The 87,448-nt window shown below is 71.1% G+C and carries 83 protein-coding genes, 1 tRNA gene and 1 pseudogene; 37 read left to right on the forward strand and 48 right to left on the reverse strand.

Annotation, left to right across the window (positions count from 1 at the left end):
* From ACFV9T_RS29095 to ACFV9T_RS29105, 3 genes are all read right to left on the reverse strand, one after another.
* Nucleotides 1-728: ABC transporter ATP-binding protein (locus tag ACFV9T_RS29095; RefSeq protein WP_385445398.1), on the reverse strand; the 728-nt coding region annotated here is incomplete at its 3' end.
* 48 nt (nucleotides 729-776) lie between these two features.
* Nucleotides 777-1,229 (reverse strand): hypothetical protein, encoded by a 453-nt coding sequence (locus ACFV9T_RS29100; protein WP_385445399.1) that lies wholly within the window; start codon nucleotides 1,227-1,229, stop codon nucleotides 777-779.
* A gap of 207 nt (nucleotides 1,230-1,436) precedes the next feature.
* Nucleotides 1,437-1,859, reverse strand: a complete 423-nt coding sequence (locus tag ACFV9T_RS29105; protein WP_385445400.1) for a MarR family winged helix-turn-helix transcriptional regulator — start codon at nucleotides 1,857-1,859, stop codon at nucleotides 1,437-1,439.
* A 91-nt stretch (nucleotides 1,860-1,950) separates the two neighbouring features.
* Here ACFV9T_RS29105 and ACFV9T_RS29110 point away from each other — a divergent pair, with 91 nt between their 5' ends.
* The gene (locus ACFV9T_RS29110) at nucleotides 1,951-2,970 is read left to right on the forward strand and encodes an NADP-dependent oxidoreductase (RefSeq protein ID WP_385445401.1); all 1,020 of its coding nucleotides are present in this window, start codon (nucleotides 1,951-1,953) and stop codon (nucleotides 2,968-2,970) included.
* A gap of 52 nt (nucleotides 2,971-3,022) precedes the next feature.
* Here the strand turns inward: ACFV9T_RS29110 and ACFV9T_RS29115 are convergent, their stop codons facing one another.
* Nucleotides 3,023-4,423 (reverse strand): glycoside hydrolase, encoded by a 1,401-nt coding sequence (locus tag ACFV9T_RS29115; protein WP_385445402.1) that lies wholly within the window; start codon nucleotides 4,421-4,423, stop codon nucleotides 3,023-3,025.
* Nucleotides 4,424-4,551: 128 nt separating this feature from the next.
* Between ACFV9T_RS29115 and ACFV9T_RS29120 the strand changes: the two genes are divergently transcribed.
* From ACFV9T_RS29120 to ACFV9T_RS29130, 3 genes are all read left to right on the forward strand, one after another.
* Nucleotides 4,552-5,523: an arabinan endo-1,5-alpha-L-arabinosidase gene (locus ACFV9T_RS29120; RefSeq protein WP_385445403.1), complete on the forward strand. Its 972-nt coding sequence runs from the start codon at nucleotides 4,552-4,554 to the stop codon at nucleotides 5,521-5,523.
* Nucleotides 5,524-5,857: 334 nt separating this feature from the next.
* Nucleotides 5,858-7,366: an alpha-N-arabinofuranosidase gene (locus ACFV9T_RS29125; protein ID WP_385445404.1), complete on the forward strand. Its 1,509-nt coding sequence runs from the start codon at nucleotides 5,858-5,860 to the stop codon at nucleotides 7,364-7,366.
* A 68-nt stretch (nucleotides 7,367-7,434) separates the two neighbouring features.
* Entirely contained in the window at nucleotides 7,435-9,525 is a 2,091-nt protein-coding gene (locus ACFV9T_RS29130; protein WP_385445405.1) for an FUSC family protein, read from the forward strand.
* A 65-nt stretch (nucleotides 9,526-9,590) separates the two neighbouring features.
* Here the strand turns inward: ACFV9T_RS29130 and ACFV9T_RS29135 are convergent, their stop codons facing one another.
* Nucleotides 9,591-10,364 (reverse strand): intradiol ring-cleavage dioxygenase, encoded by a 774-nt coding sequence (locus ACFV9T_RS29135; protein ID WP_385445406.1) that lies wholly within the window; start codon nucleotides 10,362-10,364, stop codon nucleotides 9,591-9,593.
* A gap of 218 nt (nucleotides 10,365-10,582) precedes the next feature.
* Nucleotides 10,583-11,795, reverse strand: a pseudogene (locus tag ACFV9T_RS29140) (RNA-guided endonuclease InsQ/TnpB family protein); the annotation flags it as partial.
* A 290-nt stretch (nucleotides 11,796-12,085) separates the two neighbouring features.
* On the opposite strand from ACFV9T_RS29140, the gene ACFV9T_RS29145 reads away from it, so the two are divergent.
* The 4 genes from ACFV9T_RS29145 (at nucleotide 12,086) to ACFV9T_RS29160 (ending at nucleotide 15,687) form a co-directional block, all read left to right on the forward strand.
* Nucleotides 12,086-13,042, forward strand: coding sequence for a polysaccharide lyase family 1 protein (locus ACFV9T_RS29145; protein ID WP_385445472.1), 957 nt, complete (start codon nucleotides 12,086-12,088; stop codon nucleotides 13,040-13,042).
* Between the two features lie 66 nt (nucleotides 13,043-13,108).
* Nucleotides 13,109-14,428, forward strand: a complete 1,320-nt coding sequence (locus ACFV9T_RS29150) for a jacalin-like lectin (protein ID WP_385445473.1) — start codon at nucleotides 13,109-13,111, stop codon at nucleotides 14,426-14,428.
* Between the two features lie 18 nt (nucleotides 14,429-14,446).
* Complete coding sequence (locus ACFV9T_RS29155) at nucleotides 14,447-15,223, forward strand: EI24 domain-containing protein (protein WP_385445407.1); 777 nt, start codon at nucleotides 14,447-14,449, stop codon at nucleotides 15,221-15,223.
* Nucleotides 15,220-15,687, forward strand: coding sequence for an NUDIX hydrolase (locus ACFV9T_RS29160; protein WP_385445408.1), 468 nt, complete (start codon nucleotides 15,220-15,222; stop codon nucleotides 15,685-15,687). Before ACFV9T_RS29155 ends, ACFV9T_RS29160 begins: the two co-directional genes overlap by 4 nt.
* 13 nt (nucleotides 15,688-15,700) lie before the next feature.
* Here the strand turns inward: ACFV9T_RS29160 and ACFV9T_RS29165 are convergent, their stop codons facing one another.
* From ACFV9T_RS29165 to ACFV9T_RS29205, 9 genes are all read right to left on the reverse strand, one after another.
* On the reverse strand, nucleotides 15,701-17,155 hold the full coding sequence (locus tag ACFV9T_RS29165) for an FG-GAP-like repeat-containing protein (protein ID WP_385445409.1): 1,455 nt from the start codon (nucleotides 17,153-17,155) through the stop codon (nucleotides 15,701-15,703).
* A gap of 98 nt (nucleotides 17,156-17,253) precedes the next feature.
* Nucleotides 17,254-18,504 (reverse strand): pyroglutamyl peptidase, encoded by a 1,251-nt coding sequence (locus ACFV9T_RS29170; protein ID WP_385445410.1) that lies wholly within the window; start codon nucleotides 18,502-18,504, stop codon nucleotides 17,254-17,256.
* 88 nt (nucleotides 18,505-18,592) lie between these two features.
* Nucleotides 18,593-19,783, reverse strand: a complete 1,191-nt coding sequence (locus ACFV9T_RS29175) for an aldose epimerase family protein (RefSeq protein ID WP_385445411.1) — start codon at nucleotides 19,781-19,783, stop codon at nucleotides 18,593-18,595.
* Between the two features lie 30 nt (nucleotides 19,784-19,813).
* Nucleotides 19,814-21,043: a multiple monosaccharide ABC transporter permease gene (gene mmsB, locus ACFV9T_RS29180; protein WP_385445412.1), complete on the reverse strand. Its 1,230-nt coding sequence runs from the start codon at nucleotides 21,041-21,043 to the stop codon at nucleotides 19,814-19,816.
* The gene (gene mmsA, locus ACFV9T_RS29185) at nucleotides 21,040-22,602 is read right to left on the reverse strand and encodes a multiple monosaccharide ABC transporter ATP-binding protein (RefSeq protein ID WP_385445413.1); all 1,563 of its coding nucleotides are present in this window, start codon (nucleotides 22,600-22,602) and stop codon (nucleotides 21,040-21,042) included. The genes mmsB and mmsA overlap by 4 nt, the downstream gene beginning before the upstream one ends.
* Nucleotides 22,603-22,616: 14 nt before the next feature.
* On the reverse strand, nucleotides 22,617-23,726 hold the full coding sequence (gene chvE, locus ACFV9T_RS29190; protein ID WP_385445414.1) for a multiple monosaccharide ABC transporter substrate-binding protein: 1,110 nt from the start codon (nucleotides 23,724-23,726) through the stop codon (nucleotides 22,617-22,619).
* A 32-nt stretch (nucleotides 23,727-23,758) separates the two neighbouring features.
* Nucleotides 23,759-24,775 carry a hypothetical protein gene (locus tag ACFV9T_RS29195; protein WP_385445415.1) on the reverse strand — a complete coding sequence of 339 codons (1,017 nt, stop codon included), beginning with the start codon at nucleotides 24,773-24,775 and terminating at the stop codon, nucleotides 23,759-23,761.
* 94 nt (nucleotides 24,776-24,869) lie between these two features.
* Nucleotides 24,870-25,886 carry a zinc-binding dehydrogenase gene (locus ACFV9T_RS29200; RefSeq protein ID WP_385445474.1) on the reverse strand — a complete coding sequence of 339 codons (1,017 nt, stop codon included), beginning with the start codon at nucleotides 25,884-25,886 and terminating at the stop codon, nucleotides 24,870-24,872.
* 14 nt (nucleotides 25,887-25,900) lie between these two features.
* Nucleotides 25,901-27,064, reverse strand: a complete 1,164-nt coding sequence (locus tag ACFV9T_RS29205; RefSeq protein ID WP_385445416.1) for a mandelate racemase/muconate lactonizing enzyme family protein — start codon at nucleotides 27,062-27,064, stop codon at nucleotides 25,901-25,903.
* Between the two features lie 233 nt (nucleotides 27,065-27,297).
* On the opposite strand from ACFV9T_RS29205, the gene ACFV9T_RS29210 reads away from it, so the two are divergent.
* From ACFV9T_RS29210 to ACFV9T_RS29235, 6 genes are all read left to right on the forward strand, one after another.
* Nucleotides 27,298-27,618, forward strand: coding sequence for a hypothetical protein (locus tag ACFV9T_RS29210; protein ID WP_385445417.1), 321 nt, complete (start codon nucleotides 27,298-27,300; stop codon nucleotides 27,616-27,618).
* A gap of 42 nt (nucleotides 27,619-27,660) precedes the next feature.
* Nucleotides 27,661-28,035, forward strand: a complete 375-nt coding sequence (locus tag ACFV9T_RS29215; RefSeq protein WP_385445418.1) for a hypothetical protein — start codon at nucleotides 27,661-27,663, stop codon at nucleotides 28,033-28,035.
* Complete coding sequence (locus tag ACFV9T_RS29220) at nucleotides 28,036-28,752, forward strand: DUF5819 family protein (RefSeq protein WP_385445419.1); 717 nt, start codon at nucleotides 28,036-28,038, stop codon at nucleotides 28,750-28,752.
* Nucleotide 28,753: 1 nt separating this feature from the next.
* A complete protein-coding gene (locus ACFV9T_RS29225; protein WP_385445420.1) occupies nucleotides 28,754-29,944 on the forward strand; it encodes an HTTM domain-containing protein in 1,191 nt (396 codons plus the stop codon).
* Between the two features lie 116 nt (nucleotides 29,945-30,060).
* On the forward strand, nucleotides 30,061-30,597 hold the full coding sequence (locus ACFV9T_RS29230; protein WP_385445421.1) for a DUF6299 family protein: 537 nt from the start codon (nucleotides 30,061-30,063) through the stop codon (nucleotides 30,595-30,597).
* Between the two features lie 99 nt (nucleotides 30,598-30,696).
* A complete protein-coding gene (locus ACFV9T_RS29235) occupies nucleotides 30,697-33,447 on the forward strand; it encodes an ABC transporter substrate-binding protein (protein WP_385445422.1) in 2,751 nt (916 codons plus the stop codon).
* A gap of 4 nt (nucleotides 33,448-33,451) precedes the next feature.
* Here ACFV9T_RS29235 and ACFV9T_RS29240 read toward each other — a convergent pair whose 3' ends face one another.
* A complete protein-coding gene (locus tag ACFV9T_RS29240; protein WP_385445423.1) occupies nucleotides 33,452-34,075 on the reverse strand; it encodes a TetR/AcrR family transcriptional regulator in 624 nt (207 codons plus the stop codon).
* Between the two features lie 100 nt (nucleotides 34,076-34,175).
* Between ACFV9T_RS29240 and ACFV9T_RS29245 the strand changes: the two genes are divergently transcribed.
* Nucleotides 34,176-36,716 carry a glycoside hydrolase family 3 protein gene (locus ACFV9T_RS29245; protein WP_385445424.1) on the forward strand — a complete coding sequence of 847 codons (2,541 nt, stop codon included), beginning with the start codon at nucleotides 34,176-34,178 and terminating at the stop codon, nucleotides 36,714-36,716.
* 6 nt (nucleotides 36,717-36,722) lie between these two features.
* Here the strand turns inward: ACFV9T_RS29245 and ACFV9T_RS29250 are convergent, their stop codons facing one another.
* Entirely contained in the window at nucleotides 36,723-37,613 is an 891-nt protein-coding gene (locus ACFV9T_RS29250) for an SGNH/GDSL hydrolase family protein (protein ID WP_385445425.1), read from the reverse strand.
* Between the two features lie 326 nt (nucleotides 37,614-37,939).
* Between ACFV9T_RS29250 and ACFV9T_RS29255 the strand changes: the two genes are divergently transcribed.
* Complete coding sequence (locus tag ACFV9T_RS29255) at nucleotides 37,940-38,434, forward strand: DUF3145 domain-containing protein (protein ID WP_385445426.1); 495 nt, start codon at nucleotides 37,940-37,942, stop codon at nucleotides 38,432-38,434.
* Between the two features lie 49 nt (nucleotides 38,435-38,483).
* A complete protein-coding gene (locus tag ACFV9T_RS29260) occupies nucleotides 38,484-39,389 on the forward strand; it encodes an NAD(P)-dependent oxidoreductase (RefSeq protein WP_385445427.1) in 906 nt (301 codons plus the stop codon).
* A 70-nt stretch (nucleotides 39,390-39,459) separates the two neighbouring features.
* Here ACFV9T_RS29260 and fabF read toward each other — a convergent pair whose 3' ends face one another.
* The 5 genes from fabF to ACFV9T_RS29285 form a co-directional block, all read right to left on the reverse strand.
* On the reverse strand, nucleotides 39,460-40,725 hold the full coding sequence (fabF, locus tag ACFV9T_RS29265) for a beta-ketoacyl-ACP synthase II (protein WP_385445428.1): 1,266 nt from the start codon (nucleotides 40,723-40,725) through the stop codon (nucleotides 39,460-39,462).
* 70 nt (nucleotides 40,726-40,795) lie between these two features.
* On the reverse strand, nucleotides 40,796-41,044 hold the full coding sequence (locus tag ACFV9T_RS29270) for an acyl carrier protein (protein WP_009718247.1): 249 nt from the start codon (nucleotides 41,042-41,044) through the stop codon (nucleotides 40,796-40,798).
* 82 nt (nucleotides 41,045-41,126) lie between these two features.
* Nucleotides 41,127-42,137, reverse strand: coding sequence for a ketoacyl-ACP synthase III (locus ACFV9T_RS29275; protein WP_385445429.1), 1,011 nt, complete (start codon nucleotides 42,135-42,137; stop codon nucleotides 41,127-41,129).
* A 21-nt stretch (nucleotides 42,138-42,158) separates the two neighbouring features.
* A complete protein-coding gene (locus ACFV9T_RS29280) occupies nucleotides 42,159-43,115 on the reverse strand; it encodes an ACP S-malonyltransferase (protein ID WP_385445475.1) in 957 nt (318 codons plus the stop codon).
* Nucleotides 43,116-43,204: 89 nt separating this feature from the next.
* Nucleotides 43,205-44,389, reverse strand: coding sequence for a PucR family transcriptional regulator (locus ACFV9T_RS29285; RefSeq protein ID WP_385445430.1), 1,185 nt, complete (start codon nucleotides 44,387-44,389; stop codon nucleotides 43,205-43,207).
* 122 nt (nucleotides 44,390-44,511) lie between these two features.
* Between ACFV9T_RS29285 and ACFV9T_RS29290 the strand changes: the two genes are divergently transcribed.
* Entirely contained in the window at nucleotides 44,512-45,177 is a 666-nt protein-coding gene (locus ACFV9T_RS29290) for a pirin family protein (RefSeq protein WP_385445476.1), read from the forward strand.
* Nucleotides 45,178-45,200: 23 nt separating this feature from the next.
* Here the strand turns inward: ACFV9T_RS29290 and ACFV9T_RS29295 are convergent, their stop codons facing one another.
* From ACFV9T_RS29295 to ACFV9T_RS29310, 4 genes are read right to left on the reverse strand one after another with little or no spacing between them, the layout of a single operon-like run.
* Complete coding sequence (locus ACFV9T_RS29295) at nucleotides 45,201-45,965, reverse strand: SDR family oxidoreductase (protein ID WP_385445477.1); 765 nt, start codon at nucleotides 45,963-45,965, stop codon at nucleotides 45,201-45,203.
* Between the two features lie 5 nt (nucleotides 45,966-45,970).
* Complete coding sequence (locus ACFV9T_RS29300; protein ID WP_385445431.1) at nucleotides 45,971-46,993, reverse strand: zinc-binding dehydrogenase; 1,023 nt, start codon at nucleotides 46,991-46,993, stop codon at nucleotides 45,971-45,973.
* A 59-nt stretch (nucleotides 46,994-47,052) separates the two neighbouring features.
* Nucleotides 47,053-48,357, reverse strand: coding sequence for an L-fuconate dehydratase (locus ACFV9T_RS29305; protein WP_385445432.1), 1,305 nt, complete (start codon nucleotides 48,355-48,357; stop codon nucleotides 47,053-47,055).
* Between the two features lie 32 nt (nucleotides 48,358-48,389).
* Nucleotides 48,390-49,721 (reverse strand): MFS transporter, encoded by a 1,332-nt coding sequence (locus ACFV9T_RS29310; RefSeq protein ID WP_385445433.1) that lies wholly within the window; start codon nucleotides 49,719-49,721, stop codon nucleotides 48,390-48,392.
* A 191-nt stretch (nucleotides 49,722-49,912) separates the two neighbouring features.
* Here ACFV9T_RS29310 and ACFV9T_RS29315 point away from each other — a divergent pair, with 191 nt between their 5' ends.
* Entirely contained in the window at nucleotides 49,913-50,662 is a 750-nt protein-coding gene (locus ACFV9T_RS29315; RefSeq protein WP_385445434.1) for a GntR family transcriptional regulator, read from the forward strand.
* A gap of 40 nt (nucleotides 50,663-50,702) precedes the next feature.
* Here the strand turns inward: ACFV9T_RS29315 and ACFV9T_RS29320 are convergent, their stop codons facing one another.
* A complete protein-coding gene (locus ACFV9T_RS29320; RefSeq protein ID WP_385445435.1) occupies nucleotides 50,703-51,512 on the reverse strand; it encodes a serine hydrolase domain-containing protein in 810 nt (269 codons plus the stop codon).
* Nucleotides 51,513-51,638: 126 nt separating this feature from the next.
* Here ACFV9T_RS29320 and ACFV9T_RS29325 point away from each other — a divergent pair, with 126 nt between their 5' ends.
* Complete coding sequence (locus ACFV9T_RS29325) at nucleotides 51,639-52,142, forward strand: MerR family transcriptional regulator (RefSeq protein WP_385445436.1); 504 nt, start codon at nucleotides 51,639-51,641, stop codon at nucleotides 52,140-52,142.
* Between the two features lie 48 nt (nucleotides 52,143-52,190).
* Here the strand turns inward: ACFV9T_RS29325 and ACFV9T_RS29330 are convergent, their stop codons facing one another.
* Both ACFV9T_RS29330 and ACFV9T_RS29335 read right to left on the reverse strand, forming a co-directional pair.
* Nucleotides 52,191-53,381: an alpha/beta hydrolase gene (locus tag ACFV9T_RS29330; RefSeq protein WP_385445437.1), complete on the reverse strand. Its 1,191-nt coding sequence runs from the start codon at nucleotides 53,379-53,381 to the stop codon at nucleotides 52,191-52,193.
* Nucleotides 53,382-53,508: 127 nt separating this feature from the next.
* Entirely contained in the window at nucleotides 53,509-53,679 is a 171-nt protein-coding gene (locus ACFV9T_RS29335; protein ID WP_385445438.1) for a hypothetical protein, read from the reverse strand.
* A gap of 109 nt (nucleotides 53,680-53,788) precedes the next feature.
* Here ACFV9T_RS29335 and ACFV9T_RS29340 point away from each other — a divergent pair, with 109 nt between their 5' ends.
* Nucleotides 53,789-54,475, forward strand: coding sequence for a C39 family peptidase (locus tag ACFV9T_RS29340; RefSeq protein WP_385445439.1), 687 nt, complete (start codon nucleotides 53,789-53,791; stop codon nucleotides 54,473-54,475).
* On the opposite strand, the gene ACFV9T_RS29345 is transcribed toward ACFV9T_RS29340, so the two are convergent.
* The 5 genes from ACFV9T_RS29345 to ACFV9T_RS29365 all read right to left on the reverse strand — a co-directional run bounded on the left by ACFV9T_RS29345 (nucleotide 54,439) and on the right by ACFV9T_RS29365 (nucleotide 59,741).
* Nucleotides 54,439-55,119: a response regulator gene (locus tag ACFV9T_RS29345; protein WP_385445440.1), complete on the reverse strand. Its 681-nt coding sequence runs from the start codon at nucleotides 55,117-55,119 to the stop codon at nucleotides 54,439-54,441. The two genes, ACFV9T_RS29340 and ACFV9T_RS29345, sit on opposite strands and share 37 nt — an antisense overlap.
* Nucleotides 55,116-56,474, reverse strand: coding sequence for a sensor histidine kinase (locus ACFV9T_RS29350; protein WP_385445441.1), 1,359 nt, complete (start codon nucleotides 56,472-56,474; stop codon nucleotides 55,116-55,118). Before ACFV9T_RS29350 ends, ACFV9T_RS29345 begins: the two co-directional genes overlap by 4 nt.
* Nucleotides 56,475-56,580: 106 nt before the next feature.
* On the reverse strand, nucleotides 56,581-57,654 hold the full coding sequence (locus ACFV9T_RS29355; RefSeq protein WP_385445442.1) for a DUF4429 domain-containing protein: 1,074 nt from the start codon (nucleotides 57,652-57,654) through the stop codon (nucleotides 56,581-56,583).
* Between the two features lie 97 nt (nucleotides 57,655-57,751).
* The gene (locus ACFV9T_RS29360; protein WP_385445443.1) at nucleotides 57,752-58,957 is read right to left on the reverse strand and encodes an alpha/beta hydrolase; all 1,206 of its coding nucleotides are present in this window, start codon (nucleotides 58,955-58,957) and stop codon (nucleotides 57,752-57,754) included.
* A gap of 124 nt (nucleotides 58,958-59,081) precedes the next feature.
* Nucleotides 59,082-59,741: a TetR family transcriptional regulator gene (locus ACFV9T_RS29365; protein ID WP_385445444.1), complete on the reverse strand. Its 660-nt coding sequence runs from the start codon at nucleotides 59,739-59,741 to the stop codon at nucleotides 59,082-59,084.
* Between the two features lie 117 nt (nucleotides 59,742-59,858).
* Here ACFV9T_RS29365 and ACFV9T_RS29370 point away from each other — a divergent pair, with 117 nt between their 5' ends.
* Complete coding sequence (locus ACFV9T_RS29370) at nucleotides 59,859-61,460, forward strand: MFS transporter (protein ID WP_385445445.1); 1,602 nt, start codon at nucleotides 59,859-59,861, stop codon at nucleotides 61,458-61,460.
* Nucleotides 61,461-61,586: 126 nt separating this feature from the next.
* The gene (locus ACFV9T_RS29375) at nucleotides 61,587-61,964 is read left to right on the forward strand and encodes a peptidase inhibitor family I36 protein (RefSeq protein ID WP_385445446.1); all 378 of its coding nucleotides are present in this window, start codon (nucleotides 61,587-61,589) and stop codon (nucleotides 61,962-61,964) included.
* 797 nt (nucleotides 61,965-62,761) lie between these two features.
* Here ACFV9T_RS29375 and aceE read toward each other — a convergent pair.
* Complete coding sequence (aceE, locus tag ACFV9T_RS29380) at nucleotides 62,762-65,491, reverse strand: pyruvate dehydrogenase (acetyl-transferring), homodimeric type (RefSeq protein ID WP_385445447.1); 2,730 nt, start codon at nucleotides 65,489-65,491, stop codon at nucleotides 62,762-62,764.
* A 493-nt stretch (nucleotides 65,492-65,984) separates the two neighbouring features.
* On the opposite strand from aceE, the gene ACFV9T_RS29385 reads away from it, so the two are divergent.
* The 6 genes from ACFV9T_RS29385 to ACFV9T_RS29410 all read left to right on the forward strand — a co-directional run bounded on the left by ACFV9T_RS29385 (nucleotide 65,985) and on the right by ACFV9T_RS29410 (nucleotide 70,504).
* Complete coding sequence (locus ACFV9T_RS29385; RefSeq protein WP_014060347.1) at nucleotides 65,985-66,425, forward strand: DUF3052 domain-containing protein; 441 nt, start codon at nucleotides 65,985-65,987, stop codon at nucleotides 66,423-66,425.
* 109 nt (nucleotides 66,426-66,534) lie between these two features.
* Nucleotides 66,535-66,993, forward strand: coding sequence for a peroxiredoxin (locus ACFV9T_RS29390; RefSeq protein WP_385445448.1), 459 nt, complete (start codon nucleotides 66,535-66,537; stop codon nucleotides 66,991-66,993).
* A gap of 102 nt (nucleotides 66,994-67,095) precedes the next feature.
* Entirely contained in the window at nucleotides 67,096-67,671 is a 576-nt protein-coding gene (locus tag ACFV9T_RS29395) for a TerD family protein (RefSeq protein WP_385445449.1), read from the forward strand.
* A 168-nt stretch (nucleotides 67,672-67,839) separates the two neighbouring features.
* Nucleotides 67,840-68,415, forward strand: a complete 576-nt coding sequence (locus tag ACFV9T_RS29400; RefSeq protein WP_385445450.1) for a TerD family protein — start codon at nucleotides 67,840-67,842, stop codon at nucleotides 68,413-68,415.
* A 51-nt stretch (nucleotides 68,416-68,466) separates the two neighbouring features.
* Complete coding sequence (locus ACFV9T_RS29405; RefSeq protein ID WP_385445451.1) at nucleotides 68,467-69,639, forward strand: DUF475 domain-containing protein; 1,173 nt, start codon at nucleotides 68,467-68,469, stop codon at nucleotides 69,637-69,639.
* 136 nt (nucleotides 69,640-69,775) lie between these two features.
* Nucleotides 69,776-70,504 carry a Tellurium resistance gene (locus ACFV9T_RS29410; protein WP_385445452.1) on the forward strand — a complete coding sequence of 243 codons (729 nt, stop codon included), beginning with the start codon at nucleotides 69,776-69,778 and terminating at the stop codon, nucleotides 70,502-70,504.
* A 10-nt stretch (nucleotides 70,505-70,514) separates the two neighbouring features.
* Here the strand turns inward: ACFV9T_RS29410 and ACFV9T_RS29415 are convergent, their stop codons facing one another.
* Entirely contained in the window at nucleotides 70,515-71,576 is a 1,062-nt protein-coding gene (locus ACFV9T_RS29415) for a TerD family protein (RefSeq protein ID WP_385445453.1), read from the reverse strand.
* A gap of 223 nt (nucleotides 71,577-71,799) precedes the next feature.
* Here ACFV9T_RS29415 and ACFV9T_RS29420 point away from each other — a divergent pair, with 223 nt between their 5' ends.
* From ACFV9T_RS29420 to ACFV9T_RS29435, 4 genes are all read left to right on the forward strand, one after another.
* Nucleotides 71,800-72,987 carry an HpcH/HpaI aldolase/citrate lyase family protein gene (locus ACFV9T_RS29420; RefSeq protein ID WP_385445454.1) on the forward strand — a complete coding sequence of 396 codons (1,188 nt, stop codon included), beginning with the start codon at nucleotides 71,800-71,802 and terminating at the stop codon, nucleotides 72,985-72,987.
* Nucleotides 72,984-75,941 (forward strand): phosphoribosyltransferase domain-containing protein, encoded by a 2,958-nt coding sequence (locus ACFV9T_RS29425; protein ID WP_385445455.1) that lies wholly within the window; start codon nucleotides 72,984-72,986, stop codon nucleotides 75,939-75,941. Before ACFV9T_RS29420 ends, ACFV9T_RS29425 begins: the two co-directional genes overlap by 4 nt.
* Nucleotides 75,942-75,975: 34 nt before the next feature.
* Nucleotides 75,976-76,836 carry an HAD family hydrolase gene (locus tag ACFV9T_RS29430; RefSeq protein WP_385445456.1) on the forward strand — a complete coding sequence of 287 codons (861 nt, stop codon included), beginning with the start codon at nucleotides 75,976-75,978 and terminating at the stop codon, nucleotides 76,834-76,836.
* Nucleotides 76,837-77,006: 170 nt separating this feature from the next.
* Nucleotides 77,007-77,621 (forward strand): O-methyltransferase, encoded by a 615-nt coding sequence (locus ACFV9T_RS29435; protein WP_385445478.1) that lies wholly within the window; start codon nucleotides 77,007-77,009, stop codon nucleotides 77,619-77,621.
* On the opposite strand, the gene ACFV9T_RS29440 is transcribed toward ACFV9T_RS29435, so the two are convergent.
* The 3 genes from ACFV9T_RS29440 to ACFV9T_RS29450 form a co-directional block, all read right to left on the reverse strand.
* On the reverse strand, nucleotides 77,596-78,381 hold the full coding sequence (locus tag ACFV9T_RS29440; protein ID WP_385445457.1) for a DUF4383 domain-containing protein: 786 nt from the start codon (nucleotides 78,379-78,381) through the stop codon (nucleotides 77,596-77,598). The genes ACFV9T_RS29435 and ACFV9T_RS29440 overlap by 26 nt on opposite strands.
* An 86-nt stretch (nucleotides 78,382-78,467) precedes the next feature.
* A complete protein-coding gene (locus ACFV9T_RS29445) occupies nucleotides 78,468-78,689 on the reverse strand; it encodes a zinc ribbon domain-containing protein (protein ID WP_385445458.1) in 222 nt (73 codons plus the stop codon).
* A 237-nt stretch (nucleotides 78,690-78,926) separates the two neighbouring features.
* Complete coding sequence (locus tag ACFV9T_RS29450; RefSeq protein WP_385445459.1) at nucleotides 78,927-80,183, reverse strand: hypothetical protein; 1,257 nt, start codon at nucleotides 80,181-80,183, stop codon at nucleotides 78,927-78,929.
* Between the two features lie 155 nt (nucleotides 80,184-80,338).
* On the opposite strand from ACFV9T_RS29450, the gene ACFV9T_RS29455 reads away from it, so the two are divergent.
* Nucleotides 80,339-80,410: transfer RNA gene (locus ACFV9T_RS29455), tRNA-Val, on the forward strand.
* 180 nt (nucleotides 80,411-80,590) lie between these two features.
* On the opposite strand, the gene ACFV9T_RS29460 is transcribed toward ACFV9T_RS29455, so the two are convergent.
* From ACFV9T_RS29460 to ACFV9T_RS29480, 5 genes are read right to left on the reverse strand one after another with little or no spacing between them, the layout of a single operon-like run.
* Entirely contained in the window at nucleotides 80,591-80,749 is a 159-nt protein-coding gene (locus ACFV9T_RS29460; RefSeq protein WP_385445460.1) for a hypothetical protein, read from the reverse strand.
* A complete protein-coding gene (locus ACFV9T_RS29465; RefSeq protein WP_385445461.1) occupies nucleotides 80,746-80,916 on the reverse strand; it encodes a hypothetical protein in 171 nt (56 codons plus the stop codon). Before ACFV9T_RS29465 ends, ACFV9T_RS29460 begins: the two co-directional genes overlap by 4 nt.
* Nucleotides 80,917-80,945: 29 nt before the next feature.
* Entirely contained in the window at nucleotides 80,946-81,131 is a 186-nt protein-coding gene (locus tag ACFV9T_RS29470) for a hypothetical protein (RefSeq protein WP_385445462.1), read from the reverse strand.
* On the reverse strand, nucleotides 81,128-81,328 hold the full coding sequence (locus tag ACFV9T_RS29475) for a hypothetical protein (RefSeq protein ID WP_385445463.1): 201 nt from the start codon (nucleotides 81,326-81,328) through the stop codon (nucleotides 81,128-81,130). Before ACFV9T_RS29475 ends, ACFV9T_RS29470 begins: the two co-directional genes overlap by 4 nt.
* Nucleotides 81,325-81,747 carry a hypothetical protein gene (locus ACFV9T_RS29480; RefSeq protein ID WP_385445464.1) on the reverse strand — a complete coding sequence of 141 codons (423 nt, stop codon included), beginning with the start codon at nucleotides 81,745-81,747 and terminating at the stop codon, nucleotides 81,325-81,327. The genes ACFV9T_RS29475 and ACFV9T_RS29480 overlap by 4 nt, the downstream gene beginning before the upstream one ends.
* Before the next feature lie 180 nt (nucleotides 81,748-81,927).
* On the opposite strand from ACFV9T_RS29480, the gene ACFV9T_RS29485 reads away from it, so the two are divergent.
* Both ACFV9T_RS29485 and ACFV9T_RS29490 read left to right on the forward strand, forming a co-directional pair.
* Nucleotides 81,928-83,154, forward strand: coding sequence for a helix-turn-helix domain-containing protein (locus ACFV9T_RS29485; RefSeq protein WP_385445465.1), 1,227 nt, complete (start codon nucleotides 81,928-81,930; stop codon nucleotides 83,152-83,154).
* Nucleotides 83,155-83,191: 37 nt separating this feature from the next.
* Nucleotides 83,192-83,914: a RibD family protein gene (locus ACFV9T_RS29490; protein WP_385445466.1), complete on the forward strand. Its 723-nt coding sequence runs from the start codon at nucleotides 83,192-83,194 to the stop codon at nucleotides 83,912-83,914.
* 66 nt (nucleotides 83,915-83,980) lie between these two features.
* On the opposite strand, the gene ACFV9T_RS29495 is transcribed toward ACFV9T_RS29490, so the two are convergent.
* The 4 genes from ACFV9T_RS29495 to ACFV9T_RS29510 are packed head-to-tail and all read right to left on the reverse strand — an operon-like array spanning nucleotide 83,981 to nucleotide 86,724.
* On the reverse strand, nucleotides 83,981-85,018 hold the full coding sequence (locus ACFV9T_RS29495) for a sporulation-delaying protein SdpB family protein (protein WP_385445467.1): 1,038 nt from the start codon (nucleotides 85,016-85,018) through the stop codon (nucleotides 83,981-83,983).
* Nucleotides 84,961-85,593, reverse strand: coding sequence for an SdpA family antimicrobial peptide system protein (locus ACFV9T_RS29500; RefSeq protein WP_385445468.1), 633 nt, complete (start codon nucleotides 85,591-85,593; stop codon nucleotides 84,961-84,963). The genes ACFV9T_RS29495 and ACFV9T_RS29500 overlap by 58 nt, the downstream gene beginning before the upstream one ends.
* The gene (locus tag ACFV9T_RS29505; protein ID WP_385445469.1) at nucleotides 85,590-86,285 is read right to left on the reverse strand and encodes a hypothetical protein; all 696 of its coding nucleotides are present in this window, start codon (nucleotides 86,283-86,285) and stop codon (nucleotides 85,590-85,592) included. Before ACFV9T_RS29505 ends, ACFV9T_RS29500 begins: the two co-directional genes overlap by 4 nt.
* A 25-nt stretch (nucleotides 86,286-86,310) precedes the next feature.
* Complete coding sequence (locus ACFV9T_RS29510; RefSeq protein ID WP_385445470.1) at nucleotides 86,311-86,724, reverse strand: SdpI family protein; 414 nt, start codon at nucleotides 86,722-86,724, stop codon at nucleotides 86,311-86,313.
* Nucleotides 86,725-87,072: 348 nt separating this feature from the next.
* On the opposite strand from ACFV9T_RS29510, the gene ACFV9T_RS29515 reads away from it, so the two are divergent.
* A complete protein-coding gene (locus ACFV9T_RS29515) occupies nucleotides 87,073-87,438 on the forward strand; it encodes an MmcQ/YjbR family DNA-binding protein (protein WP_385445471.1) in 366 nt (121 codons plus the stop codon).
* Nucleotides 87,439-87,448 lie beyond the last annotated feature (10 nt).

Raw genomic sequence — 87,448 nt, forward strand, 5'->3', positions numbered from 1 at the left:
GGGTCGGTGAAGCGGAGGCGGATGTGTCCGCCGGGGATGAGCCGCTTCAGTTCCTCGGCGGTGCCGTGGGCGGCGATCTTGCCGTTGTTGAGTACGGCGATGCGGTCGGCGAGTTGGTCGGCTTCTTCGAGGTATTGGGTGGTGAGGAAGACGGTGACGCCGCCGGTGACGAGTTCGCGGATGATCTGCCACATGTTGTGGCGGGAGCGGGGGTCGAGGCCGGTGGTGGGTTCGTCGAGGAAGATGATGCGTGGGTTGCCGACCAGGGTCATGGCGATGTCGAGGCGGCGTTTCATGCCGCCGGAGTAGGTGGCGGCGGGCTTGGATCCGGCCTCGACCAGGACGAAGCGTTCGAGGAGTTCGGCGGTGACCCGGCGTCCCTCGCGCTTGGAGAGGTGGTGGAGGTCGGCCATGAGGAGCATGTTCTCCTCGCCGGTGATCAGGCCGTCGACGGCGGAGAACTGTCCGGTGACGCCGATGGCTGCGCGGACCGCCTGCGGGTTCCTGGCCAGGTCGTGGCCGCCGACGCGCAGGTCTCCGGCGTCGGCGGTGACGAGGGTGGAGAGGATCTTGACGGCGGTGGTCTTGCCCGCGCCGTTCGGGCCGAGCAGGGAGAAGATCGTTCCCTCGGGGACGGCCAGGTCGATGCCGTCGAGGACCTTCTTCTCGCCGTAGGACTTGCGCAGCCCCCTGGCCGCGATGGCGAGGGCGTTCGATGTCGTCGTCATGCCGCACAGCTTGCGGCGAGGCGGGTTCAACGCGGTTTCAGCCCGCTTTCAACCCCCTGAAACCCACCCCGCCGCCCTGGCGCCGCGACGGGCCTCCGGGGGCGCAGCCCCCGGCCCGGGCCGGAGCCCTGGCGGGGCTTGGGGCGCGGAGCCTCCGGGGCGCACGATGCCCGGGGCGAGGCCGGGGCGGGTGGTGCCGGTCAGCCGGGGGTCGGTGCCGCACGCCCCACTGGCGCCGCCCCGTTTGTACGCCTCGCGCACGGCGGCCAGCGCGGCGGGCCGGGCCGGGGCGTTGAGCCGCCGCCGTGGGCCCGGGGCGGGGCCCTGATGGGGGCCGGAGCTTGCTCCGGTGCGCGTATAGGCGCTGCGGGGCGGAGCCCCCGGATGCGCGATGTCCGGGGCGGGGCCGGAGCCCGAGGCGCCGATGTGGGTGAGGCTGGTCAGCCAGGGGGTGGTGCTGAACGACCCGCTGGTGCCGTCCCGTTCGTACGCCTCGCGCACGGCGGGCCGGGCCAGGGCGTTGAGCCGCCGCCGTGGGTCCGGGGCGGGGCCCCGGTAGGGGCGGGGGCCTCCGCCGCGTGGCGGGGCCGGGGGCGGAGCGACCGGAACGGGGTCCGGGGCGGAGCCCTGGCGGGGGGCCGGGGGCTTGCCCCGGCGCGTGGCGGAGCCGCATATCGGTACTGCGGGAAGGGGCGGGGTGGGGAAGGGCTACACGCCCAGCATCCGTTGCAGCAGGTCCCGCAGCACCGTCCGTTCGTCCGCCGACAGCCCCGCCAGCGGCTCGCGGGCGAAGTCCAGGGAGCCGCGCAGGCGCGCGGCGGTCTCGCGGCCCGTCTCGGTCGCGGCGGCGAGCTTCACGCGGCGGTCGGCGGGGTCGAGGCGGCGCTCGGCGAGGCCACGGGACTCCAGCCGGTCCACGATCCCCGTGACGTTCGACGGCTCGCACTTGAGCTGCTGCGCTATCCGCCGCATCGGCGTCGGCCCCCGGGAGAGCAGGCCCAGGACACGGGCCTGGGCGCCGGTCAGGGCGTGCTTGGCGGCGGCTTCCTCGTACTCCTCGTGATAACGGGCCACGATGGTGCCGATCAGCTCGACGACCTCGAGGGTCAGCGGGTCGATGGTGGACGTCATGCCCATCAGGTTACCCGTTTACTTGACAACATGAAATATCGAGGCACATGATTGTTTCAGGTAGTGAAGTAATTAAGAGGAGGCACCCCCCATGTCGGCGATCCCCGCCACCGGCCGTGAATGGCACCTCGTCGCCCGCCCCCAGGGCTGGCCGAAGCCGGAGGACTTCGCGCTGCGCGAGGTCCCGGTGGCCGAGCCGGGTCCGGGCCAGGTGCTCGTCCGCAACCTGTACATGTCGGTGGACCCGTACATGCGCGGGCGGATGAACGACGTGAAGTCGTACGTGCCGCCGTTCCAGCTGGACCAGCCGATGGAGGGCGGCGCGGTCGGCACGGTGATCGCCTCGAACGCGGAGGGTGTCGCGGTCGGCGACCACGTCCTGCACTTCGCGGGCTGGCGCGAGTACGCCGTGGTGGACGGCAAGCGCGCGGTGAAGGTGGACCCGGAGATCGCCCCGCTCACCGCGTACCTCGGGGTGCTCGGGATGACGGGCCTCACCGCCTACTCGGGGCTGCTGGAGGTCGCGTCGTTCAAGGAGGGCGACGCGGTGTTCGTGTCCGGCGCGGCGGGCGCGGTCGGCAGTGAGGTCGGCCAGATCGCCAAGCTCAAGGGCGCCTCGCGGGTCATCGGCAGCGCGGGCTCGGACGAGAAGGTGCGGCTGCTGATCGAGGAGTACGGCTTCGACGCGGCGTTCAACTACAAGAACGGCCCGGTCGCCGAGCAGCTGAAGGAGGCCGCCCCCGACGGCATCGACGTCTACTTCGACAACGTCGGCGGCGACCACCTTGAGGCCGCCCTCAGCAGCCTCAAGGTGCACGGCCGCGTCACCATCTGCGGCATGATCGCGCAGTACAACACCACCGAGCCGCCCGCCGCCCCGCGCAACCTCGCGCTCATCATCGGCAAGCGGCTGCGCGTGCAGGGCATGCTGGTCAACGACCACAACCACCTCCAGACGCAGTTCTTCGAGGAGGTCGGCGCCTGGGTGCGGGACGGCAAGCTGCGGTACCGCGAGACCATCGTCAAGGGCGTGGAGAACGGGACGGACGCGTTCCTCGGCATGCTCCGTGGCGAGAACATCGGCAAGATGATCGTCGCCTTCGAGGACTGACACAGCTGAGACGGTGCCCCGGCCGACGCGCGACGCGGCCGGGGCGCCGCCCTTAGGGCAGGACCACCGTCGTCAGCGCGCGCGGCGGAAGCTTCACATCCACCGCACCACCCCGCACCACCGCCCGGCCGACCCGGCTCAGCGAGTGGGTCTCGTCGGTCCGGTACACGTCGCCGACACCACGGCCGCCGCTCACCGCGAAGTCCGTACGGACCGCCTCCCGGCCCGTGTTGAGGATCTCCAGCACCCGCCCCCCGTCTCGGTTCCGGAAGGCCGTCACCTTCACGCCGTCCGCCGAGGCCGCCCCGGCCGACGCCGCGACCCGTACCGCCCCCGGCCGTACGAAGCGGCTGTACGCGGCGAGCGCCCACAGCCGCTTCGAGACGTGGTAGTCCGCGCCGTCGAGCTGGATCAGGCCCCGCGTCGCCCCGATCGAGGCGCCGAACCAGTACACGTACGCGCTCGCCCCCGCGTCCGCGAGCGTCGTGTGGATCGCCTCGGCGACGGCCAGGCCGTCATAGCCGCTGCCGTCGTCCCACGCCTCGTTCCACGTCGTGCCGTTGGGGCTCCACTCGGACATCCAGGTGCGCCGGGCCGTCGGCAGCGGCTGGTCCGAGGGCGTGACGTACGGATGGCCGGTGTGCGTGCGCACGTGGCGCGCCGCCTCCGGGTCCGCCTCGATCGCCGCGCTGTACTCGGCCTGCTGCTTCCATCCGGCCGCGTCGCAGCACACCAGGTCGATCCCGGCGCGCCGGACCGCCGGGCCGACCGCCTTCACGGTCTCGGCCGCCTCCTTGGGCGTGAACTGCATGGAGGCGTACGAGGTGGCGAGATCCGGCTCGTTGGTGAAGCCGAGGTCGGTGATCCGGATGCCCTCCTGGCGGTAGAACTTCGCGTACTGCACGAGGTAGTTCGCGTAGGCGCGCCGCCATTCCGGCTTGAGGGTGCCGCCGTTGGCATCCGTCCCGTTGGTCTTCATGTAGCCGGGCGCGCTCCAGGCGTCGGCATAGAAGCGCTGCACGCCGTACCGTTTCGCCTCCTTGGCCAGCCACACCTGGCCGCCGTCCTCGCCGTCCCACTCGTAGCGCGGCGGAGCGTCCGGGCCGCCCGGGTCGGTGGGCTGGATGGACTTCATGTGGTCGTAGACCTCGTCCGACGACGAGCCGATGCCGAGCCGCAGGATGCTGAGCCCGGCGCCGGTGCGCCGGTTCAGCAGCAGATCCAGGACCTCCCGCTGGTGCTCGGGGGTGAGGCCGCGCGCGCCGCGCATCAGATCGGCGCGCTGGAATGCCTCCGAGAAGCCGAAGCCATCGATCGGCTGGAGAGGTCTTCCGAAATCCGCGCCGGGGGTGGAAGGTTGCTCAGCGGCGGAGGCGGCGGCGGACGGCATGGCCAGAGGGATCAGGGCGGCGGCGAGTGCGCCGACGAGAGCGGTACGGACCGTCTTGATCACGAAAACTTCCCTTCCCAGGCTCCGAAAACTTCCGGAACGTTTCCGTAACGTCGGCCGCACGCTAGAGGCGGCCCCCAACCCGGTCAAGAGACAGCGCACACCTCCACCTTCGAGAGGAGAACCGCCGGATGAGAACCCGTCACGGCACCAGATGGCTCGCCCTGCCCGCCGCGCTCCTGCTCGCGTTACTCCCGACCAGCGCCTCCGCCTACCCCAACCCGGGCCGGGTGACGGGCGACATCACCGTCCACGACCCGACGATGCTCCGCGCCACTGACGGCACGTATCTGCTCTACTCCACCCACGGCGGTCTGGAGACCCGCACCTCCACCGACCGGATCGCCTTCAGCCGCTCCGGGAACGCCTTCAACTCCCCGCCGTCCTGGTGGAAGACGTACTCCTCGGGCAACGACCCCTGGGCTCCGGACATCTCGTACCACGGTGGCAAGTACCTGATGTACTACGCCGTCTCGTCCTTCGGCTCCAGCAACTCCGCCATCGGCTTCGCCACCTCACCGAGCGGCAAGGCGGGCACCTGGACCGACTACGGCATCGTCCACTCCACCACCGGCAGCAGCAACTACAACGCCATCGACCCGAACCTCTTCGTCGACGGCGACGGGAAGTGGTGGCTGTCCTTCGGCTCGTGGTGGTCGGGGCTGAAGATGATCCGGCTCGACCCCGCCACCGGCAAGCAGTACGCGGGCGACAGGACCGTCTACGGCATCGCCTCCCGGCCCACCGGCACCAAGGCGGTCGAGGGGCCGTCCGTCGTCAAGCGCAACGGCTACTACTACCTGTTCGCGTCGTACGACACGTGCTGCGCGGGCACCAGCTCCACGTACAAGATCAAGGTCGGCCGCGCCACCCAGCCCACCGGGCCGTACTACGACAAGAACGGCGTCAGCATGATGAACAACGGCGGCTCACCGGTCCTGGAGTCCCACGGCCGCTACATCGGCCCCGGCGGCCAGTCGATCATGAGCGACACCGATGGTGACCTGCTCGTCTACCACTACTACGACGGCCAGGCGAGCGGCACCGCCAAGCTCGGCGTCAACCTGCTGAGCTGGAGCGGCGGCTGGCCGACCGCGTACTGAGGCGCGGCACGGGAGGCTTTCCCCACCCCGCCCCTTCCCGAACCCGGGGGGCACCCCCGGGCCCCCGTTTCCGGGCTGCGCCCCAGGCGGTCGAACGGCCGGGCGGGTCCGCGTGGCGGCAGGCACCGCATGGCGATGGGGCGCCCCGGTTCCGGGGCGTGCGCCTGCCGCCGCGTTGCGGTGCACCCGGCCTGCCGGCGCGGGGTGGGTGCCACCGTGGGTGTATGTGGCCCGGGGCGGAGCCGTTGACGCGCGCGCGGCCAGCTCTTACCGTCACGTTCGGATATGCGACCCCTATCCGGCATATCGAACGGAACAGCAGAGAGGCGCCGCCATGCCGTCGACCGCCCCCGCCCGGTTCACCCTCGACCCCGCCTTCGCCATCGGCGATGTCGACCCCCGTCTCTTCGGCTCGTTCGTCGAACACCTCGGCCGCTGCGTCTACACCGGCATCTACGAGCCCGGCCACCCGGCCGCCGACGAGGCCGGGCTGCGTACCGACGTCCTCGCCCTCATCCGTGAACTCGGGGTCACCGCGCTCCGCTACCCCGGCGGCAACTTCGTCTCCGGCTACAAGTGGGAGGACGGCACAGGGCCCGCCGAGGAGCGCCCCCGCCGCCTCGACCTCGCCTGGCGCTCGACCGAGACCAACCGCTTCGGGCTCTCCGAGTACATCGACTTCGTCCGCAAGGTCGGCGGCGAGCCCATGATGGCGCTCAACCTCGGCACGCGCGGTGTCGCCGAGGCCCTTGAGCTGCAGGAATACGCCAACCACCGGTCCGGCACCACGCTGTCCGACCGGCGCATCGGCCACGGCGACAAGGATCCGTACGCGATCCGGCTGTGGTGTCTGGGCAACGAGATGGACGGCCCCTGGCAGACCGGCCACAAGACCGCGGAGGAGTACGGACGGCTGGCCGCCGAGACCGCCCGTGCGATGCGCCAGATCGACCCGGACGTCGAACTCGTCGCGTGCGGCAGCTCCAACCAGGGCATGGCGACCTTCGCCGCCTGGGAGGCCACCGTCCTCCAGCACTCCTACGAACTGGTCGACTACATCTCCCTGCACGCCTACTACGAGGAGCGCGGCGGCGACCGCGACTCCTTCCTCGCCTCCGCCGTCGACATGGAGTCCTTCATCGAGAACGTGGTCGCCACCTGCGACCACGTGGGCGCCCGGCTCAAGTCGAAGAAGAAGATCAACCTCTCCTTCGACGAGTGGAACGTCTGGTACCAGGACCGCTTCCACGCCGCCGAGCCGCCCAACTGGGACGAGGCGCCACGGCTGCTGGAGGACAACTACTCCGTCACCGACGCCGTCGTCTTCGGCTCGCTGCTCATCGCGCTGCTGCGGCACGCCGACCGGGTGACGGTCGCCTGCCTCGCCCAGCTCGTCAATGTCATCGCCCCGATCATGACCGAACCGGGCGGCCCGGCCTGGCGCCAGACCACCTTCTTCCCCTTCGCCCAGGCCTCGGCGTACGGGCGCGGCCGGGTGCTCCAGGTCGCCGTCGACAGCCCCGCGCACGAGACGGCGAAGTACGGCGAGGTGCCGCTGCTGCACGCCACGGCCGTACGGAACGAGGAGACCGGCGCGGTCACCGTCTTCGCCGTCAACCGCGACCAGCACCGGCCGCTGCCGCTGGAGGTGGCGCTGCACGGTCTCGCGCTCGGTCGGGTCGTCGAGCACAGCGTCCTCGCCGACGCCGACCCGGAGGCCCGTAACACCCTCACCGACCCCGAGCGCGTCGCCCCGCATGCGGGCGAGGGCACGGTGCTGGCGGACGGTGTGCTGAGCGCCACGCTGGAGCCGATGTCGTGGAACGTGATCCGGTTGGGGTGAGCGGCGGGTTATTTGTATAGTGCACCTATATGGGTACGGTGCGCGAGATACAGGGATGGACGTCAGCGATGGGCCGCAGCTTCCGGGCGGCCCTCACCATGGAACGCGTTCTCTCTGAGCCCGGCGCGATCGTGCGGGCGGTCCTGGCGGTCGTCGCCGCGGCGGTGATCGGCGGGCTGACCGGCGATCCGCTGGCCTGGGTCATGCTGTCGGTGGGCGCCTTCATCTGCGGCATCGGCACCCTGCTGGCGCCGGTCCGGCACCGGGCGGTGAACGCGTTCTGGATGGGCGCGGGCTTCACGCTCGCCGCCCTCGCCGGTGTCTGGCTGCACCAGGCGGGCTGGTGGTTCCTGATCGCCCTCGCGGTGCTCGCGTATCTGGCCGGTCTGTGGCGGGCGCTGGGCGTGGCGCCCGGCATCCGCGCCTGCCTCGTCGTCATCGGCTGCATGATCACCGCCGATCTCGCCGCCACGGTGGAGGCGGGGCTGGTGATGGTGCGCTGGATGGCCGCGGGCGCGGCCCTCACCTTCGCCGCCCAGCTGCTGCCCCCGTACGGGCGGCGCCACCCCGCGCAGCGCAAGGCGCTGGCCACGCTCTACGGCTCGCTCGCGGCGCACGCGCGCGGCGAGTCGGCCGGTGGCTACCCCGCCCCGGCGCCGTTCACCGCCGCCCGCCGGGCCCTGGACCTGCTGCCGCGCTTCGCCCGCCCCGGCGCGGCGCCGCTGTACGGCCTGTTCGTCGAGGCCGAACGCATCCGGCGCGCCCTGCTGCTCGCGCCCGACACCCCGAAGGTGCCCCGCGAGGAGATCGCCGCAGCGCTCGACTCCGTGGCCCGCACCCTGCGCACCTCCCACCGGGACTCCCTCGCGCCGCACGCCGTACGGACCCTGGAGGCCTGGCACGGCGCGATGGCCGAGGAGCTGCTGCCGTCACTGAACGAGGCCGGGCGACTCGTCGCCCTGTGGGCCGACCGAGGGCACCCCGAAGGCCCGCACCCCGAAGGCCCGCACCCCGTGCTGGACCTGTTCCCCGCCGAGCACCCCACCCGGGCCGGGCTCCGGCGGTTGTGGGGTGCGGCGCGGCCCGGTGATCCGCTGTTCGCGCACGCCCTCCGCGTCGCCATCGGGACCACGGCGGGTGAGGCGGCGGGGCGCGCCCTCGGCGATTTCTGGGGCCACGGCCTGCCCGGACACGGCTTCTGGGCGGCGCTCACCACCATGCTGGTGCTGTTCCCCGACTACGGGCACACCTTCGCGCGCGGCTGGGCCCGCCCCATCGGCTCGATCCTCGGCGGCCTCGCCGCCTGGGCCGTCCTGCTGCCCGCCTGGTGGACGCCGGACCGGCTGGTCGTCGCCGCGGTAGTGCTCGCCGCGTGCGTCTTCCTCACTCTGCGCGTCGGCCAGTTGGCGCTGAACTTCTTCATCACCGCCTGGCTCGTCGTCCTCATCACCCGCCTGGGCAAGGCCTCCGACCTCATCGCCTGGGGCCGTCCGGCCGACACCCTCCTCGGTGCCCTGATCGGGCTCCTGGTCTTCACCGTCCTGCCCACGTACCACCACGACCGGCTGTCCGCCCTGGTCGCCGCGTGGGCGGACACCCAGCGGCGACTGCTGAACGCCCTGGTCGGCGGGCTGACAGAGCCCGGGGTGGTACGGCACGAGGAAATCGACGCCCTGCGCTCCCGCAGCCGTCACACCCGGGAGCGCCTGGCGGCCGCGGTCGCCGCCGTCCGTCACGAACCGCACGGCCACCGCGCCCGCTGGAGCGCCGCCGAGATCGAGTCCATTCAGCGCTCGATCGCGGACCTCAACCGGTGCGCCTCGCAGCTCTACGCCGCGCAGCCGCGCCGTACGGCCGACGCCGTACCGGAGGCCGCCGAGATCGCCGCCCTCTTCGACGACCAGCTGACGGCCCTCGCCGACGCCCTCGACCGAGGCGCCCCGATCCCGGCCGCCACCCTGCGGGCGTCCTTCGACGATTCGGCCCGGCGCGGTGGCCTCACCGACCTCGCCGACCACCGCTCCCCGGACGGCATCGCCCACGCCCGGGCCCGCGCACTGACCCTCTGTCTGCGCACGGCCCTGGCCGTCGACACCTTCACCACCGGGCTGTCGTCCTCCCCGGCCGCCGAGCGCTCGTCGTACGCCATGGCCCGCTAGCGGACGGAACGCGGCGGCGGAGCCGTCACGACCCGCGCGCGTGACGACTCCGCCGCCCCGCGCGGTCAGGCGTCCGCGTCGATGCCCAGGGTGAGGGTGCCGCGATATCCGGCCGAGGGGGTGCTGCCCAGCGCCGTCACGGCCATCAGCCCGGCGGCGGTGCCGCCGTTGCCGTAGATGCCGTCGGAGGACAGCGGGGTGCGGGGGACGGTGTTGGTCGAGTACGGGGCGAGCCTGGCGACCGCCTGGGTGATCGTCTCGCTGAAGAAGAGCTGACCGGTGTGGATCTCGTTGCCACCCGTGAACGAGCCGTCGGCGGTGAGCGTGACGCCCGTGTGCACCTTGATGTGGATGTGGATGCAGCGGCCGCGGTACCAGCCGGGGTAGATGCCCTTGATCTTCGCCACGCCGTCGGTGCCGGTGAGCACGCCGCCGCGCAGGAACTTCCCGTTGTCCGGCTCGTCGTGGCCGTTGTTGCCGACGAAGCCGGAGTACTCGCCGAGCGCGTCGCAGTACCAGATCTCCACGAGCGTCTTGTTGAGCGGTGCGCAGGTGTCCTTGTCGACGACAGGCAGGACCAGCTCCAGGGGTACGCCCTGCTTGTCCTCGCTGACGTCGGCCCGGACGAGGGCGTGGTCGAGGTAGTACGGGCCCTCGGTCAGCTGCTTGGTGAGCGTGCAGATCGCGTTCGCGGCCGGGGCCATGTCGGTGGCTCCGGTGGCGGATGCCTCCGGGCGCGTGGCGGCGGCACCGGCACCGATTCCGATGGCCGCGGCGGCAGCGCTTCCGGCGATGAGTACTCTGCGGCGCCCGAGAGGGGCGGGGGAGGTGTCTGTCATGAGCATGGAAGATATGGAGGGTTTCTATGGGACGCCTGTCAGTTCGGCAAAGTCGTCGCGCGTCAACTCTTCTTATCGCCAACTCCCTTATGGGTCAGCGGTGTTGACTCTTGAACAAGCGCTTACTAGCGTGCTTGGGCGGGGGTCCCCGCCCCGACCGAGAGGGCTCTTCTTGACTCCTCCCCCTCGTAAACGAGGGGGATTCCTAGCTCACGTCGCCTGGCCCCCGGCGGGGGCGCGGGTCTTACACGATCAGCACTAGCCGGGTACGAGACCAGCCCGGACCAGCATCACACGGGCTGAGTTCTTGTCTCTCGGAGAGACGGCTCCGCACGCAGTGCAGGCATACGTTCGTTCGGAAAGAGGCAGTGCGTGCTTGGCTCTCACTCCGCACTGTGCACAGTCCATAGTGGTGTGCGCGGGATGGACCAGATGCACAGCGCGGCCGTGCTTGCGGCCCATCTCGATCAAGGCCCGCTTGGTCGCGCCGATCGCGGCGTCTGCGGCTTTGCGGGCCATGGTCGTCTTGGCGAGGAACTTCGGGCGGAAGTCCTCCACCGCGATGGCGTCATGGTCGCGGACCACGGACTTGGCCCACTTGCGGCCGGTGTCCTGCCGCTGGTTCGCGATCTTCTTGTGCAGCTTCGCGGCCTGCCGCTTCGCCTCGCGGTAGCCGCCCGAGGCGGCCTGCCCCTTCTTCGGCTTCCTGCGGGCCATCATCCGCTGGTACTTGGCCAGCCGCTGAGCTGCGGCCTTCCCGTGCTGCGGGTGGGGAAGGTCGTGGACGTCGGATGTCGTGGTCGCAGTCTCCCTGACGCCCCAGTCGACGCCGATCACATGCCCGGTGGCAGGAAGCCGGTCGGTCACCGTGCCCACGACGAACGACGCCCACCAGCGCCCCACCGCATCGCGGTACACGCGTACCGACGAGGGAGGCTCGGGCAGCTCCCGAGACCACACTGGCCGCACAACGATTCCGGCCGCCAAGTGCAGACGACCGTCCTTAAGCCGGAAACCGCGCTTGGTGTACTCAAGAGTGGGAAGCGCCTCGCGCTTCTTCTTGTACTTCGGCATCCCGGCACGCTGCCGCATCGGCAACCTGGCCTTAATGTCCTTGAACGCCTTGGCACGGGACCTGCCGAAGTCGCGTATCAACTGCTGCTGAGGAACACAGGCGCCCTCCCGCAGCCACGGCGTCCGGGCGCGGGCCTGCGTCAGCATCGCCGCGAGCTGCACCGGCCCGCACGTCGTCTTCTCCCCGGTCGCCCGGTTGCGCTGGTGGACAGCCTTGGACTTGGCAACGCACTCATTCCAGACCCAGCGGCACCGGTCCCACTCGGCTTCGAGCGACCGCCGCGCCGTGGACGACAGGCGCAGACGGTAGGTGTACCGGGCATGGCCGGACGCCTCCGTGGTCGCTTCTGTCGTCATGTATCCGAACCTACCTGGGAGGACTGACAATTGAGTCCCACGACACCTTGCGGTGTCCCTCACCAGCGGTTTTGGTGTACGCCGACCCGCCTGGCAGGCGAACCGGCTTTCTCTGCCCCGCTCATGCGAGAGCTTCGTTTCCTCCCCCACCCAAAGGTGGGGGTATCCACGAAGGAGACCTGATGAACTCCGCAGGTGACCACTTCGCGACGGACACCGCCACCACCGGCGCCACCACCACCACCGCCACCGGCCACAGCAGGCGCAGGCTGACGGCCATCGCCGCGGGCGTGGCCGCCACTCTCGCGCTCGGGGGGCTGTCCGCGGTATCGGCGCAGGACGCGGACGCCGCCACGCCCTCCGCGCGCGAAGCCGCCGCCGAGACCACCCCCATCGGCTTCGGCGCGGCCACCACCGGCGGCGGCAACGCCACCGCCACCACCGTCACCACCCTGGCCGCCTTCAAGGCCGCCGTCGCCGGGGACGGCGCCAAGGTGGTCAAGGTGTCCGGTCTGCTCTCCCTCACCGGCCAGGTGGACATCGGCTCCAACACCACCGTGCTGGGCGTCGGTTCGGGCTCCGGATTCACCGGCGGGGGCCTGCGGCTGAAGGAGGCGACGAACGTCATCATCCGCAACCTCGCCATCAGCAAGCCGAGGAAGCCGTCCGACGGGGTGACGGTCCAGGAGTCCACCAGGGTGTGGATCGACCACAACACGTTCTCGGCCGACCGGGACCACGACAAGGACTATTACGACGGCCTGCTGGACATCAACCACGGCTCCGACGACATCACCGTGTCCTGGAACAAGTTCGCCGACCACTTCAAGGGCAGTCTGGTCGGGCACAGCGACAACAACGCCGCCGAGGACACCGGGCACCTCAAGGTGACGTACCACCACAACTGGTTCAGCAACGTCTACTCCCGCATCCCCAGCCTCCGCTTCGGCACCGGCCACTTCTACGACAACTACGTCCAGGGCGCGGACACCGCCGCCCACTCCCGCATGGGCGCGCAGCTGCTGGTGGAGAACAACGTGTTCCGCGACACCAAGATCGCCGTGACCACCAGCCGCAGCAGCGACGTGGACGGCTACGCGGTGCTGCGCGGAAACGACTTGGGCGGCGCGGCCACGGAGATCTCCCGGACCGGCACCTTCACCAAGCCGCCGTACGCGTACACGGCGGAGCCCGCGTCGTCGGTGGTCGCCTCGGTGACCGCGCAGGCGGGCACCGGCAAGCTCTGACGTTCGTAACTCCTTGATTCGTCACTCCCCGAGAGGACCCCCTTCGTGAGATTCATCGGACGCCGCATGGCCATCACGGCCGCGGCGGCCCTCGCCACCACCGCAGGCCTGCTCACCGCCACCCCCGCCACGGCGGACACCAAGGCCGCACCCGCCACCTCCGGCTCGTTCAACGTCCTCACCTACAACGTGGCCGGGCTCCCCGAGGGGCTGTCCTCCGGCCACCCCGAGAAGAACACCCCGCTGATCTCGCCCCGCCTCGGCGCCTACGACATCGTCAACGTCCAGGAGGACTTCAACTACCACGCCGCGCTCTACGCCGGTGACGACCACCCGTACCGCACCCCCACCAGCGGTGGCGCGGCCTTCGGCGACGGCCTCAACACCCTCTCCGACCTGCCGTACGACGACTTCGAGCGGGTCAAGTGGAGCAAGTGCAACGGCACCGACTGCCTCACCCCCAAGGGCTTCACGCTCGCCCGGGTGCGGCTCGCCGAGGGCGCGTACGTGGACCTCTACAACGTGCACACCAACGCGGGCACGACCGACGCCGACCTCGCCGCCCGCCGCGCCAACATCACCCAGCTCTCCGACTTCATCGCCGCCAACTCGGCCGGAAACGCGGTGCTCGTCATGGGCGACACCAACACCCGCTACACCCGCGCCGCCGACAACATCCGCGACCTCGCCACCCGCAACGGCCTCACCGACGCCTGGGTGAACCTCGTCCGTGGCGGCTCCGCCCCGCCCGCCGGGTCCGACGCGCTCGTGTGCGACCCCGAGAACGTCACCAACACCTGCGAGGTCGTCGACAAGGTCCTCTACCGCTCCGGCCCGCTCCTCTCCCTCACCGCCACCCGCTACAACAACGAGGACACCGACTTCCTCGACGCCGAGGGCAAGCCGCTGTCCGACCACTACCCGCACACCGTGGACTTCTCCTGGAAGGCGGCCGACGGGCTCCGCGCCGGGGACCAGTTCGGCGGACCGCACGGCACCGCCTTCAACGACGCCGACGACCTGCCTGCCACCCCCGCGCCCCGCACCCTCACCCTGCGCGGCGGCTCCCGCCTCGACGGGGTGTCCCTGACCCTCGGCGGCGGCACCACCCTCACCCACGGCGGCAGCGGCGGCACCCCGGCCACCCTCACCCTCGGCCCCGCCGAACACCTCACCTCCGTCACCCTCACCCGAGGCAAGAAGGACAACCGCACCCGCCTCTTCTCGGCGGCCTTCACCACCGACACCGGCCGCACCGTAAAGGCCGGAACACCCACCTCCGACACCGCCACCTACACCGCCCCCGCCGGGTGGCAGATCGTCGGCTTCACCGGCCGCGCCGGTGACGAGATCGACAAGCTGGGCGTCATCTACGCGCCGCGCTAGCCAAGTAGGCTTCCGCCCATGCGTGATCTTGGAGTGGGCATCGGCTATCTGGTGAAGGGCCAACGCTGGGTGGCCCAGCACGGGAGGTGGTGGGGGATCGGGATGATCCCGGCCCTCATCACCCTCGTCGGCTACGCGGCGGCGCTCGTCGTGCTCTTCTTCTGGACCGACGACGTCATCTCCTGGGCGACCCCCTTCGCCGACGACTGGGCCTCCCCGTGGCTCGCCGCCTTCCGCGGCGCCCTCTCCCTCCTCTTCGCCGCCGCCTGCCTCTTTCTCGCGGTGATCACGTTCACCGCGGTCACGCTCCTGGTCGGCCAGCCCTTCTACGAATCCCTCTCCGAGGCGGTCGACCGCTCCGAGGGCGGCGCCGTCCCCGAATCCGGCCTGTCCACCTGGCAGGAGGTGTGGATCGGCATCCGCGAGGCCATCGTCCTGCTCATCCGCGTCACCCTGTGGAGCGTGCTCTTCTTCGCCCTCGGCTTCATCCCGGTCGTCGGCCAGACCGTGATCCCGGCCCTCGCCCTCTGCGTGACCGGCTTCTTCCTCGCCGAGGAACTGACCTCGGTCGCCCTCCTGCGCCGCGGCGTCCTCCTCAGCGAACGCCGCCGCCTGCTGCGCGGCCGTCGCCTCCTCACCGTGGGCTTCGGCCTCCCCCTGGCCCTGCTCTTCCTGCTCCCCCTGGTAGCGGTCTTCCTCATGCCGGGCGCGGTAGCGGGCGCGACCCTCCTCGTCCGAGACCTGACAGGCGAAGCCACCACCCCCACCCAGGGCGACACCGCCGCCACCACATGACGGACCGCCCCGCCCGCGACGCCTCCGTAGTGGTGGCCCGCGACCCGAACGGACACGTGGCCCTGCTGAGCGCCCACTTCCCCCGCCACGGCGGGGAGTACCTGTTCCTGCCGGGCGGGCGGCGCGAGCCGGGGGAGACGGCGGAGGAGTGTGCGCGGCGGGAGTTGCGGGAGGAGGCGGGGGTCGTCGCCGAGGCGTGGCGGGCGCTGGGGTCGTACGCCATCACCCTCGGCTCGACCGCCCGCGTGCACCTCTACGAGGCGCGGCACCTCACCTGCGGCCCGCAGGAACTGAGCCCCACCGAACAGGACTTCACGCTGTCCTGGTGGCCGATGGCCGACGCCATCGACGCGGCCACGCAGGGCCGCTTCCTCCTGCCCGCCGGACCCCTGGCCCTGCTGCTTGCCGACAGGGCAGATCCCCACGGCGGCGGCCCGGCCCGGTCGGGCCGGGCCGCCGTCTGACGGAGATGTCGTGCTACTTCGTCGCCGGGCCGGACAGTTCCGTGCCGAAGGCGGCATCGGCCGCCGGGGCGCCGAGGTCGGCCGGGCCGATGAGGGCGGAGCCCTCGGCGGTGAGTCCGTCGGTACCCGCGTACAGGAGGGCCGTCGCGCCCGCGCCGTCGGTGCGGTTGGGGACGCCGATGGCCAGGTCGGGCTTGCCGTCACCGTTGTAGTCGGCCGGTGAGACGGCGTCGCCGAACTTGTCGTTGCCCGTCATCTCGCCGGGGACGCCCTCGGTGTCGAGGGAGAAGGTCTGCGCACCCGCGTCGGTCAGCCAGTCCTTGGTCCCCTTGAGGACGGTGATGGCGCCGGCGTCGTTGTAGCCGCCGGGGGCCTCGGCGGAGGTGTCGCCGACCACGAGGTCGTCGTGGCCGTCGCCGTTGATGTCGGCGAGCCGGGAGGCGGAGCCGTTCTGCGGCTTGCCCTTCCAGATCACCGGGTTGGCGGTGTCGAGCCCCGCGGCGGTGCCCGGGAACGTGCGCAGGCGCGCGTCGTCCGGACCGTCCTCGAAGCCGGTGTCCGTGACGACGTCGTCCTTGCCGTCGCCGTTGATGTCACCCACCACGGCCTGGTACGAGGCGAACGGCAGCGCGACGTCCTCGCCCAGCGGGGTGCTCTTCAGACCGCCGGACGAGCCGGGCAGCACGCCGAGCGTGCCCTCGTCGGCGGGGTCGTCCTGGTAGGCGACGGTCACCAGGTCGGCGAAGCCGTCCCCGTTGATGTCGCCGGAGGACAGGTGCTCGATGCCCGCTCCGCCGCCGGGCGGGGTGACGGCGGTCATCGTCGGGGCCGCCGTCTCGCGCAGGTTCGCCGCGCCGCCCACGAGCTGGACCTTGGTGCCGTCGGAGATGGCGATGTCGTCGCGGCCGTCGTGGTTGTAGTCGCCCACGGCCATCGTGTCGCCGAACATCGCGTAGGCGGTGGCCTTGGGGGCGTGGAAGGCGATGGCGTCGCCGGAGAGGCCGCCCTTGGCGCCGAAGACGACCGTGACGGAACCGGCCCGCTTGGCGGTGCCGATGGCCTCGCTGTTCGCGGCGACGATCAGGTCGGTGTAGCCGTCCCCGTCCACATCGCCGCGCACGACGGCCGAGCCGAAGTGGTCCCCGGCCTCGGGGGTGCCGGGAACGCCCGGGCTCGCCTGCGACAGCGTGCTGTGCCGTCCGGCGTCGACGCCGGACTGGGCGCCGTAGGTCACGCCCACGTAGCCCGCCTTGGACTTCCCGGAGACGGTCCCGTCGGGCGCGCCCACCCCGAGGTCGGCGTAGCCGTCGTGGTCGATGTCGCCCGGTGTGGTCTTGCCCGCCGCGGCAGGCTGGTTCCGGTCGGTCCCGTCGCCGTCCGATACGACGGCATGGGCCCCGGCGGCCACGGCGGCGGTCATGGCGGCGCCGACCGCTACACCCACCACACCTCTGGTCCTATTGCGCATAAAACCTCCATTGGGTACCGCGTCGTTCACCCTGCGGGGAGGTAGAGGGGTCGGAAAGCGGAACGGTTGCAGAACCCACGGAAAACCTGGGGGGTTCATCAGTCATTGGCGCCTCCCGTCGTGGCCGCCACCGTGAGCACCGCGCGGACCTGCGCGGTGATGGCCCGGCGGTCGCGTACGAAGTCGGGGTCGGTGATCTGGCCCGTCGCCGGGTCGGTGTTTCCGGGGCCGAACTGGAGGACCGGGGTGTGGAGATGGCCGCCCGGGACCTTCAGACCGACGGCGTCGCGCAGCAGGGTGGCGCGGTAGGCGATCTCGTTGGAGAGGTAGTCGCCGCCACCGCCCGCGCGGGCCGTGGAGCCGGGCGTCGGACCGCCCGGGCGGACCACCGGGGCCGTGGCGCCCGCCGGGATCTCGGTGACGGTGGTGTTGTCGTACACGGGCACGGGCCCGGTGTCCGCCGCGACGATCGCGGCGTACGGGAGGGTGGTCGTCGTCCACTGCGGCTGTGGGGTGCCGGGCGGGAGGGGGACGGTCTCGGTGCGGGAGACGTTGGCGTTGTCGGGGTAGCCCCCGCGCCACGCGCCATTGGTGCGCTCGACGTCGAAGCGTCCCACCCGGCCCTGGCTCACGGTCATGAAGGCGTCGACCCGGCGCGGGCCGGGGCGGAACACCGGCAGCAGGGTCCGTTCGACCGTGCCGTCCGCGAAGTCCGCCCAGCGGACGGGGAAGACGGCGGTCTCGACGCGCGCCGGGCCCTCGGGCGTACGCAGCGTCACCCCGTCCAGCGCGAGCGCCGCCGCGCCGGACGGGTTGGAACGTCGTACGTCGGCGTCCAGCTGGAACGGGTCGAAGCCGGTGACCACGACGCGCTTGATGTGCTTGCCGGGCGGGAGGTCGAGGGAGTTCTCGCCACGGGAGCCGCGTTCCAAAGCGTTCAGCAGCTTGGCGCGGTGGGCTTCGCGCAGGGGGAAACGCGGCTGCCACTCGCCGAGCGCGCGCGTCATCCCCAGCCGCGCCCAGTACAGCGGCCGGTCGTCGTCCCGGCTGAGGTCACCGCCCGCCGGGCCCCGGCCCTGCGCACGGGCCACCGCCCGGTCCCACAGCCGCCCGCCGTCCCGCCGTACGACGCGCTCGGCGTCGGCCACGGACCGTACGCGCGCCAGATCCCGTGCGAAGCCCGGCGCCACGCCGTCGAAGCCGCTGCGCCGCAGGATCTCCTGGGGAGCGGCCTTGTCGAGCCGCTGCTCCTCCACGGTCACCGTGCGTTCCTGGGCGGCGGCCGCCGGGGTGGTGAGGGTGGCCAAGGGGAGGGCGGCGAGGGCGAGGAGCGTGCGGAGCGGTCTCATACGGGTTCCTCTCGGGAGGGGCGGGAAACGACGAACCTCCCGCCCGCGCGAACGCGGAGCGGGAGGGAGGGAAGCGGAGCGCAGGGGCTCAGCGGGTCGAGAAGGAGTGCACCGTCGTGGAGCGGTAGGTGGCGCCGGGGCGGAGCACCGTGGAGGGGAAGGCGGGCTGGTTGGGGGAGTCCGGGAAGTGCTGGGTCTCCAGGCAGAAGCCGTCGCCCTGGCGGTAGACCTGGCCGGATGTACCGGCGAAGGTGCCGGTCAGGAAGTTGCCGCTGTAGAGCTGGACACCCGGCTCGGTCGTGGCGATCTTCATCACCCGGCCCGACTCCGGCTCGGTCACCGTCACGATGTGCTCGGGACGGCGGGTGAGCCCCTTGTCGAGCGCGAAGTTGTGGTCGAGGCCCTGGCCGTAGAGCACCTGCTGATGCGCGTCCCGGATGTCCCGGCCGATCTCCTTGGCGCGGCGGAAGTCGAACGGGGTCCCGGCGACCTTGGCCAGTTCGCCGGTCGGGATGAGGGTCTTGTCGACCGGGGTGTAGCGGGAGGCCGCGATCTGGAGGCGGTGGTCGTAGATGGACCCCGAGCCCTCCCCGGCCAGGTTGTAGTAGGTGTGGTTGGTGAGGTTGACGACGGTGGCCTTGTCGGTGGTGGCCTCGTAGTCGATGCGGAAGTCGCCCGCCGGGGTCAGGGTGTAGTCGACGCGCACGGTGAGCTGGCCCGGGTAGCCCATCTCGCCGTCGGGGCTGACCCGGCGCAGGGTGAGGCCGACGTCGGCGCCCTTGCGGAACGGCTCGACGGACCAGACGCGCTTGTCGAAGCCCTTGTCACCGCCGTGGAGGCTGTTGGGGCCGTCGTTGACGGGCAGCTGGTACGCCTTCCCGTCGAGGGAGAACGCACCGCGGGCGATGCGGTTGCCGTAGCGGCCGATGAGGGCGCCGAAGTACGGGCTGCTGGCCACGTACGCGTCCAGGTCGGTGAAGCCGAGCGAGACGTTGGCCCGGCGGCCGTGCCGGTCGGGGATCTCCAGGGACTGGACGACACCGCCGTACGACAGCACGGAGAGCCGGGTGCGGCCGTTCTCGATGGTCCAGCGGTCGACCTTCGTGCCGTCGGCCAGCGTGCCGAAGTGTTCCTTCACCGCGCGTTCCCTTCCGGATGTGCCGGATGCGCCACCGGGGCTCGCGTACGCGGGGCCCGCGGCCGCCACTCCGGCGGCGGCCGCCGCGGCCGTGATCACCGTGCGTCTGCTCGTGCTGCTCGTGCTCTTTTGGTGCGTCATGTGCGGCTCCACAAAAGGTAGTTGGAAGGACTACGAACCGACCCGGCGCTTGTTCCACACGTCGAAGCCGACCGCCGCCAGCAGCACCAGTCCCTTGATCACCTGCTGGTAGTCGGTGCCGATGCCCACCAGCGACATGCCGTTGTTGAGCACACCGAGCACCAGACCGCCGATGATGGCGCCCAGCACCGTACCGACACCGCCACTGGCGGACGCGCCGCCGATGAACGCCGCGGCGATGGCCTCCAGTTCGAAGTTGAGGCCCGCGCTGGGGGTGGCGGAGCCGAGCCGGGCGGCGAAGACCATTCCGGCGAGCGCGGACAGCAGGCCCATGTTGACGAAGACCAGGAAGGTGACGCGCTTGTCCCGGACACCCGAGAGCTTGGCCGCGGGCTGGTTGCCGCCGAGCGCGTACACATGGCGCCCGATGACGGTGTTGCGCATCACGAAGCTGAAGATCACGAAGAGCACGGCCAGGATCAGCAGTCCGTACGGCGCGCCGTGCCAGCTGGAGAGCGTCATGGTGAACGCCATCACGGCGGCCACGATCGCCGCGCACTTGGTGAAGAACAGCCCGAGCGGGACCACCTCCAGCTCGTACGCCGCCCGCTGCTGCCGCCCGCGCCACTCCTGCCAGACGACGGCCGCGCACACGATGAGACCGAGCACCATCGTCGGGTTGTGGTACTGCGTGTACGGGCCCATCTCCGGTATGAAGCCGGTGCTCAGCTTCTCGAAGCCGTCGGGGAACGGCGACAGGGACTGCCCGTCGAGCAGGATCTGGGTGCCGCCGCGGAAGGCCAGCATTCCGGCGAGGGTGACGATGAACGACGGAATCCCGATGTACGCGATCCAGAAGCCCTGCCAGGCCCCGGCCAGCGCGCCGATCAGCAGGCAGAGGACGGCCGCGTAGCCCCAGGGCATGTCGTGCTTGATCATCATCGCGCCGGCGGCCGCGCCGATGAAGGCGACGAGCGATCCGACCGACAGATCGATATGCCCCGCGATGATCACCATCATCATGCCGATGGCGAGGATGAGGATGTAGCCGTTCTGCTGCACCAGGCTGGTGACGTTGCCCGGACGCAGCAGGATGTTGTCCGACCAGATCTGGAAGATGACGATGATCAGGGCGAGCGCGACCAGCATCCCGTACTGCCGCATATTGGTCCGCATGCCCTGCAGCAGCAGCGTCCCGAGGCTCTTGGACCCCTCGGCCGGCGGTGGCGCCGGGCTCTCGGTCTTGGTGGCCGTGCTCATCCTTCGTCTCCTCTGTCCCTTGTCATATGGCGCATCAGAACTTCCTGGGTCGCCTCGGCCCGGGGAACCTCCCCGGTCAGCCGTCCGGCCGCCATGGTGTAGATCCGGTCGCACATCCCCAGCAGCTCGCCCAGCTCGGAGGAGATGAAGACGACGGCCTTGCCCTGCGCCGCCAGGTCGTTGATGACCGTGTAGATCTCGTACTTGGCCCCGACGTCGATCCCACGGGTGGGCTCGTCGAGGATGAGCACCTCGGGACCAGCGAAGATCCACTTGCTGAGGACGACCTTCTGCTGGTTGCCGCCGCTGAGCCGGCCGACCCGCTCGAAGACCGTCGGTGCCTTGATGTTCATCGTCTTGCGGAACCGCTCGGCGACCCGCGACTCCTCGTGCTCGTTGACCACGCCGCGGCGGGCCACCTTCGGGAGCGAGGAGAGCGACACGTTGCGGCTGATGGTGTCCCCGAGGTTGAGCCCGTACGTCTTGCGGTCCTCGGTGACGTACGCGATGCCATGGTCGATGGCCTCCGGCACGGTACGGGTGCGGACCTCCTGGCCGTCGCGGAGGACCCGGCCGCCCGCGTAGCGGCCGTACGTGCGCCCGAAGACGCTCATCGCCAGCTCCGTGCGGCCCGCGCCCATCAGCCCGGCGATGCCCACGATCTCGCCGCGCCGGACGTTCAGCGACACCCCGTCCACGACCTTGCGCTGCTGGTCGATGGGGTGGTGCACCGTCCAGTCCTCGATGGCCATGGCCACCTCGGCGGCGTCCTCGCCCTCGTACGGGGTGCGGTCGGGGAACCGGCTGTCGAGGTCGCGGCCGACCATGCCGCGGATGATGCGGTCCTCGGAGACCTCCGGCTCGGACTCCGGGGTCTCCCGGACCGACATGGTCTCGATGGACTGGCCGTCGCGCAGGATGGTGACGGAGTCGGCCACCTTGCGGATCTCGTTCAGCTTGTGCGAGATGATGATCGAGGAGATGCCCTGCGCCTTGAACTCCAGCAGGAGATCGAGGAGTTTGCCGCTGTCCTCGTCGTTGAGCGCCGCCGTCGGCTCGTCCAGGATGAGCAGCTTCACCTCCTTGGCGAGCGCCTTGGCGATCTCCACGAGCTGCTGCTTGCCCACGCCGATGTCGGTGACCCGGGTCTGCGGCGAATCCGTCAGCCCGACCCGCTTGAGCAGCGCGTTGGCGTGCTTGAGGGTTTCGTTCCAGCTGATCAGACCGCGGGTGGCGTGTTCATTGCCGAGGAAGATGTTCTCGGCGATGGACAGATACGGGATCAGTGCGAGTTCCTGATGGATGATGACGATGCCGCGCTGCTCGCTGGCGCGGATGTCCTTGAAGGAGCAGGCCTCGCCGTCGAAGAGGATCTCGCCGTCGTAGGACCCGTGCGGATGGACTCCGCTGACCACCTTCATCAGGGTGGACTTGCCCGCGCCGTTCTCCCCGCACAGGGCGTGGATCTCGCCCTCGCGCACGCGGAGATTGACGTCGGAGAGCGCCTTCACACCGGGGAAGGTCTTGGTGATGGAGCGCAATTCGAGAATGGTGCTCATAGCTCGGATCCGCCCTACTTCAGCTGTGACGCGGTGTAGTAGCCCTCGTCCACCAGCACCTGGGTGTTGGACTTGTCGATGCTGACCGGCTTGAGCAGATAGGTCGGCACGACCTTCTCGCCGTTGTCGTACGACGTGGTGTCGTTGATCGGGGCCTTGCCGCCGGTCAGCTCCGCCTTGGCGATCGCGACGGTGGCCTTCGCCAGCTTGCGCAGGTCCTTGTAGATGGTCTGCGTCTGCTGGCCCCGGGCGATGGACTTCACGGAGGCCAGCTCCGCGTCCTGCCCGGTCACCACCGGGAACGGCTTGGCCTTCGTCCCGTAGCTGGCGCTCTTGAGCGCCGAGAGGATGCCGATGGACATGCCGTCGTACGGCGAGAGCACGGCGTCGACATCGTTGCCGCTGTAGGCCGCGTTGAGCAGGTCCTCCATGCGGTCCTGCGCGGCGCTGCCGCTCCACTTATCGGTGTAGAGCTGGTTCAGCTTGGTCTGCTTGGAGCGGACGACCAGCTCGCCCTTGTCCATGTACGGCTTGAGCACGCTCATCGCGCCGTCGTAGAAGTACCGGGTGTTGTTGTCGTCCGACGACCCGGCGAACAGCTCGATGTTGAAGGGGCCCTTGCGGCCCTTGGCCAGCCCCAGCTTGTCGACGATGTACTGGCCCTGGAGCCTGCCGACCTTCTCGTTGTCGAAGGTCGCGTAGTAGTCGACGTCCTTCGTGCCCAGGAGCAGCCGGTCGTAGGAGATCACCGGGATGTTGGCCTGCTTGGCCTGCTTCAGGACGTCGTTGAGCGCCCCGCCGTTGATCGGAGCGATCACCAGCAGCCGGTGGCCCTTGGTGATCATGTTTTCGAGCTGGGCCACCTGGGTGCGGACGTCGTCCTCGCCGAACTGCAAGTCGGTCTTGTAGCCCGCCGCCTTGAACTGCTTGGCCACGTTGCGGCCGTCGGTGATCCACCGCTCGGAGGACTTGGTCGGCATCGCGATGCCGATCGTTCCTCCCTTTTCCTTGCTCTTGTACCGACTGCCACCGACCGCCTCCTGGCCACAGGCCGTGGCGGTCAGCGAGAGCGCGAGGAGACCGGCGCCTATCGCCGCGGCTCGTGCGCCTCTTACCGTACGCATGGTGATGGGGTCCTTCCCTGGGGCGTCATTGCTCAGGACTTCTGGGGGGCCGCGCCGGTATCGGCGTCGGACGCGTCGGTGACGGGGAAGCGCCGCAGCGGCCCCGGCAGCCGGGAGCCCAGCGGCGACAGCCCGCCGTCCGCGCCCAGCCGGGCGAGCAGATCGAGCACGAGCCGGCCGCGGCGCACCCGCTCGCGCGCGCTGTTCAGCGCCACGTCCCGCAGTTGCGCGCCGTAGGGGTAGATCCCCGGAGACTTGCTGAGCCCGAATTTCAGATAGATGGGGGCGCCGCGCCGGATCAACTCGGCCGCGTCATAGAGCCGTACGTACCCACCGAGGTCGTCCGGGGCCTCGATGTAGAAGTCCATCGGGGCGCGGGAGGACCGGCGGATCTCGGTGAGGTGTTCCAGCGTCAGATCCGAGGGGATGTTGATCGAGTCGGCGCCCAGCCGCTCGTACACCGCGAACGAGGCCGGGTTGACCGGGCCGACCAGCGCCGACAGCTTGAAGGTGGTGTCCGCGGGCAACTCACCGCGCTCGCGCAGCTGGTGCAGCAGCCACAGCACGCCCTCGTCGGCGACCAGCAGGCACTTCACCCCGAGCGAGGCGGCCCGCAGGGCGTCCTCCACGCATCCGGCGACCGCGTCGTGGCCTCGGGCCCGCAGCCCGCCGCCGCCGGAGTCGGAGCGGGTGGCGCCGCCGATGTCCCAGGTGCCGCGCGGCCCGGTGAACAGGCACAGCTCGGCATTGCGCTCCGCGCAGGACTCCACCATCTCGGTGATCTCGGCGTCGGTGAGCATCCAGACGCCGCTGCCCTGGCTGATCCGGTGGATCGGTACGTCGAGCCGCCCGGCCTCCTTGAACACGGTGGCCAGCGCCTCCGGGCCCTCGACGGACGGGACCTCGGTGCGCCAGGTGCCGCCGTCGGGGAAGGAGTGCGCGGAGGCGTCGGCGGGGTCGGGCTCGGGCGCCGCGTGGCCGAGCGCGGCGAGGGCGGTGTCGGCGGGACGGCGGGGGCCGGAGGGGCGGGCTGAGGCGGCGGTGGTCACGGTGCTCCTTGTATCGCCGTAAGGACTAGGTGAAGCCCTCGATTTGTGAGGACCGTCGGGTCCGGGGGCGCGGAGCCCCCGGACGGGGAAGGGGCTACGCGGGCCGCAGCAGGACCTTGCCCACCTTCGGATCACCGCTTCCCACCAGCTCGATGGCGGTGGCGAAGTCGCTGAGCGGCAGTTCGTGGGTCACCAGCGGCAGCAGCGTCAGCAGCCCCGCGTCGAAGACCCGCACCGCGTGTGCCCACGCGTCCGGCGCGGCCCCGAACACGGTCCGCACCTCGATCTGCCGGACGACCAGGTCGGTCGGGTCGAGCCCGTCCGCCGTGTCCGCCGCCGGGATCCCGGTGAGCACCAGCCGTCCGCCGCGCCGCAGCAGCGCGGCGGAGGTGCGGGCGGCGGGGGCGGACCCGGCGGTCTCGATAACGATGTCGAAACCGCCCCGGACGTCGTCGAGGCGGTCGTTCGTACGGAAGGACGTGGCACCGAACGACAGCGACAGCTGCTCCCGGTCCGGCCGGGTGCCGACCACCAGCAGCTCGGCGGGGGAGACGGCGGCCAGGAACTGCACGGCGATCATGCCGAGCGTCCCGGTGCCCACCACCGCGACCCGCTGCCCCGGCTGCGCGTTCGCCTTCAGCGCGGCGGCGGCGATGCACGCGGCGGGCTCCAGCAGCGCGGCCGCGGTCAGATCGGCGTCGTCGGACAGCGGGTGCAGCAGCCGCGCGGGCAGGGTCAGGGTGGTGGCCATCGCGCCGGGCTGGGTGAAGCCGGTCTCCTCGTACCCCGCCGTGCACAGCGTGGTCTCCCCGGCGTGACAGCGGTCGCACACCTGGCAGTTGCGGAACCCCTCGCCGACGACCTTGCGGCCGGTGAGCGCTTCGGGGACGCCCGTGCCGACCGCCTCGACCGTCCCGGACCACTCATGGCCGGGGGTGACGGGATACCGGACGTACCCTTCTGGCCGGTTGCCCTCGTAGACCTCGCGGTCGCTGCCGCAGATCCCGGACGCGTGGACCCGCACCCTGGCCTCGCCGGGCCCGGGCTCCGCGACGGTACGGGTGTCCAGCCGGTGGCTGCCGGGGCGTTCGAGGACGAGCGCCTCTTCCATGCGGCTCGCGGCGCTCATTCGCCACGTCCGCCGGTGGGATCCCGCTTCTCCCAGCCCTCGGCCCACAGGTCGAACCGGGCCTGCTGCTGCGGGAATTCGGCGGCCGCGTCGGTGTCCAGCTCGACGCCGAGGCCCGGCTCGTGCGACAGCTCGAAGTAGCCGTCCACCACCTGCGGCGCGCCCTTGACCACCTTCTTGATCTCCGCGTCGGCGAAGTCGTTGAAGTGCTCCAGGATCTTGAAGTTGGGGGTGCACCCGGCGACCTGGAGCGAGGCGGCGGTCAGCACCGAGCCGCCGACGTTGTGCGGCGCGATCAGCACGTAGTGGGTCTCGGCGGTCGCGGCCAGCTTGCGGGTCTCGCCGATGCCGCCGAGGTGGCCGACGTCCGGCTGGATGATGTCGACGGCCTGCGACTCGAACAGCTCCCGGAACTCGATCCGGTCGTGGATGCGCTCACCCGTCGCGATCGGCAGGTTCGTCTTCTCCGCGACCTTCGCCAGCGCCTTGAGGTTCTCCGGCGGCACCGGCTCCTCCAGCCACGACGGACGGAACCGCTCCAGCTCGCCCGCGATCCGTACGGCGGTCGACGGGCTGAACCGCCCGTGCATCTCGACCAGCAGCTCCGCGTTCGGCCCGATCGCGTCCCGCACCGCCTCGACCAGCGAGATCGAGTGCAGCGTCTCGGCGTGGTCCAGCTCGAAGTGGCCGGTGCCGAACGGGTCCAGCTTCAGCGCCTGGTAGCCGCGCTCGACCACGGTGGTGGCCGCCTTGTGGAACGCCTCGGGGGTGCGCTCGACCGTGTACCAGCCGTTCGCGTACGCCTTGACCTTGTCGGTCACCTTGCCGCCGAGCAGCTGCCAGACCGGCACCCCGAGCGCCTTGCCCTTGATGTCCCAGCAGGCCATCTCGACGCAGGCGATCCCCGACATCACGATCTCGCCCGCGCGGCCGTAGTCGCCGTACTTCATCCGGCGGACCAGGTCCTCCACCGCGAACGGGTCCGATCCGGCGATGTGGTTCTTCTCGGCCTCGTGGAGATAGCCGAGGAGCGCATCGGTGCGGCCGAGCATGCGGGTCTCGCCGACGCCGGTGATGCCCTCATCGGTGTGGACCTGCACATAGGTGAGATTGCGCCAGGGGGTGCCGACGACATGGGTGCTGATTCCGGTGATGCGCAAGGCTATGACCCTTCGCGATGTTCGATATTTCGTCACACGTTCGAAATCCTGGCGTGACGGTAATCACCGGGTGTCACGGGTGTCAATGGCCCTGCGTCGAATGGTTATCGACTCTGGACCTCCCCGCCTCGGGCCATTCGGTGGACGCGGACGTGTCGGTGCCGCGACCTGGTTCCGCCGCCCGGCAGGCTGCGCCGCTAACAGCGGAAGAATCATCGAGAGAGGCCGAACAGATGAAGAGCGTACTGCGAACGGTCGTTCTGGGCGCGTGTGTTGCCGCTGCCGTCGCCTTCGGCGGCATCCACGACGGCGGGACTGACGCGGAGGGCGGCGACGACCACGCGACCCGGGCTCAGCCGGGCCCGCCGCTGGCCGACCTGTACCGCGCCGGGTTCGGGGGCGGATCGAGGCAGAACAACGGCTGCGACTCCGCGTTCGCGGCGCTGGGCTCCGCCACCGGCGCCACCGGAGGCGGCGGCAGCGGCGGCGCGCCCGCGATGCCCTTCGACCGGGGCACCGGGTCGGGCCAGAAGTGCAGCAACTCCCGCGGCTGACGGCGACGGATTCATCGAGAAAGATCGAGAAAGGCCGAACAGATGAAGAGAGTACTGAGAACGGTCGTCCTGAGCGCGTGTGCTGCCGCGGCTGTCGCCTTCGGCGGCATCCACGACGACGGAGCGGACGGGGCCGACGGGGCCGGGCCCGCCACCCGGGCGCAGCAGGGGCCGGACCTGGGCGAGTTGTTCCGCGCCACCATCCGGGGCGGTTCGACCCAGAAGAACGACTGCGACGGCCTGTTCGGGGGCGAGGCGACGGGGGGCGCCAACGGCAGCAGCGGGGCGAGCAGCACCGGCGACCTCACCGCGCTGGGCGGCGGTGGTGGCGGGATGTCCCTCGCGGCGTTCAACAGCCCGGCCGCTCCGTCGTTCGTGCCCGGCGCCGCCCGGGGCTGCAGCAACATCCGCGGCTAGGTGAGCAGGAGGGCCCAGGAGATCGTGGAACAGCACACCAAGGAACGTGTCGGGCGGGTGTGCGTGCCCCGGGCGCCCATGCCGGAAGAGCGCGGCGAACCCGAGCGGACCTGGTCCCTCCCCTCCCTCGCCCTGCTGACGGCGACCGCCGCCGTGCTGCTCGGCGCGGCGCTCTGGCACCTGGCCATGGTGTTCCTGAGCATCGCGCCGCCAAGTCCGGTGCGGCACGCGTACGCACCCGTCATCGAGGCGCACGTCTACCCCGAATTCGCCCAGGACTGGAAGCTGTTCGCGCCCCAGCCGCTCCGGGCGAACGTCCGCGTCGACGCCCGGGTGCGGACCGTGGAGGGCTCCGGGGCGCGCCGTACGGGGCGGTGGACGAGCCTCACGGCCCGCGACATCGAGGGTGTACGGCACAGCCTGCTGCCGAGCCACGCGGACCAGAACCTGCTGCGCCGGGCCTGGGACTTCTACCGGGACACCCACGACCGGCGGGAGGCGCCGACCGCCGCGCGGGGCGCGCTGTCCGCCGAATACCTCAAGCGGATCGCCCTGAGCCGCCTCGCGCGCAGCGAGGGCATCGTCGCCGTGCAGCTGCGCAGCCGGGCCGTCCCCGTGACCCCTCCGCGCTGGAGCGCCCACGCGCCCGTACGGAACGCCCCCCACCGCACGCTGCCCTGGTGGCCGGTGACGCACGACGACCACAGGGGACTGTGACGTGAACCGACTGGCCCGGCCGATCACCTTCGCCGCCCGTACCCACGCCCCGTACCAGGCCGCTCTGCTCCGCATCGGGCTCGGCGCGATCGCCGCCGCCTTCCTGCTCCGGGAGTGGCCGCAGCGGCGGCTGCTGTACGGCGACCGGAGCCCCTGGTCGGCGGAGATGGCGGCGCAGGTCGTCGCGGAGGACCACCGGTTCAGCGCCCTGCTGTGGTCCGGCGGCCACTGGTGGTTCGAAGTCGTCTACCACGGCGCGATCGTGGCCGCCGTCCTGCTGATGCTGGGCTGGCGTACCCGGGGCACGTCCGTGGTGTTCCTGGTGGCCGTGGTCTCCCTCGACAGCCATAACCCCTATCTGGGTGACGCCGGGGACAACGCGCTGCGGGTGATGGCCGTGTACCTGGCGTTCACCCGCTGCGGGGCGGTCTGGTCGCTCGACGCCCACCGCCTCGCCCGGGCGCGGCGGCAGCGGCGACCGGCGTACGACCGGGCCGGGGTCGCGCTGTGGCAGGCGCTCGGGGTGGTGCTCCTGTGGGTGTCCGACGGCTTCCCGCACACGGCGTGGGCGGCGGTCCTGTGGGCGTTCTGGGCGGCGTATGGCCTCTGGTACGCGGCGCACCGGTGGCCCTGGGGGCACCGGGCGCGCGACCTGCTCGACGCGGCGACGGCGATGCTGCACAACTGCGCCATGCTGGTGATCGCCGTCCAGGTCTGCCTCATCTACGCGACGGCGGGCTGGTACAAGGTCCAGGGCAGCCTGTGGCAGGAGGGCAGCGGGCTGTACTACGCCCTGAACCTCGAATACTTCGCGCCCTGGCCCGCCCTCGGCGCGCTGCTCACCCACAGCATGCTCGCGGTCTATGCGCTGAGCTACGGGACGGTCATCACCCAGGTGGCGTTCCCCTTCCTGCTCGGCTACCGGCGGCTCAAGAACGTCCTGCTGGCGGTGATGATGCTGGAGCACCTGGCGATCGCCGTCGTCCTCGGCGTCCCCTTCCTGTCCGCCATGATGATCGTCTCGGACGCGGTCTTCCTGCCCACCTCCTTCCTGCTCCTGCTGGGCGCGCACTGCGCCCGCTGGACCGGGCGCCCGACTGGGGGCCCGACTGGGGGCCCGACCGGGGCGGCGGTCAACCCGGCGTCGCGGGAGCACCCGCCCAGCGGTATCGGACACGCCGCACGGGGGTGAGGTTCCCGCAGGCCGCGCGGTGGGCCCGATAGCTGTACGGGGACTTCGTCCCCCACAGGGATTTCCCCAGGGATCCCGTCACAGGGATTCCGCCCCGCTCACGGAGGTACGCCCTCATGCGCAACCGTCGCCGCCTTCTCGGTGCCGTCACCGGTCTGATCATCGCCGCGCCCGTCACCCCCGCCGCCCACGCGGCCCCGGCCCCCGCCCCCTCGCCCGCCCCGGCCCCCGCCGGGCCGTCCGCCGGGGCCGGGGTGCCCGGGATGCCGCAGATGGGGCGGCAGGCCCTGCCGCTGCCGTGGGGCAACAACGTCACCGTGAGCCGCGTCGGATACGTGAGCAGCACCGGCACCGTCGCCCTGACGGGGACGTACCGCTGTCTGCGGGACGGCGCGACCATCCCGCGAGCCGACCTCCTCGTCACGCTCATCCAGGGCCAGCTGCGGTTCGGGCTCGGGGGCGGCCCGGCGGTCTGCGACGGCCTGACCCACTCCTGGTCGGTGCAGGAGGCCCCGGGCGTGAACTTCGTACCGGGCCCGGCGTTCGTGGAGAGCAGCCTGCTGCGGTTCGAGGCGAGCCAGCAGCTCGTTCCGCTGCCGCGGACCGCGGCCGTGGGGGAGCGCGCGATCACGCTGGAGGCGCGCGAGATGTGAGACCCGCCCCCGCCGCCGCGCTTGAGCCCCTTCCGTACGGGGGATATCCCTTGTTTCCACCGCCTTTGTGAGGGCGGGTCGGAGAGGGGGACGGGGACGATGGCGACGGGGGATCCACAGGACCGCATCCCGGCGTATCCGGGTGTCGAGCGCTTCGTCGAGGCGTTCGACAAGCTGGTCATCCAGCAGCGGCGCAGCCGCAGCAGGGTGCCGGTGGTGCTGCTGACGGAGGAGGGCGCCGGGCGGGCCGGGCGGAGAATCGTGGGAGGGCTGCGGTCGCGGCTGCGCGGCCGCAGCCAGGTGCTGGCGCCCCACGCGTACCTCCCGGCGCTCCCGCCCGGCGCCGATCCGCCGCCGCTGGAGCTGTTCGAGCAGATCGCGCTGCAGCTCGCCGAGTCCATGCCGGTGGACACCGGGCAGCTGCGGCTGCCGGGCTTCCGGCTGCTGCACTCGGTGGTCACGGCCCCGGCCATCGACGGGCCCGTCGAATACCGCCACCGCGATCTGCGCAACCACTGCTACGACGAGCACCGCCGCTGGTCGCGCACGGCCAACACGCTGTGGCGGATCGGCGGCCGGGACCACGCGAGCGGCGGCTCGGTCGTGGAGCTGCTGTGGAACTTCGTGGCCGGGCCGCTGTGCCAGACCCTGCCGCGCTGGCTGTTCGGCGTCCGCTCCAGCCGCCGGATGCTCGGCCGGGGCCGCCACCGCCGCTGGTACGCGGAGTGGGCGCGGCTGCAGCGCGGCACCCCGCCCACCGACTTCTTCCGCTCCGCGCTCGACCACGTCCCCGGCGGCGAGGGCAGCGACCCGGAGCGGCTGGACCGGGTGCTGATGCACGCGCTGCTCGCGGACCTGGACGGGGCGGTGCGCCGCCGCCGCTTCAACCCGTGGCGGATGCGCCGCACCACCCGGTTCGTGCTGCTCTTCGAGGAGGCCGGGGCGCTGGACTCGCGGGTGCAGCGGTTCTTACGCGAACTGCGCTCCGCCGTCGAGGACTTGCGCTGTACGTCGGTGATCGCGATCGCGGCCGGGGCCCGCTCGCTGGCCTCCCGCATCCCGGACATCGAGGCGGCCGACCTGGCCCACGCGGGCGCCGAACTGGAGCTGGTCGAGCGGCAGGGCATGCGCGCGGGCCAGCCCACCGGGATCGTGGTGCCGGTGAGCGAGGGGCCGGAGGACGACGAGCGGGCGTCGTACTGGCTCGGCCGCCGTCCCACCCTGGTCGCGGCCGCCCGCCGCTGGGGCCCGCGCACCGAGATCGCGGGGGCGGCGCTGATCGCGCTGCTCACGCTGGGGATGGTGGCGGGCGGCCTCTACCGGCCGTTCTGGGGCGAGGGCGACGACAGCTGCACGGGCCAGACGTTCCTCGGCAAGGACGGCCAGTGCGTCGGGGTGACGACGGGCCAGCAGACGTTCGCCCAGGGCACCAACGAACGCCAGGTCAGCGAGGTGCTGGCGCAGATAGACCGGCAGAACGGCGCGGTCGACGCCGCGACGCGCCGCCGGGACGAGGCCGCGCCGCGCCACCGCACCGTGGTCTACATCGGCCCGTTCAGCGGCGGCGCGGGCGCGGATGACCCGGTGCGCGGCGGCACCCTGCCCGAGCTGCGCGGGATCGCGCTCGCCCAGGCCCATGTCAACGCCCTGGCGCTGACGTCGGACGACCGGGTTCCGGTGCGGGTGCTGGTGGCCAACGCGGGCCATCTCTTCGAGGACGCCCCGGCCGTCGCCGACTCCATCGTCCAGCTGGCCCGGCGCGACGCGTCGATCGTCGGCGCCGTCGGCCTCGGCCAGAGCCGCGGCTCCACGTACTCCGCGATACGGAAGCTGGACGCGGCCGGAATCCCCATGATCGGCACCTCCGGCACGGCCGACTCCCTGCTCTCCCAGGGCCCGCACTACTACCAGCTCGCGCCCGTCGACTCCCGCGCCGCCCAGGTCATGGCGGCCTTCGTACGGGAGGCGGCGATGGTGACCCGGCCCGGACGGGCCCCGGTGAAGGCGCGCCGGGTGATGATGGTCGCCGATCCGAAGGATCCGTACAGCTCCGGTCTCGCCCGTTCGTTCCGCGCCGAATACCGGTCGGGCCCGGTCGAGACGCTGCTGCTAGGGACGGGCGGGAGCGCCACCGGACCGGCCGGGCGGTCGTACGACACGATGGAGGACTTCGCGGAGCGGGTGTGCCGGGTGGCGGGCGGCGGAGAGCCCACGGGCGTCGTGTGGACGGCCCGTGGCAGCCAGTTCGTGACCTTCCTGTCCGAGTACAGCCGGATGGCCGACAGCTGCCCGACCGTCAGTGTGCTCGGCGGCGACGACGTCACCAACGCGCTGCTGCTGGGCCAGAATCCCTGGGCGATCTTCCAGGGGCTGAATCTGTACTACGTCTCGCACGGCGAGCCCTCCCGGGTCGGCGGCGAGAGCGCCCAGGCGTATCTGCGGGCGTACGACGCGCAGTACGGCCGCGAACGCGGCGTGCTGGCGAAGGCGATGCGGCTCGACGGGCACTCCCCGCTGGCCTGGGACGCGCTGTGCTATCTGTCCCAGGCCATCGACGAGGCCTGGGTGGGCAGCGGGAAGCGGGACGGGCGGCTGGACCGGGCGCTGGTGCAGGCCGTGCTCTACCAGGGCCTGGGCAGCGGCGGGTTCAACGGGGCGACCGGCCGGATCGACGCCCACGGGGTGGCCGGGGGCGGGCGGCTGACCGCCGACAAGCTGGTGGCCGTCCTGCACGGCGCGCCCGAGGGCGCGTCGCGGACCGCGCTGCTGTGCGGGGCGGTCACGGCGGCCGACATCCGCGAGAAGTGGGGGCCCGGGCAGCGGTACACCTGCCCGACGCCCGCCGACTGAGCGGCTATTCGGCGGCACCTTCCTCCCCCGGGGTCAGCAGCGAGACGAAAGCGCGGAAGAGGCCCGGCATGTCCACCGCGTCCGGGTCGTGCAGCCACTGGAACTGCAGCCCGTCCAGCACCGCGACCAGCAGCGGCGCGGCGCTCTCGGGGGTGAGCCCGCCGGGCAGCCGGTCGCCGAACTCGCCGCGCAGGGTGTCCGCCATGTCGGCGCGCACCCGCTCGTAGCGGTGGGTGAACCAGTCGCGCGCGGGGTGGTCCTCGGTGACGCTCTCGCCCAGCAGCGCGGAGAAGGTCTGCACGATGCCGGGGCGCATCGCGTTGTAGTCCACCAGGGAGGCGAGCAGGTCCAGCGGCCAGGTGCCGCCGCCGTCGCGCCGCGCGGCGCCGGTGTCCCACTGGTCGCGCTCCGCCAGCACGGCGATGAGCAGGGCGTCCTTGGTGGGGAAGTAGTGCAGCAGCCCCTGCTGGGTGAGCCCGGCGCGCTCGGCGACCGCGCCCAGGGTGGCGCCCCGGTAGCCGCGCTCGGCGATGACTTCGAGGGCGCGGCGGACGATCTCCGCGCGCCGCTCCTGCCCGCGCCGGGTCGGCGCGTCGTCGTCCAGCTTCTCGCCGTCCAGCTTGTCCATGGGAGTACCGTAAAGCAGATTCGATAACAAAATAATAACGGTACCTACCGGGCTACAGGGCCATGGGTCCACGATATGGGCGACCTGAGGAGGCCCAGTCGTGGCAGATGCGATCAGTACGGGCATGAGCGGCGTCGTCGAGAAGGCCCTCGGCGCGCTCGATCTGGACACCAAGGCCCGGCTGCTGGCCGGGCAGGACATGTGGTCGCTGCCCGCCGTCCCCGCCATCGGCCTGCGCTCGCTGGTGATGTCGGACGGTCCGATCGGCGTACGGGGCGTGCGCTGGACCGCCGACGACCCCTCCATCGCCCTGCCCAGCCCCACCGCACTCGCCGCCACCTGGGACCCGTCGCTGGCCCGCCGCGCGGGGCGGCTGCTGGCCCAGGAGGCGCGGCGCAAGGGGGTGCACGTACTGCTCGCCCCGACCGTGAATCTGCACCGCTCCCCGCTGGGCGGCCGCCACTTCGAGGCGTACAGCGAGGATCCGTATCTCACCGGCGCGATCGGCACCGGCTACGTCCTCGGCGTCCAGGACGGCGGAGTGGGCACCACCGTCAAGCACTTCGTGGCCAACGACGCGGAGACCGAGCGCTTCAGCGTCGACAACCAGGTGGGCGCGCGGGCGCTGCGCGAGCTGTATCTCGCGCCCTTCGAAGCCATCGTCAGGGACGCCCGCCCGTGGGGCGTCATGGCCGCCTACAACGGGGTCAACGGCGCCACGATGACCGAGCACCGCGCCCTGCAGCGGGGCGTGCTGCGCGGCGAGTGGGGGTTCGACGGCTTCATCGTCTCCGACTGGATGGCCGCCCGCGACACCGCCGGGGGCATGGCGGGCGGGCTCGACGTCGCCATGCCGGGACCGCAGACCGTCTACGGCGAGGCCCTGTCCGCCGCCGTCCGCGACGGTGAGGTGGCCGAGTCGGACGTCGACGACGCGGTGCGGCGGGTGCTGACCCTGGCCGCCCGGGTCGGCGCGCTGGACGGCGCGGAACCCGCCGTCGCCCCCGCCGACCGCCCCGGGCCGATCGACGGCGACGCGCTCGCCCGCGAGATCGCCCGGCGCTCCTTCGTACTGCTGCGCAACGAGCCTTCCGGGGAGAGCGGCGCGGCGGTGCTGCCGCTCACCCCGGGCGGCCCCTCCGGCATCCGGTCCCTGGCGCTCATCGGCGCCGCCGCGCGGGACGCCCGGGTGCTCGGCGGCGGCTCCGCGCTGGTCTTCCCCGACCACGTCGTCTCCCCGCTGGACGGGCTGCGCGCCGCGCTGCCCGCCGACGTCCCGCTCGGCTACGCCGTGGGCGCCGACCCCACCGACGAACTCGCCCCCGCCGGGCAGGGCTTCGCGCTGCGCGCCGTCGTCCGGGCCGCCGACGGGCGGGTGCTGGGCGAGTCCCGGCTGCCCAGCGGCCAGGTGCAGTGGCTCGGCGACTTCCCCGAGGGGGTGACGTACGAGGAGCTGCACACCGTCGAGGTCACCGGCACCTTCACCCCGCGCGAGAGCGGGACGCACTCCTTCGGCACCCGGGGCCTCGGCGGCTTCCGGCTGGTCGTCGGCGACGCGGTGCTCTTCGAGGGGCACCAGGCCATGGGGGAGGAGGACGACCCGTTCGAGGCGTTCTTCGGCGCGCCCGTGCCGCGTGGCCAGGCCGAGCTGACCGAGGGCGTCCCGGTCGAGGTCAGCCTCACCAGCACGGTCGTCAGGTCGGACGAGGCGAACTGGCAGGCCGTCTGCTTCAGCCTGGTGCACCGCGCCCCGGAGCGCGATCCCGAGGAACTGATCGAGGAGGCCGTCGCCGAGGCCGCCGCAGCCGACACCGCCGTGGTCGTGGTCGCCACCACGGAGAGCGTCGAGAGCGAGGGCTTCGACCGCAAGGACCTGCGGCTGCCGGGCCGCCAGGACGAGCTGGTGCGCCGCGTCGCCGCCACCGGCACCCCGACCGTCGTGGTCGTCAACACGGGCTCCCCCGTGGAGATGCCGTGGCGTGAGGAGGTCGCCGCGGTCCTCCTCGGCTGGTTCCCGGGCCAGGAGGCGGGCGCCGCCCTCGCGGACGTCCTCCTCGGCGCCGAGGAGCCGGGCGGCCGCCTCCCGACGACCTGGCCGGAGCGGCTGGCGGACGCGCCGGTGCGCCAGGTGGCGCCCAGCGGTGGCCAACTCTCCTACGACGAGGGCGTCTTCATCGGCTACCGGGCGTGGGAGCGGCAGGAGGGGGCCGCTCCGGCGTACTGGTTCGGACACGGGCTCGGGTACACCGACTGGGCGTACGAGGCGGTGGACTTCACCCCCGCGGGCGACCCCGGGGCCTTCCCGGGCACCCGCACGGGCGACTCGGCGGACGCGCTGGGCACCATCACGGTCCGTATCCGGAACGTGGGCTCCCGGCCGGGCCGGGAAGTCGTCCAGCTCTATCTGGCCCCGCCGCCCGGCGACCCTGAGGAGCGGCCCATTCGCTGCCTCGCGGGCTTCGCGGCCGCGGTGGCCGGTCCGGGGGAGGCGGTGGAGGTGACGATCCCGGTGCGGCGCCGCGCGGCGGAGATCTGGGACGAGGCGGCGGACGCCTGGCGCCTGGTCCCGGGCCCGTACGTGGCGGAGGCGGGCCGCAGCGTGGCCGACCTCCGCCTCACGGCACCGGTGATGGTGAGCTGAGGGACGTCAGGGGCTGGTGATGCGGCGGTAGGCCATCGCGGCCAGCCGCTGCTGACCCGCCTTGCTGGGGTGGAACCAGTCCCACTTGCTCAACTCGCGCTCCGTGAAGCGGTACTTGTGCACCGCGCCGTCGTACCGGCACAGCGGGTCCTTCCCGCACACGTCCTTCAGTGCCTGGTTGTAGTCGTCCACCCGCTCGTCCACCTGCTGGCGCCGCTCCGTCGAGGCCGCGTCCATCGCGTCGGAGTCCTTCAGCATCGACGGGCAGATGCCCAGCTTCCAGATCTGCCGCCCCAGCACGTTCTTCCGCCCCTCCGACCACAGCCGCTTCAGATCGGGCACGCTCGCGACGTACACCTGCGTCTTCGGCACCTCGCGGCGCAGCCGGGTGAGGGCCGAGGCGAAAGTGGAGCGGAACTCGTCGGTGGGGGTCATGGCGGTGACCGAGTTCCGGCAGGCGTCGTTGGCGCCGATCATCAGGGTCACCAGCTGCGGCTTGCGCGCGACGGCCGCCTCGATCTGGCCGGGCAGATCGGCCATGACCGCGCCGGTCTTGGCGTAGTTCCAGCTGCGCGCGCCCGAGCGCAGCCGCTGGGCGAGGCTGTTCACATCGGTGCCGGTGGACCAGGAGACCTGGGGGCAGTCGGAGAGCACCGAGCAGGCGTCGAAGCCCCGGGTGACGGAGTCGCCCAGGGAGGCGATGGAGCTGGGGCGGGTGTTCCACACCGGGCCCTCGGCGCGGCTCTTGCCGCCCTTGCTCGGCCCGTTCCGGGAGGGGTCGTCGGAGCTGCCGAAACACCCCGCCGTGCTCAGGACGGCGGCCGTCGTGAGCAGGACGACACCGGTACGCGTCGACACGGTGATCCGCTGCTTCAAGCGTGGTGTGCTGGCCCGCATGGCTGTTCCCCCTCCGACTGTTGGGTGATATCTATCCGGGACCGACGGTACGTCACTCCTGTGGCCGGTCCGCGCGGTACGTTTTTCTTGTGGCAGTTGAGCGCCACTCCAGCGCAAGGAAGCGCGTTGCGATACCGTCACATTACGCTGCGTCACATCCTGTCCCTTTTCTAAAGAATTCTGCCCGATAAATTTCACCGCAGGTAACCTCGGGACTGGTGCGAGGGTGATCATTGGGGCAGAATGACGTGTGCTGTCCCGGGCGTGACCGGTACGGGCACGAGGCCGCTGGGGAAGGCGTACCTCGAACCGCACAGGAGGCCCCGGTGACGACACGTGGAGTTCTGTATGTGCACTCCGCTCCGCGCGCGCTGTGCCCGCACGTCGAATGGGCCATCGCGGGCGTACTCGGTGTGCGTGTCACCCTCGACTGGATCAAACAGCCCGCCGCCAACGGCGCCTGGCGCGCCGAATTCTCCTGGCAGGGCGAGGTCGGCACCGCCTCCAAGCTGGCCTCCGCGCTGCGCGGCTGGCATCTGCTGCGCTTCGAGGTGACCGCCGAGCCCTGCGCCACCGCCGAGGGCGAGCGCTACAGCTCCACCCCCGAACTGGGCATCTTCCACGCCGTCACCGGAATGCACGGCGACATCCTGATCCCCGAGGACCGGCTGCGCGCCGCGCTGGCCCGCTCCGCCCGGGGCGAGGGCGATCTGCACGCGGAGATCGCCAAGTTGCTCGGCAAGCCGTGGGACGACGAGCTGGAGCCGTTCCGCTACGCGGGTGAGGGCGCCCCGGTCCGCTGGCTGCACCAAGTCGTCTGACCCCTTCGGCGTTGGCTTGAAACGCACTGTCCTCCTAGCGTGGCGAGACATGACCGAACAACTCCCCGCAGCGACCTCCGTCGCGGTCCTCGGCACCGGAATCATGGGCTCCGGGATGGCCCGCAACCTCGCCCGCGCCGGGCTCGACGTCCGCGCGTGGAACCGCACCCGCGCCAAGGCCGACCCCCTCACCACCGACGGCGTCCACGTCACCGACACCCCGGCGCAGGCCGTGGACGGCGCCGACGCCGTCCTGACGATCCTGCACGACGGCCCGGCCGCCCTGGAGACGATGCGCCAGGCCGCCCCGGCGCTGCGCCCCGGCACGGTGTGGGCCCAGGCCACCACCGCGGGCCTCGACGGGCTCGACACGCTCGCCGCGTTCGCCCGCGAGCGGGACCTCGTCCTCCTCGACTCACCCGTCCTGGGCACCAAGCAGCCCGCCGAGAACGGCCAGCTCCTCGTCCTCGCCGCCGGACCGCCCGCCGCCCGCACCGCCGTGGCGCCGGTCTTCGACGCGATCGGCAGCCGTACGGTCTGGGTCGGCGAGGCCGGGGAGGAGGGCGCGGCCACCCGGCTCAAGCTCGTCATCAACAGCTGGATCCTCGCCATCACCCACGGCACCGCCGAAGCGCTCGCCCTCGCCGAGGGGCTCGGCGTGGAGCCGCAGAGCTTCTTCGACGCCATCGCGGGCGGACCGCTGGACAACGGCTATCTGCACGCCAAGGCGGGCCAGTTGCTCGGCGGGGACCTCGAACCCAGCTTCGCGGCCAGGACCGCCGAGAAGGACGCCCGGCTGATCGTCGAGGCGGGACAGCGGTCCGGGGTGCGGCTGGACGTGGCGGCCGCGGGCGCGGAGCGGTTCCGGCGCGCCGTCGAGCAGGGCCATGGCGACGAGGACATGATCGCCTCGTACTTCGCCAGCTTTCAGGACGGCGGCCTTACGGAGAACTGACACACAGGCTGACACACGAAAGGCGCGCTTCCGGCCGGAGCCGGGAGCGCGCCCTTCACACCGTGTGGGCTCAGACCGTACGGAAGGCCAGCACCACGTTGTGGCCACCGAAGCCGAACGAGTCGTTCAGCGCCACGATCGGGCCCGCGCCCGGCAGCGGCCGAGGCTCGCCGCGCACGATGTCCGCGTCCGCCTCCGGGTCCAGCTCGTCGATGTTGATCGTCGGCGGGGCGATCCGGTGGTACAGCGCGAGCACGCTGGCCACCGTCTCCACACCGCCGGTGCCGCCCAGCAGATGACCCGTCATGGACTTGGTGGCGGAGACCGCCATGTGGTCCACGTCGTCGCCGAAGACCTTGCGCAGCGCCTTGATCTCGGCCACGTCGCCCTGCGGCGTCGAGGTCGCGTGCGCGTTGATGTGCGCGACCTCGGCGGGCTTCAGGTCGGTGTTCTCCAGCAGGTTCTGCAGCGCGTGCGCGATGCCGTTGCCGGACGGCTCCGGCTGGGTGATGTGGTGGGAGTCGGCCGAGATGCCCTGGCCGACGGCCTCCGCGTACACCCGGGCGCCGCGCGCGGCGGCGTGCTCCGCCGACTCCAGGACGATGACGCCCGAGCCCTCGCCCATCACGAAGCCGTTGCGGTTGACGTCGAAGGGGCGCGAGGCACCCTGCGGGTCGTCGTTGTTCTTCGACATCGCCATCATGTTGCCGAAGGCGACGATGGGCAGCGGGTGGATGGACGCCTCGGTGCCGCCCGCGACGACCACATCGGCGCGGCCGCTGCGGATCATCTCGATGGCGTAGCCGATGGCCTCCGCGCCGGAGGCGCACGCGCTGACCGGGGTGTGGACACCGGCCCGGGCGCCGACCTCCAGGCCGACGTTGGCCGCCGGACCGTTGGGCATCAGCATCGGCACGGTGTGCGGGGAGACCTTGCGGACCCCCTTCTCGCGCAGCACGTCGTACTGGTCGAGCAGGGTCGTCACGCCGCCGATACCGGAGGCCACGACCGCGCCCAGCCGGTCCGGGTCGACCGACGGGTCCTCGCCGGCCTTGCCGGTGAAGCCCGCGTCGGCCCACGCCTCACGCGCGGCGATCAGCGCGAACTGCGCCGACCGGTCGAGCTTGCGGGCCTGCGGCCGCGGCAGGACGGTGGCCGGGTCCACCGCGATGCTCGCGGCGATCCGGACCGGCAGCTCGGCTGCCCAGTCCTGCTCCAGGTGGCTGATGCCGGAACGACCGGCGATCAGTGCTTCCCAGGTCGATGAGGCGTCGCCACCCAGCGGCGTCGTGGCACCAACACCGGTGACGACCACGGTGCGATTGGTCGAGTTCACAGGAATTCTTCACTCCTACGTAGGAGGTGCTGGACCTCTGCCACCGCTCGGGTGGCGACAGGCGATCGGCTCAGCCCTGGTGCTTCAGGATGTAGTCGACGGCGTCGCCGACGGTCTTCAGGTTCTTGACGTCGTCGTCCGGGATCTTCACGTCGAAGCGCTCTTCGGCGGCGACGACGACCTCGACCATGGACAGCGAGTCGACGTCCAGGTCGTCGGTGAAGGACTTGTCCAGCGCGACGTCCTCGGCCGGGATACCGGCGATCTCGTTGACGATCTCGGCGAGACCTTCGAGGATCTGCTCCTGCGTGGCGGCCATTGCGGCGCTCCTTCTTCGGTGTGTTGCGGTGGGTGAGCAGCGCCCGACTCGTCCGGGGCTGCGTGGTTCTGGGCTAGAGAGCCTATGGGAGGGTAACGACCGTCGCTGCGTAGACGAGACCCGCCCCGAAGCCGATGACGAGCGCGGTGTCGCCGCTCTTCGCCTGCCCCGTCGCCAACAGCCGCTCCATGGCGAGCGGAATGGAGGCGGCGGAGGTGTTGCCGGTGGTCTCCACGTCACGGGCGACCGTGACGTGCTCCGGCAGCTTGAGGGTTTTGATCATCGAGTCGATGATCCGCATGTTGGCCTGGTGGGGGATGAACGCGTCCAGCTCGTCCGCGCTGACACCCGCCTCGTCCAGGGCCTGCTGGGCGACCTTCGCCATCTCGAACACCGCCCAGCGGAAGACCGCCTGGCCCTCCTGGCGCAGCGCCGGGAAGCGCACCTCGTCGGTGGGGCGGTCGCGGTAGACGTCCCAGGGCAGCGTCTGGGCGATGGTGTCGGACTTGTCACCCTCCGAGCCCCAGACGGTCGGGCCGATCGCGGGCTCCTTGGACGGGCCGACGACCACGGCGCCCGCGCCGTCGCCGAACAGGAAGGCCGTCGCCCGGTCCTCCAGGTCGGTCAGGTCCGAGAGCCGCTCGACGCCGATGACCAGCACGTACTCCGCCGTGCCATCGGTGACCATGCCCTTGGCGACGGTGAGCCCGTAGCCGAAGCCCGCGCAGCCCGCGGAGATGTCGAACGCGGCGGGGTTGCCGGTGCCCAGCAGATGGGCGATCTCGGTGGCGACCGCCGGGGTCTGCTTGAAGTGCGAGACGGTCGAGACGACCACGCCGCCGATCTGCTCGGGCGTCAGCCCGGCGTCGGCGATGGCCTTCCCGCCCGCCTCGACGGACATCTGGGCGACCGACTCGTCCGGACCGGCCCAGTGGCGGGTCGCGATGCCGGAGCGGGTACGGATCCACTCGTCCGAGGAGTCGATGTGCTTGAGGATCTCCTCGTTCGGCACCACCCGGGTGGGGCGGTAGCCGCCGACGCCGAGAATGCGCGCGTACGGGGCGCCCTTGCTGGGCTTGATCTTCGCGGTCATGCTCTCGGAACTCCTATTCGGCTATACGGCCGGGGTGTCGGCGGGTACGGCGTGCTCGGCGATCAGCGCGCGTGCCGCCTCGAGATCGTCCGGAGTCTTGAGCGCCAGCGTCGCCACGCCCGGCAGGGCCCGCTTGGCGATGCCGGTGAGCGTCCCGCCCGGAGCGACCTCGATCATCGCGGTGACGCCCAGCTTCTGGAACGTCTCCATGCACAGGTCCCAGCGGACCGGGTTGGACACCTGGGCGACCATGCGCTGGATCACCTCGGTGCCGGACGCCACGACCGCACCGTCCCGGTTGGAGACGTACGCGGTCCCCGGGTCGGCGATCGGCACGCCCGCGACCAGGTTCTCCAGCGTGGCCACCGCCGGGGCCATGTGGTCGGTGTGGAACGCGCCGGCCACCTTCAGGGGTACGACGCGGCGCACGCCCTCCGGCTTGTCCTCGGCCAGCGCCGCCAGCTGCTCGGCGGTGCCCGCGGCGACGATCTGTCCGGCCCCGTTGACGTTGGCCGGGGTCAGCCCGAGCTTGTCGAGGTGCGCGACGACGGTCTCCTGCTCACCACCCAGTATGGCGGCCATGCCGGTCTCGGCGCGGCCCGCGGCCTCGGCCATGGCCAGGCCACGGCGGCGCACCAGGACCATGGCGGCCTCGTCGGTCAGCACACCGGTGGCCGCGGCGGCGGTGATCTCGCCCACGCTGTGGCCCGCGGCGGCGCCGACCACGTCCTGGACGCGGTGCGGGCCGTCGGCGAACAGCGCCTGGGCGGAGACGAGTCCGGCGGCCACCAGCAGCGGCTGGGCCACCGAGGTGTCGCGGATCGCCTCCTCATCGGCCTCGGTCCCGTAGTGGACCAGATCCAGGCCGGAGACGGCCGACCACCAGCCCAGACGTTCGGTGACGCCGGGGAGGTCGAGCCAGGGGGTCAGGAAGCCGGGCTTTTGGGCGCCCTGGCCGGGAGCGACGAGTACGAGCACTCTCACACTCTCTCTTGTGGGTGGTCCCGCCCGCCCGTGGGGACAAGGACGAAGAACGGTCAAGGGAATTGTTGGAGTCCCACAAAGGACTAGGGATTGATGTCCCCATCGACAAGTCGGCCGAGGATCAGGGCTATCCGGAGCGTGAAGGCCGACCGGACGTCACTAGGTGACCATCCGGTGACGTCGGTCACACGTCGTAGCCGGTAGCGCACGGTGTTGGGATGAACAAAAAGCATCCGGGCGGCGCCTTCCAGACTGCTCGCCTGCTCCAGGTACACACTCAGCGTTTCCAGGAGAGCGGAACCGGCTTCCTCCAGCGGTCTGTAGATCTCCTCCACCAACTGGGCGCGGGCGGCCGGGTCCCCGGCCATCGCGCGCTCCGGAAGCAGATCGTCCGCCAGTACCGGACGCGGGGCGTCCGGCCAGGCCGTGCACGCCTTCAGCCCGGCCGCGGCGCACGCCGCCGAGCGGGTGGCGGCCAGCAGGTCCGACACCACGGGACCGGCCACCACCGGGCCGCTGGCGAACGGCCCGATCAGCGCCTTCGCCGCCTGCAGCGGGTTGTCCGAGCCGCCCGCCACCACCACCAGCCGGTTGCCGAGCACCCCGGTGAGCACCTGCAGCTTGGCGTGGCGGGAGGCCCGCCGGATCGCCTCCACGGTCAGCTCGCTGTCCCCGTCGGGCGCCGTGCCCAGCACCACGCAGACGTGCTCGGGCGAGTTCCAGCCGAGCGCCGCCGCGCGGGACAGCGCGCCCTCGTCGGCCTCGCCGGAGAGCACCGCGTTCACCACCAGCGACTCCAGCCGGGCGTCCCAGGCGCCGCGCGCCTCGGCCGCCTGCGCGTACACCTGGGCGGTGGCGAAGGCGATCTCCCGCGCGTACACCAGCAGCGCCTCGCGCAGCACCGACTCGTCGCCGGGAGCCGCCACCTCGTCGATGGCCGACTCCATGACCTCGATGGTCGTACGGACCATCTCCACCGTCTGCCGCAGCGTGATCGCCCGGGTCAGCTCGCGCGGCGCCGTACCGAACACATCGGTGCTGATCGCCTGCGGCGCCTCCGGGTGCCGGAACCACTCCGTGAAGGCCGCGATGCCCGCCTGCGCCACCAGTCCGATCCACGAGCGGTTCTCCGGTGGCATCGCCCTGTACCACGGCAGCTGCTCGTCCATGCGCGTGATGGCGGCGGCGGCGAGCTTTCCGGACGACTTCTCCAGGCGTCGCAGGGTGGCACTGTGCGGATGCGGGGTATTCGCGGCTGGTTCAGGCACGAGGACAAGACTGCCTTATCGGATGGTGAACGCTGGGGGCGGGAGGCTACGCGGGGGTATACGCGGGGGTAGGGACGGGGCGGGAGCGGTCCGGTCCGGGGCGCACTACCGTGGACCGGATGATGTGGGTACAGCGGTCCGGTGCACGGTATCGGGGCGGGGACGGAGCGGGCGTCGAGACGCGCCACGCCTTTTCCTTCTCTGGACACTACGACCCGGACAACGTGCGGTTCGGGCTCCTCGTCGCCTGCAACGAGGAGCGTCTCGCCCCCGGCGCGGGCTTCGCCGAACACCCCCACCGCGATCTGGAGATCGTGACCTGGGTCGTCGAGGGCGAACTCACCCACGAGGACTCCACCGGCCACCGCACCGTGATCCGCCCCGGCGACGTCCAGCGGCTCAGCGCGGGTGGCGGTGTGCGCCACTCCGAGCGCAACGAGTCCGGGGCGCCGCTCACCTTCGTCCAGATGTGGCTGGCCTCCGGCGCGGTCGGCGCCGAGCCCGAGTACGAGGTCGTCCGCGGCATCGCCGACGGCACCCCGTACGCCCTGGCCCGTGCCGAGGCGGTGCTCCACGTACGCCGCCTGGCCGACGGCGAACGCACCGCGCTCCCGGACGCGCCGTGGGCGTACGCCCACGTGGTGCGCGGTGAGGTGCGCGTGGGTGACGAGACGCTCGCGCCGGGCGACGCGGCCCGCGTCACGGACGCCCGGGATGTGGAGGCGCGCGCGGTGGGGGCGGCGGAGCTGCTGGTGTGGGAGATGCGCGCGGAGCCGGTGTACGGCTAGCGGTACACCGGCTCCGTACGCGGTCAGCGGCCCAGCCAGCCCCCGTCGACCGGCAGCACGGTGCCCGAGACGTAGTCCGACGCGGCACTGGCGAGGAACACCGTCGCCCCGGCGATGTCCTCGGGCCGCCCCCACCGACCGGCCGGGATCCGCTCCAGGATCGCGCGGGACCGCTCGCTGTCGTCGCGGAGCGCCTGGGTGTTGTCGGTGGCGATGTAACCCGGGGCGATGGCGTTGACACCGATTCCCCGCGCCGCCCATTCGTTGGCCAGCGCCTTGGTCAGCCCGGCCACGCCGGACTTCGCCGCCGCGTAGCCGGGGACGGTGATGCCGCCCTGGAAGCTCAGCAGGGACGCCGTGAAAATGACCTTCCCCCGGACGCCGTTCGCCATCATGGCCCGCCCCACCTCGCGCGTCAGCACGAACTGGGCGCTCAGGTCGACCTCGATGACCTGGTCCCACAGCTCGTCCGGGTGGTCGGCGGCCGGGGCCCGCCGGATCGTCCCCGCGTTGTTCACCAGGATGTCCACGGGCCGCTCCCAGGCGGCGAGTTCCGCGCCGAGCGCGCGTACCGCCGTACGGTCGGCGAAGTCGACCCGGCGTGCGGTGAACGTCCGCCCGTGGGAACGGACGGCCGCCTCCACCGCGCTGCCCTCGGGTTCGAGCGTGGCGCTCACCCCGATGACGTCCGCCCCCGCCGCGGCAAGGGCCTCCGCCATCGCCTTGCCGATGCCGCGCTTGGCACCGGTGACCACGGCGAGCTTGCCGGTCAGGTCGAAGGGGTTCACCGCCATCACGCCCCCTCCTGGCAGTCGACGAGGACCTTCATGGCCTGGCCCGCGGACAGCTGCTCGAACGCGTCCGCCACGCGCGTCAGGGGCACGGTGCCGGTGATGAGCCGGTCGGCCGGTACGACGCCGTCGGCCAGCATCGTCACGGCCGTCTCGAAGTCCTGCCGCTCGTAGACGCGCGCGCCCAGCACGGTCAGCTCGCGCCAGAAGATCTGCTTCAGGTCCACCGGACGCGGCTGGGGGTGGATCGCGACGATGACCAGGCGGCCGCGCACCCGCGCCAGCGCGGTGGCGCCGAGCACGGCGGGCGCGGCCCCGGAGACCTCGAACACCACGTCCGCGCCCGCCCCCGCGGTCCACTCCGCGACCCGGGCGGGAAGGTCGCCGGTGCCGGGGTCGAGCACGGCGAACCCGAGACCGGCGACCATGGCCCGGCGCTCGGAGTCCACCTCCGCCACGACCACCTCGGCCCCGGCGTGCCGCGCCGCGACCGCGATCAGGACGCCGATGGGACCGCCCCCGACGACCACGGCCTTCTCACCCGGCCGGACGTCCGCCCGCCGTACGTCGTGCACTGACACGGCCACGGGCTCCACGAGCGCCGCCCGGTCGAGGGGGAGGGAGGCGGGCAGCCGCACCAGCACCTCCTGGGGGACATTCCACCGGTTTTGCAGCGACCCCGGCGAGTCGATGCCGATGAAGTCCAGGTTCTGGCAGATGTGCTGGTGGCCGGCGGCACAGGCCGGGCACGCGCCGCACCAGGCGAGCGGCATGACGGTGACCGGGTCGCCGGCCGCCCAGCCCGTCACGCCCTCGCCGACGGCGGCGATGCGCCCGGACATCTCGTGGCCGATCACGGCCGGGAGGGTGACCCGGGCGTCCATGGCGCCGTGCAGGAGGTGCAGGTCCGTGCCGCAGATCCCGGTGTAGGCCACGTCCAGCTGGACCTGGCCCGCCGGGGGCGGGGCCACCGGGACCTCGGCGACGGCGATGGTGTTGTTGCCGACGTACCGTGCTGCGTGCATGCGTTGCGAGCCCTTCGAACGTGTCGTCGTGTCGTGTCGCGTCGTGGTGGTCGTGTGCGTCAGGCGGAGCGTCCGGCCCAGTACGAGCCGTCGGGGAAGGCGTACTCGGCCAGCGACGCCTCGTACATGCGGGCGCTGTAGCCCGGCCGGTCGGGCAGGACGTACGCGCCGTCGCGCACGACGCAGGGGTCGGTGAAGTGCTCGTGGAGGTGGTCGACGAACTCCGTGACCCGGCCGTCGAGGCTCCCCGAGACGGCCACGAAGTCGAACACCGAAAGGTGCTGGACGAGTTCGCACAGCCCCACGCCGCCCGCGTGTGGGCACACCGGTACACCGAACTTCGCCGCCATGAACAGCACGGCCAGCACCTCGTTGACACTGCCGAGGCGACAGGCGTCCAGCTGGCAGTAGTCGATCGCCTCGGCCTGGAAGAGCTGCTTGAACAGCACCCGGTTCATGCCGTGCTCCCCGGTGGCCACCCCGATCGGCGCCACCGCCTCGCGCACCCGGGCGTGCCCGAGGATGTCGTCGGGGCTGGTGGGCTCCTCGATCCACAGCGGCTTGAACTCGGCGAGCGCGCCGACCCAGTCGATGGCCTCCGGGACGTCCCAGACCTGGTTGGCGTCGATCATCAGATGGGCGCTGTCGCCGATGACCTCGCGGGCGATGGCACACCGCCGCATGTCGTCTTCCAGATTTCCGCCGACCTTCAGCTTCACATGGCGGTATCCCGCGTCGACGGCCTCCTGGCACAGCGTCCGCAGTTTGTCGTCGGAGTAGCCGAGCCATCCGGCGGAGGTGGTGTACGAGGGGTAGCCCGTCTTCTCCAGCTGCGCGATGCGCTCCTCGCGCGTACCGGCCTTGCGGGTGAGGAGGTCGATCGCCTCCTCGCGAGGCAGGACGTCGGACAGGTAGCGCATGTCGGCGGCGTCGACGAGTTCGGCGGGTGTCATCGTCGCCAGCAGCTTCCACAGCGGGAGCCCGGCCCGGCGGGCGGCGAGGTCCCAGACCGCGTTCATGACCGCCGCGAGGGCGAGGTGGACGACGCCCTTCTCGGGGCCGAGCCACCGCAGCTGCGAGTCGGACTGCAGCTCGCGGTAGATGCCGCCGAGGTCGGAGGTGATGTCCTCGACGCCGCGCCCGAGAAGCGGCCGGGCGCGCTGCTCGGCGGCGGCCACGCACAGGTCGTTGCCCCGGCCGATGGTGAACGTGAACCCGTAGCCCTTGAGTTCCGGGTCGTCGGTGTGCAGGACGACGTACGTCGCCGAGTAGTCGCCGTCCTTGTTCATCGCGTCGGACCCGTCGGCCGTCACCGAGGTGGGGAAGCGGACGTCGAGGACGTCCACGGCGGTGATCGCGGTCATCGTGCTCCTTGATGCGTCAGAAGGTGAGTGGGTCATGAGGTCTTCACCCGGAGGGGCTGGACCCGGCCGAGCAGGACGAGGTAGTTGAGGGCCCCGAGCAGCGCCAGGCAGCCGATCACCATGAGCGGGGCGACGAAGGAGCCGGTGTGGTCCACCAGCACCCCGACGAGGATGGGGGTCAGGATCCCGGCGAAGTTGGAGGCGAAGTTCTGGATGCCGCCGAGCATCCCCACGTGCCGGGAGCTGGGCGCGATGTCGGCCGGGAGCGACCAGATGCCGGTGCCCGCGATCGTCAGGCTGGAGTACGCGACGGACAGCAGCACCAGGGCCATCCACGCCTCGGGCACGAGGGCGGCGACCATGATGACCGACCCGCCGACCAGGCCCCCGACGATCGTCACCTTCCGGACCCGATTGACGGTGTGTCCGCGCCGGACCGCCCGGTCGGCGGCGAGGCCCCCGAGCCAGCCGAAGACGACGGCGCAGATGCCCGGAACGGCGCCGAAGAAGCCCAGCTCCAACAGGTCGAAGTCCCGCTCGGTGACCAGATAGCTGGGGAAGAAGGTGATGAAGAAATAGATCACGCTGTTCAGGCAGAAGAAGCCGAACATCATGCTGAGCACGGCGCGGTACCGGAACAGTGACCGCCACGACAGGGCGGCCGCGGCCTCGTCGTCGTTCGCCGCCGCGCGGGCACCGCCGGACTCGATGTAGTCCGCCTCCGCCTCCGTACAGGACGGGTGGTCCCGTGGAGCGCGGTACACCTTCCACCACACCAGCGCCCAGAGCAGACCGAGACAGCCGATCACGATGAACACCGTGTGCCACGAGGTGACGGCCACGATCAGCGTCACGATCGGCAGCGCGATCACGGCCCCGACGCGCGAGCCGGAGTCCCAGACGCTGGTGGCGAACGCCCGCTCCCGTACCGGGAACCACGTGGCGACGACCTTCGCCGCTGTGCTCGGCGCGGGGCTCTCCCCGACGCCCAGCAGGAACCGGACCGTGATGAGGCTCCAGAAGCCCCTGGCCAGCGCGGTCGCCATGGTGAAGACCGACCAGCAGATGGCCGCGATGGTGAAGGAGCGCCGGGGGCCGACCTTGTCGACGTACCAGCCCGCCGCGAGCTGGAAGAAGTCGTAGGCCCAGAAGAACGCGGCGAAGACGAAGCCCTGCTGGGTGCTGGACATGTGGAAGTCCTCGCCCATGAACGGCAGCGCGACGCTCAGGCTGGAGCGGTCGAGGTAGTTGATCGTCAGCCCGGCGAACGCGAGCCAGATGATGAGCCAGCGCGTGCGGCCGACGGCTCTGGGCGAGGTCGCGGCCGCCGACCGGGCGGCGGGTTGGACGCGAGGGGAAGTCATAGGACCGGCCTCCGACATCGACGCTGATGCATATAGGGTCCGACGGATCTCTATAGACTTAGGGTCGATGCTATACGGAGTCAAGGGTTCCGTTGAGTCGAGATGCGCGCGGTGACCGGCTCGGACGGGGGTGCGACGCAGGGTTACGATCGCGAAGCAGACGTTTCCCCGCCCTGACTGACGAGGTGTGCGTGCCACCGAAGACACCGGCCAAGCCGTCGACGACCGAGGTGTACGCCCGGCTGCGCTCCTTGATCATCGGGGGCGAGATCCCGCCCGACACCAAGATCAATATCGTGGCTCTCGCGCGTGACCTGGGTGTTTCGCAGACGCCGGTGCGCGAGGCGCTGCAGCGCCTGGAGGGCGACAACCTGATCACTTACCAGCCGGGGCGCGGCTACAGCACGACACCGCTGCTGGACCTGCCCGGTCTGCGCGCGCTGTTCGAGTTCCGCCTGCTGGTCGAACCGTGGGCGGCACGGACGGCGGCGGTGGACCGGCTGACCAACCCGGGGGCCGCGCTCGGCCGGCGGCTGGACGACTTCGAGGGCGTGCTGGCCGGGCGGGAGAAGAAGAATTCCGATCCGGACGTCAAGGGCGTCAAGGATGTCAAGGACGTCCGTCAGGAGCTGGTGGCGCACGACGCCGCGTTCCACGCGGCCGTCATCACGGCGTCGGGCAACTCAGTGGTGGAGCAGACGTACGAGCAGACCCACTGTCATCTGCACACCTTCCGCCTCTACCCCGAGGAGATCGACACGGCCAACACCGTGGTCGAGCACCGGCGGATCAGCGCGGCGATCAGCCGGTGCGAGCCGGACGCGGCCGAGGAGGCCATGGCCGATCACATCAGAAGCTCGTTCGAGAGGTTCGCGAGGGCCTTCGGCGACCCTCATGCCGCGAGCCCTCCCGAGGTGCCACCGCGGCGCTTCCTGGCCTGAGCGGCCAGGAAGGCACGGGTGGTGTTTGTTCGCCGGGGGGCTACAGCTCCGCCAGCACCGCGTCGGTGAACGCGGGCCAGACCTCGATCGCCCACGGGCCGAACGCCCGGTCCGTGAGGGCGACGCATGCCGCCCGCGCCTCCGGGTCCACCCACACGAACGTCCCGGACTGGCCGAAGTGTCCGAAGGTGCGGGGGGAGGACGAAGCCCCCGTCCAGTGGGGCGACTTCGCGTCGCGTATCTCGAAGCCGAGGCCCCAGTCGTTCGGCTTCTGGTGCCCGTACCCCGGCAGCACCCCGGTCAGCCCCGGGTACACCACGGCCGTCGCCTCCGCCACCGTCCCGGCCGCCAGCAGCCGTGGCGCCTGCAGCTCGGCGGCGAAGCGTACGAGGTCCTCGACGGTCGAGACGGCGTCCTTGGCGGGCGAGCCGTTCAGCTCGGTCGCGGTCATGCCCAGCGGCTCCAGGACCGCCTGGCGCAGATACTCCCCGAACGGGATGTCCGTGGCCTTGGCGATGTGATCGCCGAGGACCTCGAACCCGGCGTTGGAGTACAGCCGCCGATCGCCGGGCGCGGCGACCACCCGGTGCTCGTCGAAGGCGAGCCCGGAGGTGTGCGCGAGCAGGTGGCGTACCGTGGCGCCCTCGGGCCCGGCCGCCTCGTCCAGCTCGACCGCGCCCTCCTCGACCGCGACCAGCGCCGCGTACGCGGCGAGCGGCTTGGTCACCGAGGCCAGCGGAAATCTGTGGCCGACCGGGCCATGGGATCCGGCCACGGTGCCGTCCGCGCGTACGACGGCCGCTGCCGCCGTCGGGACCGGCCAGTTCTCGATCATCCGCAGGCTCTCCATGGGCCCGAGCCTATCGCCGGCCAAGATTCCACCAAATCCGCGCTTGCTTGGAGTGCACTCCAAGTCGCTAGCGTTGAGATGGTCGAGGGGCTTTGCCCATCGACGACGGCGAGAGGGTGCGACGGCATGACCGTGATGGAGCAGGAAGCGCAGGAGCAGGACCGGAAGCGGAAGCAGGACCTGGAGCCGGCTCCGGCGCTGGCGAGGCCGCGGGCGTGCGTGGGCCGCCGCCCGCATCCCCGGCCGACCGGCCAGGACCGGTACACGATCAGCGAGGTCGCCGCGCACACCGGGCTCACGGCGCACACCCTGCGCTGGTACGAGCGGATCGGGCTGATGCCGCACGTGGACCGCACCCACACCGGCCAGCGCCGCTTCACCAACCGCGACCTCGACTGGCTCGACCTCGTCGGCAAGCTGCGGCTGACCGGAATGCCGGTGGCGGACATGGTCCGCTACGCCGAGCTGGTACGGGAGGGCGCGCACACCTACGCCGAACGCGAGGACCTGCTGACCGCGCACCGCGCGAACGTCCGGGAACGGATCGCCGAGCTGGAGAGCACGCTCGACGTCCTCGACTACAAGATCAACATTTACGCCACCGGGCGGGGGCTGCCGGAGGGTACGTAGGCCCGTATCGGTCAGCAGGCGTCGTCGGCCCGCGCCGCACACACGGCGTCATATGAGGTCATGACGGCAGTCCTCGTGCCGTTCGGCGTCACCGCACCGCACCGCCCCGAAGTCCCCGAGGACGATCCGCGCGAAGTTGCGCAACGAGTCCGTGCCCGGCGCGAAGTAGCCGGTGTGGCCGTCGGCCCGGTCGGCGGACACGACGCGGGCGCCGAAGGCGGAGGCGGTGGGGTCCTCGCCGTGGCCCAGCCCCATGAAGTCGTACCCGGTCACGCGCCGTATCCAGTCGGAGCCGTCCCGCGCCGCCCACACCCGCGCCTCCGTGCCCAGCTCCTCGGCGTCGTCCACGCCCATGCCGGGGCTGCCGAACGCCACCAGGTCGGACACCCGGGTGCGGTCCATCCCGGACGCGGCCGCGCCGCACACGACCGAACCGTAGCTGTGGCAGAACACGGCGGGCGGCGCGTCGGCGGTCCCCGCCGTGGTCACCGACAGCCCCGCCAGGAAGCGGTCCAGCCGTGGCGCGCCCGCCTTCGCCAGCCGGTCGGTCGCCGCGTCCGGCCCGAGCCCGACCGGGGTGGTGTACCCCACCCACGCCACCACGGCGGTACGGGTCCCCGGCGCGTCCCGGGCCAGCTGCGCCCGCAGGGACTTCGCCATCCCGGCGGGGGCGCCGTACCGGTCGTGCGTACGGTCGAAGTCGGCCAGGTCGATGTCCGACCCCGGTACGACGACCGCCGTGCGCTGCGCCGTCGACAGGTCCCCGTACACCTCGGCGACCTGTCCGCGTCCGCGCGGATCGAAGGCCAGGATCTGCCGCCCGGGCGCGAGCAGCGCGTCGTACCGCTCGGCCAGCGCGCTGCCCGGATCCGCCCGCCGCTCCGCGTCCCGCGCGGCCCGGATGGCCCGCGCGTTGGCCGCGTAACGCAGCGCGATCGGCGCCCCGTCGAGGTTGCCCACGACCCCGGGGTGCCGGATGACCAGCGCCTGCCGCTGGGCGTCGCCGAGCCCGTCGAAGAACCGGGCGATGCGGGCGGGCGACACGCGGCCCGGGTCCGGCAGCTCGCGCCCGCCCGAGGAGTGATCGGCGAGCCACCGCGCGGTCCCGGGCGGCGGCCCCGTGACGGCCTGCTCCTCGTGCGCCACGGTCCACCCGGCCGTTCCCGCCATGACGGTGATGGTGAGCGCCGCCGTGATCAGGCGTCGGGCATAGTGCCTGGGGCGTAGCGTCTGGGACATGGCCGCGGTTTCCCTCTTCCGGTGGGTGGCGGAGGGAAACGTACGGAGCGGACGCATGGCGGGGCGTCAACCCCCGGTGCCACATCGGATGTCATACCGGGGTAGGGGGTGCCCGGGCCCCGCCCGGTCAGCGGTCGTCGAAGGAGATCCTTGCGTCGGGCGCCAACTCCGGCCGCCGTGGCACCGGATGTCGGGCCCGCACCAGCGCGAGACCGGCCGGGCGGGCGTCGATCGTCAAGAGGTACGCCGCCCAGTCGGCGTCGGCGAGGGCGGCGCCGGGCCGGTCGGCGGCCGCCACCGCGGACGGACGAGCCGCAGCGGCTTCGATGGCCGCCGCCGCAGTCCCGCATCCCCCGGACCGTCAGCGCTGGCGCGACCGATCCCCGCCAGGCGTGCAGACTGTGGCCATGACCGCCGCCTCTTCGACGACGCATCACGTGCCCTACTACGCGCAGTGGGAATCCGCTGATCTCGTGCCCGAGTTCGTGACGGGCGCCCGGGCGGCGGCCGATGATCCGCTGTGGCAGAAGAGCGGGGCCGGGAGCCGGGAGGAGTACGGGTTCTGGGCGGCGCGCATCTGTGGCATGGCCTGTCTGCGCATGGCGCTGGACCACTTCGGGCATCCCGTGCCGCCGTCGATCCCGCTGCTGCGCGACGCCCTCGACGCGGGCGCGTACGTGCGGACCGGCGAGACCACCGTCAAGGGGCTGATCTACGCTCCGTTCGCCGACTGGGTCGTCCGGCGCTGGGGTCTGTACGCCCGGTCGCGGCCCGAATTGGCGGCCGGGGACATCGGGGCCGAGGTGGCCCGGGGGCGGCTCGTGATGCTGTCGGTGCACCATTCGATCCGTACGCTCGACCCGGAGCCCCCGCAGCGGGGCGGGCATCTGGTGCTCGCGGTGGGGTCCGGGCCCGAGGGCGTCCTGCTGCACAATCCCTCCGGGTTCCCGGGGCGTTCCCAGGAGTACCACCGGGTGCCCTGGGCGGATCTCGGGCGGTTCTTCGCGGGGCGGGGGGTCGTCCTGGGGCGCGGGGCGTCCCAAGGCACCGCGACTAGTCAGCCGCTGCCCGGGGTCACCAGGCCCGACTCGTAGGCGAAGATCACCGCTTGGGCGCGGTCGCGCAGGCCGAGTTTGGCGAGGACTCGGCCTATGTGGGTTTTGACCGTCTGTTCGGCGAGGATCAGGGACTCCGCTATCTCCTGGTTGGACAGGCCCCGGGCGATCAGTTCCAGGACCTCCGTCTCCCGTGGGGTGAGGCCGCTGCGGCGGAGGAGCGAGGTGCTGCGGCGGGGGGCCGGGCGCTGGCGGGCGAATTCGGCTATCAGGCGGCGGGTGACGGACGGGGCGAGGAGGGCTTCGCCCGCCGCGACGACGCGGACCGCGGAGATCAGGTCGGCCGGTGGGGCGTCCTTGAGGAGGAAGCCGCTGGCCCCGGCGCGCAGCGCCTCGTAGACGTAGTCGTCCACGTCGAAGGTGGTGAGCATGAGCACCTTCGGACGGTGGGTCACCCCGCGCGGTGGTTCGAGGAGCTGGCGGGCGGCCTCCAGGCCGTCCATCTCGGGCATGCGGACGTCCATCAGGACGACGTCCGGGTGGGTGTTGCGGCTGACGTCCACCCCCTGGCGGCCGTCCGGGGCCTCGCCGACCACGTCGATATCGCTCTGCGCGGCGAGCAGCGCGGCGAAGCCCGCGCGGACCATGGCCTGGTCGTCGACGATGATCACGCGGATGGTCATGTGTCCTTGTCTTCCAGGTCGACGAGGGGGAGCCGGGCCGCCACCCGGAAGCCGCCGTCCGGCAGCGGACCGGTGTCGAGCATGCCCTCGACGAGGCGGACGCGCTCGACCATCCCCACCAGACCGTGGCCGGTGCCGCTGGTCTCCAGGGGTTTGGCCGGGGCCCCGGCCTGGGGGCCGTTGACGATGAGCAGGGTCAGCCCGGAGCCGCCCTCGGCCGCCGACACCGATACGCGGGTGGCGGCGCCCGGGGCGTGCCGGACGACGTTGGCCAGCGCCTCCTGCACGATCCGGTACGCGGACAGGTCCACGGCCTGCGGCAGCGGGCCGAGCCCCGCCACGTCCTCGGCGATGGACAGCTCGGTGGGTATCCCGGCCCGCACCGTCGCCTCGACCAGCTGCGGCACCTGCCGCAGCCCCGGCTGCGGGGTGCGCTCGCCGCGCGTCTCCTCGCTGCGCAGCACGCCCAGCAGCCGCCGCATCTCGGCGAGGGACTCGCGGGCGGTGGCGGCTATGGTGCCGAACTCCGCCTCCGCCTCGGGCGGCAGCCCGCCGATCCGATAGGGCGCGCTGTCCGCCTGCACGGTGATCACCGACATGTGGTGGGCGACCACGTCGTGCAGCTCGCGGGCGATCCGGGCGCGCTCCTCCAGCAGCGTGCGGTGGGCCCGCTCGGCCTCACTGATGGTCTCCTGCTCGGCCAGCCGCCGCTGGACGTCGCCGCGCTCCCGCAGCGCGCCGCCGACCAGCAGCACCACACCGCTGAGCACGAACAGCAGCACATTGCTGCCGTCGCTCTTGCTCTGCCACACCATGCCGAGGACGAGCCCGGCACCGCCGGTGACCAGCCACACCGCCACCAGAGTGCGGCGCGGTTCGCGCAGTGCGAGGGCGAAGAGGAGGAAGAGGTAGCCGATGATGGCGGGCGGCTGCCACGGCCAGAGTTGGTCGGAGGTGCCGCCCAGCACCACCAGGGCGGTCGTCACATCGGCGAGCAGGACGATCCACCACGCCTGGAGCGGGCGGGTGACCGCCAGCAGCAGCGGCGTGGCCTGGGCGACCCCGAGCAGGGTGGCGAGACCGCTGTTCACCCCGTAGGTATCGATCAGAAAGCGGGCGCCGACCGGGACCAGGATGGCGACGAGGATCAGCGCGACGGCGTACGGCACCCTCCGCCGCCAGCGCCGGGTGGACCGCGCGAGCAGCGGGGTCGCCGGATAGCTGGGCGTCACCAGGCCCCGGGCGAGGGCGCTCACCTGCCGCCGGGCGGCCGCGGGCAGGCTCTCGTGCGCGCTGGAGGCGGTGGACGCCGTGGACGCGGAGGCGGCGGTGGAGAAGGTCGACGGTGAGGACATGGTCGCCTCAGCGTAGAGTCGGCGCCTCTCGCGCACGTCATACCTGAGAGCCCACTTGGCGCTCATACCTGGGTAGGGGTGCCCCTCGCCTACAGCTCCGTCTCGGCTACAGCTCCGCCAGCAGCTCCGCCTTCTTCGCGCTGAACTCCTCGTCCGTCAGCAGCCCCGCCGTGTGCAGCTCGCCGAGGTGGCGGATGCGGTCGGCGATGTCGGCCGGGTCGCGGCGCGCCGGGGCCGTGGAGCGGGCCGGTGCCGGGGCGCCCTCGACACCGGGCGCGGGGGCGGACGCCCGTACGGCCTCCAGTACGGCGGCGGCGAACGGCAGGGACTCGTGGACGAGCCCGTAGCCCATCCCGAACACCACGGCCGCAGGGTCGTGGTCGGGGCGGCCCGCGGGCTCGTCCTCGGCGCCGCGCGGCACCAGCCGCAGATGGCCGTAGCCGCCGCCCTTGGGAGCCGAGCCCCGGGAGCCGGAGCCCTTGGCACCGGAGGTCCTTGAACCGGAGCCCTTGGCACCGGAGGTCCTGGCTCCGGCGGTCTTCGCGGCCGCCGGGCCCTGCCCGTCCGGCCCCCGCTCCTCCGCGTCCTCCGCCGGTGCCGCGCCCGAGGCCTTCGCGGCCGCGCCGCCCGAGCCCCGGTTCTCCGGCGAGCGCCACTCCACCCCGGCCAGCTCGTCGATCCGGAACCGCTGGTCCCCGGCCTTCCACTTCGTCGAGGACGCGCCGGTCCAGAACCAGCGGAACGACACCGCCTTGCCGTCGAAGGAGGCCTTGCCGTCGTACGCCTTGAAGGACAGCGGCGGCGGGGGCGCCGCCACCAGATGGGACTCGACGGCGCCCGCGCCGGGGCCGAGCACGCCGCGGATCTCCTCGGCGTAGTACTCGGCGAGGGACGCGCGCTCGGCGGGCAGCACCAGGCGGTACGGGTCGTACCCCTCCCGAAGCTGTCCGTCGGCGACGTCCATCAGCGGATCGGCGCCCGGTCTGGGCACCGCGCGCAGCACCACCGTTCCGCGTTTACCGGGAGTGAGATCGACCGCGGACAGCGCTTCGTAAGGGATGTGTCGTTCGCCGAGCGCCTGCAGCAGCTTCGGCGTGCGGATCCCCCGTTCGAAGCGGATGAGCACGGAGTCGGTGTCGAACTCCCAGACGGTCTGAAAACCGGCCAGCACATCACCCATGCGGCTCATCGTATGCGGCGGTGGCCCGCCCGTCCCCCCTTGAGCGCTACGCGCGTCAAACGTCTAGTCGAATGCCAGTACGTGCCGGTTCCGCGGGTCAGCTCAGTCCTTCGGTGCACGCGGCACCGTCCCCGCAGCTCACGTTCTTGATCCGGCCGACCCCGACCCGGGCGAAGTTGTCCAGGCTGGTGGTGCCGGGGTTGAAGTACCCGGCGTGTCCCTGGGCCCCGGCGGCCGACAGCACGCGGGCCCCGAAGCCGGAGGAGAGCGGATCGGCGCCGTGGCCGAGGCCGCCGACCTCCAGGTGCGGGATGTCCTGGATCCAGTCGCCGGAGTCCCGCATCGCCCACACCCGGCGGCCGGAGCCCAGGTCCGAGGCGCGGTCGGCGCGCATGCCGGGGCTCCCGGCCACCGCGATGTCGGTGACGCTGGACGGCAGGTCGCGGGCGGCGACCCCGCACACCACCGAGCCGTAGCTGTGGCACATCAGCGAGACGCGGGCCGCCTCGGGCAGCCCGCCCACGAGCGCCCGCAGCCGCAGCGCGCCCTGCGCGGCGAGCTTGCCGGTGGCCGCGTCCATGCCGATCCCGGCCGGTGAGGTGTAGTCGGCCCAGGCGATCACGGCCGTCTTGGTGTCCGGGGCCTGGGCGCGCTCGTTGTGATAGAGCGCACGGGCCATGCCGACCGTGGCGGTGTACGGGCGGTCGGACTTCTGGAAGGTCAGGATGTTGGTGTCCACCCCGGGGACGACGACCGAGACCCGGCGCGCCTGGGCGAGGTCACCGAAGACCTCGGCGGCCCGGCCGGGGCCCGAGGGGTCGAACGACAGGATCTGCCGCTGCCCGCTCAGCAGGTCCTCGTACCGGTGCATCCGCCGCCCGGCGTCATGGCGCCCGAGCGGCGTCAGCTCGCCGCTGTGCATCCGGCGCCGCTCGATGTCCCGGGCCTGGGTCAGCGCGATCCGGTTGGCGCGGTAGCGCAGCTGGGCCGGAGCGCCGTTGAGGTTGCCGACGACCAGCGGATAGCGGTGGACGAGACGGTCGCGCTGGGCCTTGGTGAGCGAATCCAGCCAGCGGCCGAGGAAGCGCGGCGACGCGTACGGGTCGGGCAGGGCGTGGCCGCCGAGGCTGCCGTGGCGCCAGGCGCTGACCGACGCGGAGAGCGGGTCCGAGGCTCCTCTGTGGCTCCGTATGGCCGTCCAGCCGGTGGTGGCGAGCAGGACGAACACCACCGCCAGGGCGAGCAGAGCGCGCCAGGCGGTGGAACCGGGGGAGGGAGAACCTAGCTCCGAGAAGGAAGTCACCGCGGGACACCCTAGGAGAAGCGCGCCCACAGGTGCCAAATGCCGTGACCTACATCACGTTTGAGGGCATGGAAATGACGGAAGCTTATGTCGGATTTGATGCCTTAAGTGACTCTTGTCGGTTTTACTGTCCGGTGCGCCAGTTCCTGGCGAGGGCCGGACCCACATGGTCCAGGTGAAACGCGGTGATATCCCGCAGGGCGTCCGTGGAGTCGTCGTCGCCCTGTCCCCACAGCTTCCCCGCGATCTGGATCACGCCGCCGAACATCGCGGTCAGCAGCCGCGGCCGGGGATCGACCGAAACGTCGAGGCCCTCGCGGCGGGCGATCTCCGAGGCGATCCGCTCCTCCAACTCCGCGGTGCGGCGCAGATGGACGGCGAGCAGCGCGGGCGTCGACTCGATCACCCGGTACATCCGCATGTGGAGTTCGGCCGGAACCAGCTCCTCCAGGGTGTCCCCGATGCTGCCCCACGCGTCGAGCACCGCGTTGCGCAGGGCGGCCAGCGGGGCCTCGTGGGCGGGGCGCGCGCACAGCGCGGCGAAGAAGTGCGACTCCGCCGAGTCCTGGGTGGCGAAGGCCACTTGCTCCTTGTTGGCGAAGTAGCGGAAGAACGTGCGCTGCGAGACGTCCACCGACTCCGCGATCTCGTCCACCGTCGTGTGGTCGTACCCCTGACAGGTGAACAGAACCAGTGCCGAGCGCACCAGGGCGCCGCGGGTCCGCTGCTTCTTGCGTTCGCGCAGTCCGGTCGGTGGTGGTGCCACCGCCTCGTCCGCTGTCACCTCTCGTGCTCGCTTTCTATCGCTTTTCGGCAGGCCACCTTACCTGTGGCCAACACGACAGAGACCAGCTGATGAATCAGTTTGTCAATTGTCAGACGCTGACATTAGCCTCCGAGCATGACGTCTGAGACCACCGTCGCCGATGCGGCGCCGGAACCTCCTATACCGGATCCCCCGAAGGGGCTGCGAGGACATCCCTGGCTGACGCTCCTCACCGTCGCGATCGGTGTGACGATGGTCGCCCTCGACGGCACGATCGTCGCCATCGCCAACCCGGCCATCCAGAAGGACCTCGGCGCCTCGCTCGCCGACGTCCAGTGGATCACCAACGGCTATCTCCTGGCCCTCGCGGTCGCACTGATCACCGCGGGCAAGTTGGGTGACCGATTCGGCCACCGGCAGACCTTCCTCATCGGCGTCGTGGGCTTCGCGGTCTCCTCCGCCGCGATCGGCTTCTCGAGCGATGTGGCGCTGGTCGTCGGCTTCCGGGTGCTGCAGGGCCTGTGCGGCGCGCTGCTGATGCCCGCGGCGCTCGGCCTGCTGCGGGCCACCTTCCCCACCGAGAAACTCAACATGGCGATCGGTATCTGGGGCGCCGTGATCGGCGCCTCCACCGCCGCCGGACCCATCGTCGGCGGGCTGCTCGTCGAGCACGTCAACTGGCAGTCCGTCTTCTTCATCAACCTGCCCGTGGGCATCCTCGCCCTCGTTCTCGGACTGATCATCCTGGTGGACCACCGGGCCGAGAACGCGCCGAGGTCCTTCGACGTCCCCGGCATCGTGCTGCTGTCCGGAGCCATGTTCTGCCTGATCTGGGCCCTCATCAAGGCCACCGACTGGCAGTGGGGAAGCGCCAAGACGCTGATGTTCCTCGGCGCCGCGGTCGCCCTCTTCGTGGTGTTCGTGCTCTGGGAGAACAAGACCCGCGAGCCGCTGCTGCCGATGTCCATCTTCCGCTCGGTGCCGCTGACGGCGGGGACCGTGCTGATGGTGCTCATGGCCTTCGGCTTCATGGGCGGGCTGTTCTTCGTCACCTTCTACCTGCAGAACGTGCACGGCATGTCCCCGGTCGACAGCGGTCTGCATCTGCTGCCGCTGACCGCCACGATGATCGTCTCCTCGCCGATCGCCGGCGGGCTGATCACCAAGTTCGGGCCGCGCGGGCCGCTGGTGGCGTCCATGGCGCTGACCGCCGTCTCCATGTTCGGGCTCTCCCAGCTGGAGGTCGGCACCGGCACGCTGGAGATGTCCATCTGGTTCGCCCTCCTCGGCTTCGGCCTCGGCCCCGTGATGGTCGGTGCCACCGAGGTCATCGTCGGCAACGCGCCGATCGAGCACGCCGGTGTCGCGGGCGGCCTCCAGCAGGCCGCCATGCAGGTCGGCGGCAGTCTCGGTACGGCCGTACTCGGCGCGGTCATGGCGGGCAAGGTGGACGACACCCTGCCGGACAAGTGGGCCAAGGCCGGGCTGCCGCCGCTGCGCGGGGACCAGGCGTCCCAGGCGGGCGACGCGGTCGCGGTCGGCATGCCGCCGGTGCCCCCGAAGGCTCCGGCGGAGATCGTCGGGAAGATCACGAGCGTCACGCATGACACGTTCGTGTCGGGGATGGGCCTCGCCTTCACCGTCGCCGCCGTCGTCTCGGCGGTCGCGGCGCTGGTCGCGGTGTTCACCAAGCGCGGTGAGAACGCGGAAGCGGGTGGCGGGGGCGTCCACATCTGACCCCGCGACCGACCCTCAGGGTCAAGCCCCCTATTCGGGTGGACCTTGATCGACCCCGTGGTGCGAACGGGAGCCGGCCGACAGGCTGGCTCCCGTTTCGTCTGTTCCACACGGGGAGTGATCCACATGCGCAAGATCCGCAAGACCATCCTGGCCACGGCGACCCTCGCCCTGGCCTGTGCCCTGACCCCTGCCGCCACCGTCTCCGCGGCCCCCGGACCCCGGCTCGGAAGCTGCGCCACCGGGCAGCTGTGCCTCTGGCACAAGGCGGCGTTCACGGGGGCGCGCCAGGTCCACGAACTGGCCGACACCGACATCGAGAGCTGCGTCCCCCTGCCACGCGGCGCCTCGGCGGCGTCCCTGGCCAACCGCACGGGGCGGCCCGTGACGGCCTACCAGAGCGCGGAATGCGCCGAGACCGGCGAATACCGCACCTACCCAACCGGCTCCTGGACCCCCGAAACGGCCTACCAGGTACGAGCCTTCAAGATCTGGGAGCGCTGACCCGGCGGGGCGGGGCCGGGCACTCTTCCCCACCCCGCCCCTTCCCGATACCAGGGGCCAGCCCCTGGACCCCGCGCTTCCCGCTCCGGGCGGGTGCGTGCTGGGTGGGGCTGGGTTTGTCGCCGGGGCCGCCGGTGTTCGATTTCAGGGGTCAGTCCCTGGACCCCGTGCTTCTCGCTCCGGGTGGGTGCGTGCTGGGTGGGGCTGGGTTTGTCGCCGGGGCCGCCGGTGTTCGATACCAGGGGCCAGTCCCCGGACAGCCGGGGACCTGGCGGGGCCAGGGGATCGGCCCCGGCGCCGCGGGACGGCAAAACGCCGGGTAGCGGTGGCGGTTGGGCGTGGCCGCCCGCGGGGCCGGGGTCGGCTCCCGGTCCCGCGATCCGGCGTCCCGCGATCCGGCGTCCCGCGATCCGGCGTCCCGTGATCCGGCGTGCCGCCTGGCGGGGGGCCCGCGTCCCGGCAAGCCGAAGCCGCCCGGGGCGCGCACCCAGCCCCGTCCCCGCCGGTCCGGGCGATAGCCGGAAGGCCCGGGATTGGCCCTGGCCACCAACAGGCGGGGTCCAGGGGCTGGCCCCTGGTATCGGGAAGGGGCGGGGTGGGGAACAAGGGCCCCGGCACGCACGCACCCGCTCCCGCGCGCCGCGGAGCTGCTAGCGGCCCGGGCGAGGGCCTTGCCACCGGCCTCCGGATCGTCCGGAAAGGGCGCCAACCGGCTGGATGGGTGCGGGAATGCGAAAGCGCCGGGGGCTGGAAGTTGTCCAGCCCCCGGCGCTTCGGATGTCGCCGTCGGGTGGCGGTTAGGCGTCGCCGCCTGCGGGGCCGGGGTCGGCTGCCGTTACGTCCAGGAGCTGGTAGCGGTCGATGGCCTGCTTCAGGAGCGAGCGGTCGACCTTGCCCTCCCTGGCCAGTTCCGTCAGCACACCCAGCACGATCGACTCGGCGTCGATGTGGAAGAAGCGCCGGGCCGCGCCGCGCGTGTCGGCGAAGCCGAAGCCGTCGGCGCCGAGCGACTGGTACGTGCCGGGGACCCAGCGGGCGATCTGGTCCGGGACCGCGCGCATCCAGTCGGAGACGGCGACCTTCGGGCCCTGCGCGTCGGCGAGCTTGCGGGTGACGAAGGGGACGCGCTGCTCCTCCTCCGGGTGGAGCAGGTTGTGCTCCTCGGTCTCCACCGCGTCGCGGCGCAGCTCGTTCCAGGAGGTGGCGGACCAGACGTCGGCGCGGACGTCCCAGTCCTCGGCCAGCATCCGCTGGGCCTCCAGGGCCCAAGGGACCGCGACGCCGGAGGCGAGGATCTGGGCCGGGTGGGTGCCCGACTCGCCCTGCCGGAAGCGGTGCAGGCCCTTGAGGATGCCCTCGCGGTCGACGTTCTCGGGCTCGGCCGGGTGGCGGGTCGGCTCGTTGTAGACGGTGAGGTAGTAGAAGACGTCCTCACTGTTCTCGCCGTACATCCGCCGCAGACCGTCCTGCACGATGTGGGCGATCTCGAAGCCGAACGCCGGGTCGTACGCGACGACGGCCGGGTTGGTCGAGGCCAGCAGCTGGGAGTGGCCGTCCGCGTGCTGGAGGCCCTCACCGGTCAGGGTCGTACGACCGGCGGTCGCGCCCAGGACGAAACCGCGTGCCAGCTGGTCGGCCATCTGCCAGAACTGGTCGCCGGTGCGCTGGAAGCCGAACATCGAGTAGAAGACGTAGACCGGGATCAGCGGCTCGCCATGCGTGGCGTACGCCGAACCGGCCGCGATCAGCGAGGCCGTACAGCCCGCCTCGGAGATGCCGTCGTGCAGCATCTGCCCGGTCGGCGACTCCTTGTAGGCGAGCAGCAGCTCACGGTCGACCGACTCGTACTGCTGGCCCAGCGGGTTGTAGATCTTGGCCGACGGGAAGAGCGAGTCCATGCCGAAGGTGCGGTACTCGTCGGGGGCGATCGGCACGAAGCGCTTGCCGATCTCCTTGTCCCGCATGAGGTCCTTCAGCAGCCGCACGAACGCCATGGTGGTGGCGATCTGCTGCTGGCCGGAGCCCTTCTTGACCGCCGCGTAGGCCTTCTCGCCGGGGAGCTGCAGCGGCTTCGCGCGCACGACGCGGGTCGGCGCGTAGCCGCCCAGCGCCTTGCGGCGGTCGTGCATGTACTGGATCTCCTCGGACTCCGGGCCCGGGTGGTAGTACGGCGGAACGCCGGACTCCAGCTCCTTGTCCGGGATCGGCAGGTGCAGCCGGTCGCGGAAGCCCTTGAGGTCGTCGACCGTCAGCTTCTTCATCTGGTGGGTCGCGTTGCGGCCCTCGAAGTTCGGGCCGAGCGTCCAGCCCTTGACGGTCTGGGCGAGGATCACGGTCGGCTGGCCCTTGTGGGCCTTGGCCGCCGAGTACGCCGCGTAGATCTTCTTGTGGTCGTGACCGCCGCGCCCCAGGTGCAGGATCTGGTCGTCGGTCATGTGCTCGACCATCTTGCGCAGCCGCTGGTCGTCACCGAAGAAGTGGTCGCGGATGTACGCGCCGGTCTCGGTGGCGTACGTCTGGAACTGACCGTCCGGCGTGGTGTTCAGCCGGTTGACCAGGAGGCCGTCGCGGTCCTGGGCGAGCAGCGGGTCCCAGGTGCGGTCCCACACCAGCTTGATCACGTTCCAGCCGGCGCCGCGGAACTGCGACTCCAGCTCCTGGATGACCTTGCCGTTCCCGCGCACCGGGCCGTCGAGCCGCTGCAGGTTGCAGTTGACGACGAAGGTCAGGTTGTCCAGGCCCTCGCGGGCGGCCAGGGAGAGCTGGCCGAGCGACTCGGGCTCGTCCATCTCGCCGTCGCCGAGGAACGCCCAGACATGGGAGTCGGAGGTGTCGGCGATGCCGCGCGCCTCCATGTAGCGGTTCATCCGGGCCTGGTAGATCGCGCCGAGCGGGCCGAGGCCCATCGAGACGGTCGGGAACTCCCAGAAGTCCGGCATCGACCGCGGGTGCGGATAGCTGGACAGCGCGTGACCGAGCTTGGACTTCTCCTGGCGGAATCCGTCCAGGTGGTCCTCGGACAGCCGGTCGAGCAGAAAGGCGCGGGCGTAGATACCGGGGGAGGCGTGACCCTGGAAGAAGATCTGGTCGCCGCTGTCCTGGTCCTTGCCGCGGAAGAAGTGGTTGAAGCCCACGTCGTACAGCGAGGCGGACGAGGCGAAGGTGGCGATGTGGCCGCCGACGCCGATGCCCGGGCGCTGGGCACGGGAGACCATCACCGCCGCGTTCCAGCGGGTCGCGTTCAGGACCTTGCGCTCGATCTCCTCGTTGCCGGGGAAGAACGGCTCGTCCTTGGTGGCGATGGTGTTGACGTAATCGGTGCTGCGCATCTCGGGCACGGCCACCCGCTTCTCGCGGGCGCGCTCGATCAGGCGAAGCATCAGGTAGCGGGCACGTTCCCGGCCTCGCTCATCGACGGCTGCGTCGAGCGAGTCGAGCCATTCCTGGGTCTCCTCGGGATCGAAGTCCGGGACCTGGCTGGGAAGGCCGCCAATGATGATCGGGTTGCGATCGGATCCGGAAGCCACGCTATTCCTTCGCTTTTCGGTCGTGCTGTGCACGCACATGGATTCGTGCTCTGCTGTCGCGCCGGTCTCCATCGTGTACCTCGGGTACGGGATACGTCACCTCTACCGATTGGTAACCAACACCTGGTGAGATGGGCGCTCACTGGGCCGGAACGGTACCGGTCGGCGTGCGGTCGGCGTCGCGACGGCCAAATCGCAACCTTAACCCCACGTCCGGGGGCACCTGCGTACGGCCGTTCGGCTCCGGGCGGCGTAGGGTGTCGATACACACACGTAAGCTGGGCATAACGGGGTAATCCGGGCAGCCGCGCGCCGTTCCGTGCCGTTCCTCCCTGATGGGAGTTGCGGCGACACGTCAACGTTTGGGCGGGATCGCTGGCCGGGTACTTGCGCGATCCGCCCGGCCCGTGTGGACTACGCCCCAATGCTTCGCGTACGCGCGCGGGGCGCTGCCAGACTCGAAGAGTGAACGAAAGATGACAGGAGGCAATCCGTGAGCGCGACCGCGGACCACGCGGAGGAGCGGACCAACCCTGCCGCGAGGCTGGGTTTCCAGCCCGAGCAGGTGGTCCAGGAGATCGGCTACGACGACGATGTCGACCAGGAGCTCCGCGAGTCCATCGAGGAGATCACCGGCCAGGAGCTCGTCGACGAGGAGTACGACGATGTGGCCGATGCCGTTGTGCTGTGGTTCCGGGAGGACGACGGCGATCTGACGGACGCGCTGGTGGACGCCATCCAGATGATCGACGACGGCGCACCGGTCTGGCTGCTGACGCCCAAGACCGGCCGTGACGGCTATGTCGAGCCGAGCGACATCAACGAGGCCGCGACCACCGCGGGCCTGTCCCAGACGAAGAGCTTCAACGCGGGCAAGGACTGGACCGGCAGCCGCCTGGTCACTCCGAAGGCCGCCCGTTCGGGCAAGCGCTGAGGCCGAAGGCCTCTCCACAACCGAGCCCCCCGCCGTTCCCTTTCGGTGGGGGGCTCGGCGCGTAGGGTGGGCGTGATCAGTCGATTTTTGATGCGAAGGGATGGCTCCCATGGCCATAGAGGTCGGTACGAAGGCTCCGGACTTCGAGCTGAAGAATCAGCACGGCGAGTCGGTCCGGCTCTCCGACTTCCGCGGCGAGAAGAACGTCGTTCTGCTCTTCTACCCGTTCGCCTTCACCGGTGTGTGCACCGGCGAGCTGTGCGCGCTCCGCGACGAGCTGCCGACGTTCGTCAATGACGACGTGCAGCTGCTCGCGGTCTCCAATGACTCGCCCTTCACGCTGCGCGTCTTCGCCGAGCAGGAGGGCCTGGAGTACCCGCTGCTGTCGGACTTCTGGCCGCACGGCGAGGCCAGCCGCGCCTACGGCGTCTTCGACGAGGACAAGGGCTGCGCGGTGCGCGGCACCTTCGTGATCGACAAGGAGGGCGTGGTCCGCTGGACGGTCGTCAACGGCCTGCCCGACGCCCGGGACCTGAACGACTACGCCAAGGCTCTCGAAAGCCTGTAACGAGCGGGAACCGCTCGCCAGGATCGATGCGTTGATCCTGATGGGAAACCTCATGGAGATAGGGGCACACCGTGCTCCTGACGAACCTTATTGGGAGGACTCGTGGGAGTCAGCCTCAGCAAGGGCGGCAACGTCTCGCTGACCAAGGAAGCCCCTAACCTGACCGCGGTGGTCGTCGGTCTGGGCTGGGACGCCCGCACCACCACGGGCACTGACTTCGACCTCGACGCCAGCGCCCTGCTGACCAACGCCGAGGGCAAGGTCGCCAACGACCAGAGCTTCGTGTTCTTCAACAACCTCAAGAGCCCCGACGGCTCAGTCGAGCACACCGGTGACAACATCACCGGTGAGGGCGAGGGCGATGACGAGCAGATCAAGGTGAACCTGGCCGGTGTCCCGGCCGAGGTCACCAAGATCGTCTTCCCGGTGTCGATCTACGACGCCGAGACCCGCCAGCAGAGCTTCGGCCAGGTGCGCAACGCGTTCATCCGCGTGGTGAACCAGGCCGACAACAATGAGCTGGCCCGCTACGACCTCTCCGAGGACGCCTCCACCGAGACCGCCATGGTCTTCGGCGAGCTGTACCGGAACGGGGCGGAGTGGAAGTTCCGTGCCATCGGTCAGGGATACGCCTCGGGGCTGCGTGGCATCGCGCAGGACTTCGGCGTCAACGTCTGAACCGGCCCTGGCGCCCGGCCGCAGGTCTTACGTCAAGCCTTACGTCGTAAGCCCTCGGCCGGGCGCGCCGGGCCGCCACGTCCGGCGCCGCACCCCTGCAGCAGAGCGGCGGGAGTGCGGCGCCGGATGCGCGTCGCACCGCGCACTACCCCGGGGAGGGACCAGATCATGGGCGTCACGCTCGCCAAGGGAGGCAATGTCTCCCTTTCCAAGGCCGCGCCGAATCTCACCCAGGTGCTCGTGGGCCTGGGCTGGGATGCGCGCTCCACCACCGGAGCACCGTTCGACCTCGACGCCAGCGCGCTGCTGTGCGAGTCGGGGCGGGTGCTCGGCGATGAGTACTTCATCTTCTACAACCACCTCAAGAGCCCCGAGGGCTCCGTGGAGCACACCGGCGACAACCTCACCGGTGAGGGCGACGGCGACGACGAGTCGCTGCTGATCGACCTCAGCAAGGTCCCGGAGCGGGTCGACAAGATCGTCTTCCCGGTCTCGATCCATGACGCCGACGCCAGGCGTCAGACGTTCGGACAGGTTAGCAACGCGTTTATCCGGGTGGTGAACCAGGCGGACGGCAATGAGCTGGCCCGCTACGACCTCTCCGAGGACGCTTCGGGCGAAACCGCGATGATCTTCGGCGAGGTTTACCGGTACAACGGCGAGTGGAAGTTCCGCGCGGTGGGACAGGGGTACGCGTCAGGGCTCCGGGGCATCGCTCTAGACTTCGGGGTCAACGTTTCGTAAAGCCGCGTACTAGGCGCGGGGGAGACCGTACGAAGAAGGATTGGGCTGTCAGTGATCCTCAAAACCTTTGGTTGGTCGTTCGCCGTCACGGCGGGTGGTCTGGCCTTGGCCGGCGTCCTCTGGGGGTGGAAGGGGCTCGCGATCGTCGGGATCCTCTCGATCCTGGAGATTTCGCTCTCATTCGACAACGCGGTCATCAACGCGGGCATTCTGCGCAAGATGAACGCCTTCTGGCAGAAGATCTTCCTGACGATCGGCATTCTCATCGCCGTCTTCGGCATGCGTCTGGTCTTCCCAGTGGTCATTGTCGCGATCACGGCGAAGCTGGGGCCGATCGAGGCCGTTGATCTCGCGATCAACGACAAGGAAAAGTACGAACACCTGGTGACGGCCGCCCACCCGTCGATCGCCGCCTTCGGCGGGATGTTCCTGCTGATGATCTTCCTCGACTTCATCTTCGAGGACCGCGACATCCGCTGGCTGGGCTGGCTGGAGAGGCCGCTGTCCAAGCTCGGCAAGCTGGAGACCTTCTCCGTCGTCGTCGCCCTGGCCGTGCTGCTGATCTCCGCCACCACCTTCGCCACCGACGTGGCCCACGGCGGCGGTGACAAGAGTTCGACGGTGCTGCTGGCCGGGGTCGCCGGTCTGATGACGTACTTGATCGTCGGCGGGGTCTCCGAGTTCTTCGAGAACAAGCTCGAAGAGGACGACGAGGACGACGAGGACGAAGACGGCGCGGACGAGAAGAAGCCCGCCGAGACCGCCCAGGCGAAGGGCGGTGAGCGCGGCAGCAGCGGCGCCACGGTGGTCGGCCTGGCCGGTAAGGCCGCGTTCTTCATGTTCCTCTACCTCGAGGTCATCGACGCCTCGTTCTCCTTCGACGGTGTGATCGGCGCCTTCGCGATCACCAACGACATCTTCGAGATGGCGCTGGGTCTGGGCATCGGCGCGATGTACATCCGTTCGCTGACGGTCTACCTGGTCCGCCAGGGCACCCTGGACGACTACGTCTACCTGGAGCACGGCGCGCACTACGCGATCGGCGCGCTGGCCGCCATCCTGCTGGTCACCATCAAGTACGAGATCAACGAGGTCATCACCGGCCTGGTGGGCGTCGCCCTCATCGGCGCCTCGTACTGGTCCTCGGTCGTCCGCAACCGCCGTGCGGGACACGGCGGCGGAGCCGGATCAGAGGAGAAAACGGAAGTCACGTCCGGAGTCTGACCTCCGGAGTGTGACGCACCGGCGTTTGAGGAACGCTCTCAGCGGGGCGGCCGAGGTCTACCGACCTCCCGGCCGCCCCGCTGCTCATGGAGCGGTGTTGAGGCAGTGGGAGCCACGAAGGGTGGGGGTGCGCACGATGGCGTTCTGGAGCAACTGGGGGCGGTCCGCGTGGCGCCGCGAGTTCGACAGCGGCGACGCGACCGGTGCGGTCGAACTGACCAAGCGGAATCCGAGCATCTCGCTGACCAAACAGGGCGCCGCCAGCGGCAACCTGCGGATCAACCTGTCCTGGCAGATGCGGACCTCGGACTTCAACGCCAAGGGGCCCAGTCTGCTGCGCCACCCGCTGCAGATGTTCAAGCCGCAGGTGGTGCAGGCCCAGGGGCCCGCCATGGTCAACGTCGACCTGGACCTGGCCGTCATGTACGAGCTGAAGAGCGGCGCCAAGGGCGTGGTCCAGCCGCTCGGCGACTTCTTCGGCAACCTCAACGAGGCGCCGTACGTCAAGCTCAGCGGGGATGACCGGTTCGGCTCCGGCATGGGCGAGACGATCTACATCAACCTGGACCACAAGGATGACATCAAGCGTCTGCTCGTCTTCGTCTATATCTACGACGGCACCCCCGCCTTCGACCGTACCCATGGCATGGTCACGCTCTTCCCCAGCAACGGCCCGCGGGTGGAGATCGCGCTCGACGAGCGGGCCCCGCAGGCCCGCTCCTGCGCCGTGGTCATGCTGGAGAACGTCAAGGGCGAGCTGGTCGTCCGCCGCGAGGTGAAGTACGTGTACGGCTTCCAGGCCGAGCTGGACCGGCTGTACGGGTGGGGCCTCCAGTGGGGCCGCGGCTACAAGTCGAAGGTGTAGCCGCGGCTCGCTAACGGCTCTGGAACTGAGGCCCCTGCGGCGGCAGGGTGAAGTTGGGGTCCGGGAACGGCATCGGCAGCGGCGGCGGGGGCGGCGGATCGGTCCGCTGCACCTGCTGCGGATAGCCGTACGCGGGCGGCTGCGGGTATCCGTACGACGGCTGCTGCGGGTAGCCGTACGCGGGCTGGGCGGGCTGCTGCGGGTAGGCCGCCGCCGGGGCGTGCGGGGGCGCCTGCGGGGGTGCCTGCGGCGGTACGGGAGGCTGCGGCGGCAGGTAGTAGTCGCCGTCGCCCGCCGCGCCGCCCGTGACGCCCGTGGTGGCGCCCTGCCCGGGGGAGTACGGCTGGGTCGCCTGCGGGTCCCAGGGGTCGGGCTGCGGCAGGGGCCGCGGGTGCGGCAGAGCGGCCGTCTCGGCCTGGCTGGGGGTCGGGCCCGGGTCCGCGGAGGGCAGGGGCTCGGGCATGGCGGCCTCCGGCTCCTCGGCGCCCCGGCCGGTGCGCCGGTTCCGTACCGAGTCCGGGCCCTCGCCGTCGTCCACCGAGATGCCGTACTCCGTGGCCAGGCCGACCAGCCCGGTGTCGTAGCCCTGCCCCAGCGCGCGGAACTTCCAGCTGTCCCCGCGCCGGTACAGCTCGCCGCAGATCAGCGCGGTCTCCTTGCCGGTCTCCGGGAGCACCGCGAAGATCGCCAGCGGCTCCTCGGCGGCCGACGGCGACGCGTCGTACAGCAGCAGGCTCAAGTCCCGGACCTGCCCGAAGGTCCCGCCGTCCGCCGAGGCCGCCAGCACCACCCGGTGCACCTCCGGCTCCAGCGCGGTCAGTTCGGCCTCGATGGTGTCCGTCAGCCCCTCGGGCGCCCGCTTCTTGGGCAGGTGCCGGACCAGCCCCGAGGGGTGCCGTGGCTGGTTGTAGAAGACGAAGTCCTCGTCCGAGCGCACGCGGTCGTCCCCGTTGAGCAGCAGGGCCGAGGCGTCGACGTCCGGTACGTCCGTGCCGGGGGTCCAGCGCAGCACCGCGCGTATGGCCGTGGCCTCGAGCGGGATGTTCGATCCCTTCAGCATCGCGTGCGTCATGGCCGTAATCCTGCCCTCCCGCCCGGTGCCCAGACAACGCAGGGGGGCCGGGAAGTGCTGGTGGGATGCGGCGGGACGGGCATGCCGGATACCGGAGCGACGCGTAGGAGTTACGTGATTTTCACGGTCTTGGGGAACTTTTGACCAGCGCTCGGACGTACGATAATCGGCCACCCGAGGGTCGTGTGGCCCGGGTGGGGAAACCGGCAGTGCGGGGAGAAGCATGCGGCATTTTGGACATCTGCCGGACGAGGTGCGGACGCGTCTCTTCCATCAGCAGCCCGTCGAATTCTCGGTCGACTCACCGGCCCGGACCCTCGCCGTCGCACTCGGCGCCACCCTCTACAGTCCCGCCACCCGGCCCGCCCTCGCCGAGGACATCCTCAAACAGGCAGGTCGGGGCGTTGTCTCCATGGTGCTGTGCCTGGAGGACTCGATCCATGACGCCGAGGTGCCGGGCGCCGAGGAGAACCTCGTGCGGCAGTTCGCCGCCCTCGCCGAGCGCGGCGCGGTCACCGATCTGCCGCTGCTCTTCATCCGGGTGCGCACCCCCGAGCAGATCGTCGACCTCGTCAGGCGGCTCGGACCGGCCGTTCGGCTGCTGTCTGGATTCGTACTGCCCAAGTTCACCGAGGAGCGCGGCGTTCCGTTCCTGGAGGCGCTGATATCGGCCGAAAACCGTGAGGTGGCCGAGGTGTTGGGGAACCGGCGGCTGTACGCGATGCCGGTCCTGGAGTCGCCCGAGCTGATGCACCGCGAGACCCGCACCGAAACCCTCGCCGGGATCGGCCGGATCGTCGACAAATACCGGGAGCGGGTGCTGGCGCTGCGGCTCGGGGTGACCGACCTGTGCTCCGCGTACGCGCTGCGCCGGGCGCCCGACATGACCGCGTACGACGTCCAGCTCGTCGCCTCCGTCATCGGCGACGTGGTGAACATGCTCGGCCGGGCCGACGGCACCGGATTCATCGTCACCGGCCCGGTGTGGGAGTACTTCAAGCAGCACGAGCGCATGTTCAAGCCGCAACTCCGGCTCAGCCCCTTCTCCGGGCGGGCCGAATCGCTGCGCGCCGCGCTCATCGAGCACGACATGGACGGACTGCTGCGCGAGATCGAACTCGACCGGGCCAACGGGCTGCAGGGCAAGACCTGCATCCACCCCACCCATGTCGCCCCGGTGCACGCCCTGTCCGTCGTCAGCCACGAGGAGTTCAGCGACGCGGTGGACATCCTCGAACCCGAGCGCTGCGGGGGCGGTGTGCTGCGCTCCTCGTACACCAACAAAATGAACGAGGTGAAACCCCACCGGGCCTGGGCCGAACGGACCCTGCAGCGCGCCGAGGTCTTCGGCGTCGCCCGGGAGGATGTGAGCTTCGTGGAACTGCTGGCCGCCGGCCTGCGGACCGCATGAGAGGAATTGAGGCAGACAGCGTGGTGTGGTCGGGACAGTGGGTCGCGGACCGGCTCGGCGTACGGCTCGACGGCGACGAGCGGTTGCCCGGGCTGCTCGGGCTCGCGCTGCGGCGCAACCCCAAGCGGGCGCATCTGCTCGTGTCGAACGTGCTCGGCAAACACGTGCCCCAGCGGCCCGCCGCCGTCCACGGCGCGGGCGTGGCGCTCGGCGAGCGGGTGCGCGCCCTGCTGGGCGAGGAGGCGGCGGCCCGCGCCGTCGTCCTCGGCTACGCGGAGACGGCCACCGGCCTCGGCCACAGCGTCGCGGACGGCCTGGCCCTGGCCCCGTATCTGCACTCGACCCGCCGCCCGGTCACGGGCGTGCCCACGGTGGGCGGCTTCGAGGAGGAGCACAGCCACGCCACGTCCCATCTGCTGCTCCCGGAGGACCCCCGGCTGCTGTCCACGGACGGCCCGCTGGTCCTGGTGGACGACGAGTTCTCCACCGGCCGCACCGTCCTCAACACCATCGCCGCCCTCCACCGCCGCTTCCCCCGCGACCGCTACGTGGTGGTCGCCCTGGTCGACATGCGCTCCCCCGAGGACCGCGCCCACCTGGACGCCTTCGCGTCCGACCTGGGCGCGCGCGTGGACCTCGTCACCGCCGCGACCGGCACGGTCCACCTCCCCGACGACGTCCTGGAGCGCGGCCGAGCCCTGGTGGCGGCCCACGGCACGGAGGCGCCGGGCGCGCCCGCCGCGTCCCCGGCCGCCGGGGCCGCTCCGGCGACGGGCGGGTCTCAGGCCGCCGCCGAGCCCGAGCCGCCCAGGTTTGCCGGGTCGGCAGGGGCACGCCGGACGGACGGCGCCCCGGAGGCCGTACGGGTCGACCTGGGCTGGCCCGGAGGCCTCCCGGACGGCGGCCGCCACGGCTTCACCCCCGCCCACCGCACCCGCCTGGAAGCCGCGCTTCCGGCCATGGCGGCGCGTATCGCCGAGGCCCTGACCGCCGCCGGTCCGGCCCCGGCATCGCCGCACGGCGCCGAGCCGCGCCGCGCCCCGGCGGACGCGTCCGAGACGAGGCCGCGCTCGCCCGCCGCTGCCGCGCCGACCGCCGACCGCTCGGCGTCGGCCACCCCCGTCGCACCAGCCGAAGCGGTGAACGCCGCCGGGGCTCCCGCGCCGTCGGGGCGGGCGGACATCGCCCCGACGCCCGCGCCCGCCGGGGCGCCCGGGCGGGACGATGCCGCCCCGGCCGGGGCGGAGGTGGCAGACGCGCAGCCGGGCTCGGTGCCGCCCGCCGACCGCTCGGCGCCCGCGTCCGCCGGGGCCGTGGACGCCGCCGGGCCGCCGGACCGGAAACCCCTCGCCGCCACGCCGCGCAGCGTCCTCGTGCTGGGCTGCGAGGAGTTGATGTACGCGCCGCTGCGGATCGCCGGGGCGTTGGACGGCGCGCTCGACGGGGCCGAGGTGCGGTATTCGACCACCACGCGCTCGCCCGTGCTCGCCGTGGACGACCCCGGGTACGCGATCCGTACCGCGCTCACCTTCCCCGCCCATGACGCCCCCGCCGACGGGCCCGGGGCGCGCTACGCCTACAACGTGGCGCCCGGCGCCGACCCCGCGCGCCGCTTCGACGCGGTCGTCGCCGTCGTCGACTCGGCCGCCGACACCCCCGCGCTGCACGCCCCCGACGGGCTGCTCGCGCGGCTGGCCGCGCACACCGACCGGCTGCTGCTGGCCGTCGTCCCCTCGTACGTACCCACTCCCACCGCTCCAGCCCCCACCCCCGCTCCCGTCCCCGAACGACAGGCCCCCTTCATGCACCAACCGCCGCCCGAGCCCCTGCGCGGTCCCGCGTTCTCGTCCTACGCCGCCGCCGACGTCGGCTGGCTGCTCCAGGACTTCTCCCACGTCACCCTCGAAGCCCCCACCGAGGAGCGCGAGGAGGCGATCCAGAGCGGCGGGGCGCACTACGCCGAGTCGCTGCCCGTCGAGTACCAGCCCAGCGAGGACTACCAGGAGCTGTTCCGCGCCGCGCTCGACACCTCCGCCGCCCGCATCGCCCGCGCGGTCGGCACCGTCACCGAGACCGTGCTCGCCGAGCGCTCCCCGCGCCCCGTCCTCGTCTCGCTCGCCCGGGCCGGTACGCCGGTCGGCGTGCTGATGCGCCGCTGGGCGCGCCACGCCCACGGGCTCGACCTGCCGCACTACGCGATCTCCATCGTGCGCGGCCGTGGCATCGACACCGCCGCGCTGCGCTGGCTGGCCGACCACCACGACCCGGCCGACATCGTCTTCGTCGACGGCTGGACGGGCAAGGGCGCGATCACCCGCGAGCTGTCGGACGCCCTCGCCCCGTACCCCGGCTTCGACCCGCGGATCGCCGTCCTCGCCGACCCGGGCCGCTGTGTCGACACCTACGGCACCCGCGACGACTTCCTCGTCCCCTCCGCGTGCCTCAACTCGACCGTATCCGGGCTGATATCGCGCACCGTGCTGCGCGCCGACCTCGTCGGACCTGACGACTTCCACGGCGCGAAGTTCTACCGCGAGCTGTCCGGCGCCGACCTCTCCGGCGCCTTCCTCGACGCCATCACGGCCCGCTTCGCGGAGGTCGCCGACGACGTGGCGGCCGACGCGAAGGAGCTGGCCGCCGCCGACCGCACCCCGACCTGGGAGGGGTGGCGGGCCGTCGAGCGGATCAGCGAGGAGTACGGCATCCACGACGTCAACCTCGTCAAGCCGGGCGTCGGCGAGACGACGCGCGTGCTGCTGCGCCGCGTCCCGTGGAAGATCCTCGCCAAGCGGGGCGCGGGCGCGGACCTGGACCATGTGCGGCTGCTCGCCGAGCAGCGCGGTGTGCCGGTCGAAGAGACGGACGGCCTGCCGTACACCTGCGTGGGGCTGATCCACCCGCGCTACACACGAGGCGCCACGGGCGCGGACGGCAAGGCGGTGGCGTCCAGATGAACGTGACGATGACCTACTCCGCGGAGGCGGCCCGATGACCGTTCTGGTGGCAAGTGATCTCGACCGTACGCTGATCTACTCGGCGGCGGCGCTCGGCCTCACCATGCCCGACGCGGAGGCGCCCCGGCTGCTGTGCGTCGAGGTGTACGAGGGCAAGCCGCTGTCGTACGTCACGGAGACCGCGGCCGGGCTGCTCGCGGAGCTGGCCCGTACCGACGTCTTCGTACCGACGACCACCCGCACCCCCGAGCAGTACCGGCGGGTCCATCTCCCCGGCCCCGCCCCGCGCTTCGCGATCTGCGCGAACGGCGGCCATCTGCTCGTCGACGGCGAGTCCGACCCCGAGTGGCACGCGGGCGTACGCGGCGCCCTGGCCGACGCGTGCGCCCCCCTGGACGAGGTCCGCGCCCACCTCACCGCCACCGCCGACCCGGCGTGGCTACTCAAGGAGCGGGTCGCGGAGGACCTGTTCGCGTATCTCGTCGTGGAGCGGAAGCTGCTGCCCGACGAGTGGGTCAAGGAGCTGGCGGTGTGGGCGGAGCCGCGCGGCTGGACCGTCTCGCTCCAGGGCCGCAAGATCTACGCCGTACCGAAGCCGCTCACCAAGAGCGCGGCCGTCGCCGAGGTCAAGCGCCGCACGGGCGCGGACGAGGTGATCACCGCGGGCGACTCGTTCCTCGACGCCGACCTGCTGGCGGCCGCCGACCACGCCTGGCGCCCCGGCCACGGCGAACTGGCCACCGCGGGCTGGACGGCACCACAGGTCACGGCGGTGGAGGAGCAGGGCGTCGCGGCGGGCGAGGCGATCGCCCGCGCCCTGTCCGAACACGCCTCCCTGCACCGGGCGAAGGCCCGCCGCGAGGTCATCCGCGCCGTCTCCCGCGGCCGGGGCTGAGCAGCGCCGTCCGCCGCGCCGTCTGCCGCGCGGGGTACGGGGCGCGGCCCCGGCCCCCGCGCGGCCGTCCGCGCTACAGTCGAGCCGGAACTGGACCTGACTCGGACTGACGAAGGGGCCCCGTGGCCGAGAGCAAGAGCACCCCGATCACCAGCGAGTTGTACGGCTACATGCTGGCCCACAACCCGCCGCTCGACCCCGTGCAGCGCGAACTGGTCGACGTGACGCACGCGCGGCTGCCGGAGGTCGCCGGGATGCAGTCCGCCGAGGAACAGGGCCCGCTGCTGGCGTTCCTGGTCCGGCTGACCGGCGCCCGCCACATCGTGGAGGTCGGCACCTTCACCGGCTTCTCCGCGCTGTCCATGGCGCAGGCCCTGCCCGCCGACGGCACGCTGGTCGCCCTCGACGTATCGGACGAGTGGACGGCGTACGGGCGCGAGGCGTGGGCCAAGGCGGGGGTGGCCGACCGTATCGACCTGCGGATCGCGCCCGCCCTGGACTCGCTGCGCGCGATGCCCGCCGAACCGCACATCGACCTGGCCTACCTCGACGCGGACAAGGGCAACTACATCCCGTACTGGGAGGAGCTGGTGCCGCGGCTGAGCCCGGGCGGGCTGATCGTCGCGGACAACGTCTTCTACCACGGGGCCGTCGTCGACCCGGCGGCCTCCGGTGGCGGTGCGGCGATCAAGGAGTTCAACGACCATGTGGCGGCCGATGACCGCATGGAGGCGGTCATGCTCACGATCGCCGATGGCCTCACCCTGGCTCGTCGCCGGGGCTGACCTGCGGCGGTGCGGGGCGGTGGCGGCGGAGTCGGCGGCGCTTGGGGGTTTCCGTGTCGCCCGGCCCCCGGTCGAGCTTCCCCCACTTCCCGGGCGGCTGCTCGCTCTCTTCCTTGGTGCGGTCGGCGGCGTGGGTGCGGTCTACAGGCTCCTCGCCGCCCTCCCCGGCCCGTCGCCGGGCGGCCATGGCCTCGCGCGCCCGGGCCTCGCGCTGGGCCTGCTCGGGGTGGCGGGCGATCCAGTACGGGTTGTCATGCGGCAGTTTGCTGCTGACCCTCCCGTACATCCCGAACCACATCAGCATCAGGCCCACCACAAAGCTGAACAGCACGTTCTGCAGCCGGAAGGCCAGGAAGTTGAAGCTGGTCTCCAGCAGCGCGAGATTGACGAATCCGCTCAGCAGGAAGAGCAGCCCGAGCACCATATTGAGCGTCGAGGCGAAATTGCCGCCGATGACCATGCCGACGAAGAGCAGCACGCCGATGACGATGGACAGCACGCTCAGCGCGCCGTTGGTGTTCAGCTCGGCGACGGTGGCGCCGCCGGTGTCGAAGAACCCGATGTTGTCGGTCAGGCCGAGGATCCCGAAGGCGACCAGGACCAGCCCCATCAGCCCCGCGCCGATGCGGTAGACCCGGCTCAGCCGGTGGTCGACCGGCAGGTGTTCGTCCAGCTTGGTGTGCCCACCGATCCGCTCCGGAAAATGCCGCGCGGTGCCCGCGGGGTGCGGACCGATGGGGGAGGGGCGGCCAGTAGCCATGTCGGCCTCCTAACCGGCGAGGCCGTACCCGATGGGTACGCGGGGATACGTACCGGTTTACGCACCCCCTGACGTACCTCCCAGGATCAGCCGCAGCACCCGCCCCCGCAACATCCGCCCCCACCACCGGCGGGCGCGGCCGGTGCGGAGGAGGCGGCGGAGCCGCCGGTGACGGCGACGGTCGACAGCAGCTTCACCGTGTCCTCATGCCCTTCCGGGCAGGACGCGGGCGCCGAGGACTCGGCCATGGGCCGGGTCAGCTCGAAGGTGTTCCCGCAGGCGCGGCAGCGGTATTCGTAGCGAGGCATGTCAGGAGCATAACCACCGGCCCACTCCACGGCCCCCGTTCCGCCCCGCCCCAGCCTCACCCCGGCCCCGAGCCCGGCCGTGCCACTCGGCTCCGCCGGTGTTCAGGGCCCGGCCGACCCGGCTCAGCCCCCGGGCCCCGTACCGCCGAACCCGCCTCGTACGGCCCGTCTCGTACGGGGCCCGTTCCGCCCGGTACCCCCGGCCCCCGGGCCCGTACAGCCGCACCCGGTCCCGGCTCAGCCCGCCGCCCCGCCGCCCAGCTCGTCGCGGATCTCCCGTACTACCCGGGCGACCGACTGCCGGACCGCCTCCGTCTCCGTGAGGAAGTGCCACCAGTCCGGGTGCCGCCCCTCCAGCCCCGCGATCGCCCGGTCCAGCCGCGCCACCGCGTCGTCCAGGGGGCGGGCGTGGCGTGGGTCGGGGGTGCTGCGCCCGGCCATCGCAAGCCGCTGGGCGTCGCGGATCGCGAAACGGGTGCGTTCGATCTCCTTGTCCTGGTTGAACGACACCTCGTCCAGCCGCCGCAGCCGGTCCCCGGCCGCCGATACCGCCTCGTCCGTGGTGTTCAGCAGTGCCCGTACGGTGCTGAGCAGGGCCGTGGCGTCCGGCCAGCGCTGCTCCTCGCGCGCCGCCCGCGCCTCGCCGAGCTTCGCCTCGGCCTGCGCCACGTCCCGCGCCGCCTGCCCGGGCACGGACTGCAGATCCTGCCAGCAGGCCGCGCTGTAGCGGCGGCGAAGCTCGCTGAGCACCGGCTCGACCCCGGCGGCCCGGGTGGTGATCGCCTGGGCGCGGGTACGCAGCGACACCAGCCGCCGGTCTATCTCCGCCGCCCGCTCCGGCAGCCGCTCCGCCTCCCCGCGGACGGCCTCCGCCCGGCGCAGCACGTCGTCCGCGCGCCGGATGGTCTCCTGCACGCCGTGCTGCCCGGCGCCCTGGTTCAGCTTGGTCAGCTCGGGCGACAGCGCCGCCAGCCGCGCGGCCAGATCGTCCGCCCGCAGCCCGGAGCCGCGCACTTCGTCCAGCGCGTTCGTGGCCGCCAGCAGCGCCTGCCGCGCCCGCTCGACGGCCGGTGCCAGCCGCGCGAGCTGCGTCTCGGCCTGCTGCAGCAGCGACCCCAGCCCCTGCCCGAACCGGTCCAGGTCCGCCTTGGTCCGCCGCAGCTCGTCCCGCGCCCGGGTCAGCTCCGCCCGCGCCCGCCCGGCCGCCGCCGCGTCGAGCCCGTCCCGGTCCAGGTCGTGGGCGTCCACGGCGGTGATGTAGTCGTGGCTGACCTGGTCGATCCGCTGCCCGAGCGCCGCGAAGTCGGCGGCGGCCCGGCGGGCGGCGGGGGAGTCGTCCACCGCCGTGATCGTCTCGATCGAGATCCGCAGATCCCGCTGCGCGGTGTCCAGCTCGTAGAACGCGGCCGCCGCGGCATCCTTCGCCGCCTGCGCCTCCGCCCGCTGGCTCTCCCCGCGTCCCCCGAACCACCGCCGCGCAGGTGTCGCCGCCACTTACCTCTCCCAATGGATCGCCCGGGCCCGGATGTCATTCTCCCACCCACCAGGGACGAACACAGAGGTCGGTACGGTTCGCGTCCTCGGCTTTTTCCCACCACAACCGGATTGCGGCGCCACCCCGCGAACAGGGTAGGCTGACAGCTCCCCCCGGGCGCATAGCTCAGCGGTAGAGCGCTGCCCTTACAAGGCAGATGTCGGCGGTTCGAATCCGTCTGCGCCCACAGTGACCGACCGCAGGTGAAAGCCTGTTTCGGCCCCCCAATCCTTTTGGGTTGGGGGGCTGTTTCATGCTGAAGGTCCACATGGAGTCCACCTCTCCACGGATGCAGCGGTGTGCAGGGACGGCCGCTGAATACGGCTGCGGCTACCCGGCGGTACGCGTTACTGCAGGTAGATGGAGGTCAGCGGCTGGCGTAGGTGTAGGCCAGCAGCGCCACCGGCATCGCCGCGCACAGCACGAAGCAGATCCTCCACGCCGGTAGGCCGAAGAAGCGGGTGCCCTCGCCGTCGGGGTACACCTCGTCGCCGTCTCGGACGACCCGGTGAGTCCTGATCTTCATACCTGCCTCCGACGCGTCATGGCCGCGGCTGCCCAGAGTAAGACGACGGCTACCGGCGCCATGACCATACAGCCGCTGGTCTGCCCGTTGCCCATGTCGCCGCCCGGGCCCGGCTTCTTGCGGCCCTTCTCCTGGGCCTTGTCCCCGTACTCCTTGTAGTCGCTCACGCTGCCTCCAGAAGGCGTGTCAGGGATGTTTATGAGGCCGAGGTGTCGAGGGCCGCTCGCACCGCGCGGTGCAGCCTGTCCCCGTATTCGCACCGCTCGCCGCCCCGGCAGTCGGGGCAGGCCATGACGTGGTCGAGGAACCGGCTCCAGACGGTCGGCCGGACGTGGACGACCGCTGCGGGCTCCCGGCGGCGCTCCCTCCTGAAGGCCCTCACCGCTGCCGCCTGACGGGCTCGTTGCGGTCGAGGAGACGGCGGCTGCAGTCGAACGGCTCGCGCTGCTTCGGGAACGTGGGCGCGCAACCGGGACAGGCATACACCGTGCCGCCGCCACCGCTCCCGCCGTAACCGATCGCGACGACGACCGGTTCCCTGGTGGGCGTCTGGCAGCGGGCGCAGACCTGGACGCTCACCGCGCCGTCGCCTCCTCGGCGGGCTCGGCGGCGATCGCCCGCACCAGGGCCTCGCGAAGCCGTCCGGGGTCGGTCAGGTACCGGTCCGGGCCCATGGGCACTCGCCAGTGCAGGCGCGGACCGCCCCTCCAATGCGCGGGCGGCACGCCGACGTACGTGACCTCGGCTCCGTGCGCGCCGAGAGCGTGGATGCTCCTCTGGAGGCGCCCCCAGTGCTCAGCGTGGCCGCTCGGGATGAGCCAGTACATCAGGCCGTAGTCGGCGATGACGGCACCGCTCGCGTCGCCGAGTAATGCGAGGACGCGTTCGCCGATCTCAGCGGGGGCGCGCAGGACGTCCCAGTGCGGGCCGACCTGGACCATCTCAACCTCGCCACGCGGCGGGGACCACGGCTCGGCCGCGGGTTGAGTAAACGTCATGAAGAAGCCTCCGGCGGGTGCGTCTCACCTTGTGCGTACAGACAAACGCGACTCCCCGCCCGCCGTCTCAGGCGCATGCGGCACACGCTGCGCGTATGCACAACCTGCATACGCATGCGAACCAGGTCACTACTCTGGGTATCCCTCCTCAAGTCACGCCACCACACACCGGGACCGGATATGGCGCAGTCAGCGAGCCACCCCAACGCAGGTGAGGCCATCGCTGCCGCCCGCCACGAACGCGGCTGGACCCAGCAGCATCTGGCCGATATGTGCGGGTACAGTCAGAGCACGATCAGCCGTCTGGAACGCGGCCTACAGTCCGCGCGCGACATCGAGGTGCTCGCCCTCGTCGCCGATCGGCTCGGTATGGCCCCTGCCGAAGTCGGGCTCGCCGTCGCCGGAGAGGCCTCGCACAGCGCTGCGGTGAAACGTCGTGACTTCCTGGGCACAACGGCGGCAGCGGCCGGTCTCGGCATCCTCCCCGCCCCTGTCAGCGTCTCCGGCGGCGCGACTCGCCGCCCCGTCAATCCGGCCGTCGTCGGCCACCTCCAGCAGCTCCGAGCCACCCTGGTCCAGTCGGACGGGCTCTACGGACCGCACGCGGCGATCAGCGCCGTCCACGACCACCTCACCGTCATCGAGCGGCAACTGCTGCCCGCAGCCCGTGGTCCCCTCCGCCGGGAGATCCTCAAAACCGGCGCGGAGTGGGCCGAGTTCGCCGGTTGGCTGTACGAGGATCTCGGCCGCCCCGAGCAGTCCCTTTGGTGGTCCGACCGGGCGATGGAATGGGCTCAGGAAGCCGACGATCCCGTGCGGCAAGCCTTCATCCTGATGCGTAAGGCGCAGCAGTCAGTCGGGCTCGGACAGCGGCAGCGGGCCGTCGGCCTGGCGTCGGCGGCCCTGCGAGTCCGGGGCGACGTGCCCGCACGTATCCGCGCTTCCGCCCACCTTCAAGCAGCACATGGCCATGCTCTCCTCGGAGGCGAGCTGCCAGCCCTCCGCGCGCTCGACGCCGCCCAGGAACTCGTCGACGGAGACGAAGCGGTGAACGATCAGCTCGGCGGCTACTGCAACCCCGCCTACGCCCATGCCCAGCGCGCCGCGTGCCATCTGCGCCTGGGCAATCCGGTGGACGCCGTGGCCACCTACCAGCAGGCCTTGAAACACTGGCCCGCCATATACCAGCGTGAACGCGGCCTCCATCTGGCCCGGCTCGCCAACGCGCACGCCGCCCACCGAGCCCCGGACGCAGCCTGTGCCACCGCCATGGATGCGCTGAACATCAGCCGTGAGACGGAGTCCCGCCGTACGACCGAGGAGCTTCGCCGGGTGGTGACCAGCCTGGCGCCATGGCGACATACGGCGATGGTGCAGGACTTGACGGAGGCCGTCGCGGCGGTGTGACTAGGCTGCCCGGAACCAAGATCTGCTGGAGGAGCCCATGCACATCAACGAGTTGGTCGGCGCGGACGAGTGGCACAGCGTCGAAGGGCGGCCGTACGTCGTCTACAAGTACGCGGCCACGCTGGACGGGCGCATCGCCGCGGCGGACAGCACCAGCCAGTGGATCACCAGCGCCGAGTCGCGGGCCGAGGTCCACGCGCTGCGCGCGGCATGCCAGGCGACCGTGGTCGGTTCCGGCACCCAGCAGGCCGACAACCCCCACCTTGCCGTCCGTTCGGCGAAGGACGACCCGAAGCTGAAGGTGGCCGTGCCGGTCGACGAGCAGCCGTGGCGCGTCATCGTCGACAGCAACGCGCGGACACCCGCCGCCGCCCGGGTGCTGGACGACGCGGCACCCACCATCGTCGCCGTCGCCGACGACGCGGACGCCACGCACCTGGACGACGTGGCGACCGTCGTCCGGCTGCCGCGCGCGAAGGAGGGCCTGGGCCTGGACCTTCACGCGCTCCTGCGCGAGCTGGACGGGCGGGGCGTACGCGGCATGTTCCTGGAGGGCGGCCCGACCCTCGCCGCATCGTTCGTATCGGCCGGGCTGGTCGACCGCATGATCGCCTACATCGCGCCCGCGCTCCTCGGCCGTGGCAAGAGCGCCCTGCAGGGCGGCACCATCGAGACGATGGACGACATCCTGCGATGCGAGCTGGTGGACGTGTCCCGCTCCGGCCCGGACGTCCGACTGATCGCCCGCCCGAGGCGCTGACCGCACAGGCCGTCCGCCGTAAGGCTGGCTCGAAGCCTCAACTCATGGGCACAGGAGCATCGTTGGCTACGACCCGAGCTTCACCGCGTCGGTCTTGCCGGTCGGCTCAGGATCCGTCGGCATGGACGAGTGGCTCGCCCCAGGGGAACTACGGGTGTGCGAGAGCAGGCTCTTCAAACGCGGGGCGTTCGCGTCGATACCCCGGGATGCCGCGCAGATTACCGCTCCCAACATGATGAACCCGAAGGAGATAATCCCGAGCTGCAAGATGATCAGAACGTGAAGGCATGCGCTAATAGTCGCAGCCACCATCTGCCGGGATCCGCCCCGCAACAGGAACAGCGCGATCAGGCCTTCCGCGAAAATCGTCCCCCATGCGGACAGAAGGGCGATAAGGGTGATGCCCGTCGCCCAGCGAAACAGGTCGGCGAACAGACCGGCTGCCCCGAAGTTCTCCATACGCGCGACGTAATACGTCGCACTTCCTTCCGCCCACGGGCCGACGGACAATTTGGCCAGGGCGCTATTGAGATAGATGTACGCGACTTGGAGCCGCACGCCCCACCAGCCTGCCCAGGCGAGGCCCTGCGGGATCGACCCCTTCCCCTCTTCACCAGTGGGCTGTTGCCAATGCCATCTCCGCCTGTCATTGGCGCAAGCCAGAACGAGGAAGAAGGTGACAACCTGTGCAACAGAATCTCCGCCGTCAGGTAGCGATACCGACTGACCGATGGAGAGGGACGCCCAGAAATGCAACACGGTGGTGTACCGAGGCAGAATCCCGCTCGCGACGATCAGGAGCAGGGCCAGCACCAGGATGTTGAGGAGCTGACGGTCCGCAGAGCCTGCCAGGCAGTACAGCGACACGCCCTGGACCGGGGTCGAACAGTCAATCGTGATCTCATCCCCGCCCACCGGCACGAAGAGATGAGAGGCCGGAGTGAAGACCAAGATGGATGCCTGGGCAAGTGCGATCATTGATCTGCCGATGCCAAGAGCCCGGGACTCGGCGGGAAAGCGTCGGACGGACCGCTCCATCACTACGGCTATTTGCTTTGCGAACACTTCGCCTCCACAAGAGCAGCCTTCTTGTCGAGGCGCCATCCTTCATACTTGTCGCGAAACTTCCACGGCACAGGCGTCGACTCCACCAGGACCAATCGCCCGCAAAGAGTGGGGACCGGAGACGAGTTCGTGACAGCGGCCGGCCCCGAGGACCCGGCGACCACCGCTGGGCAATCTCCCTCTATCTCCTCGCAGTCCTTCCATGCGTGTACCTGATTCGCCATGCTGGCAACCTCTGGGCCTTGCGCACGCTGGCGCCTGGTGAGCCCATAGAGGTTATCCGAGCGCGAATTCGGCAGTCGCGCCGCATAGGAAACACCATCGTCGGACACGGTGTAAGGAACGAACTCAGGGTCATTCGGAGGTTTCGTGAAGAACGCCCAGCTCTGGGGCAGTAACCTCGCCGACAGCGACCGAAGTTCGCCTCCGTCGCGCGTGGAGAGCACGTTGCTCGGAAGGGAAAAGAAGATTGATCCAGCTAGCATGGTTCCGACGAGGAGAATGCCGCCCACGGCAGCGACCAGGCCTGGTGCCGAGTGAATCGGCTCAGGACTTCCCGCCTCGGTGGTCTGCTCGTCAGTGTTCTGCTCGGTGATCGCCGGGCCGTGACTCATGTCAGCGCAGTGGTCAGGGCGTTGACAAAGGCGTCGCGCTCGATGCCCGAGCCGCTCGGGCTGCCGTCCTCGAGATACCACGTGACGACCACGAGGGTTGCGAGGGCGTTGGTGGCAACTCCGGCGTTCGTGTACGCGACGGCGTTGGCGGCCCCTGCGGCGTTCACGTAGATGGCCACGTACGCACCCATCCAGAACCAGCCGCTCTCCTGTGCCCGCGCCTTGCCGCTGGCCGCGGGCTTACCGGTCTCCTTGATCCACTTGTTGAAGGAAACCGAGAAGTCACGGAGAGCGGCATTGACGCGCACAGGATCGCCGGACTGGAAGGGAACCGCCATATCCTGGTGGAACCCGGGGTGGGCGGCCAGGTACCTTGCGATGACCTTATTCAGCGCTTTTTCGTTGGTGTGCGGCTTATCGGGATCGAATCCGAGCATTCGCTTCAGCTCGGGGTTCGCATCTGCGATCGGCCCCTGGGCGGCGAGCAGCAGTTGAAGAAACTGCGCGTCGCTGTACTTGGCGGTCCCCTTCGCGGTCTCCTTGAGCTGTGCCTTGCCCGGCGCGGAAGCTCCGCGGCCGTCGTCGGCCAAGGCGGTTTGGGTGGTCACGCCGCCCGCCACAAGGATGGAACCGGCCGCTACTGCGGCGACTATTTTTCCGGAACTGAACTTCACAGTGTCTTCCCCCGACATGTGATGCATTTTAGCGTGAGCTGAACTAGCCATCTGAACTATCGACCGCGCGTGCAGCCGAATTTGCCTTGACCGCTGCTGCGGTGAGGAGTGCGAGAACCACGACGATTCCGGTCAACGGGACAATGATGACAGCCGGGTTTTCGGTGTCGCTCAGCGTCAACACCAGGCTGATTGCCAAGGAAATCGCGCCCACCGCGTAGGCGGTCAAGGAAGTCACCGTCAGCATCGGAGCCGCTGAGGTATGCCCTGCCTGCCATGCATGGTCCGAAGACATCGTTGCCTTGGTCCTGATGCCGATCACAGAGTTGCGCTCGATGCTTCCACTCGCAACTTGATTCTTCACGTAATGAATCATCGCGCCCAGCGTGATCAGCCCTACGCCGAACACAAAGCCCGCACCCGGATTCATTGCCCGCCCTCCCAAGAACGTAGACATCTTCGTTTCCCATGGGAGACGCCCTACGTCCCCATCCGCCAACAGGGGTCAGGTCACCTGTCAATGCGTCAGATCGGGACCCCCGTCCACTCTGCATATGCGCAAGCCGTTTGCAGGGCTTTGCAGTACTGCAACCGTAACATGATCATGCTCGGGTATCTCAAGGTCATTTCAAAACACCTCCCGGTTGATGCCTCCACTCTGTTGCGGAGGGAGTGATTCCGGAAACTGGTGACGCAGCCTGCACGACCGGTATCGCCGTTGTCCGGCCGTTCGGTGGCAGAGATCGTCGCGGGCCTGGTAGAGCTGTGGTGCCAACCCCATCGGCCGAGATCGAGGAGACCTGGAGTGACCCCCGAGCAGCTGCGGGCCTTTTGCGTGTCCTTCAACGCGGCCGTGGAGGAGTTCCCCTTCCCCCGCGTCCCGGACGTCTCGGTGTTCAAGGTGTGCGGCAAGATGTTCGCGCTGACGACCCTGGACGCGCGGCCGCTCACCGTGAACCTGAAGTGCGACCCGGAGGCCGCGATCCGGCTGCGCGGTGACCACCCGGGGCTGATCGCGCCGGGGTGGCACATGAACAAGCGCCACTGGAACACGGTCACCGTGGACGGCGACCTCCCGGACCAGCTGGTCCGGGAGCTGATCGAGGACTCCTACGATCTGGTCGTCGCGGGACTGCCGCGCGCCGAGCGGCTGCGGCTCGACCGGCCCTGAGGTCTGGGCC

The organism is Streptomyces sp. NPDC059850 (assembly GCF_042731515.1).
In the GTDB taxonomy this organism is placed as follows: Bacteria; Actinomycetota; Actinomycetes; order Streptomycetales; family Streptomycetaceae; genus Streptomyces.

Coding starts and splice junctions, on each gene's coding strand:
- ACFV9T_RS29105 (WP_385445400.1), bottom strand. CDS start 1,859: ATGACGTCCACCATCGACCCGCTGACCCTCGAGGTCGTCGAGCTGATC.
- ACFV9T_RS29110 (WP_385445401.1), top strand. CDS start 1,951: ATGTCGGCGATCCCCGCCACCGGCCGTGAATGGCACCTCGTCGCCCGC.
- ACFV9T_RS29120 (WP_385445403.1), top strand. CDS start 4,552: ATGAGAACCCGTCACGGCACCAGATGGCTCGCCCTGCCCGCCGCGCTC.
- ACFV9T_RS29125 (WP_385445404.1), top strand. CDS start 5,858: ATGCCGTCGACCGCCCCCGCCCGGTTCACCCTCGACCCCGCCTTCGCC.
- ACFV9T_RS29130 (WP_385445405.1), top strand. CDS start 7,435: ATGGGCCGCAGCTTCCGGGCGGCCCTCACCATGGAACGCGTTCTCTCT.
- ACFV9T_RS29135 (WP_385445406.1), bottom strand. CDS start 10,364: ATGACAGACACCTCCCCCGCCCCTCTCGGGCGCCGCAGAGTACTCATC.
- ACFV9T_RS29150 (WP_385445473.1), top strand. CDS start 13,109: ATGGCCATCACGGCCGCGGCGGCCCTCGCCACCACCGCAGGCCTGCTC.
- ACFV9T_RS29155 (WP_385445407.1), top strand. CDS start 14,447: ATGCGTGATCTTGGAGTGGGCATCGGCTATCTGGTGAAGGGCCAACGC.
- ACFV9T_RS29160 (WP_385445408.1), top strand. CDS start 15,220: ATGACGGACCGCCCCGCCCGCGACGCCTCCGTAGTGGTGGCCCGCGAC.
- ACFV9T_RS29165 (WP_385445409.1), bottom strand. CDS start 17,155: ATGCGCAATAGGACCAGAGGTGTGGTGGGTGTAGCGGTCGGCGCCGCC.
- ACFV9T_RS29170 (WP_385445410.1), bottom strand. CDS start 18,504: ATGAGACCGCTCCGCACGCTCCTCGCCCTCGCCGCCCTCCCCTTGGCC.
- ACFV9T_RS29175 (WP_385445411.1), bottom strand. CDS start 19,783: ATGACGCACCAAAAGAGCACGAGCAGCACGAGCAGACGCACGGTGATC.
- mmsB (WP_385445412.1), bottom strand. CDS start 21,043: ATGAGCACGGCCACCAAGACCGAGAGCCCGGCGCCACCGCCGGCCGAG.
- mmsA (WP_385445413.1), bottom strand. CDS start 22,602: ATGAGCACCATTCTCGAATTGCGCTCCATCACCAAGACCTTCCCCGGT.
- chvE (WP_385445414.1), bottom strand. CDS start 23,726: ATGCGTACGGTAAGAGGCGCACGAGCCGCGGCGATAGGCGCCGGTCTC.
- ACFV9T_RS29200 (WP_385445474.1), bottom strand. CDS start 25,886: ATGGAAGAGGCGCTCGTCCTCGAACGCCCCGGCAGCCACCGGCTGGAC.
- ACFV9T_RS29210 (WP_385445417.1), top strand. CDS start 27,298: ATGAAGAGCGTACTGCGAACGGTCGTTCTGGGCGCGTGTGTTGCCGCT.
- ACFV9T_RS29215 (WP_385445418.1), top strand. CDS start 27,661: ATGAAGAGAGTACTGAGAACGGTCGTCCTGAGCGCGTGTGCTGCCGCG.
- ACFV9T_RS29230 (WP_385445421.1), top strand. CDS start 30,061: ATGCGCAACCGTCGCCGCCTTCTCGGTGCCGTCACCGGTCTGATCATC.
- ACFV9T_RS29235 (WP_385445422.1), top strand. CDS start 30,697: ATGGCGACGGGGGATCCACAGGACCGCATCCCGGCGTATCCGGGTGTC.
- ACFV9T_RS29240 (WP_385445423.1), bottom strand. CDS start 34,075: ATGGACAAGCTGGACGGCGAGAAGCTGGACGACGACGCGCCGACCCGG.
- ACFV9T_RS29250 (WP_385445425.1), bottom strand. CDS start 37,613: ATGCGGGCCAGCACACCACGCTTGAAGCAGCGGATCACCGTGTCGACG.
- ACFV9T_RS29260 (WP_385445427.1), top strand. CDS start 38,484: ATGACCGAACAACTCCCCGCAGCGACCTCCGTCGCGGTCCTCGGCACC.
- ACFV9T_RS29270 (WP_009718247.1), bottom strand. CDS start 41,044: ATGGCCGCCACGCAGGAGCAGATCCTCGAAGGTCTCGCCGAGATCGTC.
- ACFV9T_RS29275 (WP_385445429.1), bottom strand. CDS start 42,137: ATGACCGCGAAGATCAAGCCCAGCAAGGGCGCCCCGTACGCGCGCATT.
- ACFV9T_RS29290 (WP_385445476.1), top strand. CDS start 44,512: ATGTGGGTACAGCGGTCCGGTGCACGGTATCGGGGCGGGGACGGAGCG.
- ACFV9T_RS29300 (WP_385445431.1), bottom strand. CDS start 46,993: ATGCACGCAGCACGGTACGTCGGCAACAACACCATCGCCGTCGCCGAG.
- ACFV9T_RS29305 (WP_385445432.1), bottom strand. CDS start 48,357: ATGACCGCGATCACCGCCGTGGACGTCCTCGACGTCCGCTTCCCCACC.
- ACFV9T_RS29310 (WP_385445433.1), bottom strand. CDS start 49,721: ATGACTTCCCCTCGCGTCCAACCCGCCGCCCGGTCGGCGGCCGCGACC.
- ACFV9T_RS29320 (WP_385445435.1), bottom strand. CDS start 51,512: ATGGAGAGCCTGCGGATGATCGAGAACTGGCCGGTCCCGACGGCGGCA.
- ACFV9T_RS29325 (WP_385445436.1), top strand. CDS start 51,639: ATGACCGTGATGGAGCAGGAAGCGCAGGAGCAGGACCGGAAGCGGAAG.
- ACFV9T_RS29330 (WP_385445437.1), bottom strand. CDS start 53,381: ATGTCCCAGACGCTACGCCCCAGGCACTATGCCCGACGCCTGATCACG.
- ACFV9T_RS29340 (WP_385445439.1), top strand. CDS start 53,789: ATGACCGCCGCCTCTTCGACGACGCATCACGTGCCCTACTACGCGCAG.
- ACFV9T_RS29345 (WP_385445440.1), bottom strand. CDS start 55,119: ATGACCATCCGCGTGATCATCGTCGACGACCAGGCCATGGTCCGCGCG.
- ACFV9T_RS29350 (WP_385445441.1), bottom strand. CDS start 56,474: ATGTCCTCACCGTCGACCTTCTCCACCGCCGCCTCCGCGTCCACGGCG.
- ACFV9T_RS29355 (WP_385445442.1), bottom strand. CDS start 57,654: ATGGGTGATGTGCTGGCCGGTTTTCAGACCGTCTGGGAGTTCGACACC.
- ACFV9T_RS29370 (WP_385445445.1), top strand. CDS start 59,859: ATGACGTCTGAGACCACCGTCGCCGATGCGGCGCCGGAACCTCCTATA.
- ACFV9T_RS29375 (WP_385445446.1), top strand. CDS start 61,587: ATGCGCAAGATCCGCAAGACCATCCTGGCCACGGCGACCCTCGCCCTG.
- ACFV9T_RS29390 (WP_385445448.1), top strand. CDS start 66,535: ATGGCCATAGAGGTCGGTACGAAGGCTCCGGACTTCGAGCTGAAGAAT.
- ACFV9T_RS29400 (WP_385445450.1), top strand. CDS start 67,840: ATGGGCGTCACGCTCGCCAAGGGAGGCAATGTCTCCCTTTCCAAGGCC.
- ACFV9T_RS29410 (WP_385445452.1), top strand. CDS start 69,776: ATGGCGTTCTGGAGCAACTGGGGGCGGTCCGCGTGGCGCCGCGAGTTC.
- ACFV9T_RS29415 (WP_385445453.1), bottom strand. CDS start 71,576: ATGACGCACGCGATGCTGAAGGGATCGAACATCCCGCTCGAGGCCACG.
- ACFV9T_RS29420 (WP_385445454.1), top strand. CDS start 71,800: ATGCGGCATTTTGGACATCTGCCGGACGAGGTGCGGACGCGTCTCTTC.
- ACFV9T_RS29425 (WP_385445455.1), top strand. CDS start 72,984: ATGAGAGGAATTGAGGCAGACAGCGTGGTGTGGTCGGGACAGTGGGTC.
- ACFV9T_RS29430 (WP_385445456.1), top strand. CDS start 75,976: ATGACCGTTCTGGTGGCAAGTGATCTCGACCGTACGCTGATCTACTCG.
- ACFV9T_RS29435 (WP_385445478.1), top strand. CDS start 77,007: ATGCTGGCCCACAACCCGCCGCTCGACCCCGTGCAGCGCGAACTGGTC.
- ACFV9T_RS29440 (WP_385445457.1), bottom strand. CDS start 78,381: ATGGCTACTGGCCGCCCCTCCCCCATCGGTCCGCACCCCGCGGGCACC.
- ACFV9T_RS29445 (WP_385445458.1), bottom strand. CDS start 78,689: ATGCCTCGCTACGAATACCGCTGCCGCGCCTGCGGGAACACCTTCGAG.
- ACFV9T_RS29460 (WP_385445460.1), bottom strand. CDS start 80,749: ATGAAGATCAGGACTCACCGGGTCGTCCGAGACGGCGACGAGGTGTAC.
- ACFV9T_RS29480 (WP_385445464.1), bottom strand. CDS start 81,747: ATGACGTTTACTCAACCCGCGGCCGAGCCGTGGTCCCCGCCGCGTGGC.
- ACFV9T_RS29485 (WP_385445465.1), top strand. CDS start 81,928: ATGGCGCAGTCAGCGAGCCACCCCAACGCAGGTGAGGCCATCGCTGCC.
- ACFV9T_RS29490 (WP_385445466.1), top strand. CDS start 83,192: ATGCACATCAACGAGTTGGTCGGCGCGGACGAGTGGCACAGCGTCGAA.
- ACFV9T_RS29495 (WP_385445467.1), bottom strand. CDS start 85,018: ATGGCGCCTCGACAAGAAGGCTGCTCTTGTGGAGGCGAAGTGTTCGCA.
- ACFV9T_RS29500 (WP_385445468.1), bottom strand. CDS start 85,593: ATGAGTCACGGCCCGGCGATCACCGAGCAGAACACTGACGAGCAGACC.
- ACFV9T_RS29505 (WP_385445469.1), bottom strand. CDS start 86,285: ATGTCGGGGGAAGACACTGTGAAGTTCAGTTCCGGAAAAATAGTCGCC.
- ACFV9T_RS29510 (WP_385445470.1), bottom strand. CDS start 86,724: ATGTCTACGTTCTTGGGAGGGCGGGCAATGAATCCGGGTGCGGGCTTT.